This window comes from Anabaena sp. TISTR 8404 (assembly GCF_056847745.1).
The window spans coordinates 980,418-1,095,760 of the sequence record NZ_CP180578.1 but is presented as its reverse complement, the minus strand read 5'-3'; the positions used below and the strand labels follow the sequence as shown (position 1 = coordinate 1,095,760).

88 protein-coding genes, 3 rRNA genes and 2 pseudogenes (2 of these 93 cut by a window edge) are annotated in these 115,343 nt (G+C 41.5%); 47 read left to right on the top strand and 46 right to left on the bottom strand.

Going from position 1 to position 115,343, the window contains the following annotated elements:
- The 3 genes from ACMX3D_RS04665 to ACMX3D_RS04655 form a co-directional block, all read right to left on the bottom strand.
- Positions 1 to 947, bottom strand: partial view of a DUF928 domain-containing protein gene (locus ACMX3D_RS04665; protein WP_482750294.1) — the 5' portion only. It extends 19 nt beyond the left edge of the window; 947 of the gene's 966 nt are visible here — the first part of the coding sequence; it begins with the start codon at positions 945 to 947; its stop codon lies beyond the left edge, outside the window.
- 7 nt (positions 948 to 954) lie between these two features.
- Complete coding sequence (locus tag ACMX3D_RS04660; protein ID WP_482750293.1) at positions 955 to 3,624, bottom strand: CHAT domain-containing protein; 2,670 nt, start codon at positions 3,622 to 3,624, stop codon at positions 955 to 957.
- A gap of 102 nt (positions 3,625 to 3,726) precedes the next feature.
- Positions 3,727 to 6,303, bottom strand: coding sequence for a two-partner secretion domain-containing protein (locus tag ACMX3D_RS04655; RefSeq protein WP_482750292.1), 2,577 nt, complete (start codon positions 6,301 to 6,303; stop codon positions 3,727 to 3,729).
- Between the two features lie 670 nt (positions 6,304 to 6,973).
- Here ACMX3D_RS04655 and ACMX3D_RS04650 point away from each other — a divergent pair.
- On the top strand, positions 6,974 to 8,161 hold the full coding sequence (locus tag ACMX3D_RS04650; RefSeq protein WP_482750291.1) for a n-acyl-d-glucosamine 2-epimerase: 1,188 nt from the start codon (positions 6,974 to 6,976) through the stop codon (positions 8,159 to 8,161).
- Here the strand turns inward: ACMX3D_RS04650 and ACMX3D_RS04645 are convergent.
- Positions 8,158 to 8,751 carry a MarC family protein gene (locus ACMX3D_RS04645; RefSeq protein WP_482750290.1) on the bottom strand — a complete coding sequence of 198 codons (594 nt, stop codon included), beginning with the start codon at positions 8,749 to 8,751 and terminating at the stop codon, positions 8,158 to 8,160. The two genes, ACMX3D_RS04650 and ACMX3D_RS04645, sit on opposite strands and share 4 nt — an antisense overlap.
- Positions 8,752 to 8,964: 213 nt before the next feature.
- Here ACMX3D_RS04645 and ACMX3D_RS04640 point away from each other — a divergent pair, with 213 nt between their 5' ends.
- A complete protein-coding gene (locus ACMX3D_RS04640) occupies positions 8,965 to 9,780 on the top strand; it encodes a carbon-nitrogen hydrolase family protein (RefSeq protein ID WP_482750289.1) in 816 nt (271 codons plus the stop codon).
- Positions 9,781 to 9,944: 164 nt separating this feature from the next.
- Here the strand turns inward: ACMX3D_RS04640 and dhaL are convergent, their stop codons facing one another.
- Both dhaL and dhaK read right to left on the bottom strand, forming a co-directional pair.
- Positions 9,945 to 10,580, bottom strand: a complete 636-nt coding sequence (dhaL, locus tag ACMX3D_RS04635; protein WP_482752274.1) for a dihydroxyacetone kinase subunit DhaL — start codon at positions 10,578 to 10,580, stop codon at positions 9,945 to 9,947.
- A gap of 1 nt (position 10,581) precedes the next feature.
- Entirely contained in the window at positions 10,582 to 11,655 is a 1,074-nt protein-coding gene (gene dhaK / locus ACMX3D_RS04630; protein WP_482750288.1) for a dihydroxyacetone kinase subunit DhaK, read from the bottom strand.
- Positions 11,656 to 12,197: 542 nt separating this feature from the next.
- Between dhaK and ACMX3D_RS04625 the strand changes: the two genes are divergently transcribed.
- Positions 12,198 to 13,686 (top strand): 16S ribosomal RNA (locus tag ACMX3D_RS04625).
- Positions 13,687 to 13,827: 141 nt separating this feature from the next.
- Here ACMX3D_RS04625 and ACMX3D_RS04620 read toward each other — a convergent pair.
- Positions 13,828 to 13,983, bottom strand: coding sequence for a hypothetical protein (locus ACMX3D_RS04620; RefSeq protein WP_482747343.1), 156 nt, complete (start codon positions 13,981 to 13,983; stop codon positions 13,828 to 13,830).
- 20 nt (positions 13,984 to 14,003) lie between these two features.
- Here ACMX3D_RS04620 and ACMX3D_RS04615 point away from each other — a divergent pair.
- Positions 14,004 to 16,823, top strand: a 23S ribosomal RNA gene (locus tag ACMX3D_RS04615).
- Positions 16,824 to 16,883: 60 nt separating this feature from the next.
- A 5S ribosomal RNA gene (gene rrf, locus ACMX3D_RS04610) occupies positions 16,884 to 17,001 on the top strand.
- The 16S, 23S and 5S rRNA genes sit together here, the layout of an rRNA operon.
- 130 nt (positions 17,002 to 17,131) lie before the next feature.
- Here rrf and ACMX3D_RS04605 read toward each other — a convergent pair.
- The gene (locus tag ACMX3D_RS04605; RefSeq protein ID WP_482750287.1) at positions 17,132 to 18,163 is read right to left on the bottom strand and encodes a hypothetical protein; all 1,032 of its coding nucleotides are present in this window, start codon (positions 18,161 to 18,163) and stop codon (positions 17,132 to 17,134) included.
- A gap of 522 nt (positions 18,164 to 18,685) precedes the next feature.
- Between ACMX3D_RS04605 and ACMX3D_RS04600 the strand changes: the two genes are divergently transcribed.
- Positions 18,686 to 19,501, top strand: a complete 816-nt coding sequence (locus ACMX3D_RS04600; RefSeq protein ID WP_482750286.1) for a hypothetical protein — start codon at positions 18,686 to 18,688, stop codon at positions 19,499 to 19,501.
- Positions 19,502 to 19,626: 125 nt separating this feature from the next.
- Here ACMX3D_RS04600 and ychF read toward each other — a convergent pair whose 3' ends face one another.
- The 3 genes from ychF to ACMX3D_RS04585 form a co-directional block, all read right to left on the bottom strand.
- A complete protein-coding gene (ychF, locus tag ACMX3D_RS04595; RefSeq protein WP_482750285.1) occupies positions 19,627 to 20,718 on the bottom strand; it encodes a redox-regulated ATPase YchF in 1,092 nt (363 codons plus the stop codon).
- 46 nt (positions 20,719 to 20,764) lie between these two features.
- Positions 20,765 to 20,974: a hypothetical protein gene (locus ACMX3D_RS04590; RefSeq protein ID WP_482750284.1), complete on the bottom strand. Its 210-nt coding sequence runs from the start codon at positions 20,972 to 20,974 to the stop codon at positions 20,765 to 20,767.
- 189 nt (positions 20,975 to 21,163) lie between these two features.
- Positions 21,164 to 23,692 carry a sugar phosphate nucleotidyltransferase gene (locus ACMX3D_RS04585; protein ID WP_482750283.1) on the bottom strand — a complete coding sequence of 843 codons (2,529 nt, stop codon included), beginning with the start codon at positions 23,690 to 23,692 and terminating at the stop codon, positions 21,164 to 21,166.
- Positions 23,693 to 24,197: 505 nt separating this feature from the next.
- On the opposite strand from ACMX3D_RS04585, the gene ACMX3D_RS04580 reads away from it, so the two are divergent.
- The 4 genes from ACMX3D_RS04580 to ACMX3D_RS04565 all read left to right on the top strand — a co-directional run bounded on the left by ACMX3D_RS04580 (position 24,198) and on the right by ACMX3D_RS04565 (position 26,624).
- A complete protein-coding gene (locus ACMX3D_RS04580) occupies positions 24,198 to 24,389 on the top strand; it encodes a hypothetical protein (RefSeq protein WP_482750282.1) in 192 nt (63 codons plus the stop codon).
- Between the two features lie 15 nt (positions 24,390 to 24,404).
- Positions 24,405 to 24,593: a hypothetical protein gene (locus tag ACMX3D_RS04575; RefSeq protein WP_482750281.1), complete on the top strand. Its 189-nt coding sequence runs from the start codon at positions 24,405 to 24,407 to the stop codon at positions 24,591 to 24,593.
- A gap of 91 nt (positions 24,594 to 24,684) precedes the next feature.
- Complete coding sequence (locus ACMX3D_RS04570) at positions 24,685 to 25,089, top strand: response regulator (RefSeq protein ID WP_482750280.1); 405 nt, start codon at positions 24,685 to 24,687, stop codon at positions 25,087 to 25,089.
- A 512-nt stretch (positions 25,090 to 25,601) separates the two neighbouring features.
- The gene (locus ACMX3D_RS04565) at positions 25,602 to 26,624 is read left to right on the top strand and encodes an IS4 family transposase (protein WP_482750279.1); all 1,023 of its coding nucleotides are present in this window, start codon (positions 25,602 to 25,604) and stop codon (positions 26,622 to 26,624) included.
- A 68-nt stretch (positions 26,625 to 26,692) separates the two neighbouring features.
- On the opposite strand, the pseudogene ACMX3D_RS04560 reads toward ACMX3D_RS04565, so the two are convergent.
- Together ACMX3D_RS04560 and ACMX3D_RS04555 are read right to left on the bottom strand one after the other, a co-directional pair.
- Positions 26,693 to 27,418, bottom strand: a pseudogene (locus tag ACMX3D_RS04560) (DEAD/DEAH box helicase family protein); the annotation flags it as partial.
- Between the two features lie 120 nt (positions 27,419 to 27,538).
- A complete protein-coding gene (locus tag ACMX3D_RS04555; RefSeq protein ID WP_482750278.1) occupies positions 27,539 to 27,670 on the bottom strand; it encodes a hypothetical protein in 132 nt (43 codons plus the stop codon).
- 47 nt (positions 27,671 to 27,717) lie between these two features.
- Here ACMX3D_RS04555 and ACMX3D_RS04550 point away from each other — a divergent pair, with 47 nt between their 5' ends.
- Complete coding sequence (locus ACMX3D_RS04550; RefSeq protein ID WP_482750277.1) at positions 27,718 to 28,803, top strand: IS1096 element passenger TnpR family protein; 1,086 nt, start codon at positions 27,718 to 27,720, stop codon at positions 28,801 to 28,803.
- Here the strand turns inward: ACMX3D_RS04550 and ACMX3D_RS04545 are convergent.
- From ACMX3D_RS04545 to ACMX3D_RS04515, 7 genes are all read right to left on the bottom strand, one after another.
- Positions 28,800 to 29,432 carry a tyrosine-type recombinase/integrase gene (locus ACMX3D_RS04545; RefSeq protein ID WP_482750091.1) on the bottom strand — a complete coding sequence of 211 codons (633 nt, stop codon included), beginning with the start codon at positions 29,430 to 29,432 and terminating at the stop codon, positions 28,800 to 28,802. The two genes, ACMX3D_RS04550 and ACMX3D_RS04545, sit on opposite strands and share 4 nt — an antisense overlap.
- Positions 29,433 to 29,597: 165 nt before the next feature.
- Positions 29,598 to 31,019 carry an ISKra4 family transposase gene (locus ACMX3D_RS04540; RefSeq protein WP_482750092.1) on the bottom strand — a complete coding sequence of 474 codons (1,422 nt, stop codon included), beginning with the start codon at positions 31,017 to 31,019 and terminating at the stop codon, positions 29,598 to 29,600.
- A 17-nt stretch (positions 31,020 to 31,036) separates the two neighbouring features.
- The gene (locus ACMX3D_RS04535; RefSeq protein WP_482750093.1) at positions 31,037 to 31,690 is read right to left on the bottom strand and encodes a plasmid pRiA4b ORF-3 family protein; all 654 of its coding nucleotides are present in this window, start codon (positions 31,688 to 31,690) and stop codon (positions 31,037 to 31,039) included.
- Between the two features lie 135 nt (positions 31,691 to 31,825).
- Positions 31,826 to 32,374, bottom strand: coding sequence for a DUF4126 domain-containing protein (locus ACMX3D_RS04530; protein WP_482750276.1), 549 nt, complete (start codon positions 32,372 to 32,374; stop codon positions 31,826 to 31,828).
- Between the two features lie 135 nt (positions 32,375 to 32,509).
- Positions 32,510 to 33,805 (bottom strand): adenylosuccinate lyase, encoded by a 1,296-nt coding sequence (gene purB, locus ACMX3D_RS04525; RefSeq protein WP_482750275.1) that lies wholly within the window; start codon positions 33,803 to 33,805, stop codon positions 32,510 to 32,512.
- 208 nt (positions 33,806 to 34,013) lie between these two features.
- Positions 34,014 to 34,550, bottom strand: coding sequence for a DUF421 domain-containing protein (locus tag ACMX3D_RS04520; RefSeq protein WP_482750274.1), 537 nt, complete (start codon positions 34,548 to 34,550; stop codon positions 34,014 to 34,016).
- A 29-nt stretch (positions 34,551 to 34,579) separates the two neighbouring features.
- A complete protein-coding gene (locus tag ACMX3D_RS04515; protein WP_482750273.1) occupies positions 34,580 to 35,494 on the bottom strand; it encodes a YihY/virulence factor BrkB family protein in 915 nt (304 codons plus the stop codon).
- Positions 35,495 to 35,811: 317 nt separating this feature from the next.
- Here ACMX3D_RS04515 and ACMX3D_RS04510 point away from each other — a divergent pair, with 317 nt between their 5' ends.
- On the top strand, positions 35,812 to 36,675 hold the full coding sequence (locus ACMX3D_RS04510; RefSeq protein ID WP_482750272.1) for a Tab2 family RNA-binding protein: 864 nt from the start codon (positions 35,812 to 35,814) through the stop codon (positions 36,673 to 36,675).
- Between the two features lie 167 nt (positions 36,676 to 36,842).
- Here ACMX3D_RS04510 and ACMX3D_RS04505 read toward each other — a convergent pair whose 3' ends face one another.
- The gene (locus ACMX3D_RS04505; protein ID WP_301280989.1) at positions 36,843 to 36,971 is read right to left on the bottom strand and encodes a hypothetical protein; all 129 of its coding nucleotides are present in this window, start codon (positions 36,969 to 36,971) and stop codon (positions 36,843 to 36,845) included.
- Between ACMX3D_RS04505 and ACMX3D_RS04500 the strand changes: the two genes are divergently transcribed.
- The 7 genes and pseudogenes from ACMX3D_RS04500 (at position 36,970) to ACMX3D_RS04470 (ending at position 46,994) form a co-directional block, all read left to right on the top strand.
- The gene (locus tag ACMX3D_RS04500; protein WP_482750271.1) at positions 36,970 to 38,283 is read left to right on the top strand and encodes a TldD/PmbA family protein; all 1,314 of its coding nucleotides are present in this window, start codon (positions 36,970 to 36,972) and stop codon (positions 38,281 to 38,283) included. The two genes, ACMX3D_RS04505 and ACMX3D_RS04500, sit on opposite strands and share 2 nt — an antisense overlap.
- Before the next feature lie 549 nt (positions 38,284 to 38,832).
- A complete protein-coding gene (locus ACMX3D_RS04495; protein WP_482750270.1) occupies positions 38,833 to 39,279 on the top strand; it encodes a hypothetical protein in 447 nt (148 codons plus the stop codon).
- 44 nt (positions 39,280 to 39,323) lie between these two features.
- Positions 39,324 to 42,950 carry a tetratricopeptide repeat protein gene (locus ACMX3D_RS04490; RefSeq protein WP_482750269.1) on the top strand — a complete coding sequence of 1,209 codons (3,627 nt, stop codon included), beginning with the start codon at positions 39,324 to 39,326 and terminating at the stop codon, positions 42,948 to 42,950.
- Between the two features lie 74 nt (positions 42,951 to 43,024).
- Entirely contained in the window at positions 43,025 to 43,156 is a 132-nt protein-coding gene (locus tag ACMX3D_RS04485) for a hypothetical protein (RefSeq protein ID WP_482750268.1), read from the top strand.
- A 70-nt stretch (positions 43,157 to 43,226) separates the two neighbouring features.
- Complete coding sequence (locus ACMX3D_RS04480; protein ID WP_482750267.1) at positions 43,227 to 45,854, top strand: chloride channel protein; 2,628 nt, start codon at positions 43,227 to 43,229, stop codon at positions 45,852 to 45,854.
- 35 nt (positions 45,855 to 45,889) lie between these two features.
- Positions 45,890 to 46,222, top strand: a pseudogene (locus ACMX3D_RS04475) (DUF4351 domain-containing protein); the annotation flags it as partial.
- A gap of 229 nt (positions 46,223 to 46,451) precedes the next feature.
- On the top strand, positions 46,452 to 46,994 hold the full coding sequence (locus tag ACMX3D_RS04470) for a YciE/YciF ferroxidase family protein (protein WP_482750266.1): 543 nt from the start codon (positions 46,452 to 46,454) through the stop codon (positions 46,992 to 46,994).
- Between the two features lie 43 nt (positions 46,995 to 47,037).
- Here ACMX3D_RS04470 and ACMX3D_RS04465 read toward each other — a convergent pair whose 3' ends face one another.
- Entirely contained in the window at positions 47,038 to 49,053 is a 2,016-nt protein-coding gene (locus ACMX3D_RS04465; protein ID WP_482750265.1) for a protein kinase domain-containing protein, read from the bottom strand.
- 340 nt (positions 49,054 to 49,393) lie between these two features.
- Here ACMX3D_RS04465 and ACMX3D_RS04460 point away from each other — a divergent pair, with 340 nt between their 5' ends.
- The 3 genes from ACMX3D_RS04460 to ACMX3D_RS04450 all read left to right on the top strand — a co-directional run bounded on the left by ACMX3D_RS04460 (position 49,394) and on the right by ACMX3D_RS04450 (position 51,757).
- Complete coding sequence (locus ACMX3D_RS04460) at positions 49,394 to 50,701, top strand: PPC domain-containing protein (protein ID WP_482750264.1); 1,308 nt, start codon at positions 49,394 to 49,396, stop codon at positions 50,699 to 50,701.
- Positions 50,702 to 50,790: 89 nt separating this feature from the next.
- Entirely contained in the window at positions 50,791 to 51,288 is a 498-nt protein-coding gene (locus ACMX3D_RS04455) for a hypothetical protein (protein WP_482750263.1), read from the top strand.
- 7 nt (positions 51,289 to 51,295) lie between these two features.
- Positions 51,296 to 51,757, top strand: coding sequence for a protein tyrosine phosphatase family protein (locus ACMX3D_RS04450; RefSeq protein ID WP_482750262.1), 462 nt, complete (start codon positions 51,296 to 51,298; stop codon positions 51,755 to 51,757).
- A gap of 76 nt (positions 51,758 to 51,833) precedes the next feature.
- Here the strand turns inward: ACMX3D_RS04450 and ACMX3D_RS04445 are convergent, their stop codons facing one another.
- Positions 51,834 to 52,679: a metal ABC transporter permease gene (locus ACMX3D_RS04445; RefSeq protein ID WP_482750261.1), complete on the bottom strand. Its 846-nt coding sequence runs from the start codon at positions 52,677 to 52,679 to the stop codon at positions 51,834 to 51,836.
- A gap of 32 nt (positions 52,680 to 52,711) precedes the next feature.
- Entirely contained in the window at positions 52,712 to 53,539 is an 828-nt protein-coding gene (locus ACMX3D_RS04440; RefSeq protein ID WP_482750260.1) for a metal ABC transporter ATP-binding protein, read from the bottom strand.
- A gap of 194 nt (positions 53,540 to 53,733) precedes the next feature.
- Between ACMX3D_RS04440 and ACMX3D_RS04435 the strand changes: the two genes are divergently transcribed.
- Positions 53,734 to 54,690: a metal ABC transporter substrate-binding protein gene (locus tag ACMX3D_RS04435; RefSeq protein ID WP_482750259.1), complete on the top strand. Its 957-nt coding sequence runs from the start codon at positions 53,734 to 53,736 to the stop codon at positions 54,688 to 54,690.
- Between the two features lie 183 nt (positions 54,691 to 54,873).
- The gene (locus ACMX3D_RS04430; protein ID WP_482750258.1) at positions 54,874 to 55,233 is read left to right on the top strand and encodes a hypothetical protein; all 360 of its coding nucleotides are present in this window, start codon (positions 54,874 to 54,876) and stop codon (positions 55,231 to 55,233) included.
- Positions 55,234 to 55,474: 241 nt separating this feature from the next.
- Here the strand turns inward: ACMX3D_RS04430 and ACMX3D_RS04425 are convergent, their stop codons facing one another.
- The gene (locus ACMX3D_RS04425) at positions 55,475 to 58,663 is read right to left on the bottom strand and encodes an efflux RND transporter permease subunit (RefSeq protein ID WP_482750257.1); all 3,189 of its coding nucleotides are present in this window, start codon (positions 58,661 to 58,663) and stop codon (positions 55,475 to 55,477) included.
- Positions 58,664 to 58,833: 170 nt separating this feature from the next.
- Positions 58,834 to 60,207, bottom strand: coding sequence for an efflux RND transporter periplasmic adaptor subunit (locus ACMX3D_RS04420; protein WP_482750256.1), 1,374 nt, complete (start codon positions 60,205 to 60,207; stop codon positions 58,834 to 58,836).
- A gap of 352 nt (positions 60,208 to 60,559) precedes the next feature.
- Here ACMX3D_RS04420 and ACMX3D_RS04415 point away from each other — a divergent pair, with 352 nt between their 5' ends.
- Entirely contained in the window at positions 60,560 to 61,306 is a 747-nt protein-coding gene (locus ACMX3D_RS04415) for a DUF561 domain-containing protein (protein ID WP_482750255.1), read from the top strand.
- Positions 61,307 to 61,594: 288 nt separating this feature from the next.
- Here ACMX3D_RS04415 and ACMX3D_RS04410 read toward each other — a convergent pair whose 3' ends face one another.
- Positions 61,595 to 62,743: a DegT/DnrJ/EryC1/StrS family aminotransferase gene (locus ACMX3D_RS04410; protein ID WP_482750254.1), complete on the bottom strand. Its 1,149-nt coding sequence runs from the start codon at positions 62,741 to 62,743 to the stop codon at positions 61,595 to 61,597.
- Between the two features lie 368 nt (positions 62,744 to 63,111).
- Between ACMX3D_RS04410 and ACMX3D_RS04405 the strand changes: the two genes are divergently transcribed.
- Positions 63,112 to 63,888, top strand: coding sequence for an ABC transporter permease (locus tag ACMX3D_RS04405; RefSeq protein WP_482750253.1), 777 nt, complete (start codon positions 63,112 to 63,114; stop codon positions 63,886 to 63,888).
- A gap of 962 nt (positions 63,889 to 64,850) precedes the next feature.
- Here the strand turns inward: ACMX3D_RS04405 and ACMX3D_RS04400 are convergent.
- The 6 genes from ACMX3D_RS04400 to ACMX3D_RS04375 form a co-directional block, all read right to left on the bottom strand.
- Positions 64,851 to 65,537: a PHP domain-containing protein gene (locus tag ACMX3D_RS04400; protein WP_482750252.1), complete on the bottom strand. Its 687-nt coding sequence runs from the start codon at positions 65,535 to 65,537 to the stop codon at positions 64,851 to 64,853.
- A gap of 554 nt (positions 65,538 to 66,091) precedes the next feature.
- Positions 66,092 to 67,120: a phosphoribosylformylglycinamidine cyclo-ligase gene (purM, locus tag ACMX3D_RS04395; protein ID WP_482750251.1), complete on the bottom strand. Its 1,029-nt coding sequence runs from the start codon at positions 67,118 to 67,120 to the stop codon at positions 66,092 to 66,094.
- 90 nt (positions 67,121 to 67,210) lie between these two features.
- Positions 67,211 to 67,417: a hypothetical protein gene (locus ACMX3D_RS04390; protein WP_482750250.1), complete on the bottom strand. Its 207-nt coding sequence runs from the start codon at positions 67,415 to 67,417 to the stop codon at positions 67,211 to 67,213.
- 245 nt (positions 67,418 to 67,662) lie between these two features.
- On the bottom strand, positions 67,663 to 68,265 hold the full coding sequence (sodB, locus tag ACMX3D_RS04385; RefSeq protein WP_482750249.1) for a superoxide dismutase [Fe]: 603 nt from the start codon (positions 68,263 to 68,265) through the stop codon (positions 67,663 to 67,665).
- 856 nt (positions 68,266 to 69,121) lie between these two features.
- Positions 69,122 to 70,726 carry a bifunctional pantoate--beta-alanine ligase/(d)CMP kinase gene (locus ACMX3D_RS04380; protein ID WP_482750248.1) on the bottom strand — a complete coding sequence of 535 codons (1,605 nt, stop codon included), beginning with the start codon at positions 70,724 to 70,726 and terminating at the stop codon, positions 69,122 to 69,124.
- Between the two features lie 297 nt (positions 70,727 to 71,023).
- On the bottom strand, positions 71,024 to 72,139 hold the full coding sequence (locus tag ACMX3D_RS04375; RefSeq protein WP_482750247.1) for a septal ring lytic transglycosylase RlpA family protein: 1,116 nt from the start codon (positions 72,137 to 72,139) through the stop codon (positions 71,024 to 71,026).
- Between the two features lie 828 nt (positions 72,140 to 72,967).
- Here ACMX3D_RS04375 and glsA point away from each other — a divergent pair.
- Positions 72,968 to 73,957: a glutaminase A gene (gene glsA / locus ACMX3D_RS04370; RefSeq protein ID WP_482750246.1), complete on the top strand. Its 990-nt coding sequence runs from the start codon at positions 72,968 to 72,970 to the stop codon at positions 73,955 to 73,957.
- A 69-nt stretch (positions 73,958 to 74,026) separates the two neighbouring features.
- Entirely contained in the window at positions 74,027 to 75,235 is a 1,209-nt protein-coding gene (locus tag ACMX3D_RS04365) for an acyl-CoA dehydrogenase family protein (RefSeq protein WP_482750245.1), read from the top strand.
- A gap of 341 nt (positions 75,236 to 75,576) precedes the next feature.
- Here ACMX3D_RS04365 and ACMX3D_RS04360 read toward each other — a convergent pair whose 3' ends face one another.
- From ACMX3D_RS04360 to acsF, 5 genes are all read right to left on the bottom strand, one after another.
- A complete protein-coding gene (locus ACMX3D_RS04360; RefSeq protein ID WP_482750244.1) occupies positions 75,577 to 75,984 on the bottom strand; it encodes a hypothetical protein in 408 nt (135 codons plus the stop codon).
- A gap of 250 nt (positions 75,985 to 76,234) precedes the next feature.
- Positions 76,235 to 76,675 carry a CAAD domain-containing protein gene (locus ACMX3D_RS04355; protein WP_482750243.1) on the bottom strand — a complete coding sequence of 147 codons (441 nt, stop codon included), beginning with the start codon at positions 76,673 to 76,675 and terminating at the stop codon, positions 76,235 to 76,237.
- A 173-nt stretch (positions 76,676 to 76,848) separates the two neighbouring features.
- Complete coding sequence (locus tag ACMX3D_RS04350; protein ID WP_482750242.1) at positions 76,849 to 77,310, bottom strand: BON domain-containing protein; 462 nt, start codon at positions 77,308 to 77,310, stop codon at positions 76,849 to 76,851.
- Between the two features lie 101 nt (positions 77,311 to 77,411).
- Positions 77,412 to 78,998 (bottom strand): histidine kinase, encoded by a 1,587-nt coding sequence (locus tag ACMX3D_RS04345; RefSeq protein ID WP_482750241.1) that lies wholly within the window; start codon positions 78,996 to 78,998, stop codon positions 77,412 to 77,414.
- Positions 78,999 to 79,500: 502 nt separating this feature from the next.
- Positions 79,501 to 80,577, bottom strand: coding sequence for a magnesium-protoporphyrin IX monomethyl ester (oxidative) cyclase (gene acsF, locus ACMX3D_RS04340; RefSeq protein WP_482750240.1), 1,077 nt, complete (start codon positions 80,575 to 80,577; stop codon positions 79,501 to 79,503).
- A gap of 466 nt (positions 80,578 to 81,043) precedes the next feature.
- Between acsF and ACMX3D_RS04335 the strand changes: the two genes are divergently transcribed.
- Positions 81,044 to 81,760, top strand: a complete 717-nt coding sequence (locus ACMX3D_RS04335; RefSeq protein ID WP_482750239.1) for a biliverdin-producing heme oxygenase — start codon at positions 81,044 to 81,046, stop codon at positions 81,758 to 81,760.
- A gap of 355 nt (positions 81,761 to 82,115) precedes the next feature.
- Complete coding sequence (gene hemN, locus ACMX3D_RS04330; protein ID WP_482750238.1) at positions 82,116 to 83,498, top strand: oxygen-independent coproporphyrinogen III oxidase; 1,383 nt, start codon at positions 82,116 to 82,118, stop codon at positions 83,496 to 83,498.
- A gap of 234 nt (positions 83,499 to 83,732) precedes the next feature.
- Here hemN and ACMX3D_RS04325 read toward each other — a convergent pair whose 3' ends face one another.
- The gene (locus ACMX3D_RS04325) at positions 83,733 to 84,107 is read right to left on the bottom strand and encodes a MerR family transcriptional regulator (RefSeq protein WP_482750237.1); all 375 of its coding nucleotides are present in this window, start codon (positions 84,105 to 84,107) and stop codon (positions 83,733 to 83,735) included.
- Between the two features lie 101 nt (positions 84,108 to 84,208).
- On the opposite strand from ACMX3D_RS04325, the gene ACMX3D_RS04320 reads away from it, so the two are divergent.
- From ACMX3D_RS04320 to ACMX3D_RS04255, 14 genes are all read left to right on the top strand, one after another.
- Positions 84,209 to 85,018 carry an SDR family oxidoreductase gene (locus tag ACMX3D_RS04320; RefSeq protein WP_482750236.1) on the top strand — a complete coding sequence of 270 codons (810 nt, stop codon included), beginning with the start codon at positions 84,209 to 84,211 and terminating at the stop codon, positions 85,016 to 85,018.
- A 467-nt stretch (positions 85,019 to 85,485) separates the two neighbouring features.
- Positions 85,486 to 86,388: a phosphodiester glycosidase family protein gene (locus ACMX3D_RS04315; RefSeq protein ID WP_482750235.1), complete on the top strand. Its 903-nt coding sequence runs from the start codon at positions 85,486 to 85,488 to the stop codon at positions 86,386 to 86,388.
- Positions 86,389 to 86,697: 309 nt separating this feature from the next.
- A complete protein-coding gene (locus tag ACMX3D_RS04310; RefSeq protein ID WP_482750234.1) occupies positions 86,698 to 86,970 on the top strand; it encodes a GlsB/YeaQ/YmgE family stress response membrane protein in 273 nt (90 codons plus the stop codon).
- Positions 86,971 to 87,235: 265 nt separating this feature from the next.
- Positions 87,236 to 87,928 (top strand): manganese catalase family protein, encoded by a 693-nt coding sequence (locus ACMX3D_RS04305; RefSeq protein WP_482750233.1) that lies wholly within the window; start codon positions 87,236 to 87,238, stop codon positions 87,926 to 87,928.
- A gap of 162 nt (positions 87,929 to 88,090) precedes the next feature.
- Complete coding sequence (locus ACMX3D_RS04300; RefSeq protein WP_482750232.1) at positions 88,091 to 88,819, top strand: DUF3891 family protein; 729 nt, start codon at positions 88,091 to 88,093, stop codon at positions 88,817 to 88,819.
- A gap of 772 nt (positions 88,820 to 89,591) precedes the next feature.
- Positions 89,592 to 93,095, top strand: a complete 3,504-nt coding sequence (locus ACMX3D_RS04295) for a hybrid sensor histidine kinase/response regulator (RefSeq protein ID WP_482750231.1) — start codon at positions 89,592 to 89,594, stop codon at positions 93,093 to 93,095.
- Positions 93,096 to 93,330: 235 nt separating this feature from the next.
- Positions 93,331 to 93,759, top strand: coding sequence for an archease (locus ACMX3D_RS04290; RefSeq protein ID WP_482750230.1), 429 nt, complete (start codon positions 93,331 to 93,333; stop codon positions 93,757 to 93,759).
- A 52-nt stretch (positions 93,760 to 93,811) separates the two neighbouring features.
- The gene (locus ACMX3D_RS04285; protein ID WP_482750229.1) at positions 93,812 to 95,257 is read left to right on the top strand and encodes an RtcB family protein; all 1,446 of its coding nucleotides are present in this window, start codon (positions 93,812 to 93,814) and stop codon (positions 95,255 to 95,257) included.
- Positions 95,258 to 95,681: 424 nt separating this feature from the next.
- Positions 95,682 to 96,284, top strand: coding sequence for a YbhB/YbcL family Raf kinase inhibitor-like protein (locus ACMX3D_RS04280; protein ID WP_482750228.1), 603 nt, complete (start codon positions 95,682 to 95,684; stop codon positions 96,282 to 96,284).
- Positions 96,285 to 96,440: 156 nt separating this feature from the next.
- Positions 96,441 to 96,632, top strand: coding sequence for a hypothetical protein (locus tag ACMX3D_RS04275; RefSeq protein ID WP_482750227.1), 192 nt, complete (start codon positions 96,441 to 96,443; stop codon positions 96,630 to 96,632).
- A 253-nt stretch (positions 96,633 to 96,885) separates the two neighbouring features.
- Positions 96,886 to 97,422, top strand: a complete 537-nt coding sequence (locus ACMX3D_RS04270) for a hypothetical protein (RefSeq protein ID WP_482750226.1) — start codon at positions 96,886 to 96,888, stop codon at positions 97,420 to 97,422.
- 18 nt (positions 97,423 to 97,440) lie between these two features.
- Positions 97,441 to 99,636, top strand: coding sequence for a metallophosphoesterase (locus ACMX3D_RS04265; protein WP_482750225.1), 2,196 nt, complete (start codon positions 97,441 to 97,443; stop codon positions 99,634 to 99,636).
- A gap of 23 nt (positions 99,637 to 99,659) precedes the next feature.
- Positions 99,660 to 103,619: a WD40 domain-containing protein gene (locus ACMX3D_RS04260; protein WP_482750224.1), complete on the top strand. Its 3,960-nt coding sequence runs from the start codon at positions 99,660 to 99,662 to the stop codon at positions 103,617 to 103,619.
- A gap of 68 nt (positions 103,620 to 103,687) precedes the next feature.
- Complete coding sequence (locus ACMX3D_RS04255; protein ID WP_482750223.1) at positions 103,688 to 104,842, top strand: tRNA-dependent cyclodipeptide synthase; 1,155 nt, start codon at positions 103,688 to 103,690, stop codon at positions 104,840 to 104,842.
- Between the two features lie 76 nt (positions 104,843 to 104,918).
- Here ACMX3D_RS04255 and ACMX3D_RS04250 read toward each other — a convergent pair whose 3' ends face one another.
- The 7 genes from ACMX3D_RS04250 to ACMX3D_RS04220 form a co-directional block, all read right to left on the bottom strand.
- Complete coding sequence (locus ACMX3D_RS04250; protein ID WP_482750222.1) at positions 104,919 to 107,666, bottom strand: UPF0182 family membrane protein; 2,748 nt, start codon at positions 107,664 to 107,666, stop codon at positions 104,919 to 104,921.
- Between the two features lie 10 nt (positions 107,667 to 107,676).
- Positions 107,677 to 108,843, bottom strand: a complete 1,167-nt coding sequence (locus tag ACMX3D_RS04245; RefSeq protein WP_482750221.1) for a baeRF7 domain-containing protein — start codon at positions 108,841 to 108,843, stop codon at positions 107,677 to 107,679.
- 17 nt (positions 108,844 to 108,860) lie between these two features.
- Positions 108,861 to 109,889: a CapA family protein gene (locus ACMX3D_RS04240; RefSeq protein ID WP_482750220.1), complete on the bottom strand. Its 1,029-nt coding sequence runs from the start codon at positions 109,887 to 109,889 to the stop codon at positions 108,861 to 108,863.
- Between the two features lie 370 nt (positions 109,890 to 110,259).
- On the bottom strand, positions 110,260 to 110,742 hold the full coding sequence (locus ACMX3D_RS04235) for an Hsp20/alpha crystallin family protein (protein WP_482750219.1): 483 nt from the start codon (positions 110,740 to 110,742) through the stop codon (positions 110,260 to 110,262).
- 302 nt (positions 110,743 to 111,044) lie between these two features.
- Positions 111,045 to 111,605 (bottom strand): HPF/RaiA family ribosome-associated protein, encoded by a 561-nt coding sequence (locus ACMX3D_RS04230; protein ID WP_482750218.1) that lies wholly within the window; start codon positions 111,603 to 111,605, stop codon positions 111,045 to 111,047.
- Positions 111,606 to 111,668: 63 nt separating this feature from the next.
- Positions 111,669 to 111,833, bottom strand: coding sequence for a hypothetical protein (locus tag ACMX3D_RS04225; protein ID WP_482750217.1), 165 nt, complete (start codon positions 111,831 to 111,833; stop codon positions 111,669 to 111,671).
- 192 nt (positions 111,834 to 112,025) lie between these two features.
- Positions 112,026 to 112,679, bottom strand: a complete 654-nt coding sequence (locus tag ACMX3D_RS04220; RefSeq protein WP_482752273.1) for a phosphoribosyltransferase — start codon at positions 112,677 to 112,679, stop codon at positions 112,026 to 112,028.
- A 205-nt stretch (positions 112,680 to 112,884) separates the two neighbouring features.
- On the opposite strand from ACMX3D_RS04220, the gene ACMX3D_RS04215 reads away from it, so the two are divergent.
- The 3 genes in view from ACMX3D_RS04215 to ACMX3D_RS04205 are tightly spaced (at most 16 nt apart) and all read left to right on the top strand, a layout consistent with a single transcriptional unit that may run on beyond the window.
- The gene (locus ACMX3D_RS04215; RefSeq protein ID WP_482750216.1) at positions 112,885 to 113,316 is read left to right on the top strand and encodes a pentapeptide repeat-containing protein; all 432 of its coding nucleotides are present in this window, start codon (positions 112,885 to 112,887) and stop codon (positions 113,314 to 113,316) included.
- 14 nt (positions 113,317 to 113,330) lie between these two features.
- Complete coding sequence (locus ACMX3D_RS04210) at positions 113,331 to 114,509, top strand: M20 metallopeptidase family protein (protein WP_482750215.1); 1,179 nt, start codon at positions 113,331 to 113,333, stop codon at positions 114,507 to 114,509.
- A gap of 16 nt (positions 114,510 to 114,525) precedes the next feature.
- A protein-coding gene (locus ACMX3D_RS04205; RefSeq protein WP_482750214.1) for a carboxylate-amine ligase crosses the window boundary here: on the top strand, positions 114,526 to 115,343 show its 5' portion. 376 nt of this gene lie beyond the right edge of the window; only the first 818 of its 1,194 coding nucleotides appear in the window; the start codon lies at positions 114,526 to 114,528; the stop codon falls past the right edge of the window.

Here is a 115,343-nt window from a genome sequence, read left to right as displayed (position 1 = left end):
GGTTCAGAGGCAATTTTTTCTAACCCCACCTGTTTTAATAAATCGTGCCACTCAGTTGCAAAGGCTTTATTATTTGGCTGCGATCGCTTGGCTGCTGCTAAAACTTTCAAAGTGTCATACCATACACCTGCTTCCGCATATTTAGTGGCTAATTGTACAGGGGTTGAAGCTAAATCTTGCTCGTTAAATGTTGGTTTGACTCTTTTCACCCAACCTGTAACAGCGTAATTATCTGGTCGCAGCACTCCACCTGGTTCAATTGGGGCAAAGTACCAAAGATAATTTTTGTCTAGTACTAAATTTGGTGCTGTTGATGGTAAGGTAACACTCACTACACCGCCATCAGGAGATACTTTCAGTGTTGCAGAGTAATGAGAATTGCCTGCTTCATCTTGCAGGCTAAAGAAAACCTCTTCTGCTCCAATCGGAGGTAAATAAGCAAAGATTGTGGGATGTGAAGATACAGTGCGCCCTTGTTGGGTGGGAGGAAGCAATGCTGTCAGAGGAATAGTTTCTCCTCTTGTACCGCCACCTACGCTAGTTCTGGGGGCTGAAGTTGCGGGTAAGGTAAACTGCACATCACCTCTGGTTCCACCGCCAACGCTGGTTCTGGGGGCTGAAGTTGCGGGTAAGGTGAACTGTACATCACCTCTAGTACCACCGCCAACGCTGGTTCTAGGTGCAGAACCTCCAGGTAAAGCGAACTGCACGTTCCCTCTAGTACCACCACCAACGCTGGTTCTAGGTGCAGAACCTCCAGGTAAAGCGAACTGCACGTTCCCTCTAGTACCACCACCAACACTGGTTCTGGGGGCTGCATCCTTGGGAAGCTTAAATTCCACACTGATGAGCATTTTTCGTGGCAAAGGACTAGCTAATGCAGCATTGCCAGTTAAGGCTATGGTGCTGCAAACAGTTATAGATAAGAATTTGTGATAGTTAATCATAGTATGTTTACAACCAGTTACCGACCAGAACGAAAGAAGACCAAAAATAAGGATGTGTGTACAAAGGATTAGCCATAAGCTTGATTTGTGCTTGTTGTAATGCCTCGGCTTTATTGAGTTTTGGATTACTCAACTGGTGATAAAATTCTTTCATCAATTGAGAAGTTGATTCGTCACTAACTGACCACAAACTGGCGACGGTACTCTTAGCACCGGAACGCAAGGCAAATCCAGCTAAACCCAAGGTGGCGCGGTTATCACCTACAGCTGTTTGACAAGCACTCATGACTAATAATTCAATTGGTTGGCTGTTGCTTTGCCTTTTATTTTGAAATAAACTGTCAAAATCTTGAATAGAAATGCGATCGCTCCATGTCAATAAAAAGGTTTCTTCTGGGTCAGAACTGAATTGACCGTGAGTAGCCAGATGAACTACAGGGAAAGAATTATTAGCGATCGCTGTTTTTAGACTGTCTTTGCTAAAATTTTTGTCGAACAATACTTGAGAATTAACTTCTGCTGTGACTTGTTTAATTTCTCCTGTCACTCCTGGTAAGGGATTAAAGCCTTGACGTGCTTCGGTTAGTCCAGCGGCTAACACGCTCAATTTTTGGCGTTGCAGTCCTTGAGGAAATAGTTTTAAACCAGGACTGAGGGCGACACTATAATTTTCAATTAAATATTGTTTACCGTCATAAAGAACGCCCATTGGTAAATTGCGTAGCAAACCATCTGGGATAAAAACTAAAGTTTTGATATTACTTTTTTGGAGTGTTGCTTGAGCAGGCGTAATTAGCCAATTATAAACTTCTTGGGAGACTCGCAAACGCTCGTTACTGGGATAACCAGGAGATAGGGAAGAATAAAGTTGTTTTAAAGTAGCTTCAACTTGCTGTTTTGATAGTTGGGTGCTGTAGTGTTGTAGAAGTTGATTGGGAACTGAAAGAATAACTTCCAGGCGATCGCTTAAAATGATTGGATAGATAACAGCTGCGTGCAAGTCAATTTTTTCTAAAACTACGGGTTTGGTATTATCTAAACAAGCATCCCGAAAAAAGTTATCTAGTTCAGCAATTTGCAAAGCTTCCATTACTTGCATTACTTGTTTGATGTTGCTTTGATTGTCTTTTTGCAACAACAAACTGACGTAATCTCGATAGATAGGTTCAATACTTTCTTTGAAATTAAACTGTACATCTCGATTAATCGTCACTAAATCACTACGTAGAGATTGCAAGTTATTAAATGCTATTTCATAAGCAGCGATCGCACTATTAATATCTCCTTGTTTTTTAGTAATTGCACCCAACTGTCCCGCCGCACGCGCTACTAAATCAGTACCATTTATGTCTTTAGCGATTGTGAGTGCTTGTTTTGTCAATGTTGCCGCATCCGCTAACTGACCGTTTTTTTGATAAAGTTTACCTAGTTGGTTAAGAGCGTTAGCTTCGGCTCTTGGATCTTTAATTTCTTTGGCTTGTTGAACAGCAGTTGCTAACAATTCGGCAATTTTGACTGAATTATTATCCGTAACTGATTTTTTGTTTTCCCTGGCTTTTTCTAATGTTATCAAACTTTCTGCAAAGTTAATTTTGGCATAAATAGCAGGACGACTAGCTGGAAGTTGGGTGAGGTTAGTTTCAATTTCTGGAATCAATGCTTGTGCTGGTTCCCAGTTTTGCAGTTTTACCAACAAGCTCAATTGATTTAATTGTGCTTCTAATTTTGCCTGTGGTTCTGGAGATAAATTTACAGCTTCTTGATAATATGTCCAAGCAACATCATATTCTTCTAAATCTCTAGCAACATTGCCAATACTAAATAGCGCTGCACTCACATCAGATGGTGAGTTGAATTGTTGACTAATTTCCCAACTTTTTTCTAGGATTGACTTAGATTGTTTGAGATCACCTAAAGTTTGCAAAGCAATGCCTAAACTCCTCAAACCTTGAGCTTTCAAGAGACTATCCGGTTGACTTTGCAGTTCTTTGATCAGTTGTTCTAATAAAGTCTTGGCGCGGCGATATTGTCCTAATGCTTGCCAACCCTGCGCCTGATTAAGTTGACTGATCAATTTACCTGTTTGATCACCCGTTTGTTTATATATGACTGCTGCTTGTTGCCAAGTTTCTAAAGCTGCATCAGTTTTTCCTTGCAATACTTGGAGAGTTCCTTGAGTATTTAATGCCTGTGCTAATAATAAGTTAGTTTTAGTATCGGTATTTTTTAGGCTTTTGATGATATTAATGCTTTGAGCGATCGCAGTTTGCGATTGGGGCAGTTTTCCCAAATCTTTGTATGCTAATGCTAAATAATTTAAAACTTGAATTTGGTTGATAACTTCTTTTTCTGATTGATAAACATTCAGCGCATTTTGCCAAACTCTAGCAGCTTCTGTGTATTTTCCAGCTTGATAATAGTTTTTACCTTGTTGTAATAAATCTGAAGGATTCTCTAATTGTTGCGCTATATAATTTGACGTTAAAAATGTAGGTTGATGGGCAACAGCAGGATGACTTTTAACTACTAATAATAGAGTTGCTATAAAACAAATATAAAAACAATAACGACTCCTAATTATATACCTGTAAGATAATCTTATTTTTGACAAAACTCGCAATATTTTTTTATGGTAGCGTTTACTACTCTGCTGAGGTACAAATTTATCTGCGTTCATCTGCGTTCATCCTCTTCTATTGGCGGTTAATTATTTTTCCTGCACCTCACCAAGGTGATAATCGTTATAATTAAGCTAGTTAATTTGTTACATTTACACTGACTATTGACTACAATTACTATGTGGCTGCAATAAACTTTCTTGAGGTAAAGCAGCTACTAATTTTACTTGCCCTTGAGTATTAATTATCCAACCTGTTGCTGCGACAATTTGCGCTTTTGTTGCCGGATTTACGGCTGAATTATTAGCTTGATTGCGGTTCTGTGTAGTTGTAAAATCTCGCATATCTGACAAGAAAGTTTGACCGCGAATGGTTGCAGTAGGGTCTGTTGGTAAACCACCTCTACCTGTGATAGTGAAAGAATTACCATCAGTGGCTTTACAACTAGTAGGAATTATTTGATTGTTGCGATCGCTTTGTGCATTTGGTAATTCTACTGCGACCGAAGTCGGAGTAGTCTGTTGTTCAGTAATTGACCCAATATCCGAAATCTCTACAGTGGGAATCGGATTCTCTATTGGAGGTATTAGAGGGACGGGAACTTGTAACGGTGGACGGGGAACTTCTGGTCTTCTACCACTGGAAGTAATATTACTAGATGAGGTAGGTGTATCAGAAAAACTAATTCCTTGAATACTTCTGGCTGTAATATTGACATTGCCACCACGACCAGAGAAAGCATTAGCTGAAATGTCACTGTTTTCTTCAGGAACAGCAAAAAGTAAACCTGTATTGATGGTGATGTTAGCACCATTTGCACCTGTAGTAGGATTCCCTGCGATCGCTGATATACTACTTGCTCGGCGTAATAACAACGAATCTGTTAACTGTAGATTAATATCACCGCCTTCAGTGCTGGCTGTTTTTGTGGAAATTACAGCTTGATTGTCAAGGGTTAACTTGTTAGCTTGGATTGTAATATTGCTACCAATACCACTTCCTTTGCTATCGCTGGCAATAGCCGCACCATTACGAATCTCCACTGATTTGGCATTGACGAAAATATTACCACCGTTACCAGTAAAACCTAAATTTGCATTAGTAAATAAACCTGTATCTGCACCAGATAAAAGAACTCTATCTGTAGCTGTAACTCTTATGTTACCAGGATTACCGATACCTTCTGTTCGAGAAAATATTTGACTGTTATTTAACAAAATTGCATCGGCATTGATAATAACATTGCCAGCATTACCACCATCTGCAAAGGTAGATAATTGAGCTTGGTTAGTTTCTAATAAGTTAGCCCTAATTATGAGCTTACCACTAGTTCCTGTTGCACTTCCATAGCGATTGTTCTGCACATTGTTACTCAAAAAAATAAATGGCGCAATTAGCGTTACATCACCACCTTTTCCTGCGCCAAAAGAAGCACTTTCAATCAATGATTCTCCAAGAGGAGCTTGTTCTTGAATAATGGCAGATTGACTTTTAAGAGTAATGTTACCGCCAACTGTACCGTAAGAAAAAATCTGTGATGATGGCGGCATCACAATATCACCTTGAGCGAAAAGTTTGATATCTCCACCAGGTCGGGAAAGTACAAATGTAGAAGGATCAATTCCAAAACTGGCTAGTAATTTTGGTGTAGTAATTTTCCCTCTGGAATCAACAACAATATCGCCACCACTTGCAACACCACCAAATACACTAAGTCCAGAATTAACTTTAATATTGCCTGATAGAGAAGAATTAGGTTGATACTGATTAGTTAAAAATATTAGTCCGCCAAAATTAGTAATTTGATTAATAGTAATATCTGCACTTGTTAATTTACTATCTGTACTAGAGACTGCTGAAACAAAAGTTCTACCATCTCCAACTATTGGCAAATTGCTCACTCCAGCCCTGAGATCAACAATTGGTTGCTCTTGACTATTGAGCGCAACTTGAGTTACTCCATCAGCAAGAGTAACTGTTTCAGCAATAGTATGAGTTGGATTCCGGTTGTTAACATTAATATTATTAATTTTTATACTGCCACCAGCCAAAACCTGGATGGAAGCTCCTTGATAATTATTAAAATTAACATCTCCCTTAGCTCTAATCAGAGTAGATCCACCACTTGTTAAATTTCCACCTCCTTTCAAACTATCGGTAGCTTGCAAAGTTAAATTACCACCTGCTCGCAATTGTCCTTGCAAGTCAAGATTTTGACCAACTAAAGTTAAGTTTTGCCCAACTGATAAGTTACCAGAATTAGCGATCGCACTTTGCGGAGAAGACCAACTCTCTAACCCTGGACGCAGGTTAATTGTCAGCAAAGGTGGTGCTGTTGGGTTTTGGGTACTAAATTTGTAACCGTTCTCTAACAGCAGACTTTGGCTGGTGCTGGCAAAAAAAGAACCAGAGACATCTAATCTGGCATTTCTTCCAAAAATAATTCCGTTGGGATTAATGAAGTATAGGTTCGCACTACCTAAAACTCCCAAAGTCCCCAAAATGTTAGATGCTTGATTTCCTGTAACTCGTCCCAAGATATTTGTAATCCCAGAAGGGTTAGAAAAATAGACCAGTTGCTGATTCCCAACGTTGAAATCTTGGAAACTGTGGAACAGACTGCTACCCCGAATTGCTCCACCATCTATACGCTCTATCAAACCACTTCGATTCTGCACTCTGGGCGTAACAATTGAACTTTCGGCTCCCAAACTGTTGTCAGGGACGATTTGAGCCATAGCACTTGTACTTAAGCTTAAAGTATATAAAATAACGCTACTGCTTGCTAAAATTCTGATTTGAGGGCAACTTACTATCAGTCTTACCTTGAGTAATTTTGAATTAAATATATGTAAAAAACTGCCACGTCTCATATAGTCTCTTCTTTGAGCAATTCAATAATTTGCTCTACTTATTGCGTGTTTAGCGTTAAAATTATGTATAAATTAAGTTATTTGTTGTTATAGTTGTTATTCTCAAATCGCTTAAAATACATAACACCTTAAACTTTACAATTCTCAGATTTTGAACAAGAAAGCAAGGACAGTTAAGACATTTAAGGCAGTTTAAATAAAAAAATAAGTAATAAATATTAAACTAAAAAAAAATATAAAATTATATTATTAAATTTTCAAGAATAAAGACAGTCTTGTTCAAATTTAGTAAGACCGAAAACTTCTATAGTCACTGCGCAATAGCTACCTAAAGATTGATTTGTGATCTAAAAACAGTATTTTTTGCTACTTTATTCAAAAACTGTGGAGATAAATCAAATATCAGTAAACCTAATAAATCAGCCAAAAAGGTAAAGGTAGCTCTCGTATCAGAACATCATTCTGGTGCTGTAAAGTATTTGGGTGAGAAAGCAAATCCGTCTGAGTTAATTTTGGTACACAAGGGGAAAAGTTCATGGGACACGACTTGAAAGCATTGGCGGAACTTTACAAAAACGCACTCCTCAATGACGTACTTCCATTTTGGGAACAGCACTCCTTGGACTGGGAACACGGTGGCTATTTCACCTGCTTGAATCGTGAAGGACAAGTTTACGACACTGATAAATTTATCTGGTTGCAAAACCGTCAAGTCTGGACTTTTTCTATGCTGTGCAACCAGCTAGAAAAACGCGAAAACTGGCTCAAAATTGCCAGCAATGGTGCTAAGTTTCTCGCCCAACATGGCAGAGATGCAGAAGGAAATTGGTATTTTGCCCTCACTCGTGAAGGTCAGCCATTAGTACAGCCTTATAATATTTTTTCTGATTGCTTTGCCGCGATGGCTTTTAGCCAATATGCTTTAGCTTCTGGTGAAGAGTGGGCGAAAGATGTGGCAATGCAAGCTTATAAAAATGTCTTGCGCCGCAAAGATAATCCCAAAGGTAAATACACTAAAACTTATCCTGGCACACGCCCAATGAAAGCCTTGGCTGTACCGATGATTTTAGCTAACTTGACACTGGAAATGGAATGGCTACTACCAAGTGAAACTTTGGAGAATGTTTTGGCGACAACCGTTGAGGAAGTGATGACTGATTTCCTCGACCAAGCAAGGGGACTGATGTACGAAAATGTTGCCCCTAATGGTTCCCACATAAATTGTTTTGATGGGCGGTTGATTAACCCCGGTCACGGTATCGAAGCGATGTGGTTTATTATGGACATCGCCCGCCGGAAAAATAATAGTAAAACGATTAATCAAGCTGTTGATGTGATACTAAATATCTTGAATTTTGCTTGGGATCAAGAATATGGCGGCTTGTATTACTTTATGGATGCAGACGGACATCCCCCACAGCAATTGGAATGGGATCAAAAGTTGTGGTGGGTACATTTAGAGTCTTTAGTTGCATTAGCAATGGGCTATCGTCTAACAAAACGTGAAGCCTGCTGGGAATGGTATCAAAAAATACACGATTACACCTGGACGCACTTTGCAGATCCAGAATATGGGGAGTGGTTTGGCTACCTCAATCGTCGTGGGGAAGTACTATTAAATCTCAAAGGCGGTAAATGGAAGGGATGTTTTCATGTACCTCGCGCTTTGTACCTGTGTTGGCAGCAATTTGCAGTTTTGAGTTCGCAGTCTGTAGTTTCTTAGTGCAGAAACAACTCTTTAATTCCTGTACTGCCAATTTCTACCGCCAATGCTGCTAATAAAAAACCTAAAAGCTGGGTAACAATCACTGTACCTTCAACACCAATTAATTTATCAATCTGGTTTGCCAAGCGCAAAATCAACCAAGTGACAAACATCGCTACGACAATACCCAGCACTACACCTAGATGGGGACTCTGAGATTTTGACATTAATAACATTACAGTTGTCAGCGTACCTGGCCCTGCTAATAATGGCAAAGCCAGTGGTGTAATTGAGACATCCCGCCCTTCTTCGTGAATGGGTGTATCTAGTTCTCCGCGCAGCATTTGTAAGGCGATTAACAGCAGCAATAAACCTCCTGCCACTCGCAAAGATGCCATACTGATTTCGAGATAGCTTAAAATGTATTGACCAGAAAAGGCAAACAATAACAAAACTGCGATCGCTACAATACTGCCTTTATCAATCACTTTGTTTCTGTCTTCTGGAGTCATGCCTTTTGTTAAAGCTAAAACTATTGGTATATTGCCTACAGCATCTGCCAGGACAAACACCGCAATAAATGTTTGGACAAAAACGGAGGTATCCACAGTAGCGAGAGTTTATCAAGGTTCGATAACAACTTACCTTGAATCTGGCTTGATTTCCTAGAACCCATAGGAAGATTGAAATGAAACTTAGGGATAGCCAATTGCTTAAAGAAAAGCAACATTTACTCATTGTTGCTCAAGTCCCGAAGTTCTTTAAGTAACGATATATTTGAGTATCTGTCCCGCACACATCTACTTTTTGTTGTTAAATTTATGAAGTCTTATTTAGCCGCCGCTATTCAAATGACAAGTGTGCCTGATTTATACAAAAATTTGGCACAGGCAGAAGAATTAATTGAGCTTGCTGTGCGTCGAGGTGCTGAATTAGTCGGACTACCAGAAAACTTTTCTTTTATGGGAGAAGAAAAAGACAAACTCGCACAAGCAGAAACTATCACCCGCGAAACAGAACAGTTTCTCAGAAAAATGGCTCAACGCTTCCAAGTGACGATTTTAGGCGGCAGCTTTCCAGTCTTGGTAGAGAATACAGGCAAAGTTTATAATACTTCCACTCTGATTGACCCTAGCGGTCTAGAAGTTGCCCGTTACCAGAAGGTACATTTATTTGATGTGAATGTTCCCGACGGCAACACTTATCGTGAATCTAGCACTGTAGTCGCGGGTACACAATTGCCGTCAGTATATTTTTCAGAAGAATTAGGCGGTCTTGGTCTTTCTGTTTGTTATGATGTGCGCTTTCCCGAATTGTACCGCCATCTATCCAGCAAGGGAGCCGATGTAATTTTTATTCCAGCAGCTTTTACTGCTTTTACTGGCAAAGACCACTGGCAGGTATTATTACAAGCTAGAGCTATTGAAAATACTTGTTATGTAATTGCACCTGCACAAACTGGTACAAATTATGCCCGTCGCCAAACCCACGGCCACGCCGTGATTATCGATCCTTGGGGAGCAATTTTAGCTGATGCTGGTGAAAAACCTGGAATTGCGATCGCAGAAATTAACCCCTCGCGTTTAGAACAAGTGCGCCGTCAAATGCCCTCTTTGCAACACAGGGTGTTTGGATAAAGTATGAAGTGTGAAGTCTGAAGTCTAAAATTGTATCCTTCAGACTTCATCCTGAAAATTATTACCCGACTCTCTATATTTAGATAAAGCAACCAAAGTAATTAATTAGGACATCAGTAGAGAATAAAATTTAGATACCAAAAGACTTTTATCTCTGTCACCTGTTACCTGTCACCTACTATACTTTCCAGTAAACTCCTCAACATCAAATAAGCCGAAGTAGCACCAGGATCTTGATGTCCAATACTCCGTTCTCCTAAATAACTGGCACGTCCTTTTTTCGCCAGCATCGGTTTAGTATTTTCTAACGCTTGTTCTGCTATCGCTACAGCCTGTTGCATTGCATCCAAAGTGTCTTTACCTTCCCCAACCGCTTGCCCAAAAGCTGCCACTACAGGAGACAGCACATCAACCATTGTTTTGTCTTGTAGTTGAGCTTTACCACGTTGTAAAACTCCCTCTAGCCCCGCTTGCAGTAATTCTAATAAATCTTGTGTGCTTAGTTCTTGCTTGCCTGCTGCTACGGTACTGGCTTTCAAAAACAGTGTGCCGTATAAAGGGCCACTAGCACCGCCAACACTAGAAATTAGAGTCATACTAACTGTTTTCAAAATGCTGCCAATATCTTGATGTGTCATAGTCGGCAGCTGACTCAAGACCTTTTTAAAACCACGATCCATATTAATCCCGTGGTCAGCATCACCAATTGCTGCGTCTAATTGAGTTAAATATTCTTTATGCTGTTCTATTTCAGAAGCAAATAGTTTTAACCATTGTAAAATCTGCGCTTGACTGATCATTTCAAATCCCCCATCGCAGACTTGCTGTGTGTACTGGCGCATCCCATAACCGGATGAGTTCATCATCCAACTTGAGCAATGTAATTGAGCAACCTTGCATTTCTAAAGATGTAATATAAGGGCCAATGAGGTTGCGGACAATCAGCATTCCTCTTTGTTCACAGATTTCTGCCAGCTTGCGATAAATCAGATAAAGTTCTGAGATAGGTGTACCACCCATACTATTAACAAAAGCTAACAAGCGATCGCCTGCTTGCAAAGGTGGATCAATTAACTCTACATCAACCCATTCGCCTTGGTTTTCATCCCACTCTCGCACAACGTGGCTGTAGCCGCCATCATCAATTATTGTTTGAGTTAATATCTCTGCAATCTCATCTGCTGATTTTAGGAAAATTCTTTCTCGGCCTGGTTCCCCGTGAATCCCAATACCGATTTCTATTTCATTCTCAGTCAATATAAATGTTGGTGTGCCTTTAGCTGGTACAGTACACGATGTCAGAGCAATCCCCATACTTCGACCATTAATATTTACCCGACGGCACAAGTTTGCTATCTGTGGCAAATCATACCCTTGTTCAGCAGCTGCACCACAAATTTTCTCTGCTAATACCGTTGTTCCCACACCTCGACGACCTTGGGTGTATAAGCTATCCTTCACTGCGACATCATCATCAATCAACACATTTAGCACACGGATACCTTCACTGCGGGCTAACTCCGTTGCCATTTCAAAGTTCATCACATCGCCACTATAATTCTTGACAATAAAAAGCACTCCAGCCCCACTATCTACTTGTTGAGCAGCCGCCAGCATTTGGTCGGGGGTAGGTGAAGTGAAAACCTCCCCAGGGCAAGCAGCATCTAACATTCCCTGACCTACAAACCCAGCGTGCATAGGCTCGTGTCCACTGCCACCACCAGAAATAATTGCGACTTTACCCTGTATTGGTGCATTAGCTCGGTAGACAAAGGTAGGCTCATAGTTGACTTTGATTAAATCTGAGTGAGCCACAGCCATACCGACTAGACTTTCTTTTACAAAGTCTTCTGGCTGATTGATCAGCTTTTTCATGATCTGTGCTTGAGAAGGTGCTACAGATTAGGATAATAGACTGAGAAAAAAATGCAAAAACACATCAGACACTGCATATATAGCTTTCCTGGAAATATCACAGTTGGCATTAATGATAAGTTCGCCCATATCTTTCAGGCAGTGTCTGAATCACAGCACCATGAAGCGTTCTTGATTTACTACGTATATTTCCATGTATTTCCTAAAAAATAGCTAAATCTAGCTTTTTATTAACCAAAAATTTGTTTTATTAGATAAAGTTGTTTATCTAGCTGTTGTTATCAAGTTTTTTGCTGGCTTACCCAGCTTTCAAAAAAAAATTTGCTAAACCCTTGACGAACTCATAATCAGTTGTTAATCTAGATAAAGTGTTGAGGCTAGAGAGCCGAGACAACTGAACCGAGAAAAAAGAATACTTTGAAAGCTTAAATTTAAACCAATCCTCGTCAAACAAATTGGTTTTGGGACTTCCCAAAAACTTAAAAAATTATAGCAAGGAATCTGGAAAAAAGTTTTTTCAGATAACAAACTCGAAACATAACAAAACGGAGAGTTTGATCCTGGCTCAGGATAAACGCTGGCGGTATGCTTAACACATGCAAGTCGAACGGTCTCTTCGGAGATAGTGGCGGACGGGTGAGTAACGCGTGAGAATCTGGCTTCAGGTCGGGGATAACTACTGGAAACGGTGGCTAATACCGGATGTGCCGAAAGGTGAAAGGCTTGCTGCCTGAAGATGAGCTCGCGTCTGATTAGCTAGTTGGTGTGGTAAGAGCGCACCAAGGCGACGATCAGTAGCTGGTCTGAGAGGATGATCAGCCACACTGGGACTGAGACACGGCCCAGACTCCTACGGGAGGCAGCAGTGGGGAATTTTCCGCAATGGGCGAAAGCCTGACGGAGCAATACCGCGTGAGGGAGGAAGGCTCTTGGGTTGTAAACCTCTTTTCTCAAGGAATAACAAAATGAAGGTACTTGAGGAATCAGCATCGGCTAACTCCGTGCCAGCAGCCGCGGTAATACGGAGGATGCAAGCGTTATCCGGAATGATTGGGCGTAAAGCGTCCGCAGGTGGCTATGTAAGTCTGCTGTTAAAGAGCAAAGCTTAACTTTGTAAAAGCAGTGGAAACTACATAGCTAGAGTGCGTTCGGGGTAGAGGGAATTCCTGGTGTAGCGGTGAAATGCGTAGAGATCAGGAAGAACACCGGTGGCGAAGGCGCTCTACTAGGCCGCAACTGACACTGAGGGACGAAAGCTAGGGGAGCGAATGGGATTAGATACCCCAGTAGTCCTAGCCGTAAACGATGGATACTAGGCGTTGCGAGTATCGACCCTCGCAGTGCCGGAGCCAACGCGTTAAGTATCCCGCCTGGGGAGTACGCACGCAAGTGTGAAACTCAAAGGAATTGACGGGGGCCCGCACAAGCGGTGGAGTATGTGGTTTAATTCGATGCAACGCGAAGAACCTTACCAAGACTTGACATGTCGCGAATCTTCTTGAAAGGGAAGAGTGCCTTCGGGAGCGCGAACACAGGTGGTGCATGGCTGTCGTCAGCTCGTGTCGTGAGATGTTGGGTTAAGTCCCGCAACGAGCGCAACCCTCGTTTTTAGTTGCCAGCATTAAGTTGGGCACTCTAGAGAGACTGCCGGTGACAAACCGGAGGAAGGTGGGGATGACGTCAAGTCAGCATGCCCCTTACGTCTTGGGCTACACACGTACTACAATGCTACGAACAGAGGGCAGCAAGCGTGCGAACGCAAGCAAATCCCGGAAATCGTAGCTCAGTTCAGATCGAAGGCTGCAACTCGCCTTCGTGAAGGAGGAATCGCTAGTAATTGCAGGTCAGCATACTGCAGTGAATTCGTTCCCGGGCCTTGTACACACCGCCCGTCACACCATGGAAGCTGGCAACGCCCGAAGTCATTACCCCAACTTTTCGGAGAGGGGGATGCCTAAGGCAGTGCTGGTGACTGGGGTGAAGTCGTAACAAGGTAGCCGTACCGGAAGGTGTGGCTGGATCACCTCCTTTTAGGGAGACCTGCCCCATTACAGGCTTAATGCAAGTATGTAAGTCGTAATGAGGTCATCCCAGGTCGTTCGAGATTGGTGAAAGCTTTCAAAGTATTACTCTTTCGGTTGAAAAAAAGGAACAGACAGCAACTAACGATAGTTAGACTGCTGGGAGTGATTCCAGCCAGAACCTTGAAAACTGCATAGAAACGCGATTAATAGCAGGCAGACGAATCGAAGTGCTGAGTGCTGAGTGCGGAATGTTGAGTGAATCAGCGGCAAGCACGAAGTAAACAGAACCAAGAAAAGTTTGCATGGATAAGCCAAATGTAAAGTGGTCAAGCGAATAAGAGCTAATGGTGGATACCTAGGCACACAGAGGCGAAGAAGGACGTGGTTACCGACGAAATGCTCCGGGGAGTTGGAAGCAAACATTGAGCCGGAGATATCCGAATGGGGCAACCCTAAATACAGCCTGTTGAATATATAGACAGGTATGAGCCAACCCAGCGAACTGAAACATCTTAGTAGCTGGAGGAAGAGAAATCAAAAGAGATTCCCTGTGTAGTGGTGAGCGAAAGGGGAAGAGCCTAAACCAAAGGGTTTACTCTTTGGGGTAGTGGGACAGCAATATCGAATCTAGCGGTTAGACGAAGCGGCTAAATACCGCACCAAAGAAAGTGAAAGTCTTGTAGTCAAAAACTTAAGGATAGTAGCTGAATCCCGAGTAGCATGGGGCACGAGGAATCCCATGTGAATCAGCGAGGACCATCTCGTAAGGCTAAATACTACTGTGTGACCGATAGTGAACCAGTACCGCGAGGGAAAGGTGAAAAGAACCCCGGAAGGGGAGTGAAATAGAACATGAAACCATTAGCTTACAAGCAGTGGGAGTCCGATTCAACGGATGACCGCGTGCCTGTTGAAGAATGAGCCGGCGACTTATAGGCACTGGTAGGTTAAGTCAAAAATGACGCAGCCAAAGGGAAACCGAGTCTGAAAAGGGCGATAATCAGTGTTTATAGACCCGAACCCTGGTGATCTAACCATGGCCAGGATGAAGCTTGGGTAACACCAAGTGGAGGTCCGCACCGACCGATGTTGAAAAATCGGCGGATGAGCTGTGGTTAGGGGTGAAATGCCAATCGAACCAGGAGCTAGCTGGTTCTCCCCGAAATGTGTTGAGGCGCAGCGGTAATGAATATACCTGGGGGGTAAAGCACTGTTTCGGTGCGGGCTGGGAGACCGGTACCAAATCGAGACAAACTCAGAATACCCAGGGCACACATTGCCAGTGAGACAGTGGGGGATAAGCTTCATTGTCAAGAGGGAAACAGCCCAGACCACCAGCTAAGGTCCCCAAATCATCACTAAGTGATAAAGGAGGTGGGATTGCATAGACAACTAGGAGGTTTGCCTAGAAGCAGCCACCCTTGAAAGAGTGCGTAATAGCTCACTAGTCAAGCGATCCTGCGCCGAAAATGAACGGGGCTAAGTGATGTACCGAAGCTGTGGGATTAATTAATTAATCGGTAGGGGAGCGTTCCGTGGTAGGTAGAAGCAGTAGCGGCAAGCAGCTGTGGACGAAACGGAAGTGAGAATGTCGGCTTGAGTAGCGCAAACATTGGTGAGAATCCAATGCCCCGAAACCCTAAGGGTTCCAGAGCCAGGTTCGTCCGCTCTGGGTGAGTCGGGTCCTAAGGCGAGGTCGAAAGGCGTAGTCGATGGACACAGGGTGAAGATTCCCTGACTATGATATGGGAGCATTGCTAGGGACGCATGAAAAATAGCTACACCCTAATTGGTTTGGGAGGAGTTTACGAACTCCGTGTAGTCAAAGATAGTGCCAAGAAAAGCTAGTAATGTGATGAACATATTGTACCCGTACCCGAAACCGACACAGGTAGGGAGGTTGAGTAAACTAAGGGGCGCGAGATAACTCTCTCTAAGGAACTCGGCAAAATGGCCCCGTAACTTCGGAAGAAGGGGTGCCCAAGAAATTGGGTCGCAGTGAAGAGATCCAGGCGACTGTTTACCAAAAACACAGGTCTCCGCAAACTCGCAAGAGGAGGTATGGGGGCTGACGCCTGCCCAGTGCCGGAAGGTTAAGGAAGTTGGTCAGGGCAACTGAAGCTGACGACCGAAGCCCCGGTGAACGGCGGCCGTAACTATAACGGTCCTAAGGTAGCGAAATTCCTTGTCGGGTAAGTTCCGACCCGCACGAAAGGCGTAACGATCTGGATGGTGTCTCAGAGAGAGACTCGGCGAAATAGGAATGTCTGTGAAGATACGGACTGCCTGCACCTGGACAGAAAGACCCTATGAAGCTTTACTGTAGCCTGGAATGGTGTCCGGGCTTCGCTTGCGCAGGATAGGTGGGAGACGATGAACTTTTCCTTGTGGGGAGAAGGGAGTCAACGGTGAGATACCACTCTGGCGAAGCTAGGATTCTAACTCATCTCCGTCACCCGGAGAGAGGACAGTTTCAGGTGGGCAGTTTGACTGGGGCGGTCGCCTCCTAAAAGGTAACGGAGGCGCGCAAAGGTTCCCTCAGCACGCTTGGAAACCGTGCGGCGAGTGTAAAGGCATAAAGGGAGCTTGACTGCAAGACCGACAAGTCGAGCAGGTACGAAAGTAGGCCTTAGTGATCCGACGGCGCAGCATGGAATGGCCGTCGCTCAACGGATAAAAGTTACTCTAGGGATAACAGGCTGATCTCCCCCAAGAGTCCACATCGACGGGGAGGTTTGGCACCTCGATGTCGGCTCATCGCAACCTGGGGCGGAAGTACGTCCCAAGGGTTGGGCTGTTCGCCCATTAAAGCGGTACGTGAGCTGGGTTCAGAACGTCGTGAGACAGTTCGGTCCATATCCGGTGCAGGCGTTAGAGCATTGCGAGGAGCCTTCCTTAGTACGAGAGGACCGGGAAGGACGCACCGCTGGTGTACCAGTTATTGTACCAACAGTAGACGCTGGGTAGCCAAGTGCGGAGCGGATAACCGCTGAAAGCATCTAAGTGGGAAGCCCACCTCCAGATGAGTGCTCTCACCACTATAAGTGGGTAAGGTCACCTGTAGAACACAGGTTCTTAGGCGGTAGGTGGAAGTGCAGTAATGTATGTAGCCGAGCCGTACTAACAGACCGAGGGCTTGACCTCGCAACTTTGGTGAATATCGCGTTTCTTGCAGCCTTCAGGGTCTCTGACCTTACAAGTTTTCCTGGTGCCTATGGCGCGGTGGAACCACACTGATACCTTCCCGAACTCAGAGGTGAAACGCTGCTGCGGCTACGATAGTTGGAGGGTCGCCTCCTGCCACAATTGCTCGGTGCCAGGTCTATTATTATCAAAACCCTCTTTCACTCACGAAAGGGGGTTTTGTTATGACAAGCTCGCCACTAAGATTCGATGCTATCGAATCTTAGTGATATCAAATCTGTAGACAATCGCTTACTGCCAGAACTAGTTTAATTCGTTTCCTGAATTTGCAAGCGGATGGTGTGTTCTGTAGCGCTGCTCAGTTGTAGTTCCATCATTTCAGTACCAAGAGGTTCAATGCAGCTGAGGAGCGATCGCAGGTTTGGTGTACTTGCACCTGTGTCTACATACAATCTATCGGCTAAACTGCTGATGCGTTTCCATGTCATGTATAACTTGCCAATCAGCTGTTCCATTTGGGAAGCTTGATTGACTAAATCAGCCGCAATGCTTAAACAGCCAACTCTGTGGGCTTCTTCTAAGGCGGTTTCTATATCTACATCTTCTTTAGCCAGTGCTTGGACTTGTGCTGCCGATTTGAGATACTTGGCTAATTGACGGGCTTCTGTCGTTACCTGCTTGATGGTGTCTACGTCAGGGTTGGCAATAATTTCTTTTTGAATAAATTTTTGGTGCTGTTCTGGTAACTTTTCCATTTCTTTTACCAGTGGGGCTATGTAGCGCGGAGGTAAGGAATTGTCTGCGGCTTTTACCTTGACTGGTTCCGGGATTAAATCTGAAGACATCGCCATCCATTCATCGGTGAGTTGGCGGACTTCGCGGCGGGTGATGCGATCGCCTTTTTGGGCGGCTTCACTCACCATTTGTTGCACTTCTGGGGCGGATTTAGCTGTTTCAACAAAGGCACGTTTGCTAAAGTTATTGACTGCCGAGGGTTCTAGCCTGCCTTCTTCTAAAAGCGTATCAGCACTATTTGCTAATTGAATCCAAGAGTAAGCTTGGCTTTTGCTGATCTCTCTTTCCTTTAGCCATTTAAGAAAGCCTGTACCTCTTCCATCACCACCTTTTTTCTCTCTATCACGTACTGCTCTTAAAATTCGTCCCCGCCAAATTTCTGTTTGCAGGTCAAAGCGATCGCATACTTGCCAAGCTATATCCAACTGCTGTAAGAAATCGGACTCAGGAATCTGTTCATCTTCTGGATCTGGCAGTTCAAAGGTAAGATCAGTTGGCTGTTGTAGGGCAGCAGCAAGGTCATTAATAGCGTCGGTATCTTGCACGGTGGATAACAGACTAGAATATGCGTCGGCTTATTATGACATAATCTGCGTGTAATGAAGCAAAATCTCCTAGAGAGTTGTGAGTGTAATTAAAAGTTGCTAATGGATACCTGCATTTAAACAGCAAGCTTATAGTAGTTCAGATAAACAGAATTTACATTTTTTCATAGTATTTTACAGTTGATGATTCAGAAAAACACATCAGCTAAAAACATCAGACTAGGTTTGATAATAGTCATCTAATTGTAAAGTCAATTGCAAAGTAGATTTAACAATTTAAAAACAATTTAATTAATTTTATTACTATTAGCTAAATATAGAGTAATTGTAGCTATTTGATATGATTAAGCATCGACTAACATCTTGCTACTTATTGACACTGACTTCTGTATTCATGAGTGACAATAAACATAATTTTGTTAAATTGATATGACAAGTTTTTTCAAGTTAATAATCAATATCCTATTTTTAGGAACCTTGTTATTGTTATGCCAACGAGTTTGGGCGCAAGAATAGCTGCCCGTGCGTGGCGGTATCCCTTTTGGCATTAGTGGAATAGCCTTGTTAGAACAACAAAGTAATTCTCTAGATTTTTTGATTGCCCATGATAATAAACAGAAAAATCAAAGTCGTCTAGCAACTATTAGTATTCAAGGCAAGAAGTCACATGAGTATTTTCCTCTAAATTGGCAGAGCAAAATAGCTTTACCAATAGACTTAGAAGCTTTAACATCTGTTCCTAGAAGCAGTAATTCTTGTATTGCGTTAGCTAGTTCTGGTGAGGCTTATCATTTGAACTTCAATCCAGTCAATAAAACAATTTCTGTGATTCAAGAATTTCATCTCTCAGGAGTTATACCAGAAAGTAATTTTGAATCATTTGCGCTGCAAGACATAGATGGCAAATTAGTTGCTGTGTGGGCGCATCGTGGCGCAGGAGAACAACCAGCGACTATTTATTGGGGAACCTTAGATTTAACTAAATATCAAGTTATTACTGTAGGTTCTGCTAATTTTAAAGTTCCTTTCCCCTCTGGAAATGTACGTCATATTTCCGATTTAAAAATAGACTCTGCTGGAATTGTATATGTTACCTCAGCCAGTGATGCAGGAGATGATGGACCATTTCAATCAGCTGTATATGTTGCAGGTTACGTGGGATGGCGTGGTAATAAATTAATTTGGCGGCAGAGTTCGCAATTAGTGCCTCTCTACCGCTCTGATTATCACAAAATTGAAGGTATGGAACTAGTACCTGGTGCAGCAGGCGGTTTAATTGTGGGTACTGATGATGAAAATTTCGGTTCCTATGTGTACATGGTGGGTGGAAGTAGCTAAGGCAGAACTTACGCACAAAAGTTAACTGCTGAGATTGGGTGTAAGGGTGCAAGGGTATAAGGGTGAAGGTGTTTTCAACTCTTATACCTCTAATTTTCAACTACACCCGCATAGCCCTATTTAACCTAAACATTAAACCGGAATAACATTACATCACCTTCTTGGACGATGTACTCTTTGCCTTCACTTCTGACTAAGCCTTTTTCTTTAGCACCATTCATCGAACCGCTGGCTACCAAATCATTATACGCAACGGTTTCGGCACGAATAAAGCCCCGTTCAAAATCAGAGTGAATTACACCTGCGGCTTGGGGTGCAGACATACCAGCATGAATTGTCCAAGCGCGGGTTTCTTTGGGGCCGCTGGTGAAATATGTCCGTAAACCTAACAGGGTGTAAGTTGCGCGAATCAAAGATTTTAAGCCGCCTTCTTTCACACCTAAAGATTCTAAAAAATCAGCTTTTTCTTCTTCGGATAATTCTACTAATTCTGCTTCTACTTGAGCAGAAACGATGACGACTTGAGCATTTTCTTGCGATGCAATTTGCCGGACTTGTTCGACAAATTCATTACCTGTTGCTAAGTCATCTTCCGAAACATTGGCAGCATAGATAATTGGTTTGTTGGTGAGCAGTCCTAATCCTTTAATAATTGCTGCTTCTTCTTCATTTAAACTGACTTGGCGGACAGATCTACCTTCGTTTAACGCAGCAACTAATTTTTCTAGAACTGTGATTTCAAACTGAGCTTCTTTGCTGGTGCGGGCTTGTTTCCGTGTGCGTTCAATGCGGCGCTCAATTTGCGCTAAGTCTGCTAAACCAAGTTCTAAATTAATGATTTCAATATCCCGTGCTGGATCAACAGAACCGGCAACGTGGATAATATCATCATTCTCAAAACAACGCACCACATGAACGATCGCATCAACTTCCCGAATGTGCGATAAGAACTGATTACCCAGTCCTTCACCCTGACTCGCACCTTTCACCAACCCGGCAATGTCCACAAACTCAACACGGGCAGGGATAATTTGTACAGAACTAGAAATTTGCGAAAGCACGTTTAACCGTTCATCCGGTACTGCGACCACGCCGACATTCGGTTCAATCGTGCAGAAGGGAAAGTTAGCAGCCTCCGCTTTGGCATTGGCTACTAAGGCATTAAACAAAGTAGATTTTCCGACGTTGGGAAGTCCGACAATTCCGGCTCTTAGCATGTTGAATTTTAGATTTTGGATTTTTGGCTCAAACTACTAAGATAATTCAAACAGGTTCAGGTATGGTTTGGGGAATTGTACCTGGAACTGTTTGAGGAATTGGGGCTGGGATTGTCTGAGGAATTGGTGTAGGTACAGTTTCTGGCACAGGTTCAGGAATTGCTGGCCCTGGTGTAGGTTCAGGAGTGGGTAGGGGGTGTGGTGGCGGAGTAGGAATTTGTGGCTCAGGAATCGAAATAGCTTGGATATCAATCATGGGTAGTCTAGTTAAACTATCTGTCTTTCCCAAACTAGATGATTACCTTAAATGCTGGCATCTTCCTAGCTAATAGAAAAAGGCTGAAGTATAAAGTCTAAAGTATGAAATTGAGCTTCAGATCCCCAACTTCTTTAAGAAGTTGGGGATCTTGTGTTTGCTATCTACTCTTGCCAATTAAAGAAAGCTTCAAACTTCGGCTGGGTGATATTCTTGTTGTCTTTCAACAAAGCTTTGTACACGGTTGCGGTAGTTTCTGATGGTATCATCTACCCAATCGCGATCGCTACTGTTAGCATACAAATGTACTAATGGCTCACTAGCATCGGGTAGAACTAACAGCCAATTGTCATCGTAAGGTTGACCAATTTTCACGCCATCAATGAGTTCGAGGTTTTGGGCTGGGTGAGTTTCTACCAAATAACGCATTAATGCACCCTTGGCAGTCCAGGGACAGCGAATTGTATGAGTTCGGTGAATTACACGCGGCAATTCTGAACGCGCAGTCGCCAGCGATCGCTCTTGAATTGTTAGCATTTCAATAATCTTGGCAATGCAGAACATAGAATCAAACCCTGGATGCAGTTGCGGGAAGATGAACCCAGTTTCGCCACTACCTCCCAACACTACATTGGAATTTCTTTGGCAAGCTTCCATTAAAGCGGTGGGGTTAGCTTTGGTGCGAATCACTCGACCATCGTGGCGACGGGCGACTTGTTCCACTGCACTGGAGGCGTGAACAGGTACAACTACTGTACCTCTGGGGTTCGAGGTTAATATCATGTCCACCATAAGTGCGGTTAACATTTCTCCTCGAATTGGAAAGCCTGATTCATCCACTAAAATTAGCTGTTCGCCATTCGCAGAGACTTGCACACCAAAATTAGCCTTGAGTGCTTCCACTACATGACCTAGCTGCGTTAACAGCCCTTCTCTGTCAGCAGTAGTAACAGCGTGTTTATTCAAGCTGGCATTCAGCACCACTGCATCCGCGCCGAATTTATCCAGCATTTGGGGTAAAACTGCCCCAGACACAGCATAAACATAGTCAATCACAACCCTAGCGCGACTGTTGCGCAACGTAGAAACGTGTAGTAGTTTTTCAAAGGCTGTGCAGTAACGGTCAATCACTTGGCTGGGGTAAGCAACATCGCCAACTTCATGAATCAACGCCCGCCGCATATCTTCTTTAAAGAAAGCCCCTTCAATTTTCTTTTCTTGGGCTTTGGAAATGTTAATGCCTTTGGCATCCATAAATTCAATCAGGATGTAGTCGGGGCGGTCTGGATGAACTCGCACATGGATACCGCCAGCCACCGACATGGTAGGAATCACTGTCCGGGCGATGGGGATAGCGGTAGCATCAAGATTTTGAATATCAACCCCAACAGACATTAAACCTGCAATCAGCGATCGCGTCACCATACGAGAAATGTTTCGTTGGTCTCTCGACACCGTAACTTTAGAACCTGGTTTTAAAGTCGAACCATAAGCCGAACCCAACCGTACAGCAAATTCTGGGGTAATGTCGATATTCGCTAATCCTTGTACACCACGTTGTCCAAACAAATTGCGTTGGGCAGTATTACCCCAAATCAGGTTGATGTTTAAAATCGCACCAGACTCAATTTTTTTACTAGGCCAGACACGCACACCAGTACTAATTTGCGCTTCTTCTCCTACCGTAGATAACGAACCTACCACAGCAGCTTCTAATACATGAGCGCGACGGTCTACGCGGCTACCACGAGAAATCACGCAAGCACTTAGATGTGCTTCTTCTCCAAGAATTGCGCCATTCCATACAATCGGACGCTTGAGATTAGCATCAGATCCAACCGTAACGTTATCACCAATTACCGTTCCCGCTTCAATCTGAACTCTAGCCCCAATGCGGCAATTGTCACCGATAATGGTTGGAGTTTCGATATTCGCTGTCTGGTCAATAAAAGTATTTTGTCCTACCCACAAACCAGGGGAAACTTCTTTATATGCAAAGTCGAGTTTGACCTTACGATCTAAAGCATCATATTGAGCTTCTCGATAAGCATCTAAATGACCGACATCGCACCAGTAACCTTGAGCAATGTAGCCATACATTGGCTCATTTTTGGCTAAGAGTAAGGGAAATAAATCTTTAGAAAAGTCAGATTCAGTATTAGCTGGTAAATAATCTAAAACTTCTGGTTCAAGAATGTATGTACCAGTGTTGACTGTATCGGAAAAAATTTCGCTTGTAGATGGTTTTTCTAAAAATCGCTTAATTTTTCCTTCTTCATCGGTAATTACTACCCCAAACTCAATTGGGTTAGGAACTCTCGTTAAAATCAAAGTGGCTTTTGATTGTTTTTGTTTATGAAATTCAATTGCTGCTGTTAAGTCAAAATCTGTTATACTATCGCCGCTAATTACTAAAAAAGTTTCATCAAGAAGTTCGGCAATATTTTTTACACAGCCTGCCGTACCAAGAGGCTGGTCTTCTTCCACAGCATAGGTCATTTGTACGCCAAAATCACTACCGTCTTGAAAGTAATCTCGTAAGACATCAGGTAAATAATGTAATGTGGCAATCACCTCAGTGATTTGATGTCTTTTGAGAAGATTGATAATGTGTTCGGCAATGGGCCGATTGAGAATCGGCACCATAGGTTTAGGTAAATCGCAAGTTAACGGACGAAGCCTTGTCCCCGAACCGCCTGCCATCAGTACTGCACGCATAAATCCTCCTAAGCTATTTTGCAGCATCAGCTGCTTGCAGACTCTTGAGAGTATGGTCTTTCTTTAGTGTCTTATAGATGTTCTGATTTCAGGAACTTCCACAAGATGCATCTAATCAGTGTTAAGCATATTTACTCAACACAACAGCCTATTTGTCTAGAAGAAATTAAGAAATGTTTCGGAAAATCGAGTTTATTTATTATGCCAGTTTTAAAGTTTTAGAGGTAGCAAGAAAGTAGAAAAAAGAACATAGAAATATAGAATAATATATTTCTTTTTATCTTTATAATTAATCTTAATTAACTTAAACCGATAATATACTAGGTGAACTAGCGACAATGCCAGATGCTACTTTACACTGGAATCAGAGAATGTTCTATTACATCCTTCATTGGTTTGAAAATTAGGTTTAAAGTCTACCTGGTCACGTATAGATTAAGAATTACTGAGAAATTTTGACAATTCTTAACTTAATTTTAGTTAGTAGCGAACGGAGTTCATTAACATGAGCAACTTAATTGTGTTTGTTGTGATAGTAGGTTACGTAGGTTTAGGTTGGAAGTTCTGGTCTGGATTTACACGGACTAACTTTACCCCATCCTTACCTAATCGCATTGCGTTATCTGTGTTATGGCCAGCTTTATTTATCGCTAATAAATCCTATCGTCGCAACTTTAGAAAAGCATTGAAGGGTTAGGCATTAATTTTAAGTTTGCAAGTATCAAAGTTTGGCGATCGCCGATATATTAAAACAGTTTCGTTTAGTGCTGAAAAAGAGAAAAAGAGTAACCTAAGCTACAAAGTGAAGAAATGGATCGGTCATGAAAAAGCAATAAAGCTTTGGGAAGTTAAAGCCACAAGCCACCAAAAAAGAATTGATGCGATCGCCAATCTGAACTAGCAGGTAATTGGGCTACATTTCCATACTAAAGAACAAGACATTCCAAATTTTTTGTCAGCATTCTTGAAATACAAATAATAGTTTATTTGTTATGCAACCTCTTCTCTCACTTGCTGGATTAAACGTTCTCGTAGTTGAGGATGATGATGATAGCCGCTTTTACATTACTACTGTGTTAGAGACAGATGGAGCCAATGTTGTTGCAGTTCCATCAGCAGTAGCCGCTTTGCAAGTGTTACCTGAATTGCAACCCGATGTTGTAATTAGTGATATAAGTATGCCTGGGGAAGATGGCTACACCTTGATTCGTAAAATACGCGCACTAAAACCAGACAGTGGCGGACGAGTTTTAGCTATTGCCTTAACAGCTTATGGCGATCGCGAGAGTTGCCTGCGTGCATTAGAATCAGGTTTTCAGACTCATGTATCTAAACCAGTTGATCCAGAAGAATTAGTCGAGATAGTCTCTAATTTGGTTGCTTCTTGTAATTGGTAATACCAAGTTGCAGTAAAAGATCGTAAATTTACAAAATAATACACCTTTCAGTAGTTGTAACCCTAACCCTATTTATGCATTTTTCTTAATATTTATAAAAGTATGGACTCATTTATTTATAAAGCTAATCAGTCAATTTGTGACTCCTAATCACAAAGCATTTCTACCAAAAAAAGCATTGCATCTTTGTCAATCTGCATATTCACTCAATCTCTAAAATCCTGATTTAACCATCATTTCCCAATTGTTTAGTAATACCAATTTGAAAAAAGAATGCGACAGATGGTAGATATATACAGAAGTAGCGTTCAGGGTATGTGATGGCAGGAGTAACGCAGATCGAGATTGAAGAAAGTGTCGAAGAACTAGAGAATTTGCTGAGGCATCAAAAGCAGTCTCGGCTTAAAGAACGTATACAAGCCCAGAAATGTTGAATGTTAAGAAAAGCCTGATAAAAATAGCCCAAAATCTGGTAGAGTTTGGGCAAAGAATAAAAATATATCTGTTTGAAGATGATTATAAAATCGTTTCCTAAGATTGTCAAAGGTATCCTGAAAGAACTACCAAAAAATGATTATCCAGTCTTGAACAGCCGTCTGTTCTTTGAGTGTTGGCTATCTTATGTCATGGATAACAGCCTCACAAGTATGCGAGACTTATTTAAAAGATTGAATAATACAGGGTTTTCGATAGATATTTCTACTTTCTCTAAAGCTAATCTACATCGAAGTCAAAAGCCTTTTCAAAAAATTTATCAAAAACTGAATGAGTTAGTAAAGCAGAGAAATCAGAAAAAATTACAGAATAAATACGATATTTGTCCAATAGATTCAACAATTATTACTTTGACAAGCAAGTTGTTATGGGTACTAGAGTATCATCAGGTAAAACTTTTTAGTTCCTTGAATCTGACCACAGGAACTCCAGAAGATAACTTCATAAACTTTGGGCATAACCATGATTATAAATTTGGTTCAAGAATGATGTCTAATTTACCAGAAGATGCTGTAGGGGTAATGGACAGAGGTTTTGCGGGATTAAAATTTATCCAAGATTTAGTACAACAAAAACAATATTTTGTCCTCCGGATAAAAAATAATTGGAAGTTAGAATTTCAAGCAGCAACTGGACTAATAAAAATTGGTGCTTCTGAAGATGCTCAAGCTTATAGAGTGGTGAATTTTTGGGATTTAGAAACCCGAACTGAATTTCGGTTAGTTACTAATTTACCAGCAGATGGAGAAGCCGCAGTTAGTGATGAGGAAATCCGGGAGATTTATCGATTGCGTTGGGGTGTTGAATTGTTATGGAAATTTTTAAAAATGCACTTAAAACTGGATAAATTAATTACTAAAAATGTCAATGGTATTACTATACAAATTTACGTGAGCTTGATAGCTTATCTCATTTTACAGATATTATCTATTCCCGAAAAATGGGGATATACATTATTAGATAAATTCCGCTATTTACAATCTTGTATGTGTCAGAAAATCAGTTATGTTCATTGGTTTGAGGAGATGATGTCATGTTGACATTTTCGCTCTTTGTGGACTTAGTATAATCAACAATGTAAAGTTTTATATCAACATTCAACGTTTCTGGGTTTAAAGTCATTGACTCTAGTTTGATCGACCAAAATATTACGGTCTGCCAAAAACAGAATACGCTTTTTCGCCCCCGACTTCCACAACCGCCAGATAATCTGAAAAGCTGTAAAAGTCTTACCTGTACCCGTCGCCATCACTAACAGAATGCGGTTTTGACCCTTAGCGATCGCCTCAATTGTCTGATTAATGGCAATCTGTTGATAATAGCGTGGTTGTTTTTTATCAGGACTGGGATAGTAATCTTGAGCCACAATCGGCTGAATGTCCGAGTTAATTCCCTTCCAATCACAGTATTTTTGCCAAAGTTCCTGCGGTGTCGGGAACTGATTCAAGGGGATTTCCCGTTCTCGCTGTCCTTCGGTAATGGTGCGATCGCACATCATAAAAGCGTCGCCGTTCGAGCTAAAGATGAATGGTACATCAATTAATTCACCAGTTGCGATCGCCTGTTGCATTCCCGCACTGACTGAGTGATTATTATCCTTAGCTTCAATCACAGCCAGTGGTACACCGGGTTTGTAATACAGCGCATAATCAGCGCGTTTTTGCTCACCTCGACTAGCAAGCTTACCCCTAACAATCACCCTACCTTTTGTCAGAGTCACTTCTTCACGAATCTGAGTGTTAATATTCCAGCCGCGATTAACTAAAGCAGGTGTAATATACTTTGTACAGATATCACGTTCACTCAAAGATTTCTTATCTATCGCTTCTGACATAAAAGGGTCGGTTTAGAGTTGAGGAGTATAGGCAGTGAAATTACATAGCCTACCGTAGAGAGTGTTAGGTATGTAACTTGTATTATGCTATATCTCAACGTCTGGATGTCAAATTAGCTACTAATATTTTTGAAGCTCTACCTGCTTTGTTGATGGATGCGCTGGTTTAACTGGCTGCTGCCACTGTATACTAATGGGCGATCGCTTAAATGCCATCTTACTTTCTAAAAAATCCAAACAAGCTGTAACCATTGTAAATAAAGAGTCTTATATCCCCTATAAATGAGAGTTGAAATTAGATGATGAGACGACTTTTTTCCGTTCCCAATCATCTGCGAGAACAACTTCCCACCCTGACGGAAGATAAAAAGCAAATCCTTCAACAGAAAACCATTAGCCAAAATTCCCCAGGAACAATTCTGCGGGATTTTCAAACCATACTAGAATTTCTCCAACCAGATGGGGTGGAAGTCAGCAGCACATATCATCAATTTTCTCTCAAATACCTCCAGCAACTTAATTCTCGCTTAAGTTACCCCATTGAAACTAACCTCAAACGTCCCCAACAAAAATCCTATCCATACATTCACGGATTATATTTTGTCCTTCGTACATCTGGACTGTCTCAAGTTATCACTCAAGGCAAAAAAATCAAACTAGTTTTAGACGAACAACGCCTCAAAATTTGGCAAGGCTTCAACCCAACTGAAAAATATTTCACACTCTTAGAATCCTGGCTACTTTGGGGAGAAAGCGAACTTTTAGGTGAATCTAGAGACCCACATAGACCATTATTTCGCTGCTGCCAATTTTGGCGAGAAATTCCTGAGGAAGGTTTAATTTTTAACAGTTACCAAGAGCAAGATAAATTAGTCTATTATCCAGGCTTCCACAATCTTAGCCTGTTGCATTTATTTGGGTTTCTCGAACTTACTTTTGGAGAACCAGAACCAGGTAAGGGATGGCGTTTTACTGCTGTCAAACGTCATCCTTGGGGAGATGCCATGATAGGGTTACTCTCGGAAATTTATGATGAAATTGAACCACAATCAGAAGATGAGGAAATATCTCTGGATTTCCGCATCGCATTTGAAAAACTCAAACCGTATCTCCAAGAATACTTTCCTGAATGGGAACAAACTTTAGTCATCGCCAAAGGCGAGTTTAACGAGGCAATTTATACTTTTAAAGTTACGTTGCTAGACGCGTGGCGACGTATAGCTATTCCTAGCGATCTCAATTTTGATCGAGTAGCCGCCGCAGTTGTCAAAGCATTTGATTTTGACTTTGAACATCTTTATCGATTTATTTACAAAGACCATATAGGACGCATTTTTGAATTTACTTATCGGAGAGCGAAAAATTTCGGGGGAGATGGGCATTAATCATCCCAAAGACCTTGAAATTTAGTAGATGCAAGTTCGGTGTAACGAACTGTGTGCTGAATATTTTTATGTCCCAGGTAACTCTGAATTGTCCGAGTGTCAATACCTCGATTAGCCAAGTAATAGCCCGTTCCATGCCTTAGCATATGAGCATGGACTCTGAAAGGTAGACCAGCTAACTCACCAGCTCGTTCAACAATGCCGGCGATCGTATCATGTGCCAACGGGCCATGTCGAGAGGACTGGAAAACGTAGGGACTAGCAGGATAATCTCTTTGAAGCTTGCGGAGAGAACGAATTTCCTCAGAGTAAAGAGGATGAGTAGATGGAGTACCTTTTTTAACCCGCTTCACGTAAATTGTACCACCATTCCAATCTATTTGTTCCCAGCGCAGAGATGCCACCTCTGCCACTCGCAATCCGTGACGATAGATTAACAAAATTAGGGTTGAGTTTCGATGAGCATGGCGACCCTTGGATTTTTTGATAGCTGACCGCATCAACTCAACTTCTTCTGGTAACAAATGTTCTCTAGTCCTAACCTCTGAGTATTTGTGAGAGTTAGGCGACTGACGCTCTCCTTTTTGAGTTTTACCAACTTTCGGTACTTGGAGGAGCTGCTTGATCATGACCCAAACCCCTAAAAAGCTTGGGGTATACGAGCTGATTTTACCAACTTAGACACGAAAGTTGGTAAGCACAAAGACATAAAAACCAAGCCAGTCTTCTACAGAAATCTTTGACTATAAAGTAAATTTAATTACACTGCTTTGCGTTTTTTAAAGCATAAGACTTTAGCGTATTGCCCGTTCGCTATCGACCTTAAATCCGGGATACCATTGCTGGAATTTGCTAACCCACTCATCATTTAAAACTTTAGTTCGGACTTGGATTAGGAGATGACTTCCTTCTGGAGTCCACCGCATCTGTTGTTTTTTAACGAATCGTTTGCTAATCACTTGATTGACGGTAGATTCTACAAACGAGCTAGAAATACGTTCTCCATTCCGGTAGCGTTCGCCATAATTTGGAATATACTGACCATTATTTGAGATGTAAGTTTCAAATTCCTCTAAATAGTCAGAGAGTTTTTCTGCTTCCAGGCTTGGTTCAGTATCATAATCATCTGAAGCTAATGCACAGGCACTATCCATTAAATCTTCAATTTTTGATAATGCTTTAAATACATTCCCATGCCACAAATACCACTTTAAAGAAGTCAAATCTTTTTGGATTGATTCGCTCGAAATACCTGTTTCTACATCTTCTTTAGTTATACCTTTGGCAATTTGTTTCATCACAGTGATCCGCATTGTGATGTGAAACCAATCGAGTATATGTTCTGCATTAGGGTTCAGATAATACTGTAAGTCACGAATACTTTCTTCACCATCTGATAAAAATGTGACCTGTTGGTTCATTTGCATCCCTTGAGATTTTAGCACCTCAAATATACGGCGTTGCGGTTTGGTATCGTAACAATAAACCATGCCAAAACGCTTGGATGTACCGTCAGCTTTTATACTCTTGCCTGCAATAACCTGAAACTGACCTGCTGTTTTAGTTTTTCTGTTATAGAAACGAACATATCCTCCATCCATACCTACTACCAACGGTAAATCAGGTCTGGGAAGCCTATCCCAATCTCTCTGGCAACCCTCAAATAATATTCCGACTTCTTCTGGTAATTCTGATTCCAAACGCTGACCAAGTGAGTGTAGATTGTTGCGTATAGATGTAGCGTTTATTTCTCCTTTTACTGGTAGTAATTCTTGTAATAATTTGCTAGACAGTCCATAAGACATTAGGGATGCAAATTTTGATTCTAGGTAGAGCAATTCGGGTGATGTACGCTCTTTTAATAGGTTTGCTACTGGGTTAAAACTACGAGTTGTTTGCTCACTACAAGCACAGTTAAATAATCGATGACATTGCAGTTTTAATTTACCAAAAGGTGTTCTATGTGTGATTGTTCGTTTATCTTTATGCAATAACTTCTTGCCACAATCTGAGCATAATTCCTGCTGTTTTTGATATTCTGTAATTTGTTGATTAACTATGCTGCGTTGTGTCTGAAGCAATAATTCTTTGCCTTGGTCTAGCGATAGTCCTAAGTTTTCCGGTTGTAGATTACCCTTTTCAATTTGTAAAACTTCTTGGATTAATTGGGTTTCTCCTGATTCTGATTCAACAACTACTTGGATTTTAAATTTCACACTATCCCCTTAAACAATTACATCAATTCTCTGTCTCCGGTAGCGTATTTTAGTAGATTTTGGTTGACTTTTTGACGGTCAAAACAGTTTTGATACACTAGTAGCCAAGTTAGTAACGAGCTTGCTTCTTCTCTATCCATGTCAAATTTCTTGTTCTCTAACATTGAAGCAAAACGCTCTAACACGTCAGAAATAAAAAATTCTTCCCTTGCTTTCATGAAGCCCCAAGGGCCACCACAGTTCTCAGGGGGGCAAACACCTTTACCGCCAGTGCAGATTGGGTAAGTTTGCGTTGGATCTGGAGTATGTATCGCTTCTACTCTGATTTGATGCCGCCACCAATAACGCCATGCACCCATTAATGGGCAAATACTGAAGTCATATTCGTATAAAAATTTCTCTTTCTCCCTCAAACCAAGGGACGAGAGTTTTACTTCACAGGCGCGATCGCTAAATACTGTTCCCCCTGGTTGGGTAATCCCGTACTGCTTACCGTGGATGATGAAATGATGGAGGTGAATATCTTCCCACCCCATTGCCAACTGGATCGTGTAATGCAAATCTTCTATTGTGCTATCGCTGCTGACTTTTATACGCCGCCAAATCATGGGGCTGATGCTCAACAGCACCACTTTTAATTGATATATGACTCTTTCAGCCGGATCAATCATTGAGTCATCTTACCGCGTCTTGTCCCTCATCTCCCCCGAAATTTTTCGCTCTCCCTATAGAAGTAAACATAAAATTAATGTAGGGTGTGTTGGTGGTTTAGGCGAAAGCCAGAACACAACTTAATTATTATTTACTTAATTAATACTTTTCTTTTGGTAACGCCAGTCATACCATTGTTTAGCACTACGCACGGCAAACCAAAGCAGTATTAAAGCAATTAATCCTCCTTGCCAAGGCGCATCAAAAGCAAATAATACTAAAGCAATACAGAGAGTATCTTGCAGAAAAACTGCCCACAAAGGTAAGCCGCGCAAGCGATAAAACCAACCAACTTGTACGAGTTGTAATACTAAAGCTAACAATCCGCCAATTAAAGCAATTAACCAGTTAGGTGTTGCAGTTGCAGAAGCGACTGCTAACCCCATAATTGCCCCCACAAGCGGAGATAAAAATAGTTGAACTACTTGTATGACTCTCTGCCCCAGTCGTTTTTTAGAAGCAAATAATTCTAATAATGACCAACTGGTGAGTAAGCCTAACAAAATCGGTTGGGAAATATGAGATAAAAGGGGGGTTTGCGACCACAAGTTGCTGCCCTGCAACAGTCCGATGATCAATAGAGGTATGCCTATTCTCATTCCTGCTGCCGCAGAAGCAGAAAGCATGGCAAGAATTTCAATCATTAGGGCAATTTATAAATAAGCAAATATTTGTTATTTATCTTACCCACGACTAGCAATAATTCCAGCACAGACAAAAATTATTTAGCGGGTTGCTTGACTTAGATGACTAAATTCCCCCCAAAAGGGGGGAATAAGCTAAATATCCAAACGTTTGTAAACTTCTTGCAAATGCTGGAGATGGTGCTGCGGATCAAAACACTTTTCAATTTCTGCTGGCGAGAGTTTTTCGGTAACTTGCGGATCTTTACTAATCAAATCGTGAAAATTGCCTTCTGGCTTATTCCAAGCAGCGTGGGCGCTTTGTTGCACGATCGCATAAGCTTCTTCGCGGCTTAAACCCTTGTCTACTAAGGTGAGTAGCACTCTTTGGCTGAAGACTACACCACCATAACAGTTGAGATTTCGCGCCATGTTCTCAGGATACACCAGTAGATTTTTCACCAAGTCGGTGATTTCCACCAGCATAAAGTGAGTCAAAATGCAGGCATCTGGCAAAACTACTCGTTCTACAGAACTGTGAGAAATGTCCCGTTCATGCCATAAAGCCACGTTTTCTAAAGTTGCACCAGCATGACTTCTCACCAACCGCGCCATCCCTGTTAATCTTTCAGAACGGATGGGGTTACGCTTGTGCGGCATCGCACTGGAACCTTTTTGGCCTTTGGCGAAGAATTCTTCAACTTCCAGAACGTCTGTTTTTTGCAGATTACGAATTTCAACGGCAAAACGTTCAATAGATGCTGCTAGTAATGCCAATTGCTGCACATAATCGGCGTGACGATCGCGGGAAATTACTTGTGTGGAAGCTGTATCGGGTTTGAGTCCGAGTTTTTGACAAGCGATCGCTTCGACACGTGGTTCAATGTTGGCATAAGTTCCGACTGCACCGGAAATTTTGCCGACAGCAATGGTTTCTCGCAGAATTTTCAGACGTTCTTGGTGGCGTAACACTTCTGCTAACCACCCAGCTAACTTAAAACCAAAGGTGATTGGTTCGGCGTGGATACCGTGCGATCGCCCAATCATCACTGTATGTTTGTGTTCCCGTGCCTTTTGGCGAATTACCTCAATTAACTCTTCCAGGCGTTGGGATATCACATCTAGACTTGCAACTAGTTGCAATGCTAAAGCTGTATCCAGTACATCTGAACTGGTTAAACCTAAGTGAATATAACGTCCAGCTTCACCTACATATTCATTGACATTTGTCAAGAAAGCGATGACATCATGACGGACTTCCGCTTCAATTTCTAGAATCCGCTTGGGGTCAAAATTAGCCTTGGCTTTGATTTCTTCAACTGCACCAGAGGGAATGTAACCCAGTTCAGCTTGGGCTTCGCAAGCTGCAATCTCTACCTGAAGCCAGGTTTTGAACTTATAAAATTCAGTCCACAGGTTGCCCATTTCGGGCAAAGTATAACGCTCAATCAACGTTCGCGGCAGAATACAACTGTCATATTTTACAGTCTAATTTGCCTAGATAGACAACATGAAGGGAACAGGCAACAGGGAATAGGGAACAGGGTTTTCTTTTGAATAGAATTAGATGGTCTTTATTTATCTCAGCACTCAGCACTCAACACTCAACACTCAGCACTCAGCACTCAGCACTCAGCACTCAGCACTCAACACTCAGCACTTATCCTTGAGCTTTTTGTTTAGCGGGAGAAAGAGTTGGTGTGTCTGATGTAATAATACTGATGCCACCATCAGATTCCATGTACGCTAACTTCACCTCAGCTAAAAATTCTACTCCTTGCTGACGTAACTTACTCATCAACTCATCTTCTGTAATCAGTGCTTTTTCGAGATGACGGTAAATCATTTGACCATTTTTTACCAACAGTAGCGGCGGCGGATTAAGAAAACGCTGAAACTTAGGCAATTTATAACCCAACCAGTTAAGAAAGTAACTCCAAAAAATCACTGTTCCGACTAGGATGCCACCTTCAGTAATTGATGTATAGTGACTTGCCATTGCATTTTGGGCAGCTTCAGCAAATAATACAACTACCAGTAAATCAGTGATTCCTAGTGTTCCTATCTGTCGGCTAGGAAGAAAGCGTAAAACTGAGAACAACGCCAGATAAACCAGAGAACCCCTAATAATTAATTCTAAAATGCTAATACTAGGAATAAAAATTGCCGGCCAATCAATATAAAACCATTTATCCATTTTTATGTATTTTACTTTTTGGATAATATTTATTTGCGATCGCTTTTCATACGATTAGATTGACCATTGTTATTCAGTGGTATGGCGTTACGTGTTGGTCTAATACCGCTACCGTATCTTCTGGCATAAACTTGGGTAAACTCTGCACCAAAAAACAGAATTTGTGCTGCGTAATAAACCCAAGCAAGAATTACTACTAACGAACCAGCTGCACCGTAAGTTGAGCCAAAACTGTTATTGCCAAGATATTGACCTAATAAATATCTACCCAAAGAAAACAATAAAGAAGTGATGACGGCACCAATTAAAACATCATTCCAAGTAATTTTGACATCTGGTAAAACTTTGAAAATTAGCCCAAATAATAGTGTAGTAATAGCAAAAGAAAGTAAAAAGTTAACAATTCGCCAAATAAAATCTACACCGGGTAGTAAGTTGCTAAAATAGCTTACTATTGCTGTCAAAACTGTACTAATTACCAGTGTTACTAGCAGTAAAAAACCAATACCCAAAATCATGGCAAAAGATAAAGCCCGCTGACGTACAACATTTTTTACGCCACGTCCAGGTTTTGGTTTGACTTCCCAAATGGTATTCAGGGCATCTTGTAGTTCAGTAAATAAACCTGTAGCACCCAAAAGTAACAGTGCAATACTAATTATCGAAGCAATTGTTCCTGTTTTTGGTTGGTTGGCATTTCTGATAGCTATTTCGATAAACTCAGCACCATCTGGGCCGACTAAACCTTGAATTTGACGAACTATTTCACCTCTAGCTGCATCTTCTCCGAATACTGCACCAGCGATCGCAATGACAATAATCAGCAACGGTGCAATCGAAAAAATCGTGTAATAAGCTAATGCTGCGGCTAAACGTGAAGCTTTATCTTCACTCCATTCTTGGAAAGTTTCTTGAAACAGCCGCACAATTGCCTGAAAGTTCATTTACTCAGTCTCCTTATTGGAGGATATCGCTTTCTTCCTTGATATATTTGATACTGATTTGAGAATCAGCGACATCTTCCTAAAGGAGTTTGTGTAGCTTCCTGCAAGAGGGATTTTTAGGACTTATGCACAGAGATTGTCTGTAGAGACTGGGTGTAAGAGTTTTGATTACTCATACCCTAAACCCCTATACCCCTTGCCTGACAGGTGTAGGTGTTTTACAAGAGTGTGAGTAATGCTGGTTTCCCTGCTGCCCTAAGCCTCGTATGATCAAGATATCAGCAAAATATAAAATCGCCAGATTTTCACGGCATAACATGGGCAGTATTTGGGAACTCGATTTTTACTCTCGTCCAATTTTGGATGAAAATCAAAAAAAAGTTTGGGAAGTTGTAATCTGTGAAAGTCCCTTGGATATTCGATCGCAAACAGATTCTTTATTTCGCTATGCTCAATATTGTCCCAGCACCCAAGTCAATTCTGGCTGGTTGCGGACGGCGATACAGGAAGCAATTAACAAAGCCGGAGAAGCACCGATTAAAATCCGCTTTTTCCGCCGCCAAATGAACAACATGATTACTAAAGCCTGCGAAGATTTGGGAATTCCGGCTCAACCTAGTCGTCGCACTTTGTTGCTGAACAAGTGGCTGCAACAACGAATGGAAGAAGTTTATCCTCAAGAACCAGGGTATCAAGGCGGAACTAACCCCTCAGTGCGTTTGGAAAGTCCTTTACCGCAGCGTTTACCTGATGCTTTGGAAGGACAGCAGTGGGTGTTTGTCAGTTTATCAGCAGCAGATTTGGCAGAAATGCCGGAATGGGAAATTGGTTTTGGCGAAGCTTTCCCCTTAGATTTGGCACAATTATCGCCAGAAACTCGCATTCCGGGAGTTTTGATTTTTTCTCCTAGGGCTTTACCCTTAGCTGGGTGGATGTCTGGTTTGGAGTTAGCTTTTTTAAGAGTAGATAATAGTGCTGGTACAAGATTGATTTTAGAAACCGGTGCTACGGAAAGTTGGATTTTGGCAAATATCAAAACTCCGCAAACTGTAGTAGAAGCTAAAGGTTTTGCAGAAGCTAAACAAAAAGCAAATGGAGTGCATTTTATTGGTGTACAGTCAAGTCCCCAAGCAGAATCTTTTGCTGGGTTTTGGCTGTTGCAAGAGGTAGGTTTACCGTAGAAGAGGTAAGGGAGACAAGGTGCAGGGAGCAAGGGGAAATACTCTCCACTCTGCACCCTGCACCCCGCCCCCTGCCATTTCCCAGGTACAGACTGATACATACCAATGATTTTTGGGGAATTCTCTGCATTGATGAAACGCTGATAGATACCCATGATTTGGGATAATTATCTGCGTCCGTCTCCGTTGTCAAAAGCAAATTGCTGATTTGCGCGGATAGGCACCAATGATTTGGGATAATTATCTGCGTTTGCTTGCAGTTCAAAATCCGAAATCCACAATTCACCAAGGGTCATGGGTTCTGAAAATTTCTCACACGATACACTAGCAGAACAGCTGCTGGAACTAGCCATCAAATCGGGAGCCGAAGCGGCTGAGGTGTATCAGTCGCGATCGCTTTCTCGTCCTGTCTTTTTTGAGGCTAACCGACTTAAACAGCTAGAAACCAGTCAATCTGAAGGCACAACGTTGCGATTATGGCGCAATGGTCGTCCAGGATTGACGGTAGCTTACGGTATTGTTCCACCCGCAGCGATGGTGGAACGGGCTTTAGCTTTGAGTGAACTAAATCAACCGGAACCAATCGAGTTGGCGAGTAACTCAAAGCCAGCTTACCCAAATTTGGGTAAAAGTGTACCGATAGAAGTTTTAGTCAATTGGGGCAAAGAAGCGATCGCCATTATCCGCGATGTTTACCCAGATGTGCTATGCAATAGTGACTGGGAATGTGATGTGGAAACTACTAGACTTGTAAATAGTCAAGGTCTAGATTGTTACTACACCGACACTACCCTCAGCTGTTATATGTCAGCCGAATGGGTGAGGGGCGATGATTTTTTGAGTGTTTCTGATGGTCAAACTCAACGGAATAGCCTAGACCCAGAAAAATTAGCATATCAGATTTTACAAAGGTTAGTCTGGGCAAAAGAAAATGTTGCGCCGCCGACTGGTCGTGTACCAGTTTTATTTACTTCTAAAGCAGCTGATATGCTGTGGGGAACTGCCCAAGCAGCTTTAAACGGTAAACGTGTATTAGAAGCGGCTTCTCCTTGGGGAGAACGTATAGGTAAACAAGTAGTTGCTTCAAGTTTGACACTTTATCAAGACCCGGAAGCTGGCCCTTACAGTTGTCCTTTTGATGATGAAGGAACTCCGACAAAGGCTTTAGTATTTGTCAAGGATGGCATATTACAGCATTTTTATGGCGATCGCACCACAGGCCGTCAACTTGGTATCGGTACTACTGGAAATGGTTTTCGTCCCGGTTTAGGTAGTTATCCTTCTCCTGGGTTGTTTAATTTCTTGATTCAGCCTGGTACAACATCGCTGCGAGAATTAATTCGGCAATTAGATAATGGTCTCATTGTGGATCAAATGTTAGGTGGTAGCGGTGGTATTTCGGGTGACTTTTCCATCAATATTGATTTGGGATATCGGGTAAAAAATGGTCAAGTAATTGGCCGTGTTAAAGATACGATGGTTGCTGGTAATGTTTACACAGCCCTGAAACAAGTCGTAGCCTTGGGCAGTGATGCTGATTGGAATGGTTCTTGTTACACTCCATCTTTAATAGTCGAAGGGTTATCTACTACTGGTCGAAATAATTAAACGGGTATTGATGCTGTTGCTGGTGATTTGTTGTTTAATTTAGACGAAGCAACTTTAAAAGCCAAATCTGGGCGTTTCGCACTCACTAAATCACCCATCAGTGCATTACGGGAGAGGTTCAAGGTTGAAATCGGAAGTTTTGGAGCGATCGCACTTGAGCAATCGTTTCAAAATCATGATTGTTGTGAATTAACAGTAAATCATTGCTAGTGTGCCTAATATGCTTGCCATGATATTTGCCTCCTTTGGTTACTGTCTAACGTTCCCCTTCAGCAGCGTTAGATAATTGTAGCAACCCCACCAATATCTCTCAACCGTCCGCTACAAGGAGCTTGCCAGCTTGCATTGAGGTATAAAAACGTACCTTACCATCAACATCTTCAGTGAGCCTAGAAGATGTTGATGGTTCAGGCTGTATGAATTGGGTTGTGAGTTAAGGGATCTGGGGTTCCCCAAAAATCCACTGCTTAATTTAAGTGTAAAGTTTTCAGTAGAATTGAGAATTCCTTTGGTAGATAAAGATATGACCCTAAGCTTGGAGTTTGCCCAATGACCGACCCTGCATCATTGACTGCCTCTACGATCGCCACCCTTGCCTGCCAAAAGTTTATTGAGTCTGGTGCAGGTGAACTAGGCAAGAAATATACGATGGAGGCGATCGCCAAAATGGAAAGCCTGCTCAAGCGCATCTGGACAAAGCTGCGCGGCAAGCCTCGTATTGAGGAGGTCAAAGCATCAATAGAGAAAACCCACAAAATCGCGCCGGAACAGATTAACCAGATCGCCGCTTATTTACAGGTTGCAATGGATGATGATCCCCAATTTGCCGATGAAATTAAGTTGATGGCGCAGCAAATTAACGCCGGGAAGATTCAGGACAATAGCTCAATGGTGCAGAATAATTCCGACAATGCGAGGGGTTGGCAAACGAAAGTTGAGGGCGGAACAGCCTTTATTGGCGAGAACCATATTCATGGCAAGTCGCCTGAAGCTTGATTAATTTCCTTCTTACTTCATTTTCTTTTTATAGACTACCCTTCATGTCAGATTTATTGATTGAACAGTTTTGTCAAATGCTGGCTGAGTATTTGGAAGATAATGGTAGTGTTTCCAAGTCTGAAAGCATTGCATTTTTGCAGTCAGTTATTCAAGCGGACGCTCGTTTGAGAACGGTTTTTGAAGACCGCATGGTGCAATTCAACCAAGGAAATGCGGTTGGATTCCAAACATGGTTAGAAAGTGGTGCTAGAGGATTTTTTGGTACTAACTATGTGGTTCATGATCCAATGGTGCTGCGGGAAGGGATGAGAACACTCCTGGATGAACTGGCAAGGCGACCTGTGGGTACCCCCAACAATCTACCCTTTAGCGGGGTAGTGAAGTTTGTGGGACGTGAAGACGCACTGGTTCAGGTGCAAGCCAAGTTACAAGCCGCCACCACGGTTGCCGTCACCTCGGTGTCGGGGATGGGGGGTGTGGGTAAGACGGAACTGGCATTGCAGTATGCCTACCAGCACTTGCAGGCGAATACCTATCCCGGTGGTTTGTGCTGGATTAATGTCAGGTCGCAAGATGTGGGTTTGGGCTTGTTGGAGTTTGCCCGCACACAGTTGGGGCTACCGGAACCGCCCGATATTCTGGAAACTTTGCTGGAGAAGGTGCAGTGGGTGTGCCGTCGCTGGCAGGGGGAACCGATTCTGGTGGTGCTGGATGATGTTACGGATGATGAAGCGGTGAAGCCCTATTTGAATCTGCTTGATCCCCGCTTTCGGGTATTGATAACTACTCGGTTGAAGTTGTTAGCCTCAGCTCAACGACTAGAATTGGAGGTGTTGACAGAGGCGGCATCCCTGGAACTGTTGCGGGTGTTGGTGAATGATCCAGAGCGGATTGATAGTCAACTCGCCGATGCTCAACGGTTGTGTGAGTGGTTGGGCTATTTGCCTTTAGGACTGGAACTGGTGGGGCGATACCTGGCTCGGAGGGAGGACTTGAGCTTGGTGGAAATGTTGGAGCGGTTGGAAACAAAAAAGTTGGAGGCTCAGGCGTTGTTGCAAGCGAAGCAGATGACGGCTCAACTGGGCGTGGCAGCAGCTTTCCAATTAACTTGGGATGATGAGCAATTCCCCAACGAAGCAAAGATGCTTTGCGGATTGTTGAGTGTGTTTGCTCTAGCGCCCATTCCCTGGAATTTGGTGGAAAAATGCCTGCCAGATTGGAACAAGGAGGACTTAGAGAATTGCCAGGTTGATCACTTACTGGGACGCAGTTTGCTATCCAGAGTTGGACAAAAACTATATCAACTGCACCAACTGCTGCGAGAGTTTTTTGTGGTGAAGCGAGAGGAGATGACAAATGACGTTGCTCTGAAGCAAACGGTGTGCCGAGTTATGTCAGCCGAAGCAACCCGAATGCCAATTGTAGAAACCCAAGCACAGGTTGAGCAGTTTACCCCCCTCATCCCCCATCTCAAGGAAGTTGCGACTAAGCTGTGTCTGTGGCTTGCTGATGCTGATTTGATCTATCCATCTACCCGTGTTGCTCAATTCTATGGGGGGCAGGCAGACTATACCTCTGCCCTGATCTGGTTTCAACAGTGTCTAGAAACAACAGAAGCTCGATTGGGTAATAACCATCCTGATGTTGCCGCAAGTCTGGATAATCTAGCAAACTTTTATCGAATAGTCGGTCGCTACGCTGAAGCAAAACCACTTTTCCAGAGAGCGATAGTTATTAGGGAACAGCAGTTGGGTGCCGACCATCCCGATGTTGCCATTAGCCTTAATAATTTGGCACTCCTCTACCATGCCCAAGGACAATATGCCAAAGCAGAAGTGTACTATCAGCAAGCACTCTCTATCTATGAAAAACAGTTGGGCAGCGACCACTGGGAATTCGCTACTAGCCTCAACAATCTGGCAGAGGTTTACCGAGCGCAAGGACGTTATGCCGATGCTGAACCTGTCCTCCAGCGATCGCTCTCCATCCGTCAACAACGGTTGGGTAAAAACCATCCCGATGTCGCTCAAAGTCTGGCTAACCTAGCACTCCTCTATCACGCTCAAGGACAATATGCCAACGCGGAAGTGCATCACCAGCAAGCACTCTCCATCCAGGAACAGCAGTTGGGTAGTGACCACCCCAATGTTGCCAACAGCATCAACAATTTAGCATCTGTATACCAAGCCCAGGGACGGTATGCTGACGCAGAGTTATCCTTTCAGCGATCTCTAGAAATTTGGGAGCAGAAATTAGGCAAAGACCATCCCAGTGTCGCCAACAGCCTTAACAATCTGGCATTACTTTACCAGGCACAGGGACGGTATGCTGACGCAGAACCTCTCCTACAGCGATCGCTCACTATCCGAGAACAGCAGTTGGGTAGTGACAACTCCGATGTCGCTGTTGGCCTCAACAATCTGGCAACACTATACCTGGCGCAAGGACGCTACACTGAGACCGAGCCTTTGTATAAGCGAGCGCTGGCAATTTGGGAGCAGCAATTAGGCAAAGACCATCCCAATGTAGCTAAAAACCTGAACAATTTGGCATTACTCTACCAAACTGAGGGACGCTACGCTGAAGCAGAACCACTCTACCAGCGATCGCTAGCAATCTATGAACAACAGTTAGGCAGTTATCATCCCGATGTTGCCCAGAGCCTCAATAATCTAGCAGTACTATATCTTTTGCAGGGACGCTATAGCGAGGCTAGACCGCTCTTACAGCGATCGCTCAACCTTCGAGAACAACAGTTAGGCAGTGACCATCCCGATGTTGCCCAAACCCTCAGTAATCTTGCATACCTCCACCAAATACAAGGATTCTACAGCGAGGCTGAATCTTTCTATCAAAGATCACTCTCAATCCAAGAACGGCAGTTGGGAGCCAATCATTCTGATGTTGCCAACAGTCTCAATAATTTGGCAGAACTTTGCCGAGTACAAGGACGCTACGCTGAGGCAGAGCCTTTATATAAGCGGTCGCTGGCAATTTGGGAGCAGCAATTAGGCAAAGATCATCCAAATGTTGCCAACAGTCTCAATAATTTGGCAGAACTTTGCCGAGTACAAGGACGCTACGCTGAGGCAGAGCCTTTATATAAGCGAGCGCTGGCAATTTGGGAGCAGCAATTAGGCAAAGATCATCCAAATGTTGCTAACAGCCTCAACAACCTTGGATTACTCTACCAGTCACAAGGACGCTACGCTGAAGCAGAGCCTTTATATAAGCGATCGCTGGCAATCTGGGAGCAGCAACTGGGTAAAAATCACCCTAATGTCGGTCGAAGTCTTATTGGACTGGCATACCTTTACTACGTGCAGGGGTGCTATACCGAGGCAGAACTCCTCTATCAACGATCACTAGCAATTTTGGAGCCGCAATTAGGTAGAGACCATCCCGATGTTGCTAATATTCTCAACAATTTGGCATTACTCTACCAAACGCAAGGACGCTACACCGAAGCAGAACCCCTCTATATTCGGGCAATGAGCATTTGGGGAAGACAGCTAGGAGCAAACCATCCTAACACTCAAACCTGCAAACAAAACTTCTTGACTTTGCTCCACCAAGCATTTGCGTCAGGACGAACCGAACAACTTTCCGACCATCCCTTAACGCAAGCTGTCTTACAACAAATGCAGGCAGAGAATGGTAATGCCTGAAATAAGTCACTTCCAAGGATGGGGGATTAGGGCAGTGGGGTGATGGGATAATGAGACAAACTGGGAGGTTGCCTATGAAAATTGGGGTACAGTTGCAGGAAAAACGGGCAGCAATTTTGGCAACAGCAGCAAAATATGGTGAACTTGGTTCACTTGTGTTTCCCTCAAGACGCGATCGCCCCATAAAACTGAAACATCTTGCCTAGCTGCTAATCTCTATCTCCTATTTCAAGGTATAACTATGAACAGCAATCATAAATAAAATATAAATTTTATATGATATCGCTTCCTGTTCTGAGTCAGCGCTTGCGTCGTTGGTGGCAGCCTAGAAAAGGTTTAGCGATCGCCGAAGCTTCTATAATCGGTCTTGTAGCGGCTTTATCTGCGGTATTCTTAAAAGTAGGGTCTGGATGGTTGGGCGCATGGCGCGTTCATGCTTCTCACGTTTTCCCAGCATGGTTAGCCTTACCAGTAGTTGGTTTAGCTTTTGGCTATCTTGCTGGTTTGTTAGTACAGCGGTTAGCACCAGAAGCTTCTGGTAGCGGTATCCCTCAAGTCAAAGCTAATCTGGCCAATGTACCAATAAAATTATCTTGGCGAGTGGCTGCGGTAAAGTTACTCAGTGCCATGATTGTCATTGGTTCTGGCATAACTTTAGGCAGACAAGGCCCTACTGTTCAAGTCGGCGCAAGTTTAGCCGCAGGAATGAGTCGCTTTGTTCCCACCTCCCCAGATCATCGGCGACAGATGATTGCAGCAGGTGCAGGCGCAGGTCTAGCGGCTGCGTTTAATGCGCCGTTGGCTGGTGTTATATTTATTGTCGAAGAATTACTGCAAGATTTATCGGGGATAACTTTAGGAACCGCTATCATCGCTTCATTTATTGGCGGTGTAGTATCACGGTTGTTGGGTGGTCGCAGTCTGCAATTAAATCTAGAATTAATGCATTTTTCTAGTCAGTTTTCTCTGCCAGAAATTCCCTTTTTCTTAGTATTGGGAGTATTGGCAGGTTTACTCGGTGCATTATTTAATCGCGGTATAGTTTTTAGTATTAAATTTTATCAAAGATTACACATTAGTTTGCCATTAAAAGTGGCTTTGGCTGGATTTATTTCGGGGATAGTAGTAGCAATCCTCCCGGAATATTTTCGGAATAATTCGGGTTTACGAGAGTATATCATTACAGGTGATTCTAATGCTTCTGTAGCAGCGATCGCTTTTATTGCTCAGTTTATGCTTACTTTAATAGCATTTGGTTCTGGTGCGCCTGGAGGATTATTTGCACCTAGTCTTATCTTAGGTTCTTGCTTAGGACACTTTGTTGGTGTTTGGGAATCTCACTTGTTAGGTATTGGTTCTTTACCTACTTATGCTTTAGCGGGAATGGGGGGATTTTTTAGCGCCGTTTCAAAAGTACCAATCACTGCAATTGTGATTGTCTTTGAAATGACAACAGATTTCAACCTGGTTTTACCCTTAATGATTGTGGCTGTGGTAGCTTACTTAGTTGCAGATAAAGTCATGCCAGGATCACTTTACGATACACTTTTGCAGTTGAAAGGCATTACCCTGACAAAAGTCGCCCCAGCGGAAGCTATCTTAACAACATTAACTGCCAAAGATGTGATGCAACAGCAGGTAGAAACCCTCGATGCAGACATGACTTTAGAAGAAACCAAGCAGGCATTTTCTAGTTCTCATCATCGGGGTTTTCCTGTAGTCAAAGATAGCAAGTTAGTAGGAATTGTTACGCAATCAGATTTAACAAAAACACCGAATCGCAACTTACCAAACGATACGCCGTTAAGGGAAATTATGACCCCTGCACCGATGACGGTCACACCCATCCACACCTTAAGTAATGTACTTTATTTACTTGACCGTTACCAAATCAGTCGTTTGCCAGTAGTAGATGGGCGAAAATTAATTGGAATTATTACTCGTGCAGACATTATTCGCGCCGAAGCTGGCCATCTCAATGGTGAGAATGTTACCCCAACACCACAACCAGAACCTTCTTATGTAGTTTACCAAACGCGATCGCCGAGTATTGGCAGAGGTAGATTATTAGTGCCGATAGCTAATCCTGAAACTGCTGCTACTCTGCTGCAAATGGCTACCGCTATTGCCCGCGATCGCCATTATGAAATAGAGTGTGTACAGATAATGATAGTATCTCGCCACAGTTCCCCAGCGGAAACCCAAGTGAGAACTGCCAAAAGTCGGCGCTTACTACGACAAGCCGAAGTTTTAGCCAAGAAATGGCGCATTCCCTTGCATACACAAATTCGCGTCGCCCATGATTCCGCCCAAGCTATCTTAGAAACTATTCAAGAACGTCACATAGACATGATTTTAATGGGTTGGAAAGGTAGCACATCCACCCCAGGACGAATTTTTGGCAATATTGTCGATACGATAATTCGCCAAGCCACCTGCGATGTAGTGTTGGTGAAGTTGGGACAAGGGGAAAATCTTATTTCATCTACTCAGCACTCTTTCAACCGCTGGTTAATACCAATGGCTGGCGGCCCCAATGCGAGATTCGCCATTAAATTGTTACCTGCATTAGTGACATTAGGAAATGAACCAGAAATTCACTTAACGCAAGTATTCAAACCATCCGAGTTAAAACCAAATATGCAGATTTTAGAACAGGCCATCCGCCAACTAATGCGTCACCGTCAATTGTCTAGTACTGCCTTTGTTGCTACACCAGTACAAGCTGATTCAGTTTCCGAGGGTGTAATTAACTTGGTGAAAAAAGAAGGCTTTGATGTTGTAGTTTTAGGTGCGACCCGCGAAGGATTACTGCAACAAGCAATTCAAGGTAATATTCCCGAAGCGATCGCTTCTGGTGTAGAAAGTACAGTAATTCTAGTACGTGGTGCGATTAATACTTAAATCAATATTGAAAGTTTAAATATTAGTACTTTTATCTGCTTTATAACTTGCAACAAAACTTGCGAATAAATCAAAATACAGAAGCAGATGATCGGGAGTTAGTGATGAGATTAGCACCACTATATCAACAAGACAGAGAACAAGCTCGACAAGAAGGATTACAGCAAGGTTTACAACAAGGAGAACAACAAATTATTCTGCGCCTGTTAAATCGACGAATGGGAAATCTAGATTTATCTCTAATCGAACAAATTCAAAGATTATCTATGGAACAGTTAGAAGCACTGGGAGAAGCATTGTTAGATTTTTCTACAGTTGCGGATTTAGAAGTTTGGTTAAGTCAACAACAAGAAACAGAAAACCAGTAAGTTACTAATGTTGATGACTTTGATTGAATGATGGGCGATCGCTCTCATAAAATTTCTCAGAATATATGTGCGATCGCCTATATGATATTTATGTCATTCCGTATTCTATTTAACGATTATTGTTTACAATCAGTTGCATCTTTGGTATGAGGAGTAGTAGTGAGAGCGTAAGTAGGGTTGAAGATGTGTCTGTGAAACCAGACAACAACAACCAAGCAGGAGAATAACAATGGTTAACCTACAAGAGCGTCCCTCTGCTATTACCAAAATCACCAATCTTCAGGAGAAATTGCATTACGAACTCTGCGGTATGTATGACGCAGAATGTAGATTTTTAGAAGCTCAGCAGATGATGATGCAATGTACTACCAATAAACAATTGCAGTCATTAATTGAAACTCACAATCGAGAAACTGAACAGCAAATCAGAAACTTGGAGCAAGTTTTTAGCGCTATGGGAAAACAACCAAAGCGCATTAATTGTGATGTTGCAGCAGCTTTAGTGAATGAAGGACAAAGGTGTTTATTGTTGACTAGTGATAATCCGAGTCTTTTGGATTTAACACTAGCAGGCGCATTAGCAAAAGTAGAAAATTTTGAGGTTATTTCCTATCAAGGTTTGATTACAGGTGCAGAACACATGAAGCAAAAAGAAGTAGTCAAGTTACTGCAACAAAACTTGCAACAAGAACAGCAAACAGCGCAAAAAATTGAGCAGCATATACCACAGTTACTTCAAGAGGCAATGTCAACTACTGCTAGTCGCAAGTAATTACGAATAAGATTAATTAGTAGAGACGCAAAATTTCGCGTCTCTACTGGGATATTGGCCAAATTTTGATGATGTTTTCTGCACTACCACCACTAGCGATCGCTTTACCATCGGCACTAATAGCAACAGAATAAATATAGCCAGAATCGCGTTTTAATGTGCGAAGTTCTTTACCATTCGTCGGATTCCACAATTTAATCGTATTATCACTACTGCCACTCGCAAGCATAATCCCGTTGGCAGTTTTTCCATAAGCGACGGAATTGACTTTATCAGAATGCTGTCTCAGAGTGCGAATTGTTTCTCCTGTGGCTAAATTCCACAGTTTAACTGTTTTATCTTTACTCCCACTAGCGAGAGTTTTGCCATCGGGACTGAACGCTAAAGAAAGAATTAAGTCTGAATGGCCTTCAAGAGTGCGAATTTGTTTCCCAGTAGCTACATTCCAGAGTTTAATTGTTTTATCCCAACTACCACTTGCAAGAGTTTTGCCATCGGGACTGAAGGCTATAGTTGCAACTGCTTGGCTATGTCCTGTTAGTGTGCGAATTAACTTACCAGTTGTCAGGTTCCATAGTTTGATTGTTTTATCTAAGCTACCACTAGCCAAAGTTTTGCCATCAGGACTGAAAGCTACAGTCGCCACCCCTTCAGTATGTCCTGTCAGTGTGCGAATTTCTTCAGTTGTTGCCAAATTCCACAGTTTAATTGTTTTATCTGCACTACCACTGGCGAGAATTTTACCATCAGGATGGAAGGCGATCGCCCAAATCCATTTCAAGTGTCCTTTGAGGGTGGAAATTTCGGTTCCTGTCGCTAGATTCCACAGTTTGATTGTTTTATCATCGCTACCACTAGCCAAAATTTCTCCATTGGGAGCAAAAGCTACAGAGTTAACATCACTAGCATGACCCCTAAAAGTTTGGGGTTGCTCTCCACTTTCTGATACTTCGGTAGTATTGATCTGGGGAAATGACTGGAAATACCAAATTCCGCCTAATCCCAAAAGTATAATTACAACATTCACAAGCACCAATTTTTGAAAGTTGTCATTGAGTTTAAAAGCCAATAACCTCTGATGGGTTGCTGGAACTGTTAATAAAGTTGGCGGTGCTGTCAATAAAGTTGAGTTTGTTAAGGATGGTAAGGATTGTTTTTTCAAGTCCTCAAAGACTTGATCTGCTATTTGATAACGTTGTCGAATATCTGTAGTTAGCAGCTTATCAAGGATTTTACCTAACTTTGCTCCTATGGTTATCCTACCTGTATCTGTACTCGGTAAATATCGTCGCCAAGTTTTCACCCAGCTATAGCCTTGTTGCATCCATAATTTTGATGGTGCATTACCAGTCAATAAATAAAAGCAAGTTACACCCAAACTATATAAATCACTCGCTGGATAAGCTTGACCATCCTGCATTTGTTCGATAGGAGTATAACCATGTGAACCAATGGTTGTCCCTAATTTAGTATGAACTGTTGCTGTTAACTGCTTGGATGCACCAAAATCAATTAATACTAATTTGCCATCGCTGCGACGACGAATAATATTTTGTGGTTTAATATCTCGATGAATTACGCCGCGATCGTGGATAAATTTAAGTACAGGCAGTAAATCTAGTAAAACTCGAATAACTTGAGCTTCATTATAAGTTACTCCTTGTCGTAATTCCTGTAGTAAATTCTGCCCATCAATAAATTGTTGGACTAAAAATAAATAATTATCTTGCTCAAAATAAGCGAGTAATGCAGGGATTTGGGGATGTTCTCCCAAATGTTGTAATCGTTGCGCTTCTTCTTGAAATAATTCAATGGCTTTCTTGATAGCAGAAGCTTCCTGAACTTTGGGTGCAAATTGTTTAACTACACACCATTCATTCAATTTATCGACATCTTCCGCAAGATAGGTTCTGCCAAATCCACCTTCATCTGATAGTACTTTAATGACACGATAATGCCCTCTCAATAATCTTACTAAGGGTGTATTGCAACTTTGACAATACTCGTTTTCATCGGAATTTAAAGGTTCAGGGCAATCGGGATTCAAGCAGCAGACCATACTGGGAATCCATGTTTTGTTTGTATATATGTTAGTTGATGACGTATAATTTTGCTATGAAGTTGCTAGAAGATTCTTAGTAACTAAATAATTAATATACACCTATATCAGTGATTATAAATTTACATTACTCTGATTCTCCTTGTTTATTGATGGTATTATAACTAGCCATTATAATTTATCATGTTTAAATTGTATGTTCTATATTCCTTACTAAACCAGTGCTGAGTAATAACTGCAACCCAAAAAAAATAGTTGTTTTTTATCACATTATTCATTAAATAAAAGTATCTATCTACGGGCAGATAAAAATAGGAATAATCAAAACGAGGAGTGAATCATGGCAGGAAAAAATAATCAGAAATCTCCCTTAAGAAAGAATTTGACTTTATTGATTTCTGTGAGTAGTATGGCGATCGCTAGTCATATCCTGCCAATCAATGCGTTAGAAATACCCAAACTTTCTAGACAATTTCAAATCGCTAAAACACCAGATGAGCGACAGCCAGAAGCAGTACAACAAGGAATTGAGCAAATTCCAGCTGTAGAACCGCCTGTCACTCCACCACGCACTCAATCTATAGATTCACCTTTACCAGCGCGTGTCCCACCTGAAGAGACTAACCCAACTCCACAACCAGCACCGACTAATTCTACTCCCCCACCATCCACACCAACAGAAACTAACCCCACACCGCAACCAGTACCTGTCAGAACTACACCTAGACAAACCAATCCCACACCACAGCCAGCACCTGTCAGAACTACACCTAGACAAACCAACCCCACAACACAGCCAGCACCTGTCAGAACTACACCTAGACAAACCAATCCCACACCGCAACCATCGCAAAATCGTTCTGTATCGCCAACCACAGGACGAAGACAAACATCAAACACTAACTCAGGTAGAGGTAGAAACCAAAATCCTAGAGGTGTAGCTGCTGCTTCCTCTGGAACACCTGCTTATAGAAAAATTAACTTTGTTGATATTGCCTTCGGTATTCTCGATAAAAAAGATTTTCAATCTCAAGGTAGACCATATCATTTCTACCAGTTTGAGGGTAGAGAGAATCAACTCATTCAAATTCGGCTATTGGGTAGTGCAGATCAAAGGCGTTCTAACAACTTAAATTTACGTCCTTATATGTTGCTCCTCGACCCCAATAATAATGTCATTTTGAAAAGAGGTGCAACAGAAACAGATAGAGATGCTTTTATCTTTGCGCGATTACCTGTAGCTGGTAGATATACAATTGCCGTCACTACCCAAAACCCTGGAGATACAGGCCGCTATAGTCTTGCTATCAGAAATGACAGAGCCAGCTATATTTTAGACGAATCAGGAGAACTGACTCCACAAAACTTAGTACTCAAACAAAATGGAACTCCCTACAATGTTTCTCAGTTTCAAGGTACAAAAAACCAGTTGGTAAGTATTCGTGTAGATAGTGTGAATGAAGAGTTTTCGCCTTATATAGTTTTACTCAATTCCAAAGGGCAAAGAATTGCTGCCAATAGCGATCGCGATGGTAAATACAGCGTTCTCATTGACCGAGCTAGATTACCTGAAGATGGTATTTATTATATAGTTGTAACTTCTAGTAATCCCAACCAACGCGGTAATTACCGATTAACTTTGTTTTAAAATCAAGTATAAATTAATCAAGGTTAACTATAGCTCTGAATAGAGAGATATTGTCATGCCTTTTTTTCAATCAAATTATAGTCAAAAATATGCGATCGCAACATGAAACAGAGCTTTTTTCGACCTTAGTTGAAAATTACAATATGGCAGGAGAATTTATTTTAGAAACATCTAATGCAGTTATTACTAAAACTACTTTTAAGGATATATCCTGGGAAAATCTTCGGATTAAGGAAACAGTAATTTATGGCATGACTATTTTAGGCTTTCCGAATCTCCAAAAAGAAACTTTTGATAATTGGATATCCATTAATAGTCAACCTGCCTTATTAAATTCATGGATTAAAAGTTCTAAAGTTAATCTTTTGTCTCACGCAGAATTTAGCCATCTTTCCAGTCAATATGATTATAGATGGTCTATATTCTATACATTGACTCGTCCAGGCTTTTCTGATGATTTTTCTCAAGCATTAATTCAGCTTACTGCTTATTGTCCAGTGACACCACAATATGGCAGCTTACTATATATGGAAAGAACTGGCAGTCAATGGGAAAATAAATTATCTTATGGGTTATATAGTCAATAGAAATTTTATGTTTGAAAAAAATAATCTTGCAGAAATATACAACTTCCTCCAAATATCAGATGCAATTGCCACTTCAGGACAACCTACCGCAGAACAATTTGTAGAAATTAAACAAGCAGGCTATCAATTAATAGTCAATCTAGCGTTACCAACATCAAGTAATGCTTTACCCAATGAAAAACAAATCGTCGAATCTCAAGGAATGCAGTATGTACACATTCCCGTAGTCTGGGAAAATCCGACTCTGGAAGATGTGACAAAATTTTTTGGTGTCATGGAAACAAATTCAGATAAAAAAATCTTTGTTCATTGCGCTGCTAACATGAGAGTCGCGGCTTTTATGTATCTTTTTCGCCGCATACATCAAGGTTTAAACGATGAAGCAGCTAAACAAGATTTACATAAAATTTGGGTTCCGAATGAAGTATGGCAGAAATTTATCCAACAAGTATTAAATACCTATCAATAAAAGTCAGAAAAACTAACTTGAGAAACACTCTGCGTCTCTTTGCGTGAACCTTAGCGCACCTCTGCGTTGAACAAACTTATTTTTGATTCACACTTGGCATCAAAACCCCATGCTTAGGACTAAATAACAATGCCAAAATAAATAATCCTGATACTACCAAAACAATTGCCGGGCCAGAAGGCAAATTATAAAAGTAACTGAGATACATACCGCTAATACTCGAAAAAACCCCAATTACCGCGCCTAGAATCATCACTTCATGTAAGCGTTTCACTAATAAATAAGCCGTCGCACCAGGCGTAATTAACAGTGATAGCACTAAAATAACGCCAACAGCTTTCATACTGGCGACAATTGTTAAAGCAATTAGCAACATCAAGCCAAAATTGAGGCGATTGACTGGCAAACCTGCGGCTTGAGCGCCTAAAGGATCAAAAGTGTAAAATAAAAGTTCTTTGTATATCAAAACAACGACTATCAAAACAATAGCAGCGATGATTGCTGTATCTCGAACTTCATCAACAGTAACACCAAGAATATTGCCAAAAAGAAAGTGATTCAGGTCGATTTTATTATCTTTTTGAATAACGGTAATTAAAGTAATACCCAGGGCAAAAAATGCGGAAAAAACTATGCCCATTGCAGCATCTTCTTTAATAGGCGATCGCGTTCTAATCCAGGCGATCGCCATTGTACTCACAACCCCAGCAATAAACGCGCCAACAAAAATATTTGCGCCTAACATAAAGGCGATCGCTAATCCTGGTAAAACAGAATGACTAATAGCATCACCAAGGAGTGCTAGTCGTTGCACCATTAAATAACTGCCCACAACTGCACACAACAAACCAACTAAAATAGCAATCACAAGCGATCGCTGCATAAAGCCATATTGCAATGGCTCAATTAGTGCTTCTAGCATAGATATTGATTTATCAGAACCGCCAAGAGTTATTAAGCTGCATCAGAAAAATACATAACTTTACCGCCGTAAGCCGAATGTAGATTTTGTTCTGTTAGGACTTGTTGTCTAGAACCTGTGGCGACTAATTCGCGGTTGAGTAAAATTAAGTCATCGAAATGGGTGATAGATTCCCCTAAGTCGTGGTTGACAACTAGCACGATTTTGTTTTCGGCGGCGAGTTCGTGAAAGACTTCAAAAATTACTGATTGGGTTTTTTGATCAATACCTACCAATGGTTCATCAAAGCAGAAGATGTCTGCTTGCTGTGTCAACGCACGGGCTAAAAAGACTCGTTGCTGCTGTCCTCCTGATAATTGTCCGATGGGGCGATCGCGGAATTCACTCATCCCCACTCTTTCTAAGGCGCTGTTGGCTATTTGGCGACTAACTCCCGAAAAGCTACGCAACCATCCTGTTTTCTTTACCCGTCCCATCATCACCACATCCCAAACTGTCGCCGGATAAGTCCAATCAATTTGACTGCGTTGTGGTACATAAGCAACTTTTGACCTTTGCTGCATCAAGGGTTGGCTTTGGTACATCACCACACCGCTACTAACAGGAACCAAGCCCAACATTGCTTTCATCAGCGTACTTTTACCAGCACCATTCGGGCCAAAAATCCCTGTCAATCTTCCTGGTTTGATCACACAATTAATATCTCTCAAGGCTTCTTGAGTCCGGTAGTGTACCCCCAAATGAGCGATAGAAATTGCGGCTGTAGAATCCATATCAATAGCTTTGATAAATGATGTGGGGACTTCTCCCACCTTTTTTTGAGATTGGCGCAATTTTGCGTCAAAAGAAACGTTTTCCATAACTATGTTTTTATATTTATTACTTGAGCTTACTATAAAAATGAGAAAAATATGAAAAAATCTATAATTAGCAGTAATATCAAGGATAAATGAGCATAATACTTGAGAGGGAGAGCGTTTGCGTCTCTCATAATCCAACAATCTCCAGACAGAAAAAAGTTAGTTTTCGGTTTTTTTCGCGGCTTTGCTTGGGAATGCTTTTGCCATTGGCTTTATTTAGTTGTACTCAAAACAATGCCAACTCTAACACTGCCAAAGGTGGTGATAAACCGACAGTCGTCGCTACTAGTACAATCATTGCAGACTTAACCCAAGAGGTTGGCGGCGAAGAAATTCAACTACAGGGAATTCTTCAGCCTGGTGCTGATCCCCATGTTTATGAACCAGTACCAGCAGATAGTCGGTTTTTGGAAAAATCTGACTTAATTTTGTATAACGGCTATAACTTAGAACCAGGATTAATTAAGTTAATGAATGCGGCTGGAAAAGGAAAGAAAGTAGCTGTAGGGGAAGTAGTGAAACCTTTAGAATTAGATAAAGGTAAAGGTGAAATTGTACCAGACCCCCATGTTTGGGGTAGCGCCGAAAATGTAGCCGCAATGGTCAATGTGATTCGAGATGCGCTGATAGAATTATCGCCAGAAGATAAAGCAAAATTTACCGAAAATGCAGCACAACTAACCGATGAATTAAAACAACTGCATACCTGGATAAGTCAACAAATTCAAACTATTCCGCCAGATAAACGCAAATTAGTGACAACCCATGATGCTTTTCAATATTATGGACGTGCTTATGGAATGGCGATCGCTGGAACTTTAATCGGTATCAGCACCGAAGAACAACCAAGCGCTCAAACTGTACAACGATTGGTAGAATCGATTAAAAAGACAGGCGTACCAGCAATTTTTGCCGAAACTACAATTAATCCCACCTTAATTAAAACCGTAGCTCAAGAAGCTGGTGTGCAATTAGCGCCCCATCAACTTTATTCTGATTCCATTGGTGCTAAAGGTAGTGATGGAGAAACATACATCAAAATGATGCAGGCAAATACCCGCGCCATTGTTGAGGCTTTGGGGGGTAAATATACACCATTTCAACTAATTAAAAATTCAGAAACAAAACAACAAGCAATAACAAGCAAGTAAGAATTATGAATGATTTTGCTATTTCGGAAGTAAGAAGTAATATCTGTATGCAAAAGTTAATATATAACTTCAGATATCTAACTTTTGATTTCATCAGAAAGTCTCTCTGAGGAAAGACTGCATCATGGCTTTAATTTTATAAATTGAGTTAAAGAATACATAGTTTTAATTTGTGAAATAGCCATGACTAAAGAATTAGAAAATCAAAATAATCAACCCGAAAATAATCAAGCCGAAATTGAACAGCCAGTTAGCAAAGATTGGCATTCACGCGAAGAACCCACAGCCAAAGAAAGAAACTTAACTGCGAATCCTGGAGACAGAATTTCTGATCAACCTGAATCAATTGAAGAGAAAGCAAAACAAGTTGCTGTCGATTCACCAGATATCACAGGCGATCGCATCACAGTTCCGACATACTTTGTTGTCGAAGAACCCAACGGTGAAAAGAAAGCACTCCACCACGTAAAAGATGCGGAAGAAATTTCTGATGTGATTCGTCAAGCCAGAGTTGACGAAAATGGTAATCGAATCTGGTGGTAAATCAGGACTTATACCATTTTGGATTTTGGATTTTAGATTTTGGATTGGGAATTGCTGTCTGCGTATAGCTTCTATCAATTCATCTGTCGCAAACATTTTTCAAATTGGTATTACCCACCAGAATTTACTGTGAAGACTGGGTGTAGGGGTGTGGGGGTGTAAGGGTTTTGCTTACTTACACCCCTACACCCTTATATCCTCACACCCAATCTATACAAATAATCTGCGTCAGTCCTAAGTTTTACACTGCATGAGAATCTGGCTGTTTGCGCCACTGGCGTTTTTTCATAAAGCTTTGCCAAGATTCCATGTATGTATAAAACACAGGTGTTAAGTACAGCGTTAAAAATTGGGAAAACAGCAATCCCCCAACTACTGCTAAACCAAGGGGACGGCGTGTATCTCCGCCTGCACCCAACCCCAGGGCGATGGGTAAAGTCCCCATCAAAGCTGCCATTGTGGTCATCATAATGGGGCGAAACCTGACGACACAAGCCTCATAGATGGCATCATAGGGAGTTTTGCCGTTTTGTCGGGCTTCTATGGCAAAGTCAACCATCATAATGCCGTTTTTCTTCACAATCCCAATTAGCAGGATAATGCCGACAAAGGCATAAATATTCAAGTCAACTTGAAATAGCATCAAGGTTAACAATGCGCCAAATCCGGCTGATGGCAAACTTGAAAGAATTGTCAAAGGGTGGATAAAGTTCTCATAGAGAATTCCCAACACAATATAAATTACTAAAATTGCCACCAATAGCAGTAATCCTAAACCTTGCAAGGAAGACTGAAACGCTTGGGCGGAACCTTGGAAACCTGTAGTAATACTGGCGGGTAATGTTTGACGGGCGAGTTGTTCAATTTTGTCAGTGACGCTACCAAGTGATACTCCGGGTTTGAGGTTAAAGGAAATAGTTACAGCAGCTAACTGTCCTGAGTGGTTGATAGTCAACGGCCCTACACCTTTCGAGATGCTGGCTACTGCATTTAATGGTACTAGTTGTCCAGTAGGGGAGTGAATTGACAGCAATTCCAAGGCGCTGGGGTCTCCCTGATATTTGGGTTCGACTCCCATAATCACTTCGTATTGGCTATCAGAGGCGTAAATTGTGGAAACTTGTCTTGTACCATAAGCATTACTGAGTGCAGTTTCAATTTGCTCAGCAGTTAGCCCCATAGTTGCCGCTTGCTCACGGTTGATGTCAACTTGTACTTGGGGGTTTTTGATTTGCAAATCACTATTGACATCTTGTAAATCAGGTAGCCCTCGGAGTTTTTCTTCTAATGTTGGCGCATACTGATATAACTCTTGAATATTCGGACTTTGTAAGGTGAATTGATATTGGGCTTTGCTTTGTTGTCCGCCAATATTAATGGCTGGCGGGTTTTGCAAAAAAACCTTCATCCCAGGGATGCGCGATAGTTTTGGGCGCAGTTCTTGGACAATATCATCGGCACTCAGTTTGCGTTCTTCACGGGGTTGGAGTCTGATAAATAAGCGTCCGGTATTACTGGAAGAATTTGCGCCGCCTGCACCAACGCTGGAATTAATCGCTGCTACATTCGGGTCACGAGCCGCGATCGCCATTACTGCCTGTTGATGTTTTACCATTTCATCAAAGGAGATATCTTCGGCGGCTTGGGTAGAGGCGGTGATTTGTCCGACATCCGCAGTCGGAATAAAGCCTTTCGGCACAACCATAAATAGATAGACTGTGGCGACGACAATTGCCCCAGAGATAAACATTGTCGTGCGATGATATTTGAGCGATCGCTTTAAACTCCACTCATAGCCACCCAGTATGACATCGAAAAATTTTTCGGAAAGATTATAAAGTCCCCGGTTAAATCTTTGAATTCTGCCTTTTAAACCTTTTTTCACTGGTTCTGCTTCATCTTCTTGCTGGTGATGTGGTGGACGCAAGAAGCGAGAACACAACATTGGGGTCAAACTCAGAGAAATTATTCCTGATACCAAAATCGCCACGCTGATAGTCACAGCAAACTCGCGGAATAATCGCCCTAAAATTCCGCCCATAAACAGCACGGGAATAAACACAGCAACCAAAGAAATGGTCATGGACAAAATTGTAAAGCCAATTTCCCGTGAGCCATTCAACGCAGCCTGCAAGCGACTTTCACCCATCTCCATGTGGCGGACGATGTTTTCTAACATCACTACCGCATCATCCACCACGAAACCGACGGAAAGAGTCAACGCCATTAGTGAGAGGTTATCAAGAGAAAAGCCCAGCAGTAGCATTACGCCAAAGGTGGCAACTAAGGATAAGGGTACTGCCAAACTGGGAATAATCGTCGCTCGTAAGTTGCGCAGAAACAGGAAAATTACCAATACAACCAAAGCAATAGTCAGTAACAGCGTAAACTGGACATCATCAACCGATTCGCGGATAGCTTGAGAGCGATCGTAGAGAATTTCCATATTCACGGCTGCGGGAATTTGTTCGCGGAATTTGGGCAGCAGTTTTTTAATCGCATCCACGACTTCGACGGTATTGGTTCCTGGTTGCTTTTGAATCGCTAGAACAATCGCCCGCACACCAGAATTAGATTTTTGCTTCGCCTTTTCTGTCTTGGTAAAATACCAACTCGCAACTTTGTCATTTTCCACACTATCCAAGACTTGCGCGACTTCTCCTAATTGGACTGGCGCACCGCCTTGATAACTGACAATTAAGGAACGATAGGCAGCCGCATCATTGAGTTGTCCGTTGGCTTGAATTGTATAATTTTGTTCTTTACCGTAAAGTGTCCCCGTAGGGATGTTGGCATTACCTTTGCTAATGGCATCGGCAACTTCATCAACACCTATACCTTTGGCACTCAGGGATTCGGGGTCAAGCAAAACTCTCACGGCATATTTTTGCGAACCGTAGACTTGCACCTGTGCCACCCCGTTGACCATTGATAAACGTTGTGCCAGTTGTGTTTCTGCATACTTGTCTACGGTGGACAAGGGCAGAACAGCAGAATTCAGGGAGATGTAGAGGATGGGCTGATCTGCTGGGTTTACCTTGCGATAAGATGGAGGGCTGGGCATATCCGCTGGTAATTGCCGCGTGGCTTTGGCGATCGCAGCTTGCACATCTTGGGCTGCCCCATCAATATCTCGACTTAAATCAAATTGCAGGGTAATCTGACTACTGCCCAAGGAACTAGTAGAGTTCATGGAACTCAACCCAGCAATACTAGAAAATTGCGCTTCTAGAGGTGTAGCCACCGATGCCGCCATTGTCTCTGGGTTCGCCCCAGGCAAGTTAGCACTCACCTGAATTGTGGGAAAATCCACATTCGGCAAGTCGCTCACAGGCAACATTCGGTAACTCATCAGCCCGAAAATCAAAACGCCAATCATTACCAAAGTCGTCATGATTGGGCGACGAATAAATAACTCGGAAATATTCATAGATTTTCCTATTTTTTATAGCCAAGAGCATCTGGATGAGGACATTTTGAGTAAGAATTCAGGAGGTAGAATTCAGGAGTCAGGATATGGAATAATTTGGTCAAATTTAGCTTAGTTAATAGATTAATCAGGCTAAAGAACTTTTCAATCTGACTTACACCAAAAATCTCTCAAACTCTCTTTCCTCCTGCTCCCTGCTCCCTGCTCCCTGCCCCCTTACCTCCTCCTAATCCCTGCTTAACTTGCACTGTTGCCCCAGGTACAAGGTTGAATTGTCCGTCGATGACTACTTGCTCACCTGGTTTGATGCCTTGAGCGATCGCTGTTTCATTATTGACTGTATCTCCGACAACTACAGGACGCATTTCTACTGTGTTGTCTGGTTTAACTACATAGACAAATTGCTGTTGCTGTCCGGCTTGCACTGCTTTGGTTGGTACAGTAACAGCATTTGGTATTTCCGATAATTTGAGGACGACATTCACGAATTGCCCTGGTAAAAGTCGCTCCTCGTTATTACTAAATGTGCCTTTAAGTTGAATTGTTCCAGTTTGAGTATTTACGCCACTGTCAATAAAGGTGAGGTAGCCATGTACGGGATTACCTGAATCTTTGGGGGGTATGACATCAACTTCTAATTTGCGGTTACTGGTGTACTTTTTCAAATCTGGCAACATTCGCTGCGGAATCGAAAAATTAACATATATGGGGCGAATCTGGCTGATGGTAATCAATGGATCTGTGGCATTGGCAGTCACTAAATTACCTTGATTTAACTTAAAGCTGCCAGTTCGCCCGGTAATTGGTGAATAAATAGAACTATAAGAAAGTTGAATTTTAGCATTATCAATTGCTGCTTCATCTGCGACTACTGCTGCTTGCGCGTTTTTTACATCTGCTTCGGCGGCGGCTACTGCTGCTTGGGTATTAGCTACAGCATCTTGGTCTGCCTTGACAGTTGCCTTTTGTGCAGTGGCACTTGTTTGGTATTGTTCTGCCTGTTCTCTGCTAATCGCTCCTTGTTCTAATAATCCTGCATAGCGTTTTGCCTGGACATTGGCATTATTTGCCTGCGCTAAATCTTTCAGGACAGTTGCTTTGGCTTGGTTGACTTGGGCGATCGCTTTAGCTACATTAGCCTCGGATTGCTTTACCAATGCCACATCTTTAGCTTTGGCTGCCATTGCTTGCATCAGTGCTGCTTGCTGAGGACGAGAATCTATCTCAAATAGCAAATCCCCTTTTTTTACGTTCTGTCCTTGTTGGAAATAAACTTTAGTTAACTGTCCATTGATCTGCGACTTGACAGATACGGTGGAATATGCTTCTACTGTACCTGTAGCTCGAATCAAAATAGGTATCGTTTTTTGCGTGGCAGTCGCCACCATAACAGGAACAGGTCGTTTTTTACCTGCATCTTTTGCTGTTGATTGCGCTTCGGAAGCTTTCGCACAAGCAGAACAGAAACAAGCTAAACCTAGTATCAGTAGCCATAACCGCCTTGTTGGCAGCCAGTTGCGATCGCTCAAAATAGTTTGAGCCATTAGAAACAAAGGACGTGTCATCTGGACAGAAGCTAAACGGCGCATATTTACACAGAGTGGCTGGCGTTTTCAGTAAAAATAATCGGTTTTATTAGTTAAGCTTTATGTTAGTCTATCTAAAGATTAGAATGCTAACAATTTATCCTAAGAAATAGCCTTTTTGTAAGTCTTGAAATTTTCCAGACATTTGGAAAGTGTACACAGGTAGAATTTCTCTTCCCTTCTGTTATTCAAACCCTCTTTCCTGCAATCTCAACATCTAAATTCAATACTGAACAAGTTACTACCCCCTAGCCGCAAACGCCTAGTAGTGTAAAAATATTCCTACCTTCGTAGCTGCAAAAGACGAACTATGACCATACATCCTGCACTACAACGTGCATTTACCAACCACCGCGTCCTGAAAGTAATTAGTGGTTTGAATAACTTTGACCGCGATCGCGTGGCTGCTACTATTAAAGCTGCTGAAATTGGTGGTGCAACTTTTGTTGATATCGCCGCTGACCCGGCTTTAGTCGCAATGGCAAAAAGCTTAATTAATTTGCCAGTTTGTGTATCAGCAGTTGAACCAGAAAAATTTGTCCAAGCTGTAGCAGCTGGGGCAGATTTAATTGAAATTGGGAATTTTGATTCCTTCTACGCTCAAGGACGCAGATTTGAGGCTGAGGAAGTATTAGCGCTGACTCATCAAACCCGCGCACTTTTACCAGAAATCACCTTATCTGTGACAGTTCCCCACATTTTGGAACTAGATCAACAGGTACAGCTGGCAGAAGAACTAGTCAAAGCTGGTGCTGATATTATCCAAACCGAAGGCGGTACCAGCAGTCAACCTGCTCACTCTGGCACTTTGGGATTAATTGAAAAAGCTGCTCCCACCTTGGCAGCAGCTTATGAAATTTCTCGCGCTGTATCTGTACCAGTGTTGTGCGCTTCCGGCATTTCTAACGTTACCGCACCTTTAGCGATCGCTGCTGGTGCGGCTGGTGTTGGTGTCGGTTCTGCGATCAACCAACTCAACAGCGAAGTCGCCATGATTGCTGCTGTACGTGGGTTAGTTGAAGCTTTAGCGACTGCAAACAACCGCGCAATTGTCTAATTTTTGACCAGAGAATGAAGGTTGAAGCTTGAAACTGAACACAAACGTGAGTTTAACAGATTAAAAACCCCTCTCCAAACCTCTCCCCCAAAGGGAGAGAGGCTTTGAAACTCTGGTTTTTTCATTGAAAACACAAAATATTTCTGTTCCTCTCCGCGTCGGAGCGAAAAGTCTGAGCAGAGGCTTCCTCCGCTCAGAACTTTTCAAGACAGAGGGGTTGGGGAGAGGTTAATCAGATTCACTTTGAAACAAATATTTCACACTTCATCCTTCAGACTTCATACTTTTTTACACCAAACAATCCTTCAGCGCGTAAATTACCTGGTCTTGCTGCTGGGTTGTTAGTTCCGGGAACATGGGCAAAGATAAAACCTCATGACAAGTTTGCTCGGCTACTGGCAATTGCCCTGATTTGTAACCCAAATGTTTATACACTGGCTGCAAATGCAGTGGGTAAGGGTAGTAAACCATTGAATTTACCCCCCGTTCTTGTAATTGATTCCGCACCCAATCTCGGCGTGAAGCGCTTGCACCATTACGTGCTTCACTCAATACGCGAATCGTGAATTGATTCCAGACACTCAAGCCGCCAGGGAGTTCTTCAGGTACGACAATCCCAGGAATTTGACTGAGGAACTGCTGGTAATAAGATGCGATCGCCTGTCTTTGTTGATTCCAATCATCGAGATATCGCAGTTTAATTTGCAAAATCGCGGCTTGAATCGCATCTAAGCGGCTATTTACGCCAATTTGTTCATAGTAATAACGATTTCGTTGTCCATGCTCCTTAATTACCCGCATTTTTGCAGCTAATTCTGGATCATTAGTTGTAATTGCCCCACCATCGCCACAACCACCGAGATTCTTGGTAGGGTAAAAACTAAAGCAACCAATATGCCCAATGCTACCAACTTTTTGATGATCCCAAATTGCCCCTGTAGATTGAGCGCAGTCTTCGATTACAGCTAAATTATGAGTTTTGGCGATCGCCATCAACTCTGTCATATCCACAGGCTGTCCGAATAAATGCACCGGAATAATCGCCTTGGTTTTGGGTGTAACCGCCGCAGCTATTTGCTGCAAATCCAAATTAAATGTATTAACATCTATATCTACAAAAACAGGCTTTGCTCCCACGGCACTAATCACCTCAGCCGTAGCAATAAATGTAAAAGGCGTAGTAATCACCTCATCGCCTGCACCAATTTCTAAAGCTCGTAGCGCTAAGTACAGCGCATCAGTTCCAGAGTTACAAGCTATACAATTAGTAACACCATGATAGGCAGCAAATTGTTGCTCAAAGTTTTCAATAATCGGGCCGCCAATATAACGCCCAGACGCTAAAACCTCTAGCACGGCTGCACTAACTTCTGCTTCGATAGTGGCGTATTGCTGCTTGATATCAAAGGCAGGAACAGAATTTACGCTTTGGAACATGAGTTTTTATGTTATCTGAAGATACAAAGGATGCACTTCGACAGTTTATTTGGCTGTTTAACTTTTTCATCAAACAGCTGATTAATAGACTGTCGCCCCGGATACGCATCAAAAAGGGTTATTACTGAAAATATTGTATGGGTAAAAATATCATACTAATTCGTAATTTGTCATTTGTAATTCGTAATTAGGCCACTCTGAAAAAGTGTCAATACACAAGGCTTCCAAGAAGTCATTTTATGAGATCGATCCAATTCATTTTTTCATTTGCTAAAAAGCTCTGATATAGCTGTCATCAAATAGATATTAGATTTATACTCAGCACTCAGCACTTTCAACTCAGCACTTTCCCAGGAGGTAAAAAAACTGTGCCGGATTTAATCAAACTAGATTTAGTTGATTTAGCCTTGGCTGTGGGGTTGATAGCGATCGCCATTGCTTTATCTGCCTGGGAAAAATTAGGATTAGAGTTAAACTTGGCAATTGCCACTGGCAGAACCATCTTACAGCTGGTTGTCTTGGGATATGTTTTCGACTTCATCTTTGCCGTAAATAATGCTTGGGCAGTTTTGGGGATTTTAGCAATTATGCTGACAATGGGGGCGATTGTCGCACGAAATCGGATCAGCCAGAAAATTCCCCTTGTATTACCTGTGGTGTGGGTAGCAATTTTAGCAGGTACCGCTTTCACGCTCTTTTACACCAACTTTTTGATTCTCCAACCAGATAGATGGTACGAACCACAGTATGTGATTTCTTTGGCTGGAGTCATCATTGGTAATGCGATGAATGCAGCTGCGATCGCAGGCGAACGTCTAGTTAGTACAATCAATAATTCCTCTGGGGAAATCGAAACTCACTTGAGTTTAGGCGCAACTCCCCAACAAGCAGTTAGTCAATACCGTCGAGAAGCCATTCGAGCCGCATTACTACCCACTGTCAATCAAATGATGCTGATTGGGATGGCGACTCTTCCCAGCATCACCGCCGGACAGTTATTAGCAGGTGTAAAACCCCTTGATGCTGTTTCTTATGAAATTTTGATTGTATTTATGGTTGCTGTTGCCAACTTACTAACGACAATTTTTGTTACCAGAGGATTGTGTCGTCAGTTTTTTAATTCAGCTGCACAGTTAATCAGATAATTGAGCAAATAAGCTATTTCCCCTTGAGGTTAACAGTCAACCAATTTTAGATTTTGGATTTTAGATTTTAGATTGACTGCACCTATAAAGGGATGCAGTTTGGGGATGAGTGGATTTTAGATTTGTTCCGTCCACTCTTAGGCGGGGCTTGTACCAAAAACAATCCAAAACTTGTACTGAGCTTGTCGAAGTATCCAAAATTTAAAATCTAAAATAAAAGCCATAGCAGTATTGTGACAGAAAAATAAAAATGCTAGACATAGCACATAGCTATCAAGTAAGCTGTTAATATCAATACCCCGCGAGGGGAACGGCTAAAGCTCCTTAGCGGTTCCCCTACTCTTTGTTAGTAGCTAACAAGCTCAGATTTAATCAAAATTACAGCAGACAATCATGCTTACTTGAATAGCGCGATCGCTTGATAATTATTAAATCTGAGTATTTCCTAAACTACTGGCTTTCCTTGCTGCCCTAATGATTCAGTCTGTCAAAAGAAGGGGTATTAGTTTTATAGCCATTAGCCATAATTTTACTACTGGCTACTCAACTAATACTCGTATGAGCAACAGACCATACTTTTTACAGACAGTGATGCTTTGTGATGAAATAAAGAATAACGCATATTTAAAAACAGGTTAATAAATAAGCTTGTGCTTCTCACAATCGCTATGAGTCTGACACTAGATTGAATACTTGCGGTTTTAGAGTTGTGTGTAATTAGTCAATTTCAGCAATTAAATCGGGTTACTGTAGCTAAACAGGTATAAAAACTCAACTTGGAAAATTTTTTGTAGGATAACCCCCTGGCTGGTTAAACCAGGAGTAGTTATAGCAAAGTGCTGAGTGCTGAGTAGAAACTCAGTATTTACCCTACGGGAAGCCGCTTCGCGTCTACAGAGGTTTCAGCAATCAATATAGTCCTAACCTATGCTTCGACTGCTATAACAAAATTAAATATACATTTACAATCGCTGTAGTAAATTTAACCCATGCGTATCAGTACCACAGGTATTGAACAAGCCATATTCATTAGCCAACTGTTGCACTTGTTGTGATTCTGTAAGACTGGGTTTCCAGGGGTTGGGGTTATTATAAGCGTAGAAAGTTTCTACACCATCAATACCCTGTTCCGCCGCAGCTGCGATTAAATCAAAATGCGATCGCCTGTAACGTGCTGGATGCGCCAAAACTGCTAATCCACCAGCTTCATGAATAGCAGCAATCACGTTGATTGCTTCATATTCTTTACCTGTTGCAGCTTTTCTTTGCAAGTAAGGTTTTATACTGGAGTTATTTGGCTCAAATGCGTAAGCCAAAATGTGAACTTCATTATCCAAGAGGTTAGCATTGATTTCTGTACCACTCCACAAATAAGGAGTAATACTATCAGGATTTTTCCACTTCCAGTCTTCTAACCAAGCTTGTGCAGCTAAATAGCCACCAATATTATGATGGTCAGTAATTGCCAATCCTTCTAGGCCAATTGTGATCGCCTGTTCCATCAATTCACTCGGCTGCAACCTCCCGTCTGAATAGACAGTATGCATGTGGAAATTAAATAATTTCGGACAACTTTGGGCATCAATCTTCTGGAATACTTGTTTTAAAAGTTCGCAAGAAGTCGATGTCCGCGTACAATTCATCACCATATCACCCTCTGCACAAATATACGCAGTTATTTACCAACCAGAACGCCACACCTATAGATCACAAAACACCAGCACTTATAATTTGTGCCAGTAGCTTTTTGGTTAGCTTACTCAGCTAAATTTTTCAATATGTTAAGACTACGTTAGCAAATCTCAATGATAATGGACATGAGTATTTTCGATTGCTTTAATAAGAGCAAGTAAAAAATTTTTCAAAATTATTAAGATAATTACTGATATAAATTCTCAGGATGAGAGCCTAGGGAGTAAGGAATAGTATTGTTGAATCAACGCTGCGAACTTTTTTCAGCTAGTCACTCAGAAGGTTCCATGACACTACAAGCAAAAATGTCTTTTCCTTACTCCCTATTTATTCCCTCACAAGTGTAGGTTTTTAAAATTTGATGAGTAATGACTCTAAAAATCACGAGTTAATTGGAGTTGCATCACCCCTACACCCTTATACTCCTACACCCCAAATCAACGTTTTTGAGGTAGAACGTAAAAAACCTACACCTGTCAGATCCCTATTCCCTACTCTCTACTCCCCATCTTTAGCTAAATAATCCCTCCAGTGTACCTGCACCAGGAATTACCTCACCAATTGCAAAAGCTGGAATATTTTGTGATGCAAAAAAGGTAATTGTTTGGTCTACTTGCTGAGATGGTACTAACAGCACAAATCCAATTCCCATATTGAAAGTATTAAACATGGCTTCATCACTGACTGCACCAGTTTCAGCTAACCATTGAAATGCTGGGGGAATTGTCCAACTTTTGCGGTTAATTTGAATTGCTTGATTCTTTCCTAAACATCGGGGTAAGTTTTCTGGTAAGCCTCCACCGGTAATATGCGCCATTCCATGAATTTCTAAGCCAGCTTGACGGGCGGCGAGAACTGGTTTGACATAAATGCGCGTCGGTTTGAGAAAAGCTTCACCAATCGTTTCGCCACCTAACAAATCTGGGCTGTCGCTCCAAGCAAAACCGCCATCACTGACAATCTTTCGTACTAAGCTTAAACCATTACTGTGTACGCCAGCACTAGCTAGAGCGATCGCTACATCCCCAACTTGCACCTGGGAACCATCCAGCATCTGGCTTTTTTCGACAATTCCCACACAAAACCCAGCTAAGTCATACTCGCCTACTTGGTAGAAACCAGGCATTTCAGCAGTTTCTCCACCTAATAAGGCACAACCTGCCAGTTTACAACCGGAGGCGATACCTGCTACTACCTGTGTCAACTGCTCTTTATCTAACTTACCTGTCGCCACATAATCTAAAAAAAACAGGGGTTCTGCACCAGATGTCAGCACATCATTAACGCACATAGCCACTAAGTCAATCCCCACACTATCGTGGCGATTGAGAATTTGAGCGATTTTGAGCTTTGTACCTACACCATCGGTTCCCGAAACTAGTACAGGTTCTTTGTAACCTGTTGGTAGTTGAAAGCAACCGCCAAAACCACCTAGTCCACCAATTACTTCTGGCCTAAAGGTGCTGTGAACCAAATTGCGAATTTGATCTACAAAGGCTCTACCAGCCTCAACATCAACCCCTGCATCCCGATAATCCATAAGAGTTAGTTAATAGTCAATGGTCAATGGTCAATAGTCAATGGTCTATAAACTCTTGACTATTGACTCTGGACTATTGATATTACCTCATTAAAAGACCTCATCTTCTATGCCTCGCCACCATTCACCCAAATTCATCAGGTCTTGGTGAATGTCGGCTAACTCGTTAGCATAAGTATCTTCGGAAATTGTGTCTCGGCGTTCTTGTAATTTTTTTAGACGTAGTTGTACTAGTAGCCAAGGTTTGGCAATGCTATCTGTTGCTTCGAGGTATTGTGCTAATTCTTTGCTGTCCATATCTTTTTTGGGTTGATTTTTATATTTTTTTAAGCAAAAAAATTAAGAAATTTACGGCTTTGATTCCCTATTCTCAAGATAGTTCAGAGGGGCGATCGCTACTACCGTGTTGGCAAAATATTTAACTGAAGCAAAAACAGCCACGATATGAGTCGTGACTGTTGGGTAATATTTTGGCAATCAACTGAATACCTATGCTTTATACATTTGGCAGAAGGCTGTTATCAGCTTCTACCGGATAGAAGTTATGCTTTAGCAAGATTTTCAGCAACGAAGTCCCAGTTAACTAACTGATCTAAGAAATTCTTAATGAATGCTGGACGAGCATTGCGGAAGTCGATGTAATAAGCGTGTTCCCAAACATCAAGGGTGAGCAATGCTTTTTTGCCGTGGGCTAAGGGGTTTTCGGCGTTGGGGGTTTTAATTACCTTGAGGGTACCACCATCATCAATTAGCCAAGCCCAACCACTACCAAACTGAGTAGCCGCTGCATTAGAAAACTCTTCTTTAAATTTGTCGAAGCTACCAAAGTCTTTTTCAATTCTGGTTGCAAGTTCACCGCTGGGTGCGCCGCCACCTGCTGGCTTCAAGCTGTTCCAAAAGAAGGTGTGGTTCCAAACTTGAGCGGCGTTGTTGAAGATACCTACTTTAGAGGGATCTTTAAAGGAGATTTGGATTACTTCTTCCAAGGACTTATCAGCCAGTTCTGTACCTTCGGTGAGCTTGTTGAGATTATCGACATAAGCTTTGTGATGCTTGCCATAGTGATACTCGAAGGTCTCAGCTTTCATGCCGTATGGCTCTAGAGCATCAGATGCAAAGGGTAAGGGGGGCTGTGTAAATGCCATTTTGTGAAATCCTCTCTTTACTGTTTTTCGGACTAAAGCTATTGCCGAAGCTTGGAAAATTACAGGTTTTGTGTTTAGTAGTTTTGATGTCCTAAATTAGGAGAACATAAAACTTAACATCGTCATTTTACTACCAAAGTGATGATGAAAACAAAAGACTTTTTCCATAAGTCAAAAGCCTATAGAATAAGAACTATAAATAAAAACAGCTAATATTTTATGGTAAAGCTATTTTAGTGATTAGCAACTACTACCGCTGGGCTGAATTAGTAATTCCTATTTACCACTTTGCAGAGGTTTTGGACATTTTTAAATAGGTTGTTTATTTTCTTATGTTGTACTAGCAGATGATTCACCGTGAAATCTTCTATTCTGCTTAATCTGCAAAAAACATCTAAGTAAATCGGTGCAATAAAACCGAACTATGTGAAGAAAAGTAAATAAGGCTCAAACTCTTTCTGTCCCTTGCCTTATTCCAATAATAATTATTTGCGCCGACCTATTTATCCCCAAGCTAGGGGAGAATGAAACAAGGTAATGCTTTGGCAATTAACTTTGGTTTTACAGCCAGAGTTTATAATAACTTAGTTGTGGTCATTATTTAACCACCCATTTATTTAGCGAATTCTTAACCTTTGATACTTCTACCTTAAGGAGTAGGAATTTAAATATTACTAATCAGCCTTAAGCTAGATGAATTATTTTTTAAAGTTGATAAAATCATTATTTACAGTCGCTTAATTCAAACTAAATTAGTCAATTACAAATCATACAAGATTGAGGTTTGAAAGTGGTGGGTAGGTAATGAGTTACTCACCACTGTGCCGAAATAAAAATTAAAGGCAAACCTCTATGATTACGCTTGAGATAAGCGTTGATGGTAATAACTAATAATTTGGGCAGCAACTTCAGATGCATTCATACCATCAGTTTGCAGTTCCATTGCATCCGCAGCTTTTTGTAAGGGGGAAACTTTACGAGTGCTATCTTTCCAGTCACGTTCTGCAATGTCCCGCTCTAGTTGCTCTAAACTAACTTCGGGTTGACCTTGTTTTTTAAAGTCTTGCTGGCGACGACGGGCGCGTTCATTAACAGAAGCAGTTAAAAAGATTTTAACTTCAGCATCGGGGAAGACATGGCTACCAATATCTCGGCCTTCAGCGACTAAACCACCTTTTTTACCCCAGTTTTGCTGCTGTTTAACCAAGGCTTGACGCACAGCGCTTTGGGCTGCGATCGCTGATACTTTAGATGTGACCTCAACAGTGCGAATTTCTTGGGTAACATCAACATCATCAATCCAAACCCGTACAGGAGATTTTAAATCTGGGCTAGGAGTCAGTTCAATTTTACAGGTATGAGCTAATTCAGCGATCGCACACTCATCATCAAGGGCAATGCCTTTTTGTACTACTAGCCAAGTTATCGCCCGATACATAGCACCAGTATCTAAATAAACTAAACCTAGTTCCGCAGCGACTTGGCGTGCTACCGTAGATTTTCCGGCTCCAGCTGGCCCATCAATAGCGATGATGGGTTGGCGATCGCGCAAAATGGTATTATCAATCAAACGTGTAGAACCAAGACGAGCTGCGATCGCCAGCATTCCTTCCTCCTCAATTGTTTCTAATGGCATTAACGTAGACGGTTCAACCAATTCAATATATTCCACTAATACAGTACTGACCCTAGCCACTTCTTGCTGTACAACTGCTATCAGCTGGTCGCTTTGGCGCACACCAGATTTAAAAGCAGCTTCAGCTTGTTTTAACCCACGATATAAAACCGCTGCTTGCTCTTTTTCGGTCGCACTCAAATATTGATTGCGAGAACTAAAAGCCAAACCTGACTCTTCTCGGACTGTCGGACAAGCAACAATTTCTACTGGCAAATTTAAATCAGCTACCAGCCGCTTAATAATCGCCAGCTGCTGACCATCTTTTTGACCAAAGTAGGCTCGATCAGGTTGTACCAAGTTCAAAAGCTTGGTAACAATCGTTGCTACGCCCTGAAAGTGACCTATCCGAGAACGGCCACACAAACCTGATATCATAGCAGATGGCGGGATTACTTGGGTAACCATAGATTCTTGTATATTTTTCTGCGGTACTCCCATCGCTTCCGGAGTCGGAGCAAAAATCGCGTCAACCGCAGCATCTTCACATAATTTTTGGTCTGCCTCTAAAGTTCGAGGATAACGTGCATAATCTTCATTGGGGCCAAATTGCAGGGGATTGACGAAAATACTGACAATCACCTTTGAGTTTTCTTGTCTTGCTCGTTTAATTAGGTTTAAATGACCTTTATGCAAGCCCCCCATTGTCGGTACTAAACCGACTGCTGTTCGATCCCAGCTGCTCATTTCATCTGCGAACAGATCCTCTGGAGCATTCAGCAGGCTTTGGGAGCGAAGTTGATTTAAATAGCAGCGTAAAGCTGCGACTGTTGTCAGCAGGCGCACAAAATTCCCCTAGTTCTTCTAACCCTCCCCCGTTAGTTTATATCTGAAATTGGGGGAAAAGTTACGAGAACTAGGGGAAATAGAAATTAAGTAAATTTGAAGGAGAAAGTGCAGAATTTGAGATTGAGATTTAGCCTTTGTCATTAATTCGCGCCAAGCGCGTTTAGGGAAAACACTACGCCGAACAGCCGAGAGAATTTTAGATTTTGAATTTTGGATTTTAGATTGGTGATTTAGCAATCTAAAATCTAAAATCTAAAATTGGTTATGCCGAATATCCTTCAAATTACCTAAAAGTTATCTTCCCAACACTTCGATATGCACTGGTGCAACGCCACTGCTCATCATGCCGATAACTCGTGCTGCACCAGCAGACAAGTCAATGACTCGACCCCGGATATATGGGCCACGGTCATTGATACGTACTACTACAGAACGACCATTGCGGGTGTTGGTAACACGAACTTTTGTACCAAGGGGCAAGCTGCGATGGGCAGCAGTCATTGCTTCGGGATTAAATCTTTCGCCACTGGCAGTCATGGAGCCTGAGCCATCATAGCCATAAAAGGATGCCATACCTCGGAAGCTAAGTCTGACTCCACCAATGGATACCTGTTGAGGCAGCTGGGGAACTGAAAATCTTAACCCTGTGGGTAAGTTAGCAATTTTGGTTAAGGGTGAAGCATTGCCAATGAGTCTGCGGAGGCGGTTGGTTGCTTGTAATGCGTCTTGTGCCAAATTCTTGGTGGTGTCTGCTAGGCGGGTATTTTCGTTAATTTCCACCAATTCTTGGTCTTTGATTTTGATTGTATAGCGATCGCTTGGCTGTTGCTGTCCAGAAGAGCTTTTATCTTGGGCTTGATTAGCAGTTTTGCTGTCATCCTTCCAACTGACCGTAATCTGTTCGGCATTAACGTTGTCTTGAATCAGCTGGTTGATTTTAGCTGCTATCACACTAGCTCTTTGAACGGGATCGTTTTCTAGTGAGCCAACTTGGTTTCCGGAACTGACTACATTGCCAGTACTTGCCACTTTAGTTGAGTTGCCAGCAATAAGGGCGTACGATGACTGCACGCCCCCTCCTTCTCCTACAACACCTTGTTTCGTTTCACCACTCGCAACTGGCTTAGAACTCACGAAAGTGAGTACTGGTATGTTCCGGATGTACAGGGTTGCCGCTTGCCGACCTCCAACACTGTGAGAATGAATGCTCGTAATCACAGCATTTGAGTTCTGTTTCTCTTTTGGGGATTGATACTCACCTACCTTAACCACATCACCATCAGATGATTTTTGGGAAACTTGATTAGCTTCCTTAGTGGTTTGAGCAGTAGTCCGAGTGCAACCGACTGAGGAAATCCCCGTAAGAGTTACACACAAGGCGACAATAGTCCACAAATGTCTTTGGTTCATGCGTCCAATTTTCAAGCGACTGTAGAACAGTAGTTTTTTTGATTAACGGAATTTAATGCCACAAAGAGCAAAAAGTTTTCCTTAAAATCGAACTCGTTCCGCTTTCACTTTGTTTTTCATAACTGCAACAGACTAACACGAACTTTTGGACTTGGGGATCAGGGTTTTATCGTAATCAAGCCTAAATTTCTCAAATTCAAATGCCAATCACAAGAGCAAAACCTTGTTCAAATGCGGATTTTAGGGGTGTAGCGTTTTTTTCGGCTACTAACAAATTTCTTATTAAAACTTTACATTATTCTCAGATTAGATTTTGGGAAAAGTGGGTCGATTTACCTGATACTTTCCTCAAAAAATTTGTATGCTATGGAACATATAAATTTTAAAAATAGTTAGTATTAGATTTCAATATATTTAGGCATAAAACCCGTTGTCAATCCTGTATAAGACTAAATTTATATAATCTTTAGGATTAACTAAAAGCAATGAATATTAATAATTACAGCAAAAATCAATTGTTTTTCTGGCTGAAATTCTTGATGTTTCAACAATATTTATGTAGTATATATATACATGGAAATATACTTAGTAAATACATTTATAAAAGTAGTTTAAAATATAAGTACTACCTGGGGTAATCAGCAAAAAAATTAGGCGCTTCTGTAACTAATATTTTTTACAATTAAAAGAAAAATAAGAATGAGAAAATTAAAAAACACTAGTGGACGTATATTCATGATTTTTGCGATGTAGCAAAAATCACATCAAAAATTGACTACCCGAAATCGATTGATTACCGATGATTTTCTAGAATAAACTATCAGCTTCATGGCAAAACAAGCAAATTCAGGAGATTTAGAAATAGTTACATCATCATTGTTATCTGTTCTTCAAGACTTGCATTCTAAGTACAAGTCTCTGCAAGAAGGTGCAGTCGCAAACTACATTCCAGAATTAGCCAAGGTAAACCCAGATTTATTTAGCATTTGCATCGTAACTGTGGATGGTCAGGTTTACGAAGTTGGAGATTACCAACAGCTATTTACTATCCAGTCAATTTCAAAGGTCTTTGCTTACGGACTAGCGCTAGAAGATCATGGGCGAGATTATGTGTTGACAAGAGTTGGCGTAGAACCAACAGGAGACGCATTCAACTCAATTATTTTGGATGAGCAATCGAAGCGACCGTATAACCCAATGGTAAACGCTGGTGCGATCGCCACCACCAGCTTAATTAAAGGAGATGGCGCAACCGAACGCCTCAACCGCGTCCTAGAGATGTTCCGCCGCTACACAGGTCACGATGTGTTTGTGGATATTTCCGTATTTACTTCCGAACGCAGCACCGGACATCGCAACCGCGCAATGGCACACCTCATGCTGAACTTTGGCATGATTGACCAAAATATAGAAGAAGCATTAGACCTTTATTTTCAGCAATGCGCCGTAATTGTGAATTGTCACGACTTAGCAGTGATGGCGGCGACACTAGCGAACAAAGGAATTAACCCCATCACAGGCGAACGCGCTGTAGACCATCAATATATAAAGGATATTCTCAGCGTCATGTACACCTGTGGAATGTACAACTTTGCTGGTGAATGGGCATATACAGTCGGAATTCCGGCGAAAAGTGGCGTATGTGGCGGAATCCTCGCGGTTGTGCCGAATCAGATGGGAATAGGAGTGTTTTCACCACCATTAGATGCGCGGGGTAACAGCGTGCGGGGAGTAGAAGTTTGTAAAGAGCTTTCCCAGCAGTTATGTCTACACATGTTTGCCTGCGGGGGTGGAAGCTCAAAAATAGGGAGTTTGTAATTCAGCAGTTATATGTTATTCAGATTTATGTATTTCAAAAATCAAATATGGCTCCGATAACATATATATATGTCACAAGTGAAGCAAGTACTATTAGAACCCTTTGTGAATCAAGGCTGGGAAACTTCTTCGGCACTTTTCGATCAAGTTAAAACACTGGCGCAAGATTTTGCTACCCGCGCCGCAGTGCATGACAAAGATGGTTCATTTCCTTTTGAGAATTTTAGGGCGCTGCATCAAGCGGGACTGTTGAGTTTAACTATTCCCCGTGATTTGGGCGGACAAGATTTAGGGCTTGCTACTATTTGCCAAGTTATTGAAGGAATAGCCAGTGGTGATGCTTCTACGGCTTTAGTGTTGACCATGCATTATCTACAACACGCTAAAGCTAATCGTAACCGTTGCTGGCATCCTGAAGTATACAAGAAAGTTTGTCGGGAGGCGATCGCCAACCTCGCCCTCATCAATGCTGCCCGTGTAGAACCAGAATTAGGCACACCAGCTAGAGGCGGTTTACCAGCAACAACTGCCGAAAAAACAGCACAAGGCTGGCGGTTAACTGGACATAAGCAGTATACAACAGGTAGTCCCATCCTCAGCTACTTTGTTGTTTGGGCAAAAACAACTGAAGATGAACCCCAAGTCGGCAATTTTTTAGTTCCTTGTGACTTACCTGGCTTGCGAATTGTCGAAACTTGGGATCATCTGGGAATGAGAGCGACTGGGAGTCATGATTTAATTTTAGAGAATGTCTTAATTCCCCATGAATATGCTTTAGATATTCGCCCTGTCTCTATTAAATCACCACCAGATCCGATGACAGCGGTGTGGAACAGCTTGACATTGAGTGCGTTGTATTTAGGAGTTGCCACAGCTGCGCGAGATTGGTTAATAGAATATCTTGGCGATCGCACTCCGTCAAATTTGGGAACACCACTAGCAAGTTTGCCACGTTTTCAAACAGCTGTGGGTGAAATAGAAGCGCTACTTTATGCGAACCGCAAACTCATTTATAACTTGGCACAAGAAGTTGAACAAGGCGATTTTGAACCTAATGTAGATTTACAAGCACAAGCTGTGAAATATCTCAGCACAACCAACTCAATTCGTGCGGTAGAAATTGGTTTGGAACTTATTGGTAATCCTGGATTAACAAGAAAGAATCCGTTAGAAAGACATTATCGTGACGTTTTGTGCAGCCGTATCCACACTCCACAAAATGATGTAATTTGCCAATCGTTAGGGAAAGCAGCATTCAATAAAAGTGCTGAGTGCTGAGTATACAGCAGGTTGCATATTTGTGGAATACTGTAGAGACGTTACATGTAACTTCTCTACATAGTTTTGGGTTTTACGCTTGTATCTCATTTACCTGAAATATATTGTAAGCCTATAGAACTTACTCAGTGATACGAAAAATTTTTAGCCATTAACAATTTTTATTACTATATTTCAACTGCCGTAAATAAAACCTCTCTTAAAAAGTTTAAGAGAGGTTATTGGTGGAGTTTGATGAAAGAATCGGCGAGTGAGAGTTATGAAAAGATAGTTTATGAGTCAGGAATTAGAATTACTCATTCATGATTTTGTATTCTGGCTGCTGCATTTTTCCTGAATAACTAAACTATTCCTTGACCTCTACCGCGTCTGTCAGCTTCTTCTGTTAACTCGCCTTCTTTATCTTCGTTGACTTCTTGAAGTTCTTCCATGCGTTGTGCGCTGTCTTCTGCTACTACTTGACGCGCATCGCCAGGAACTTCATAGTACATTTCTGGTTCTACTGCGTAGTTATTTAATAAACCTTCTTTATCTACTGTGTAACCGTCTGTGGTGTGGATGCTTTGTGCATCGGTTTGGTCGTCAGTGGGGGCAGATGCTTCTCTTTCTTCTGTGGGTAATGTTTTATATAATTCTCCCTCTCTTTCTTTACGAGCAGCAGTTTCAGCAGGGATAATTCCTCTATCATACATATCTACTTTTGCTCTTTCAGATGAATCTACTGCTTTTTTAAATTTTTCATTAGCCATAAATCATGTCCTCGAATTTAAAGAAAAGTATTTTGTTCAATAGCTTCGAGAACTAGATTAGGATGTTGACGAGAATCTATCTACTATCTTAAGAAGAGATTTAAATCAAAAAAATAAATTATTTCTATGCCTTGAGATGTATTTAAAATTTAAATGTAACCAAGAGAAATAAATCTAAGAGACCATTAATTATATAGATACCCGACTTCTTTAAGAAGTCGGGTATCTGAACAAACCTAATTTTTAATAATTAAATTTGCTGTTCTCCTAAAATTTGGGTTTGGAGATTGCGAATCTCTACTGCTAATTCTTGACGAGTAGAGGCTTGCACAAGATAACGAAATACAAACCAAGTAGAGTAAATAATTCCAATCAACTCGAAAGTCGGCTCTAACAGTGGTAAATCATTAATGGCATCCAGTAATGTTAGTACAACTTTAAGTGTGACAGTAGCTGCTAAAACTAAACCTAAAGTAATTAATGGTAATTTGTATGCTGCCCAAAACTGATTTAAATAATAAGGCAGCTGATCCAAAAATTGAGAGATTTTACGATTGATTTGCTGCCATTGAGTTTCAGGTTCACTCGCAGGTGGCAGCTTTGGTAAGTTTTGGGTGTCTACACCTTCAATGGCGACTGCGCCAGTTGAAGATGTCACATTTACAGAATCGAATTCTTGTTCGAGTGCCATATTTTTAGAATTTTACTAATCACAGAAATTTTACTAACAAAGGCACAGAAAACAAAAGTGCGGGCTAAATCAGAGGTCAGTTTAATTCAAAACTAACCTCTGAATACTAACCATAATAACGTTTTCTACGGTTCTTTATGCCCGTCTATTAAGTTGGATTTTTCGTTACTCTGTTATTGTTTTGCCGGAGCAACAACTGCTTTGTTAACTACGCTCTTAACACCTTTAATTTCCTGTGCTAAAGGCTGAATCTTATTCAGTTGATCTTGGTTTTGTACAGTTCCGTTGATAGTGACTGTACCTTTTTCATCGGCAGCAACTGTTAGCTGACCACCAGGTATGTTGGCTTCTAATTTAGAACGAACTTCACTTGCCAGGTCGCCTGTAGCTCTTTGTGTATCACCACCAGTCATATTATTCCGTTCTTCACGAGCGCGAATGTCTTCATTGAGTTGTCGGCGGCGCAGTTGACTCTGAGCATCTTCTTTTGCTTCTTCAGTTGTTTGTGCAGCAGGCGATGCTGGGTTTTGATTAACTGTATCTGGTGCTGATTCGCTGGTTCTAGAAGGATTTTGACAAGCAGCCGCACCAATAAGTAGTAAACCACTAATTAAGAAAGGAGCTAGTTTTTTCATTTGTTTAATTAATGATAGATAAAGTGGACTTGAAGAATTTTTTGCTGGCGATCGCACCCATAATTGCAGACAAGATAGTGGGGATTTACAACTAACTTTGGTTAGAGGGTTTCATCACGACGATCAACAATGGTGACGGTAGAATCTTCGCGATCGCTTGTTACAGGGTAGTTAGTGCGACCAGTTTCGATCACTGGGGTTTCTTGATGTCTTGTCCAATCCAAACCGCGATGGGATTCTGTATCGACATCAGTAGCGTCAAAGATGCCAAAGTCTTGAATACCGCGACGTTGCAGGATGGTTTGAGCGTGTTGAATTTCTGCTTCTGTACCATCAACCATGACTAAGTAATCACCTCGTTGGAAGCGATCGCTATAAACTCTAGCGCGGTCTTCAGGAATACCTAAACCAACTAGTCCGCCAACTAAACCACCTGCGGCTGCACCAATAGCACCACCAGCCAAAGTTGTAGCTAAAGCTGTTGCTGCTGCACCGCCAGCAATCACAGGGCCAATTCCGGGAATGGCTAATGCACCTAGACCAACTAACAAGCCACCTAAACCACCTAATGCACCGCCTGTAGCAGCTCCGGCTTTTGCACCTTCATCTGCTTTATTACCAACACCAGCCACACCATGACCGTTTGTGTCTTTAGCGATGAGTGAGACGCGATTCATCGGAAAACCAGCATCACGCAATTCATTTAGTGCTGCTTCTGCATCTCGACGATGGGAAAATACACCAATTGCTCGACGGTTTTTATGGGTGGATACAGTACCGTGACTGTGTGGATCAAATATTTGCCACTGTTGAATTCTATGGCGATTGAGAATGGCAGCAGCACGATTGATTTCGTCATCTGTACCACTGACTGCAACGATGTAATCACCGTGATTGATGCGCTCATTGTAAAAGCGAGTGCGGTCATCTGGTAATCCATAGCGAACAGCATCAAGGCGATCGCTAAAATTCACACCTCTTAATGCATCTCTGTTTACAGACTCACGATGTATTAAAGAAATTTGGCTCAGCGGAAAGCCTGCAACCCGTAAATCATTAATTGCAGCTTCTGCATCTTGGCGATGATTAAAGTAACCTAGAGCATGTTTGGTATAACCAACTTCCCGATGCACGTCATGAGTATGGGGATGGTCGTAGATACCATACTCTTCAATTCCCCGCCGATGTAGAATAGCTTCTGCTCTGGCGATTTCTTCGTCTGTACCATCTACGATTACTAAATAGCCGCCGCTTTGGACGCGTTCGTTATAAACTCTGGCGCGTTCTTCGGGGATTCCCAAACCAATCAAGGCTCCAATTAAGCTACCAGCTACTGCACCAATACCAGCCCCAGCAATAGTAGTAGCGATCGCAGTTGCTGTTGCTCCTGCTAACATAATTGGCCCAATACCAGGAATTGCCAAAGTGCCAAGACCAACTAATAAACCTGTTAAACCGCCTAAAGCACCACCTGTAGCTGCACCAACCGCAGCACCTTCGTCAGATTTATCGCCAACGCGATCGCGGACTTCCGTTCCGGCAATCTCATCTCTACCATCTGCATCTCTGGCAATGACAGAAACTCTATCCATTGGAAAGCCAGAATTTTTCAATTCATGTAATGCTTCTTCAGCAGCCCTACGATTAGGAAATACACCTACAGAACGTCTCCGTACACCAACAACCATGCTAACTTCTCCTATTAGTTAAAATTTTGTGATTACAATTTTATTGAGTTCAATAATTCTATTAGTATCTTTTTTTGACAGAATTTTCCTCAATCCCTCGGAGTAAATTTCTTATCTGCCAACAGATATACGTAAATGTATAAAATAATAATAAAAATTTATTTTCACGACAATAAATATGGAGTTTTATCGCATAGTTTTTTATTCAAATAAATATCCCCGACTTATTAAAAAATCGGGGATATTTACTAGCACAAATAATTATTGAATAATTCAGAATCAATTAGTGGTAGATTGATACCCGCCACTAATTGAATAACTCAAAGTTTGAACTTCCTTCGGCAGAGAGAAAAGGAAACGGGCAATACTTCGGCAAAGCTCAGTGCCAGCAGTTCTTCCGTTTGTTTCCTCTCTCCACCGATGGTTCTGAGTAAAGCGCCAGTAGGCGGTGAAACGGTATGAATTCTGGCTTCTGACTCCTGAATTCTTACACAAAAACCAATTAAAGAACTGTGCCGCGCGTAGCTTCGGTATCAATTGGTTTGATGAGATATAGCTGCAACATATGCCAAACAATTGCGAGAATTGGTGGAATTTTTTGGAGGAATTTGACAAAACTTGGCTGGTCACTTTTTTGAATTGCTGCGATTTTCAAATTGTTCTCAGAACACTGTTCTAAGCGCCAGAAAAATAGTGGGTGATTCGTATTGAGAATGATGGGAAATGCCCGTGCAGAAGTGTTGTTTGTTTCTTGGATAACTCTGTTGTTGTATTTGCGGGGGTGGATACCAATAGTTTCGTAGAATGATGCCCTTTCAAATACAGTCATTGTATGGGTAGCAAATACAGAAAGCAGAAAGAAACGCACCCACAATTTTGCTTTCCAATCTTTCCAAAGTTTGGGTTGCGATCGCAGCAATGCTTTAAAGAAATCTCCGTGGCGATTTTCGTCTTGACACCAACTCTCAAATTTACGGAACAGCGGATAAAACTGGTATTCTGGATGCTTCTGCATGTGTTGATGCACTAAAATATAGCGCCAGTAACCAATTTTCTCCGATAGGTAAACTGTGTAAATAATCCACTCTGGCGGGAAAAATGTATACGTGCGGGTTTTGGTTAAAAATCTTAAATCTAGTGATAGTTTCAAATCTGACATTGATTTGTTGAGAAATCCCGCATGGCGTGCTTCATCCCTAGCCAAATATTCAAATGCTTCCGATAGCAGAGGGTTATTTTTTTTCAAGCGGCGCGATAATTCTTTAAATAAAAGAAAGCCAGAAAACTCCGAAGTACAAGAGCGTTCTAAAAAGTCAATAAAGGCGCGGCGTTTTTCACCTGTAATGTGATCCCATGATTGTTTAAATTCATCGTCGCGCACAAAATGATGGCGGTTGTAGTCAGCACGCAGTTCATTAACAATCGCCCGGATTTCTGTCTCATTAGCCGATATATCTAATTTCGCCACTGCATCAAAGTCAGTGGTGTAAAACCGAGGTGTTAATAATGTTTCTGCAACAGGCGCTTTAATACCTGGTTTCAGCAATTGCGGCTCTGGGGTTGCAGCTAAATCGACCATGAGACTCCTTTACATTATTTTATCTTTTAATAGTTATATAAGCATAAAAGATTATCATTCCACATCAGTTAAATTATTGAAAAGCAAATTTCCAGCGATAACCTTAATGCTTAGGTTTATCAGGGTTGTAGCAGCTATTTTTCGATTAATTTCGTGGCTTTTTTGAGATATTGCAATGCAACATCTCTGTTTTGTCTCAAGGTATGGAAATATAAAGAAATATTAATAGCTGTATAGTTATACAAGTATTGATAGTTAAATGATTTTGGGAGAACAAAAATCCCTCAGAACAGTATCGGCACTGCTATTTGCTGGTTGAAGTGATGCCGATGCTTTTCCCCTCTACATCTAGAATAACAATCCTTTTGAAAGTGCTGAGTGCTGAGTAATGAGTAAGAATACTAGCCTCTAGCCTCTAACCTCTAGCCTCTCGATTTAATGTAAGTCGGTGATGAAGGAAGCAAAAATGAGTAGTAATCTAGCCGTCAAACTGCGTTCTGGTACGCAAAAAGCTCACACAGCCGCAGAAAATGTCGGATTCATGAAATGTTTTCTCAAAGGTGTTGTAGATAAAGACTGCTTTGCAAAGTTTCTCAGCAACTTGTATTTTGTGTACACCGAACTAGAAACAGCATTAGCCAGTCACCAAAACAATCCTGTTATTGGTGGATTGTACTTTCCTGAACTGAATCGCCGGGCAGCTTTAGAAAAAGATATGGTATTTTACTATGGCAACGACTGGCGAAATTTAATCACACCTTCCAATAATGCTAAGAAATACATCGCCCGCATTCAACAATTATCTGCATCTGAACCTGCATTATTAATTGGTCATGCCTACACCCGCTACATGGGCGACCTTTCTGGCGGTCAGATGTTACAAAAAATTGCCCAGTCAACCCTCAAGCTTTCTGGCTACGAAGGGACATCTTTTTATAACTTTGACCAAATTCCCGACAAAAAAGCATTTAAAGACAAATACCGTGATGCTTTAAATGCTGTACCTGTTGATGATGCTACAGCCGATCGCATTGTAGCTGAAGCCAATAATGCCTTTAGTTTCAATATGCAAATGGCTGAGGAATTAGAAGGAAGTTTAATTAGAGCGATCGGTCAAGTATTATTTAATAACCTGACTCGTTCTCACAACTCCGGCAGTACTGAAGCAACTGCAACTAATTAATTTTCAAGAAATTAAGCTGTTTGGTTTGAGTCAACACATCATGCACTACAACTGATATCTAAACTAGACAGCAGCTACAAAAAAGAGAGATTAGAGACTGGGGACTAGTATTTTTACTCTTTACTCAGAACCCAAAGATTGTGTTGGGTTACGCTACGCTCCACCCAACCTACTACTAGAGGCTCGACCTACTAGTTTTTATAGGTTGGGTGTAACGAATGTGGAACCCAAAGATTGTGTTGGGTTACGCTACGCTCCACCCAACCTACTACTTCTGCTTTCTGCTCTACAACCAATCACTTTGGCTGATTTTCAGAATTGAAAATACAGCCTACCCAATACATTGGAGGTTTTGATGGTATTTATTTCACCTAGTGTCAAATTTGATCTGGATTTGATCAAAAAGTACGACACGGCTGCACCGAGATACACTAGTTATCCACCTGCTACAGAGTTAAGTGAAGCATTTACGACAGATGACTTTTATAATGCGATCGCCACTTCCAATCAAAGAAAATCTCCGCTATCATTTTATTTCCACATACCTTTTTGTCAAAGTGCTTGTTATTTTTGCGGCTGTAATACAGTAATTTCCAACAACAAGAATATTGCCAAACCTTATCTGGAACATTTAGCCCAAGAAATCAAGCACATGTCTACCTTGATTTCTCCAGAGAGAAAGGTATTACAAATGCATTGGGGTGGTGGTACACCTAATTACTTAGAACTTGAGCAAGTAGAATTTTTGTGGAAGCAAATTACACAACACTTTGATTTTGACCCCCAAGCAGAAATTTCCATTGAAATTAATCCCCGCTACGTCGATAAAGAGTATATTTTCTTTTTGCGGGAACTAGGATTTAATCGCGTTAGTTTTGGTATCCAAGACTTTAATAATGAAGTACAAGTAGCTGTTAATCGCATCCAGCCAGAAGAATTATTATTTAATGTTATGGACTGGATTAAAACAGCGAAGTTTGATAGTGTGAATGTCGATTTAATTTATGGTTTACCTTATCAAACGCTTCAGACCTTTCGAGAAACGGTCAAAAAGACAGTTGCATTAGATCCAGACCGAATTGTTGTATTTAACTTTGCTTATGTTCCTTGGTTAAAACCAGCGCAAAAAAATATTCCTCAAGACGCATTACCAAAGCCTCAAGAAAAGTTAGAAATTTTGAAAATGACTATTGAGGAATTAACAAGTAGTCAGTATTTATTTATTGGCATGGATCATTTTGCTAAAGCTAATGATGAATTAGCGATCGCCCAACGAAATCGCACCCTCCAACGCAATTTTCAAGGTTACACTACTCACGCTGGGACAGATTTATTTGGTTTTGGTGCAACATCAATTAGTATGTTAAACGATGCCTATGTTCAAAACCATAAACAATTAAAAGATTATTATCAAGCAGTTGCTAACAATGTTTTACCTGTTAGTAAAGGTATCAAACTAACTCAAGATGACATTATTCGTCGAGATGTCATCATGTGTATTATGTCTCATTTTCAATTGTATAAGCAAGATATTGAAGAGAAATATCACATCAATTTTGATCAATATTTCGCCGAAGAACTAGAAGCATTACAACCGTTAGCAGCAGATGGACTGCTTAAATTATCTGACCATCACATTCAAATTACAGACATCGGTAGATTATTGGTGAGAAATATTGCGGTTGTTTTTGATGTTCATAATCAAACACGAGACAAACAATTCTCTCGTGCAATTTAATCACTTTCACTCCATACTTACAGCAGGGAATAGGGAACAGGGAACGGGGAACAGCTTTGAGCCTCTTACTATATAGCTTTGTTGTTCAAATTTGTACCTCATTCACTTGCAATCTGCTGTATCTAAACCTTTTATATTGGTATCACTGTGTAAGTCCTAAGAAGAAAAGATGACAGGTAACAGGTGACAGATTTAAAAGTTTTTTGCTGTTCAGTTTGATTCTTTTCTGATGTCTTAACTGTCTTGGCTATTGCTATCTGCTTGTTTCAACCTAATGAGTTTGTCTGCTAGATAAGTTTTTATTTCTCCTAGTTGTTGCATCTTTTCGGCAATTTCTTGGAGTTTGCGTTCAATAATTAGTATTTGCTCAGTTTTAGGTATTTCATTAATTCCCCATTCATTTATTAGCTGCTTAATTTCATTCAAAGTAAACCCCAAGGCTTTACCTTGATTTATCAGCCGCAGTTGTTCTACTGTATCTATACTAAATTCCTTATATATTCTTGTTCCTGCCTGTCTTTCATGAGCAGTAATCAGTCCTATCTTTTCATAAAAACGAATTGTATCTTTTGATAATCCTGTTTTTTTCGAGAGTTCACCAATCAACATCAGATTCACCTAAAACTTTCAAATCTCACTTGACTGTGGAGTATACTCTACAGTTTAGGCTTTCTTTCAGATAGCAATTTTGAAATTTCAGGAAGCCAGTGATGCGTAAGACAGTTTTGATTACAGGTGCTTCGAGTGGAATTGGTGAAGCGACAGCAAAGTATTTTTTAGAGAAAGGCTGGAATGTTGCTGCAACAATGCGATCGCCTCAAAAAGCCGGCGACTGGACGAAAGCAAAAAACCTCATCTGTCCGTATTTGGATGTTACGAATCCAGAAACCATCGAATCAGCATTGCGCGAGACATTAGAGCATTTCGGACAGATAGATGTATTAGTTAATAATGCCGGATATGCGCTGATGGGGCCACTCGAAGGAGTAACACCAGAACAGTTAGAACATCAATTCCAAACTAATTTTTTTGGACTTGTATCAACAATACAAAAAATTTTACCTATTTTGCGCAGACAGGGCGAAGGCACAATTATTAACGTTGCTTCGATTGGTGGCCGTCTGGCTTTTCCGCTCGTGTCTTCTTATCATGCAAGTAAATGGGCTGTAGAGGGACTATCTGAATCTCTACGCTATGAACTACGTCGCTTTGGGATTCGTGTCAAAATTATTGAGCCTGGTGGGATTAAGACAAATTTTATTAATCATGGCATTGTTTGGGCGAATCATCCTGCTTACACAGATATGGTTAATCAAGTAAAAAACTTCAATGAGAAAATCAATGATTCTCTAGCCGCACCTGAAGGTGTTGCTAAAACAATTTATCGAGCAGCAAGCGATCGCTCCGAAAGATTGCGTTATTCTCCTTACGGGGAAGTGTTTTTTCTTCTGCACGCGATTCTTCCCGATCGCTTATGGCGGTCTTTAGTTGAGACTATGATGTTGAGGACGACAAAGTAGTCTTTTTTTCTACGACTTACGCACAAAGGTTATCTGTTAAAGCTGGGTGTAAGAGTTTTGAACACCTAGACTCTTACATCCCTATAGTTTTACACCCTTCCCCAAACCTCTACGGTGTACACACAAGTTTTTATCGACAATCTTAATGTATTGCCTCACATTGTTAATGTGTTGCCTGGCATTAATAATGTATTGCCTCACATTATTAATGTATTGCCTCACATTATTAATGTGTTGCTTTACATTGTTAATGTGCCGCCTCGCATTATTAATGTGTTGCCTTGCATTGTTAAAGGACTTCCACCCTAAAAATATTCTAAATTTTCTTGTGGGGTGGGCTTCTAGCCTGCCTTTAATAGAAGACGGGTGAGGACACCCATCCCACAAGATGAATAATTTATTTCTTGGAAATCCTAAAGCGATCGCTAATCATTTAATATTCATGCAGCAACGTTGAAGTTTACCACATGAAAAAAATCTGGCTGCTGAGTTTAACAATAGTGAGTGTAGGTGTGTTGCCGTTGTGGTTGGGCGTAGGTTCTTCCTCACAGTCGATATCTTCTGCGATGCCAACGGTTAAACCCTCACCACCAAAAACAGTTCGCTACTTTGAACGCACCTTGCCTCAAGGTATAGCTCACGTTTTGTTGGTTCCAGCTAACAGCAAATTTGTAGTAACTCCGGCATTATCACCGCAGGTAAACACTGTAGAGGAATTTGCCCAGCAGCATCGAGCCGTTGCTGTCTTCAACGCTGGCTTTTTTGACCCAGCCAATCAAAAATCGACATCATATATTATCGTTAATGGTCAATTAATTGCTGACCCCAGAAATAATGAGCGCTTAATTAATAATCCGAAATTAAGGCCTTACCTGATTGCAATTTTGAATCGTAGCCAATTGCGCCGCTATTTATGTGGGCAAACTACCCGTTATGCGATCGCGTTGCACAATGAACCACTACCAGCAGATTGTCGCTTAATTGATCTTATTGGTGCTGGCCCCAGATTATTACCTAAACTTACATCAGTGCAAGAAGGTTTTGTAGATAACGCTAACGGACGCGATGCACTAGGGAGTCAACAGCCCAACGCTAGAACTGCTGTTGGTATTACCCGTGATGGCAGCATTATCTTAGTGATGGTAGCTCAAAAACCTGCACAACCTAATAACTCTGGTATATCTTTGCAGCAACTTGCAGACTTGATGAAAATGCTTGGTGCATCTGAAGCAATGAACCTGGATGGAGGTAGTTCATCTTCGTTTTATTACAATGGTAAAGCCTTGTACGGCAAAGTTGATGCACAAGGAAATTTCATCAAGCGACCTGTAAAGTCAGTTTTATTAGTTCAGGATAAGTTGAGTAATTAGCTACTCATGTAATTTTGGATTTTAGATTTTGGATTTTGAATTAGGAATTACATCTGTGTTTAAGCTTTGGTTTAGGTTACAAGTATGAATTGTGATATCTTCTGATTCTAAGAATTAATGTAAATTCAATATCTAAAATTTATACAAAAATCTATTAATACTAAGTAAAAATTAAGCAGAATATTTTTATCTATAAATTGGTAGAGAAACTTCTATCTATCTTTTGACTTCAAAACTTACCTCATCTGGAAGAAACGCTAAGAAATCAAGATTGTTAATCTGATTACAGATGAGATTTTTGAGGTCGTTATGAATATTATTGCTTGGATAATCTTAGGTCTTTTAGCTGGTGCGATCGCCAAAGCCATTTACCCTGGTTATCAAGGTGGTGGAATTCTTTCAACAATGATTTTAGGTATTGTTGGTGCATTTATTGGTGGTAGTTTATATAGTTTGTTACAATCAGGAACTTTGCAATTGACAGCCACCAGTTTTAGTATTCCAGGTTTATTTATCGCAGTTATTGGCGCGATAATTGCTATTTACTTGTGGGGACTATTGCAAAGAAGCAGCAATGCATAAACTACTGTGAACAAATCATTATTAAATCCAGAGTGTGTTTGGTAAGCTTTACCAATAACACTCTTGACAATCAGAAAACATGGTTTTTCAATGATTGCAACCATGATAGACCTCCTGTAGAAAGTTAGTTCTCAAAGAACAACACACTAATCATATTATTGGCAGTATCCAAAATTATCTAAAGATGCAGTTAAAAACTATAAACTGCCAAGGCAATAAATTTATTGTCAACTATTTTTGCAGAAAATAATCGAAGAGGCATTGCATGTTTTTCCATAAGAAAGAGCCAATTCATGTTGTCAACGTTAATGAAAGTAATCCCCGGTTTGCTCAGTTACTTCTTGAGCAATTTGGTGGAGCAACTGGCGAATTAACGGCTGCTCTGCAATATTGGGTGCAATCCTTCCACGTGGAAAATGCTGGAATTCGGGATATGTTGCAAGATATTGCAATTGAAGAATTTGGGCATTTAGAGATGGTTGGAAAACTCATCGAATCTCATACTAAAAATACCGACCAAACAGAAGCTTATAAAAGCACTTTGTTCGCTATACGTGGGATTGGCCCTCACTTTTTAGATAGCCAAGGTAATGCTTGGACAGCCAACTACATCAATGAAGGTGGCGATGTAGTGCGTGATTTGAGAGCTAACATTGCAGCTGAGGCTGGCGCTCGTCAAACTTACGAAGAGTTAATTAAATTAGCACCAGACCAAGGTACTAAAAATACATTGGTGCATCTTTTAACTCGTGAAATTTCTCATACCCAGATGTTTATGAAAGCATTAGATTCACTGGGTAAATTGACAGATCCATTCTTTGGTAATATTCAGCCTGATGAAACAGTGAATATTTACTACAATCTGTCAAGTAATGGCACTCAAGATGAGCGTGGCCCTTGGAATTCTGAGCCTGCTTTCAAATATGTAGCTAACCCTTTAGAACGCAAGACGAACTAAATTTTCTTTCCTCCTAATTCCTTGTCAACCTCAATGACAATCACCTGAGTCAGCGGGAGTTTCTTCCCTGACTCTCTTTATTGTCAAAAAAAGTCTATTTCTTCTTTCTACTTTTTGTAACGCAAAACTCAGAACTGAGAACTTTTCTAGGGAGATTGATTTGTGATTGTTAAACCTACACAAAATGGTTGGGAAGTTATTTATCATCGCGCCCATGCTTTACTCGCAGCGCAACTAGCAGGACAGTGGCGACGGAAAAATGCACCACCACGGTTATATGAAACACTAGCAGCAATTTCCCATCACGATGACTTAGAAAAAGAGTGGGAAGAAGATAATCTCACCGCAGCTGGCGCACCGATGGATTTTATGCTGAATCCCAGCATCGAAGTTGATAAGTTAGAAAATCTGGTCAAAAATGCTCACTATCGTGGGCGTTGGGTAACTTTACTCATTTCTAAGCACTTGTGTCGGATAAATGAGCCGAAACGAGGTAAATCGCCAGCATTAGATAAATTTTTAGACGAACAAGTGCAAAAACAGAAACATTGGCGCAAAGATTTAGGAATTGAAGAAGATGAGGCGGATGCGGCTTACGCATTTATGCAATGGTGCGATCGCTTATCACTTATTCTCTGTCAAGATGAACTACCTGCCGATGAAAGATTTTTAGAAATTAGTCAGGGGCCTGATGGTCAACGTTATGACATTATGCAACGCAGCGATTCTTTGGTAACTGTCCAACCCTGGCCGTTTGAAGATGAAAAATTTACTGTCAATGTCGAAGCTTGTGAGTTAACCCAAGTCAAATTTGAAAGTCCATCCGAACTAATTCAAGCACTTCAACAAGCTCCCATCAAAGTGCGGGAGTGGACTTTTGTGGCAGAGTAATATAATTCATCAAGATTTATGCTTTGAGATTGGGTGTAAGGGTGTAAGGCTACGGTGTATACACAAATTTTGGTATAGCGCATCTGTCCCGCCTCGGAATAAATTCCGAGTCTTATAGTGCAAGTCCTCTAAAGAGAACTCAAAAAAAATTCAGTCCACTTAAGTGGACTTTCGCTATTAGCCTAGAACTAAAGTTCTAGGCGGGATATGGTTTCAAGGTGAGAATTTTCGACTTGTGTGTACACGGTAGGGGTGTAAGCAGAGGATTTTTCCTTATACTCTAAATCCTTGCGTAGGTTCGTTCACAAATGAAAAAGCGCCTGGGAGTGTTGCCGTGTTTCCACCCCAAGCGCTCTTTCTTTTCAACTTGCTCCTCACACACAAATATAAAATAGCATTTATTTTTTGAATTAGTAAATCTGTTGTGTGACAGTTTTACTAATTGCACATATTATGGTATGCTTACTAACCCCAAATTAAAAAGCACCTGAGAGTGTTGCCGTGTTTCCACTCTTGGTGCTTTTTAATTTCAACTTGCTCCTCACACACAACTAGAAGTTATCACTTGTTTTTTGAAATGGCAAGTATATTGTGTAACACTTTATGAAGGCTTTAAGTAAGCCGGGATTTAATCAACTAATAGACATTCAACTTTGATATTTAGATAAGATATATCTCAAATATTTAGATAAGATATATCTCAAGGTGCTTATGCACCATTAACAAAAGTTTTATGTCTTAGAGACAGTTTACTGCCAAGGATTATTGCAGTATGTCAAAAATCCAGCGCTTCTGTTTGCAGCGTTACTGTGTTTCTGTTTTCTCCGTGTTAATGGCGCTGCTACTAGGCTTAACGCTGGAAAAATTGATCAATATAGAAGTTTCGTCACTTTTTTTTGCTGCGGTAGTCTTGAGTAGCTGGTATGGTGGATTCGCTCCTGGCTTATTAGCTACGGTCTTGGCTATTTTAGTCAATAATTATTTTTTTGTTCCACCAATCTACTCTTTAATACCCAGCAGTTGGACTGACATACTACAGCTAATTGTTTTTAGCTCAATAGCACTGTTAATTAGTTCCTTAAATTCTGAACTACATACTGCTAAACAAATATCCGAAGCCAAGCTGGCAAAGCTAAAAGAGCGCTATCACCGTCTATTGGAGACAGCCTATGAAGGCATCTGGATATTTGACCAAGAAGGACACACAGAATATGTCAATTCTCAGTTAGCCCAAATGCTTGGTTATAGTGTAGAGCAGATGAGCGATCGCTCGATTTTCGATTTTATGGAACATGAGGCTCAAATCGAAATTCAGCAATGGCTAGAGCAAAATCAGCAACACCACCAAGAGAGTAAACGGCAGTTTGAAGTGCATTTACGCCGCCAAAACGCATCGCCACTTTGGGTAATTATTTCTCTGAGCGCAATTTTGAATGAGCAGGGAAAATTCTCTGGTATGGTTGCTATGCTGACTGATATTACTGCGCGTAAGCATTCCGAAGCGATTTTAGCTCAAGAACAGGCAAAGCGCGATCGCGAAGGTCAACTGCTACGCGCCATTCTCGATATTCTGCCAGTGGGAGTCATCATCTCTGATGCTAAGGGAAAACTGTTAGAAATTAATTCAACTGTCAAAGCAATTTGGGGAAACAAGGCTCCATATTTGGACGAGCCGAGTCAATACCATCAGTACAAAGGATGGTGGGCTGATACTGGTAAATTAATTGCCGCCCATGAATGGACACTTGCCCGGACTCTAGCTACAGGAGAGACATTAATTGGTGAAGAAATTGATATTGAAACCTTTGATGGGCAACGTAAAACCATTCTCAATTCTGCTATACCTATCCACGATGAAACCAAAGCAATTATTAATGCAATAGCAGTCAATGTAGACATTACAGAACGCAAGCAAGCTGAAGAGAAACTGCGCCAAAGTGAAGCACTGGCCAAAGCACGGGCTGAAGAACTAGAAACCATTATGGAAACTGTACCAGCCGCAGTTTGGATTGCTCACGATCCCCAATGTCATCAAATGACAGTTAACCGTAGTGCATATAAATTGATGCGCCTACAGCCAGGCGCAGTTATGACAGCGACTCCGGTCAGTGGAGAGTACCCTTTTCCATTTAAAATCCAAAAAAATGGTCAAGATGTTCCCCTCAACGAATTACCAATGCAGCAAGCAGGTCTGACTGGTCAAGAGACTGAGGGAGAATTTGAATTTGTTTTTAGTGAAGATAATGTGCAATTTATTTACGGTAAAGCCGCACCTTTGCGCGATCATGACGGTACGGTTAGGGGTGTAATTGGAGCTTTTCTGGATATAACTGAGCGCAAGCAAACCGAAGAAGCATTACGGCAAAAGCAAGAATGGCTAGATTTAGCTCAAGCAGTTGGCAAACTTGGCAGCTTTGAGTGGAATATTCCAACTAACGTTAATATTTGGTCAAAAGAATTAGAAGCAATCTACGGTTTACAACCTGGTGAGTTTGGAGGAACTTACGAAGATTGGCAAAAATGGGTTCATCCCGATGATTTAGCCAAGGCACATACAGATATAGTCAATTCCTTAACAACAGGCGAGTTTATCACCGACTTTCGCGTCATTTGGCGGGATGGAAGTATTCATTGGCTTCATGCCAGAGCCAAAGTTTACTACGATCGCGAAGGTAAACCTTTGCGGATGGTAGGAGTCAATGTTGATATTAGCGATCGCAAGGCAGTCGAAGAAGCTCTACGGCAAAGTGAATCCCGGCTGCGACAGCTATTAGAATCAAGCATTATCGGCATTATTGAAGCCGAACCAGACAAAATTACCTTTGCCAATGATGCCTTTTTACAGATGCTTGGTTACACCGAAGCAGATGTATTAGCAGGTAACTTGCGTTGGCAAGACATGACTCCACCAGAATACAGTGAATTGGATCGAGCCAAGGTGGAAGAAGTATTTGTATCTGGTGTTTGTACTCCATTCGAGAAAGAATATATCCGCAAAGATGGTTCCCGTGTGCCGATTTTATTAGGAGCAACTTTATTAAGCCGTAATCCATTTAGATGGGTTTGCTTTATTCTGGACTTAACCGAGCGCAAGCAAGCCGAAGAAGAACGGGCGCAGGCTTTAGAACGAGAACGTGCAGCCAGAATAGAACTCGAAAGAGCCAACCGGATGAAAGATGACTTTTTAGCAATTGTCTCTCATGAATTGCGATCGCCTCTTAATCCCATTCTCGGCTGGGCAAAACTGCTCAAGAGTCGCAAATTAGATTCAGCCAAGACAACCCAAGCCCTAGAAACCATCGAGCGCAATGCAAAATTACAAGCACGGTTAATCGAAGATTTACTCGATGTTTCGCGGATTTTGCGTGGTAAGCTCAGTTTGAATATCTGTACGGTTGATTTGGCCAGTACCATTGAAGCCGCACTAGAAACGGTGCGTCTAGCAGCTGAAAGCAAATCGATTCACCTGCATACAGAGTTTGCTATTGGTGAAGTTAAAGTTGCAGGCGACCCCAACCGCTTACAGCAAATTATTTGGAACTTACTCACAAATGCGGTTAAGTTTACACCAGAAGGCGGTCGGGTAGCAATACGACTAGAAAAAGTTGGCAATTCTGCCGAAATCCAAGTTACTGATACAGGCAAAGGTATCAGTGCAGAATTTCTACCTTATGTTTTTGAACGTTTCCGCCAAGCCGATGATGTCACAACCAGAAAATTTGGTGGACTAGGACTAGGATTAGCAATTGTGCGTCACCTTGTAGAATTGCATGGTGGTTCTGTGCAAGTTACTAGTCCCGGAGAAAATTTAGGCGCAACCTTTACAGTGCAGTTACCCTTGATGGTTGCTACTCCTGAAACATCTATAGATTATCCTTTAACCGAAAATGCCCCAAATCTTCAAGGTGTGCAGATAGTCATTGTCGATGATGATGTTGATACCCTGAATTTACTAACTTATATCCTGGAACAGTATGGTGCGACAGTCAAAGCTGTAAACTCAGCCACAGAAGCACTACAAGCGATCGCTCAAACACAACCACATTTACTGTTAAGTGATATTGGTATGCCGACAATGGATGGCTATATGCTAATTGAGCAAGTAAGAACGACAACTCCCGCCAGCAAATTACCTGCGATCGCTTTAACTGCTTTTGCTGGCGAGGCTAACTCCCAAAAGGTTATCTCCGCAGGCTTTCAGCGCCATCTCACCAAACCAATCGAACCATCAGAATTAGCAGCAGTAGTTGCCAGCCTGATTTCTACCAGGGAATAGGCTTGAAAGTTATAGCAGGTGAAAGGTAACAGAGCCTTGTATAGGCTAGGTTTTATTATCTGTTTAGGTTTATAAAGTTTGTTATTTCTGACAAATTACTGCTCGTAATTTGACATTCTTTATTAACTGTCTCTTCTATCTACCGGAGTGTTCTTCTGAAAACTTGTTAGTACTTGCTTGGAATAGTTGTCAAAATTATAGATATGGATACATCAAATATAATTATTGAGGTTTTATGAACAGTCCAGAATTATTCCATTCCGCAGGTTTTGAGGAAATTGAACATACAGCAGACTGGGCTTATCGTGTTTGGGCGCAAAGTTTAACTCAGTTGTTTATCCAAGCAGCGATCGCACTTTACAAATTAGCTGATGTCCAGTTAACCTCAGAGTCTACAATTACACGGAAAATTCAACTCCAGGGCGCTGATCATGTGAGTCTACTGGTAGTTTGGTTGAATGAACTTTTATATCTACATGAAAGTGAAAACTTGGCATTTAACCAATTTAAAATCCTGCATCTTGATGCACACACTCTAGAAGCAGAAATCACAGGCGCTCATGTACAAAATTGGCAAAAATTCATTAAAGCAGTCACATATCATAATCTTTCAATTCAGAAAACAGAAAAAGGATTGGAAGCTACATTAGTATTAGATGTTTGAATTGATCAACAGTCATTACTCACCACTCCCCATTTTCAAATTAGGAGGGGATATGGTCAATAAAGAAGATTTTCGCCGGATTAATGATTATTTGTGGGAAATTCCTACTTCGTTTCATCCAGATATGAAAGTTCCTGTCTGGATTTTTGCTGATGAGGAAATTCTCGAAGATGCTTTAGGAGATTTATCAGCAACTCAAGCAGTAAATGTTGCACGTTTACCTGGGTTAGTTGGTCATGTAATTGTTATGCCTGATGTTCATCAAGGTTACGGAATGCCGATTGGTGGCGTAATGGCGGCAAAAGTACCAGGGGGAATCATTTCACCGGGAGCAGTTGGTTATGATATCAACTGCGGTGTGCGTGTTTTGACCTCTGCAATTGAGTATGAAAATGCTAAACCTGATTTAAGTAATCTAGCCGGTGTCCTTTACCGCAATTGTCCTAGTGGTGTGGGAGAAAAAGGCAGCGTTCCTTTGACAGATGAAGAATTAGACCAGGTATGTCAACAAGGCGCTCGTTGGGCGCTAACTCAAGGTTACGCCGAACCAGAAGATTTGCAACGCACAGAGGAGTTTGGCTGTTTGGAGGAGGCAGATCCAAATGCTGCAAGTAAGCGGGCAAAAGAACGCGGCAAAGGTCAATTAGGAACCTTGGGGGCGGGGAATCATTTCCTAGAGGTGGATGTAGTCGAGGAAGTGTTTGATCAAGAGGCGGCGGAAGTGATGGGTTTGCACGAAGGTTGTTTGGCGGTGCAAATTCACTGTGGTTCTCGTGGCTTTGGACATCAAATCTGCACTGACTATGTACAAGACTTGCAATTTGCAGTCATCCGCTACGGCATTGATTTACCAGATCGGGAGTTAGTTTGTGCGCCCATTGAATCACCAGAAGGACAAGGCTATTTAGCAGCGATGAAGTCAGCAGCGAACTATGCTTTTGCTAATCGCCAAGTTTTGGCATGGCATACACGGCGGAGTTTTCAAGAGGTCTTTGGTACAGAAAACTCTCAACTACGCCAAGTTTACGATATTGCTCACAACATGGCCAAAATTGAAACTCACGAGGTTGAAGGCGAAAATTTGACAGTCTGCGTTCATCGTAAGGGGGCAACAAGGGCATTTGGCCCAGGATTTGTGGGTTTACCTGCGGAATATCGTCCTTTGGGACAACCTGTTTTAGTCCCTGGTTCGATGGGTACGCAGAGTTGGATTTTGTTAGGGACAGAAGCAAGCGATCGCTTGTCTTTTGGTTCGAGTTGTCACGGTGCAGGACGGGTGATGAGTCGTCACAAAGCCAAACGAGAAATTAGAGGCGATCGCCTCAAGGGAGAACTAGAACACGAAGGGATTAGTATCCGGGCTGGTTCTATGTCCGGTTTAGCTGAGGAAGCACCCCAAGCATACAAAGATGTCAGCCGAGTGGTAAATGTAGTCAGCCAAGCAGGAATAGCCCGTAAAGTAGCGCGTCTGCATCCTGTTGCTGTTGTCAAAGGATAAATCATAAACTGAAGGGTCTAGTTGCGTTCAACCAGACCCTTCAGCCATAACTGTCTATTCTATACAAAGGTTCCCTCCGCAAAAAACCTGGGTTTACACGTCTCGCAGGCTCCTCACTCTAACCTCCCATAGTCGCATCTTCCTAGATCCTGGTTTGGCGTTACTCTTACCTCAGCTTTTGGTAATTGGTGTTGCCACTTTCTTCATCTATGTTAGAAGTTCCCTGCGATCTCACTTATATATTAGCATAGTTTTATCGTATAAATGAAAAATTTTGGTTTTTCATCTGTTATAAATTAAGACTGTAAATTCAAATTTGAAATTCAAATTTGAATTTGAAAATTCATCTTTTTTTTAGAAGCCGTAACAAGAATTAGAATGATGAATTGTTGCAAAAATTTATAAAGATATTAGGTGCAAGATAATGAGCAGAAGGCGAGCATTTCTACTTCAAAGCTTCAGTATAATTGGGTTAGTAGAATTATCTGCGATCGCTTGTAGTTCTACTAGTAATAAAGATACCCAAATTGCCTCCACCCCAAGTAGTAAATTAACAACGGAGGAAAACAGCATGAAATTAGAGAGCGTCTTTGAAGCTAATAGCCAAATTCCCGCCAAATATACCTGTGATGGTGCTGATATTTCGCCTAATATTAGCTGGGATGAACCTCCAAAAGAAACCCAAAGTTTAGCATTAATAGTCGATGATCCAGATGCACCCAGACACACATTTGTACACTGGGTACTTTACGATATACCTCCTACAGTCCGGCAATTACCAGAACACATTACTGCTACGAAAACCTTACCAAGTGGTGGAGTACAGGGAAAGAATGATTTTGGCAAATTAGGTTATGGTGGCCCTTGTCCTCCCAGTGGTACACATCGGTATTTCTTCAAACTTTATGCTTTAGATAAAAACTTGGGTTTGCCACCAGGTGCAACAAAAGAGCAAATTTTGCAAGCAATGAAGGGTCATATTTTGGCAACAGCAGAGTTAATCGGACGCTACCAAAGTCAGCGTTAAACTTCCTGTGAATTGATGATTTTCTCAAGAGGACTAAGCAGAATTGTGAGTCCAAAACTTCACTTTTCGGTGGAATATCGGTCAGTAATATACTTTGACCGTTATAGAAATTTGGGTATGACCAGAAGATATTTATAAAATTCAGGAGTTCTTCGTATGCACAAAGAATACATGGATGCTTTAGAAGCATTAATCGATAAATTGACATTAGCTGCAATTCTAGAGATGTTAGAGAGAATATGCCACAAAAAAGCTGAAAATTTGCGAACTCATTGGCAAGATGAAACTTCAGCCAAGCTATGGGAGAAAGCTGCTCGACAAATAGAACAGATAAATGTTGATGTTTGAGGAAATAGTTAATTAAAATCGGTAATTCTACTCAAGTAGAACTCAAATCTAATTATTTCTAGAAAAATCACACCATATACATGAATTGCCAGACGTTTTATAACTTTTGGTTTAAGTCTTTAGGGATATGAATTTTGTAGTTAAGACTCTTACTTTAGTATGTAAATACTGCTGTTAACTATCAATACTTTAACCTACTGATGTTGACAAAAATATAATTTCTAATTCTTCCTTACCAATTTCTGAAAGCTCAATGCCCAGTGATATAGATACTAACGAAAACAATGACAAAAAACTATGGGAATTTGAGCTAAATTTGCTCAAGCAAGAGTATTTCTTTTTAGAAACCACAATTGAAGACTACAACAAGCAGATTTGGGCAATTAAAGCGTTAGGTTTAACAGCAACGGGAACTCTAATAGTCTTCATGATTAAAAAAGAAATAATTATTCCCAATAACGCTGATTTACTTATCTTTGCCATCCCTATTTTATTCTGGGCGCTCGAAAGCCAATGGAAACATTTTCAAAGAGGTTTTTATAATCGGGTAGCCGAAATCGAAACTATTTTTCATAAAAATTTTCATTTTAAAAGTCCTAAAATTTATGGTGGCTGGCAGCATTCTTTCCATCGTTCTGCAAAGCCTTATCATGTCAATTATTGGAAAGATGGAGTATTTAATCGGAGTGTATCTGTCACTTATATTCTAGAAATATTATTACTGACATTACTGCTTTTATTTCGACACAATTTCCTCAATTTTTTAGGCAAATGGTTAATGAATCTTTAATTGAGAGGAGAAATCGTCATGGCAGGTATAACTTGGCTTCATCTCTCGGATTGGCATCAAGGAAGGAAAGAAGATTTTGACAGAAAAGTTGTCTGTAATGACTTAATTAGAGATATTAAGAATCGCAGGAGCATCAGTGAAGATTTAGAAAATATTGATTTCATCATCTTTAGCGGTGATGTGGCTTACTCTGGCAAAAAAGAAGAATATGTAGCAGCGCGAGAAAACTTATTTGAGCCTCTGCTTCAAGCAACTAATCTACCTACAGAGCGACTGTTTATTGTACCTGGCAACCATGACCTCGATCGCAGTGCCTTTGAATTGCTGCCCAATTTTCTTCTCAAGCCCTTTGAGTCGAATGAAAAGGTCAAAGATTGGCTGACGAACGAAAAAAAACGCGATCGTCTGCGAGAACCCTTTGAAGCCTACAGGGAGTTTGTTACTCAATATACACATCAGACTCAACCTGACTACAGCAGTATCCGCAGACTACAGATCGAAGGAAAGCGGGTAGCATTACTTGGCCTCAACTCCGCTTTAATGGCTGGAATGGCTGAGCGCACACATGAAAGAGGAGAAGTCAATGATGATGGAAAACTCATTGTCGGAGAACCCCAATTGTTTGATGCTCTCCACAAGATAGCTAGTGATGAGATACGGATTGCGGTGCTGCATCATCCGTTAGAATTGCTAACTGAATTTGAACGAGATCTAATCACAAAACGTCTCCAAGACAACGATGGGTGTCATTTTCTTCTATGTGGTCATCAGCATAAAGCTAAAGCATATCAAGTGACTGGAACAACAGGAAACTGTGTAATTATTCCAGCTGGTTCCAGTTACAGCAACCGTGATTATCACAATGGTTACAATTTTGTACACCTTGATTTTGCAACTAGTAAAGGAATCGTATATTTGCGTCGCTGGGATTATGATGACAACTACTGGTGCAAACACACAGCAAAGTCCCATGAAGATGGGTATATCACCTTTGAAATTCCGCAAAAAAAAATTAAAGCCCCACCTCCGCCTCTAGATGTGCCTCAACCACAACCACTCACATCTGTAGAAGACGCAGAACTCAAAGCCCACTTAACAAAACTGGTTGCAAAGCTCAAATCTGGCTTAGTAGTTCCTTTTTTAGGCGCAGACATCAACTTATGCGATCGCTCAAAAAACACTAATGGAATCCCATATCCCTGGGGCTGGGAGCCTAGCGGAAACTATCCACCTACTAGCGTTGAACTAGCTGCTTACCTAGACAAGAGCCAAGAATACTTAAGAACTGTTCGCTGTCCGTTATGCGACACAGAAACTTTACCTCCAGAGTGTCCACTTATGGCAGCAATTGTGACTAAGGTTACCAGGTTGGATTTACAGCATGTATCGCAATACTTAAATGTTCATCTTCAAGGTGAAGATACAATCAACCAGGCAATCAATGAAATTTCTCAACATAACTATAGACCTAACAGCTTGCATAGGTTTTTCGCGCAATTGCCTCGCTTTATGGATAAGATGGGCTATTCTTCTCGGATCAAAACTGGAGATGCAAGCGAAGCTACACGCTATCAGTTGTTAGTAACAACCAATTTTGATAGTACATTGGAACACGCCTTTTTGGAAGCCAAGCAGCCGTTTGACTTAGTTTCCTATACCGTAGTAGAAGAAAATAATGAAGGCGAAATCTTCAAGCAGTTTATGCATCAAAAGTTTGAGCATGAAATTGATGGAGATCAGGATTCACCAATAGTTCCCAAAGGTGAAAGAAAAGCAATTCCACCAGGAACAGCCCCCGAAAATCTAGATTTTTCGCTCAACGAGCGTCCAGTCATCTTAAAACTTTATGGGCCTACGGAAGGGCAAAACAGCCATAGGAAAAGCTTTGCTATTACTGAAGACCATTTTATTGACTATTTAGCTTATGGTGATAGCAATAGCAACCCCATAAGCGTCCTGCCTATTTCTCTGTTAAATAAACTTAAGAATAGCCATATTTGGTTTTTAGGATACAGTCTTCGCTACTGGCATCAGCGTGTAATTTTGCACCGTATTTGGCCAGAAATAGAAGACAGATACAGAAACTGGTGGGCAATTCACCCCAAACCTGGTGCTTTAGATAACGAACTTTGGCGTGCTAATGATGTGATACTCATCAGTGGAATTGCCTTAGAAAACTATATCAACGAACTGAACAAACGGTTGTCGAAATAAGTATTTTAAAGCGAGAGGAAGTCATGTATTGTGATGGTATTGAGATTCCTGCTCCTTACAGAGGACTAATTCCGTATTCACAAACTGATAGTTTGTTCTTTTTTGGGCGAGAAAAAGAGCAACAAATTATTATTCAAAATTTGCGAGCTTCACGATTGACGGTTTTGTATGGCGATAGCGGAGTAGGCAAAACTTCTCTCCTGCGAGCAGGTGTTGCCTATCATTTGCGTCAGTCAGCCCAGGAAGAGCTAGAGAAAACTGGTAAACCAGGGTCGGCAGTGATCGTTTTTCCACCATTAAAAGGCGAAATAAAAGATAGGTTATCTTGGGAAGATCCGATAACTGGGATTGAGGAACAGTTAGAATTAGAAATCACAAACTTGTTCAAAACTAAACCGCCTAGTGAGATCAAAGAGCAGTTTGAACAAGCGATCGCAAGTATTCTCAAAAATAAATCCTTACCTCCGTCTGGGAAGCCATCTTTAACTGATATCTTAAAAGCTTGGATGGAAATCATTCGTCAAGAAGATGAGAAAGGTAGGCTATTTATTATTCTTGATCAGTTCGAGGACTACTTCGATTTATTAAGCGAAGGACTGAGGGACACCTTTGCTGGTGAATTTTCCCAAGCTGTCAATGACTCTAAATTGAATGTCCATTTCCTAATTTCCATTCGTGAAAATGCTCTGGCTAAACTTGACTATTTTAAAGGTCGCATTTTTCGTAATTTATTGGATAATCGTTTAGCCATCAAACATCTTAACTGGCAATCAGCCCAATATGCGATTGAAAAAGCAATTGATGAATATAACCGACAGCAAATTATTCTTAATAACCTGTCTACCTCACGCTTGACTGTACTCTATGGTGACAGCAACGCTGGTAAGACTTCCGTATTACAAGATGGTATAGCTTATTACATAAGACAAGCAGCAAAACAGAACATAGAAAAATTTGGTAAGCCCAAGTTGGCAGTTACTGTCTTCAACTGTTGGCATAACGAACAGCCATTAGTTAATTTATTGATGCAGATAGCAGCCGATATTCAGCATCTTATTAATATTCAAGTTCCTCAATTAGATCTACCATTTACCGAGACTTTAAAAGAATGGATAAAGCTCATTGAGCATGAAGGAAATGGCAAACTTTTTATCATTATTGACCAGTTTGAAGAGTATTTCTCAAATCACTACAAAGAAGCAGCAACAAGCACATTCACTGATGAGTTATTCCGGGCAATTAATCATCCTGATTTAAAAGTAAATTTCCTCATTTGTATTCATGAGTATAGCCTCGTTCAACTGAATATTTTCAAAGAGAAAATTGCTAAGTGCTGCCAATATTATTTACATCTATCCCTAGAGTCTGTAAACATCCGAAACCTTGAGGGAGAAAGTACTGTTATTCCATCTTTTGATGACCAATTAGTTAGCATTGAAAAGCCAGATTTAGTTACAGCAGTTTTAAATGATATCAAGTCTAAACAAGCTCAATCAGAAGTGCTATCAGAAGAGAGAATTGAATCACCTTACCTCCAAATGATAATGCTTCGTTTGTGGAACCAGGAAATGACATCTGATCCCTCCTCGCACCAGCTACAGAAAAAAACCTACACTGACTTAGGAGGAGCAAAGCAAATTGTTAGAGATCATCTCAATAAAAAACTGGAAGAGTCGGATCTCGATTTAAATATTGAAGAAAGTACTTCTTATCGCCTTTTTTACTATTTAGTTACACCTTCTGGAGACAAACTAGCTCTCAAGGCTGAAGATTTACTTCATTACGTCAACGAAGAATCAAACTTAACCGAAAAACTTAGTTTTGAAATCGTTTATCAATGGCTCACTAAGCTTAGTCAAGGAGAGTTCCGAATTCTCCGCCCTTTAGCTGCTCACCGCTATGAAATTTTCTTAGACGTTTTGGCTGAGGCCATCTTGGAGCGACTACAGCGTCAACGCAAAATCAAAGAAATTGAGCAGATGGCAAAAGATGCTTTGCTACAGTTTGAGTATTCTGAGCTAGAAGCATTACTAAAAGCGATGCGGGCTGGACAAGAGTTTCAGAAAAACATCCAAAATGGACTCTTACCCCAAGATAGTCATGCTCCCCAATTAAAAACTACATTGCAGTATATTCTTGACAAAATCCAAGAGCAGAATCAATTTCAAGCACACGTAGAATGCATTCATAGTGTCAGTTTTAGTGCGGATGGACAGCAGCTAGTTACTGGCTCAGAAGACGGTACAGCTCGTTTGTGGGATTTACAGGGTAATCTACAGCAAGAATTTATAGGTCATCAGGACTGGGTTTGGAGCGTCGATTTTAGCCCGGATGGGAAGTATCTCGCTACAGGCTCCGGCGACGGTACAGCCCGCTTGTGGGACTTACAGGGCAATCTACAGCAAGAATTGACAGGCCATCAGGGCTGGGTTTTGAGCGTCCGTTTTAGCCCGGATGGGAAGTATCTCGCTACAGGCTCCGGCGACGGTACAGCCCGCTTGTGGGACTTACAGGGCAATCTACAGCAAGAATTGACAGGTCATCAAGGCTGGGTCTGGAGCGTTAGTTTTAGTCCACCAGATGGAAAGTACCTTGCTACTGCCTCATCTGATGGTCATGTCTGCTTGTGGGATTTACAAAATAACTCTTGGGATAAATTTCTAATCAATAGGGGTACAGTTTATAGCATCAGTTTTAGTCCACCAGATGGAAAGTACTTTGCTACTGCCTCATCTGACGGTATTGCTCGTCTATGGAACTTGCAAGGCAAACTACAGCAAGAATTTACAGGGCATCAGTGTTGGGTACATAGCGTCAGTTTTAGTCCTGATAGCCAGCACCTTGCGACTGGCTCTAATGACGGGACATCACGCCTGTGGGACTTACAAGGCAATCAGTTGGCTGAATTTAAAGATCACAAGGGCTTTATTTGGAGTGTCAGTTTCAGCCCTGATGGGCAGTACATTGCTACCAGTTCTACTGACGGTATAGTTCGCTTGTGGAACGCAGGAAACAAGCATTCACTCAGATTTAAAGGTCACAAGGGTTGGGTTTGGAGTGTCAGTTTTAGCCCCGATGGTCAGCACCTTGTCACTGGCTCAGAAGATGGTACTGCCCGCTTGTGGAACTTACAGGGCAATGCAATTGGTAATCCCTTGCAAGATCATGATGGCCCTATCTTGAGTGTTAGTTTTAGTCCTGATGGACAAAAACTGGCCACTGGCTCAGAAGATGGTACTGCCTGTTTGTGGGACTTACAGGGCAACTTACTACAAGAATTTGGTCATAAAGGCTGGGTTTGGAGTGTCAGTTTCAGTCCTGATGGACAGATACTAGCCACTGGTTCTGCCGATGGTACAGCTCGCCTGTGGAACTTGCAAGGCAACTTAGTACAAGAATTTAAACACACTAATCCAGTTTGGAGTGTCAGTTTTAGCCCTGATGGACAGATACTAGCCACGGGTGCTGCCGATAATACTGCCTACCTGTGGGATTTACAAGGTAAGTTATTACAAGAATTCAAAGGTCATAAGAACTGGGTCTGGAGTGTCAGTTTCAGTCGTGATGGAAAGATGTTAGCCACTGGTTCTGCCGATAGTACAGCCCGCCTATGGGACTTGCAAGGTAAGTTATTACAAGAATTCAAAGGTCACAAGAATTGGGTCTGGAGTGTCAGTTTTAGCCCTGATGGACAAATGTTAGCCACAGGTTCTGCCGATGGTACAGCCTACCTGTGGGATTTACAGGGGCAATTAGTGCAAGAATTCAAAGACCATGAGGGAGCGGTTTATAGTGTCAGTTTTAGCCCTGACGGTCAGATACTAGCTACAACTTCCGTCAATGGAACTGTTCAGCTATGGTCAATTGAAAATTTTGAGTACCTTTTGGCAAGAGGGTGTAACTGGCTCAAGGACTATTTTGCCAACCATTCTCATGCTCAAAAAGATTTAAATGCGTGTGACCACACAGATAGTTCTTCCTAGGTTAACTATTGTTTTGGTTGTACAAGTTAATATTTTAAAATTTTATTTATTAATCAATTACCCTATTTATGTCTATTCAGCAACTTCAAGAATTTCTCAACACTCAACAAATTAAATACACAACAATTTATTATTCACCTGCTCATACCTCACAAGAACTTACAAGATATAAACATAATTTAGGAATAGATTTACTTGAGTCTGTATTAGTAGAAATTGACGAACAGAAAATGGCTTTGATTATTTTACCAGCCAGTTTACAGGTCAATGTAGGCTCTCTCCAAGCAGCTTTAGATCCAAATAAAGTTAGATTGCTTAAGCAGGAAGAATTTGAGAATTTATTTCCAAATTGCACATTTGGTACACTTCCTCCCTTTGGAGAACTTTACAATATGGAGGTTTTTTGGTGGCAAGATTTGGCTAAAAACCAAGAGGTAGCATTTTATGCTTATTCTTATGCTCATTTGGTCAGAATGAAGTATAGAGATTTTGAAAAAATAGCCAATCTCCAAAAGAGAATAAAATTTTTGACTAGACCCAAATATCGGGTAGAGATTGCAGCAATTATCCCACAAGTTGCTATGCAAGAACTTTACAAGCATGAACATTGTTTTTTAGGCATAAGTTTAGAAAATGAAATTTTTTCGATAGCAAAATTAATAGGAATGGCAGATTGGATTAGTAAACATTTTAAGAAATGCACCGTTTTGATTGGTGATAGTATACATCGAATTACGCTACAAATAAATCAAGGTCTACAGGAGAATCTGGCATTTAACAAGGCACTACTTCTTGGAAGAGAGTATATAGACAATGCAAGTACCGTCTTTGAAATGTACAAAAATACCTGTGTTTTTGATTTAATTTGTTGCTCCGATATTCAAAAAACAGAAGATTATTTTAAATATTATCAACAATTACAGGATTGTATGAAGTATGAAGAGAAATTTGCTAATTCACTCAAATCTTCTGCTCATGAGTTTGTCATTAATCACCTTCAAAAAAATAGTGAAGAAGTTATGTATTACATAGAACTTTCCTGCAAATATTTACTTGAAGAAATTGCCGTTGTTCACTGTCTTGTTAAATACGATTTATCAATAATGATTTATCCAGGTTATTTATCTAAAATTTTAGTAGAGCAGGTAGGAGGACATTATCCCGGTACGCCTGATTGTCTGCAACAAATCATTTATGTTTCTTTACGTCTCAAAGGTAGATAATTTTGCCAATATAATAGGTTGACAATACGGACAAAACTTTATGTGTAAGAAATGTTTGAAAAGATTGCATGGTATTTCAAGGCTTACTACCCTGATTTAACTTCTGCAAAATCCCCTCCAACTCTTGCTGATACCGTCCATATTCAGCCCAATTTCCTTGCCGCATTGCCTCTTGTGCCTTTTGATAAGTTGCCAACGCAGATTTAGCTAAGTTTGGTACTTCTCCAGTTACAGCACTAGGTAGTGGCTTCTGTTCTTGAACACCACCGAAAATTGCGGCTAGAGATTGTTCTAAAGTTTCTTCCATCACTACGGCTTTGTCATAAGCAACAATTACCCGTTTCAATTCAGGTAACTCGCCCTGTTCTGCTCGCAGATATACTGGTTCGACGTAGAGTAAAGATTGGTCAATGGGAATCACTAACAAATCTCCGCGAATTACTTTAGAACCTGCTTGGCTCCATAAAGTAAACTGCTGAGAAATTTGCGGTTCTTGGTCAATTCGCGCTTCAATTTGTCGAGGGCCAAAGATGAGTTTTTGTTTGGGAAACTCGTATAGTAGTAATTTACCATACTCCTTACTATTGGAACGCGCCGCCATCCAGGCAATCATGTTGTCTTTGTTGGCAGGGGTGAACGGTAAAATCTGGATAAATTCTTCCTTCGCTGCTCCTGGTAAGCGCATAATCATGTAGTAAGGCTGCATGATATGCTCATTGCCTTCATAGGTTTCGATGGGTAAGCGCCACAAATCTTCCCGGTTGTAGAATAATTCCGGGTCGTTCATGTGGTAGACACGATACATCTGCGCCTGGATTTTAAACAGGTCTTGCGGATAACGAAAATGCGCTTTTACCTGGGATGGAATTGCAGAGTTGGGTGTAAACAAGTGAAGAAAAATCTTTTGGTAGGTACGCAGTACGGGGTCAGTTTCATCAACGACAAAAAACTGCATTGTGCCGTCGTAAGCATCAATTAATACCTTAACTGAGTTGCGGAGATAGTTGATATCGCGGTGTAAAAGTTGTTCAATATTTCCGCCTTGAAGAATTTCGGCAGCGTTTTGAGTGTGTGCTACTGGTTCAGAATATGGATAGCGATCGCTCGTTGTATACGCATCCACAATCCACTGTAATCTACCATTAATTAGCACTAAGTAAGGGTCACTATCCAAATGCAGAAATGGTGCAACATGACTCACCCTTTCCTGAAGCAAACGGTAGTAATGAATACGTGATTGTTGATGAAAGTAATTAGAAATTAATATCTGAAGGCTACCCAAGTCGTAAGCATACGCTAACCTATGCCACATCGTTGGGATGGGTACACCACCTTTACCGTTGTAATTAGTATAAGCATTACCATCCCCTAAAGGATAGTCAAACTCTTGGGTTTTCGTCCCAGTAAAAATATAGTTATCGGTTTCTTCGCCATAATAAATTGCTGGCTGGTTCACCTGGAGATTCACCCCAGAAACAGGGGGAATATCTTTGATATACAGTTGGGGTAAACCATCCGAGGTGACTTGGTTAACTGGACTCATCACCAAACCGTAGCCGTGGGTATACTTCAAACGTTGGTTAACCCAAGTTTTCGCCTCTTGCGGTAACTGAGAATAAGCTAGTTCCCTTCCCGACAGCATCACCTGTTGATAATCACCATTCACGGTATAACGGTCTACATCCACGCTCTGAAATTGGTAATAAAGTCGAATCTCCTGAATTTGACGGTAGGTACTGAGAAGCGGACGGTAGTCCCATAAGCGAATATTGCGGATAGTTGGCTGGTTCGACTGCAAAACTTGACGGTTCAATTCGGCTGCGGCTGTATAGTTTTGCCGTTGTACATCGTGCAAATGATAGGCATTTTGGGTGAATTGGATGTTGTTGGCGATGTAGGATTTTTCTTTAGTTAATTCGTTGGGTTCAACGATGAATTGTTGCACAAACCAAGGGTAAACACCGTCAAGCAGAATTAAAACCGCGAAAAATAGTACAATCCCCAACGTGGGTACGGCGTAACTTCTGCGCCTCATTGAGAGAACCAACAGAACTGCAACTACTAACGCAATGATACTTGTTGCCCAGTAGGCAAATAACCGCGCATGGACATCAGTGTAACCAGCACCATACACAACACCATTAGTTGAGTAAAGTAGGCTGAAACGTTTCAGCCAGAAATCAACAGCTACTAATCCGGCGATAGCTGCAAATAGCCAACTTAAATGGCTTTTCGCTTTGCCATTTAGGGTATTTCGTCCGTTACGCCGCCGTAGTGTAAAACTGCCTTTGAGGAAATAAACCAGAATAGATACTATGAGTCCCCAGACAAAAGCAAATAACAACCAGTTCCAAATCGCTTCATAAAACGGTAACTGGAAAACATAAAAGCCGATGTCCTGTTGAAATATTGGATCGCTATTACCAAAATTAGTAGGATGCAGATATTTAAGAATAATTTCCCACATTGGGATACTAGCACTTGCTGCACCAAAGCCAATAAACAAAATCAACGCTAAAGCTAGGAAATTGATGAATTTATCGGTATATTCTGCCAATGCGTTGTCTTCAAAAAAGCGAAAGGAACTATGCCGCGTATGGTGCATCGCAATCTGATAGTTTCTCCAGAGAAACAGGGTGTAGAACGCAAAGGTGAAAATCCAGATAAGGATTTGCCAGGTCAATCTTGTCCAAAAGACTTCGGAAAAACCAACAGTATCAAACCACCATGCTTCGGTCAGAATATGCACTAGTGTTTTAGATAGAGAAAAACCAACAATCACAATCAAGATGATTATTAGAATGCCTCTGTGCTTAAGGTTCATAATTTACCTATCAATAGCGAAATACCGCAGCTAATGGCGTATCATCTGGCATCTCAGCCGACTCAACTGCATAGACAATACCGCCATTTAAAATAGTTTGAGTTGCAGCGAAATCTAATAATTCCTCGTCGTTGGGTTCTGCGTCGGAATGTACCTGAACTGTTTGGGTATCTGAGTCAAAAGTACCCCACTGCTGTTGACCGAGGGCGACAATTAACTTGTCAACTCGTCCCTGACAAGCTGCCGGAATAGTTTCCGTAATTTGGCTGGAAGCTTTTCCAGTTCCTAGCAGTTCCCTGTATTGATTGATTGCGTTTTGCTGTGCTTGCAAAAATAATGGTTCTACTATTTCCCAAGCTTGGGCGTGTAATTCTTCTGGTGATAGTAGTTCTGGATTACCTGTTATTCCAGCATCCACAAGATAAGGATAAGTATTTGCTTCTCGGTAAATCGGCAAAAGATACTCTACTCCAGCCAGCACTAAGGGAGCGTGTTCTGCTTTGAATAACTCCTGCAACGCTTCATTGACCCGATGAAAGTATATGCTGAGATTTTCTTTCTCATCCTCATCACCAGCACCATGACCGTGAAATACCGTGACTCCACTAGGAGCGGCGCGTCGTCCACCTGTTGCGCCTGGAGTGCCTGTATGAGAAGGAGTTTGCCGTTCTGGTTCGTCAAACCATAGTACTTCTTCCAGACTTGGTAGTATACCAGTTAAATCAATTTCTTCAATATGATGGTGAGTGCCTTCTAATAGCCGAATCAGATTATGGCTGAGAGCCAGGATATAGAAATGTCCATCGCTCTGGAATAAGGGGAATAGAGGTTTAAGGTAAAAATGGTTACTAACAGTTACTAGTTCTGCAAAATCTATAGGTAGAGAGTAATATTGGAAAAAATCTTGTGAGCGGAAGATTGCTAAACCATTACTTTGATGTTGCCAAAATTCATACTCATCTAGCTGTCTGACTGGTTCGAGTAAGTTTTTTGCATCTTCAGAACGCCAACCATGCTCAATCAAGCGTTCTTCAGCATCTCGAATTAAGTTCTTAAACCGGATTGGGTTTTGTTGCGTGTCCATCCCGGCATGGCAAGTTGGGAGAAAAATTGATACACAGACTTCTCTGGGTTGTTTTGCTAGTGTTTCGAGTTCTGCAATAGAGAGTAATTTCATTCGTTTGCCTCCTGTGTTTACAGAGAAAAAGTAGAACTGATAGTGGCGTTTTTTCTAGCCTCCAAGTTAACTTCTAATCCTTCTGCTGTTTGTATGATATTGGTATTTAAATTTGCACAAATAAATTGCATACGCTGACAGATAGCAGTGAATTCTTCGCCCTTGGCTAGGTCAACTCGCGTGTAAGTTAAAAATACAGGTATTAAACGCAACTTACATAAGCCGCGATCGCTCACTTCTACCAGAAACACAAAAGACCAATCGTTACGCAACACAGGATCAACTGCATAATCATCCAGAAAATCCCCTGTGTCATAAAGGATTAACCCTTGTTTGTACTGTTCTACACCTTGGAAAAGGTGAGCAGAATGACCGTGAAAGATATCAACACCCCTATCCACGACTGCGCGAGCAAACTGGCGAAAGTGAAGCGGAGGTGAGATGACCATATTCAGCCCCCAGTGAGCCGAGAAGATAACTAACTCTGCCCCAGCTTGACGTAACTGAGCGATCGCAGATTCTATCAGTGATAAAGTTAACAAATTTGGACTAATTTCTAGATAATTAGTCCCTGGAGAATCTTTAGTCGCAGCACAATCAGGCTCGTTATCTGTGAGGGCAATGATACCAACACGCAAACCTGCAATATCCATGATGATGGGAGTTGTAGCCTGACTGATATCCCGCCCCGCCCCAGCATGGTGAATTCCCGCCACATCAAGATATTTCAGCGTATCTAGTAAACCCTGGTCATCAAAGTCGAGGATGTGGTTGTTGGCAAGATTAACACACTGAATATTGGCAGCACGAAGTACTTCTACTGCGGCGGGATCAGCGCGAAAGTGAAAAATTTTTGGCGTTCTCCTGCACTCTTGAGTATTTTGAGTAATGGCACATTCCAAATTAGCGATGACAGCATCCGCACCGCGCAAAATCGGCAAAACATCTCCCCAAAAGGACTCTGCTGACCTCCGGGGAATCTCTTCGTTGACACCCCGACCCAGCATGACATCACCGATAAATGCTAAAGTGACGGACTTTGCCATAGGCTCTTGCGAATGTATTGTTTTATCAGGAAGGGGATGAAGTAAGTTCTTAACTTTTACATCAATTCGTATTTAAACGCAGAGAATCGCAAAGTCAGCGCAAAGGAGCGCAGAGTACTTCCCTGAACGATTCACTACGAATTTATGACTGAGTTTTGAGTTAAGGATTTTTTACTTCTTACTTTTCACGGTATCTGGAAAACCTCTCTCCAAACCTCTCTCCTCGTAGGAGAGAGGCTTTGACTTCTCCCCCTTCCCTACGAGGGAAGGGGGCTGGGGGGGTTAGGTTTCTTATTGGTTTATCCAACATAACGTGAAAAGTCAGTTTTTACTTCTCCCCTATCTATCCCTTTGCTTTTACGACAACAGATTAAGCAACGTTAATCTTGACGGATTTTTTCTTTTCGCCTTCAACTTTCGGGATGGTGAGGGTGAGAATGCCGTTTTTGTATTCGGCTTGTGCTTTGTCGTTTTGAACGTGTGCAGGTAGTGGAATGACTCGCTCAAATTTGCCATAACGGAATTCAGAGCGGACTATGCCTTTTTCTTCTGTCGTGGTTTCTGATTTGCGATCGCCACTGATCGAAACAGATTCTTCTGTCACTTCCACATTCAAATCTTTTGATTCTAGTCCCGGAATTTCTAGTCTGAGACGAACTGCGTCAGCAGTTTCTTCCATTTCGGCGGAGGGTATAAAGGTAAGTGCAGAGACTCCGCCATCACCACTGGGGAACATCCGTTCAAATAGGCGGTTCATCCGTCTTTGCAGATGTTCAATTTCCCGCATAGGCTCCCAATGAAATGGTTCCCAACGTTCAATTTCTTGGAAAGGTTCCCAACGAGTAATCGCCATAATCGTTGCCTCCAATCATGTGTAATTTAAAATTTGATATTTCAACTTGATTGCTACTCTTGCAGCTTTCACTTCAGTATGAACTGATTAAGCTAAAACACATATTCATGGCATAATCACTTCATGCGATCGTTGACCATTGGCTGTCAACACTTATATATACAAGCCTGATGTGAAACAGCTTAACAAGTAAAGACTCTCTTACTATCTTGAGGTTAAAAGGAAAATTTGAGGAACTTGTGAGGAAGTGGTTGATGCTCCCTAGACTATTCATAAAGTGTTTGAAATCAATGGTCTTAACCTTACAGGTGATGCTTACCAATTAGTCTGACAGTACTAGCTTGGAGTCCTTTATCGCCTTCTTCCTCTGCAAAACGAACTTCGTCTCCCACCTGCAACTGCTCAAAATCACCATTGAATAGACTGTTGCGGTGAAAATAAACTTCGCTACCATCAGGTGTTTCAATAAAACCGTAGCCTTCATCAGAGAACAACGACGCAATTCGTCCATGAGGCTGTTCTTCATGAGTCTTGGTTTCCTGACGCAGCATACTGGTGTGGTCTTGCAGTTTGCGCTTGGCTGCATCAAAAGCATCACGAATTGCTACATAAATATCCTCGTGGGATTGATGTTCAGGTGGGTCACGTCTGACAACGATTTCCCCTGTTGGCACAGTGATGTCAATTCGCACCTGATAAAGTTTACCGTTACGGTGATGTCGATGTGGAGCATCAACTATGACTCGACAGCTGGTAATCCGGTTATAAAAATGCTCTAGTTTATCGACTAAGGAGCGAATTTTTGCTTCTACCGCTTCTGATGGTGGAATGTTGTGAAAGGTGATTTGTAGTGGAATTATCATGTGTTCTCCTATTTCTCAAGTATCTCTTACCTGGAATGACAGATTGCTCAGGCAAGGTGCTAATTAAGATGCGTTTTCCCAATCACATAACAACTCATGCTCTTGTTTCACAGGGAGTTGACGGAGGGGAACTTGAGGAGTACCAATATCTGTTGAATGTTGAGATAACTGTTTTTTCTTAATTACCTTTTTTACCTGCAATTTTGGTTGAGTGGTTGTGATGGTCATTCTACTCACCTCCCACACTAAATCAGGAAGGAAAAACCGTTATATCTGCGAAATATATAGCAGCAATTACAACTCAGTAATCAATGTATATGAGAATTTTGAACTTGAATTATTAACCTTTACTTTCATTTCTATTATTTCTCTAAAAGTCAATACCAGCGAAGAAACGATAAAAAAGTATATACAATCTCTTTAAGAACTAACTGCAAATTGCTGTGTCAAAAGTTCATGAATTGCAGAATCACTGATTTGGACAAAGTTTTCATACCAGAGAGCGATCGCATACAAAGGTTCTGGTTTTATTAAACATATAATTTTATCTACCTCGCGGCTTAATTCTTGACAAGTTTTGGCTAATCCTACAGGAACTGCAACAATAATTTGCTGAGGCTTTTGTTCTCTGACAATAGCAATAGCAGCACGCATGGTTGAACCAGTGGCGATACCATCATCTACAAGAATAATAGTGCGATTGCTCAGATCTAATGGCGAAAGATGACCTCGATAAGCTCTGTCGCGTCGCTCTAATTCTCGTTGTTCCCTAGCTGCAACATCATCAATTGTTTTCCCGGAAATCCCCAACCAACTCACAACTTCATAATTAAGTACCCGTAAACCACTAGAAGCGATCGCTCCCATTGCTAATTCTTTATGTCCTGGGACAGTCAGTTTACTCACCAAACAAATATCCCACGAGACATTCAAAGCTTTGGCTACTTCAAAAGCAACAGGTACACCACCACGCACCAGTCCCAACATTAATACATCTGGACGATGGGCGTAATCTGTCAGTTTGTTAGCTAATTGTTGCCCTGCTTCAGCGCGATTTTGGAATCTTGTTTTGATTTGACTCATAGTAGCCATAACTGACCGCCGCTTACAAGATATCTTTCAGGTTAGGTAACAAATTTGAGAAAGTTGTGAGGAAAGCAAAACTACCTCACAAGTTCTTCAAATTTTTCTTTTAGCATCAAATTAAAGCCAAATAATTGAGCCACGTTGCACTTAGAAATTTAAACACTTCCGACTTAGAAAAACTGGTGAATTTACTATGCAAAACTTATCTAATCAACCAGTGAAAAGCGCTCATGAACTCAAAAGAAAGTATGAAGCAGGAGAAAGAAACTTTCGCGCAGCCGAGTTATCTAAAGCTGACTTACAAGAAACTTATTTAGAAGGAGTAGACCTCAGCGGAGCTAACTTGGATGCAGCCAAACTTAGTAGAGCCGACTTGAGTGGCGCTAATCTCAGTGGAGTTTATTTAAGAAAGGCAAATCTGAGGGGAGCTAACCTCAGTGGTGCAGATTTGTTCAAAGATAAATTGGTGGGAGCAGATTTAAGTGAAGCTGACCTCCGAGGCGCAGATTTGAGAGGAGCTAACTTGAACGGCGCTAATTTAAATGCAGCCAAATATGACAGCTACACAGTGTTTCCAGAGGATTTTGACCCTGTGAGCGCCAAAATGATGCAGTTGGAAGAATAACAAGGAGATATGTTATGACTCATGTCCTGACATCTGAGAAAGTCTTCCCTCGAATGGTAGAGTTACGCAGACATTTACACCGCCATCCTGAACTGGCATTTGAGGAAAAAAAGACAGCATCCATCGTTATAGATGAACTTAAGCGTTTAGGTATTCCTTTTTGGTATGGCGGGGTGGGTAGTGGCATCATTGCCAAGTTGATCAATGCTGGACAAGAAGCACCGAAAATTGCCCTGCGGGCTGATATGGATGCTCTTCCCGGACAAGAAAATACAGGATTGCCCTTTGCATCTCTTCATTCAGGTAAGATGCACGCCTGCGGTCATGATGGTCACATGGCTATGGTGTTGGGCGCAGCAGCTTTATTGAAAGAGAATCCGCCACCGGGAAACGTGGTTTTCATCTTTCAACCTGCGGAAGAAAAGGGTGCGGGCGCGAAAGTGATGATCCAATCTGGTGCTTTAGAAGGAGTAAATGCCATCTTTGGCGGTCATGTCACCCGTCACTACCAGGTCGGCGAGATTATGGTTGCCAAGGGAGTAATTACTGCCCAATCTGATGGCTTTACTATTCGTGTCAAAGGTCGAGGCGGACACGGAGCTAGACCTCATGAAGCTGTTGATGCTGTAGTTGTTGCTGGACTGCTAATTATGGCCGTGCAAACCCTCGTTTCACGAGAAATCAACCCCGCCTATCCCTCGGTAGTTACCATCGGTAAAGTAGAAGCAGGTAGTGCAGGTAATGTCATCGCTGAGGAAGCAATTTTGGAAGGTACTATTCGCACCACAAACTTAGATGTGCAGAACTACATAATTGATGGATTGAAGCGTATAGCTACAGCCGTGGGAGAACTGCACAATGCCAGAGTAGAAGTAGAAATTCGTCACGGATACCCACCTGTGATTAATACAGGAAAAGAGACAGAAATTGCCCGTCGTGCTGTAGTTGATATCTTGGGTTCCAAGGGATTAGCCATAATGGATCAACCCAGTATGGGAGCAGAAGATTTTTCTTTCTACTTGTTACAAGTTCCTGGGTGTTACGTCAGATTTGGTGCTTGTCAACAAGGTTGTGAAAACATCCCGTTGCATAGTCCTTCCTTTGACTTTGACGAACAAGCATTGAAAGTTGGCGCAGCTTTCTTTGATCGGGTGGTTCGAGAAGCGATCGCAGAATATGCAGAAAATTCCTAGTACCTAATTACAACGTATGGCTGAGATAGAATTCAAAAGCTCTCCTGAGTTCTCTTTGGGGATGGAAATTGAGTTGCAATTGCTCAATCCTGATACATTGCAATTGGTAGATGGTATTTTACCTCTATTGGCACAAAATCCTGAAAATTCTTGGATTCAGCCAGAATGTAACCAAGCAATGGTAGAGATTGCCTCTCAGGTTTGCTCAAATATTGCTGAGTTAGAAGCCAATATTGTTGCTATTCTGCGTGACCTCAAAGCCAGATGCCAACTACTGGGGATGACGATTTGTGCAGCCGGAACTCATCCATGTTGCGATCGCTTTGCCTCTATCACCCCTATTCCCAGATATCTGGCCCAGCAACATACATCTGGCTATCTCGCAGATTTAATGATGACTTGTGCGGTTCAGCTTCATGTAGGAATGCCATCGGGTGATGCAGCTATAGATATTATGGGCAGACTCAAACCCTATCTCCCCATTTTGTTGGCTCTGTCTGCTAGTTCGCCTTTTTGGTGGGGTCACGATACTAGCTTTGCTTCCTTTCGCCAAAGGTTCTTATCATCTTTGAGAAGTTATGGTATTTGTCCCACTTTTAAAAACTGGCAGGATTTTGCGAATTTCTTTGCTACTGCTCAACATGCAGGGATGTTTGAGATTATTCGCGATATCCATTGGGATTTGCGTCCCCAACCTAATTTCGGAACTCTTGAGGTGAGGGTGATGGATGCTCAACCAACGATCAAAGAATCGATGATGCTGGCTGCTTTTATCCATTCTTTAATTGTAGATCTGCATCATCACAGTCAAGGAAAGCAACCAGAATTTTTGTT

What these genes read in the sequence shown, in the direction of transcription:
- ACMX3D_RS04390 (WP_482750250.1), bottom strand. Translation starts at nt 67,417, where the DNA reads ATGGACAGCAAAGAATTAGCACAATACCTCGAAGCAACAGATAGCATT.
- ACMX3D_RS04345 (WP_482750241.1), bottom strand. Translation starts at nt 78,998, where the DNA reads ATGGTTGTTGGTGTACGGAGACGTTCTGTAGGTGTATTTCCTAATCGT.
- ACMX3D_RS04655 (WP_482750292.1), bottom strand. Translation starts at nt 6,303, where the DNA reads ATGGCTCAAATCGTCCCTGACAACAGTTTGGGAGCCGAAAGTTCAATT.
- ACMX3D_RS04590 (WP_482750284.1), bottom strand. Translation starts at nt 20,974, where the DNA reads ATGATTGATATCCAAGCTATTTCGATTCCTGAGCCACAAATTCCTACT.
- dhaL (WP_482752274.1), bottom strand. Translation starts at nt 10,580, where the DNA reads ATGATCAGTCAAGCGCAGATTTTACAATGGTTAAAACTATTTGCTTCT.
- ACMX3D_RS04650 (WP_482750291.1), top strand. Translation starts at nt 6,974, where the DNA reads ATGGGACACGACTTGAAAGCATTGGCGGAACTTTACAAAAACGCACTC.
- ACMX3D_RS04550 (WP_482750277.1), top strand. Translation starts at nt 27,718, where the DNA reads ATGATGAGACGACTTTTTTCCGTTCCCAATCATCTGCGAGAACAACTT.
- ACMX3D_RS04430 (WP_482750258.1), top strand. Translation starts at nt 54,874, where the DNA reads ATGACTAAAGAATTAGAAAATCAAAATAATCAACCCGAAAATAATCAA.
- ACMX3D_RS04305 (WP_482750233.1), top strand. Translation starts at nt 87,236, where the DNA reads ATGTTTTTCCATAAGAAAGAGCCAATTCATGTTGTCAACGTTAATGAA.
- ACMX3D_RS04450 (WP_482750262.1), top strand. Translation starts at nt 51,296, where the DNA reads ATGTTTGAAAAAAATAATCTTGCAGAAATATACAACTTCCTCCAAATA.
- ACMX3D_RS04240 (WP_482750220.1), bottom strand. Translation starts at nt 109,889, where the DNA reads ATGGCAAAGTCCGTCACTTTAGCATTTATCGGTGATGTCATGCTGGGT.
- ACMX3D_RS04320 (WP_482750236.1), top strand. Translation starts at nt 84,209, where the DNA reads ATGCGTAAGACAGTTTTGATTACAGGTGCTTCGAGTGGAATTGGTGAA.
- ACMX3D_RS04290 (WP_482750230.1), top strand. Translation starts at nt 93,331, where the DNA reads ATGAACAGTCCAGAATTATTCCATTCCGCAGGTTTTGAGGAAATTGAA.
- glsA (WP_482750246.1), top strand. Translation starts at nt 72,968, where the DNA reads ATGGCAAAACAAGCAAATTCAGGAGATTTAGAAATAGTTACATCATCA.
- ACMX3D_RS04460 (WP_482750264.1), top strand. Translation starts at nt 49,394, where the DNA reads ATGGCAGGAAAAAATAATCAGAAATCTCCCTTAAGAAAGAATTTGACT.
- ACMX3D_RS04580 (WP_482750282.1), top strand. Translation starts at nt 24,198, where the DNA reads ATGAGCAACTTAATTGTGTTTGTTGTGATAGTAGGTTACGTAGGTTTA.
- ACMX3D_RS04270 (WP_482750226.1), top strand. Translation starts at nt 96,886, where the DNA reads ATGCCCAGTGATATAGATACTAACGAAAACAATGACAAAAAACTATGG.
- ACMX3D_RS04455 (WP_482750263.1), top strand. Translation starts at nt 50,791, where the DNA reads ATGCGATCGCAACATGAAACAGAGCTTTTTTCGACCTTAGTTGAAAAT.
- ACMX3D_RS04445 (WP_482750261.1), bottom strand. Translation starts at nt 52,679, where the DNA reads ATGCTAGAAGCACTAATTGAGCCATTGCAATATGGCTTTATGCAGCGA.
- ACMX3D_RS04490 (WP_482750269.1), top strand. Translation starts at nt 39,324, where the DNA reads ATGTCAGATTTATTGATTGAACAGTTTTGTCAAATGCTGGCTGAGTAT.
- ACMX3D_RS04285 (WP_482750229.1), top strand. Translation starts at nt 93,812, where the DNA reads ATGGTCAATAAAGAAGATTTTCGCCGGATTAATGATTATTTGTGGGAA.
- ACMX3D_RS04470 (WP_482750266.1), top strand. Translation starts at nt 46,452, where the DNA reads ATGGTTAACCTACAAGAGCGTCCCTCTGCTATTACCAAAATCACCAAT.
- ACMX3D_RS04335 (WP_482750239.1), top strand. Translation starts at nt 81,044, where the DNA reads ATGAGTAGTAATCTAGCCGTCAAACTGCGTTCTGGTACGCAAAAAGCT.
- ACMX3D_RS04555 (WP_482750278.1), bottom strand. Translation starts at nt 27,670, where the DNA reads ATGGTTACAGCTTGTTTGGATTTTTTAGAAAGTAAGATGGCATTTAAG.
- ACMX3D_RS04255 (WP_482750223.1), top strand. Translation starts at nt 103,688, where the DNA reads ATGTCTATTCAGCAACTTCAAGAATTTCTCAACACTCAACAAATTAAA.
- ACMX3D_RS04230 (WP_482750218.1), bottom strand. Translation starts at nt 111,605, where the DNA reads ATGATAATTCCACTACAAATCACCTTTCACAACATTCCACCATCAGAA.
- ACMX3D_RS04225 (WP_482750217.1), bottom strand. Translation starts at nt 111,833, where the DNA reads ATGACCATCACAACCACTCAACCAAAATTGCAGGTAAAAAAGGTAATT.
- ACMX3D_RS04235 (WP_482750219.1), bottom strand. Translation starts at nt 110,742, where the DNA reads ATGGCGATTACTCGTTGGGAACCTTTCCAAGAAATTGAACGTTGGGAA.
- dhaK (WP_482750288.1), bottom strand. Translation starts at nt 11,655, where the DNA reads ATGAAAAAGCTGATCAATCAGCCAGAAGACTTTGTAAAAGAAAGTCTA.
- ACMX3D_RS04660 (WP_482750293.1), bottom strand. Translation starts at nt 3,624, where the DNA reads ATGAACGCAGATAAATTTGTACCTCAGCAGAGTAGTAAACGCTACCAT.
- ACMX3D_RS04260 (WP_482750224.1), top strand. Translation starts at nt 99,660, where the DNA reads ATGTATTGTGATGGTATTGAGATTCCTGCTCCTTACAGAGGACTAATT.
- ACMX3D_RS04620 (WP_482747343.1), bottom strand. Translation starts at nt 13,983, where the DNA reads ATGCAAACTTTTCTTGGTTCTGTTTACTTCGTGCTTGCCGCTGATTCA.
- ACMX3D_RS04215 (WP_482750216.1), top strand. Translation starts at nt 112,885, where the DNA reads ATGCAAAACTTATCTAATCAACCAGTGAAAAGCGCTCATGAACTCAAA.
- ACMX3D_RS04480 (WP_482750267.1), top strand. Translation starts at nt 43,227, where the DNA reads ATGATATCGCTTCCTGTTCTGAGTCAGCGCTTGCGTCGTTGGTGGCAG.
- ACMX3D_RS04425 (WP_482750257.1), bottom strand. Translation starts at nt 58,663, where the DNA reads ATGAATATTTCCGAGTTATTTATTCGTCGCCCAATCATGACGACTTTG.
- ychF (WP_482750285.1), bottom strand. Translation starts at nt 20,718, where the DNA reads ATGCTAAGAGCCGGAATTGTCGGACTTCCCAACGTCGGAAAATCTACT.
- ACMX3D_RS04500 (WP_482750271.1), top strand. Translation starts at nt 36,970, where the DNA reads ATGGGTTCTGAAAATTTCTCACACGATACACTAGCAGAACAGCTGCTG.
- ACMX3D_RS04355 (WP_482750243.1), bottom strand. Translation starts at nt 76,675, where the DNA reads ATGGCACTCGAACAAGAATTCGATTCTGTAAATGTGACATCTTCAACT.
- ACMX3D_RS04465 (WP_482750265.1), bottom strand. Translation starts at nt 49,053, where the DNA reads ATGGTCTGCTGCTTGAATCCCGATTGCCCTGAACCTTTAAATTCCGAT.
- acsF (WP_482750240.1), bottom strand. Translation starts at nt 80,577, where the DNA reads ATGGTCGATTTAGCTGCAACCCCAGAGCCGCAATTGCTGAAACCAGGT.
- ACMX3D_RS04245 (WP_482750221.1), bottom strand. Translation starts at nt 108,843, where the DNA reads ATGAAATTACTCTCTATTGCAGAACTCGAAACACTAGCAAAACAACCC.
- ACMX3D_RS04315 (WP_482750235.1), top strand. Translation starts at nt 85,486, where the DNA reads ATGAAAAAAATCTGGCTGCTGAGTTTAACAATAGTGAGTGTAGGTGTG.
- ACMX3D_RS04415 (WP_482750255.1), top strand. Translation starts at nt 60,560, where the DNA reads ATGACCATACATCCTGCACTACAACGTGCATTTACCAACCACCGCGTC.
- ACMX3D_RS04250 (WP_482750222.1), bottom strand. Translation starts at nt 107,666, where the DNA reads ATGAACCTTAAGCACAGAGGCATTCTAATAATCATCTTGATTGTGATT.
- ACMX3D_RS04535 (WP_482750093.1), bottom strand. Translation starts at nt 31,690, where the DNA reads ATGATTGATCCGGCTGAAAGAGTCATATATCAATTAAAAGTGGTGCTG.
- ACMX3D_RS04295 (WP_482750231.1), top strand. Translation starts at nt 89,592, where the DNA reads ATGTCAAAAATCCAGCGCTTCTGTTTGCAGCGTTACTGTGTTTCTGTT.
- ACMX3D_RS04510 (WP_482750272.1), top strand. Translation starts at nt 35,812, where the DNA reads ATGGGCAGTATTTGGGAACTCGATTTTTACTCTCGTCCAATTTTGGAT.
- sodB (WP_482750249.1), bottom strand. Translation starts at nt 68,265, where the DNA reads ATGGCATTTACACAGCCCCCCTTACCCTTTGCATCTGATGCTCTAGAG.
- ACMX3D_RS04495 (WP_482750270.1), top strand. Translation starts at nt 38,833, where the DNA reads ATGACCGACCCTGCATCATTGACTGCCTCTACGATCGCCACCCTTGCC.
- ACMX3D_RS04440 (WP_482750260.1), bottom strand. Translation starts at nt 53,539, where the DNA reads ATGGAAAACGTTTCTTTTGACGCAAAATTGCGCCAATCTCAAAAAAAG.
- ACMX3D_RS04545 (WP_482750091.1), bottom strand. Translation starts at nt 29,432, where the DNA reads ATGATCAAGCAGCTCCTCCAAGTACCGAAAGTTGGTAAAACTCAAAAA.
- purM (WP_482750251.1), bottom strand. Translation starts at nt 67,120, where the DNA reads ATGGATTATCGGGATGCAGGGGTTGATGTTGAGGCTGGTAGAGCCTTT.
- ACMX3D_RS04520 (WP_482750274.1), bottom strand. Translation starts at nt 34,550, where the DNA reads ATGGATAAATGGTTTTATATTGATTGGCCGGCAATTTTTATTCCTAGT.
- ACMX3D_RS04585 (WP_482750283.1), bottom strand. Translation starts at nt 23,692, where the DNA reads ATGCGTGCAGTACTGATGGCAGGCGGTTCGGGGACAAGGCTTCGTCCG.
- ACMX3D_RS04640 (WP_482750289.1), top strand. Translation starts at nt 8,965, where the DNA reads ATGAAGTCTTATTTAGCCGCCGCTATTCAAATGACAAGTGTGCCTGAT.
- ACMX3D_RS04505 (WP_301280989.1), bottom strand. Translation starts at nt 36,971, where the DNA reads ATGACCCTTGGTGAATTGTGGATTTCGGATTTTGAACTGCAAGCAAAC.
- ACMX3D_RS04275 (WP_482750227.1), top strand. Translation starts at nt 96,441, where the DNA reads ATGCACAAAGAATACATGGATGCTTTAGAAGCATTAATCGATAAATTG.
- ACMX3D_RS04375 (WP_482750247.1), bottom strand. Translation starts at nt 72,139, where the DNA reads ATGAACCAAAGACATTTGTGGACTATTGTCGCCTTGTGTGTAACTCTT.
- ACMX3D_RS04280 (WP_482750228.1), top strand. Translation starts at nt 95,682, where the DNA reads ATGAGCAGAAGGCGAGCATTTCTACTTCAAAGCTTCAGTATAATTGGG.
- ACMX3D_RS04400 (WP_482750252.1), bottom strand. Translation starts at nt 65,537, where the DNA reads ATGGTGATGAATTGTACGCGGACATCGACTTCTTGCGAACTTTTAAAA.
- ACMX3D_RS04325 (WP_482750237.1), bottom strand. Translation starts at nt 84,107, where the DNA reads ATGTTGATTGGTGAACTCTCGAAAAAAACAGGATTATCAAAAGATACA.
- ACMX3D_RS04485 (WP_482750268.1), top strand. Translation starts at nt 43,025, where the DNA reads ATGAAAATTGGGGTACAGTTGCAGGAAAAACGGGCAGCAATTTTGGCA.
- ACMX3D_RS04210 (WP_482750215.1), top strand. Translation starts at nt 113,331, where the DNA reads ATGACTCATGTCCTGACATCTGAGAAAGTCTTCCCTCGAATGGTAGAG.
- ACMX3D_RS04265 (WP_482750225.1), top strand. Translation starts at nt 97,441, where the DNA reads ATGGCAGGTATAACTTGGCTTCATCTCTCGGATTGGCATCAAGGAAGG.
- ACMX3D_RS04310 (WP_482750234.1), top strand. Translation starts at nt 86,698, where the DNA reads ATGAATATTATTGCTTGGATAATCTTAGGTCTTTTAGCTGGTGCGATC.
- ACMX3D_RS04410 (WP_482750254.1), bottom strand. Translation starts at nt 62,743, where the DNA reads ATGTTCCAAAGCGTAAATTCTGTTCCTGCCTTTGATATCAAGCAGCAA.
- ACMX3D_RS04515 (WP_482750273.1), bottom strand. Translation starts at nt 35,494, where the DNA reads ATGAACTTTCAGGCAATTGTGCGGCTGTTTCAAGAAACTTTCCAAGAA.
- ACMX3D_RS04435 (WP_482750259.1), top strand. Translation starts at nt 53,734, where the DNA reads ATGCTTTTGCCATTGGCTTTATTTAGTTGTACTCAAAACAATGCCAAC.
- hemN (WP_482750238.1), top strand. Translation starts at nt 82,116, where the DNA reads ATGGTATTTATTTCACCTAGTGTCAAATTTGATCTGGATTTGATCAAA.
- ACMX3D_RS04365 (WP_482750245.1), top strand. Translation starts at nt 74,027, where the DNA reads ATGTCACAAGTGAAGCAAGTACTATTAGAACCCTTTGTGAATCAAGGC.
- ACMX3D_RS04350 (WP_482750242.1), bottom strand. Translation starts at nt 77,310, where the DNA reads ATGAAAAAACTAGCTCCTTTCTTAATTAGTGGTTTACTACTTATTGGT.
- ACMX3D_RS04360 (WP_482750244.1), bottom strand. Translation starts at nt 75,984, where the DNA reads ATGGCTAATGAAAAATTTAAAAAAGCAGTAGATTCATCTGAAAGAGCA.
- ACMX3D_RS04530 (WP_482750276.1), bottom strand. Translation starts at nt 32,374, where the DNA reads ATGATTGAAATTCTTGCCATGCTTTCTGCTTCTGCGGCAGCAGGAATG.
- ACMX3D_RS04565 (WP_482750279.1), top strand. Translation starts at nt 25,602, where the DNA reads ATGATTATAAAATCGTTTCCTAAGATTGTCAAAGGTATCCTGAAAGAA.
- ACMX3D_RS04570 (WP_482750280.1), top strand. Translation starts at nt 24,685, where the DNA reads ATGCAACCTCTTCTCTCACTTGCTGGATTAAACGTTCTCGTAGTTGAG.
- ACMX3D_RS04420 (WP_482750256.1), bottom strand. Translation starts at nt 60,207, where the DNA reads ATGGCTCAAACTATTTTGAGCGATCGCAACTGGCTGCCAACAAGGCGG.